The sequence below is a fragment of the Nonomuraea sp. NPDC047529 genome (genome assembly GCF_040642995.1).
Classification (GTDB): Bacteria; Actinomycetota; Actinomycetes; order Streptosporangiales; family Streptosporangiaceae; genus Nonomuraea.
The window spans coordinates 57,672-159,462 of the sequence record NZ_JBEYTJ010000012.1 but is presented as its reverse complement, the minus strand read 5'-3'; the positions used below and the strand labels follow the sequence as shown (position 1 = coordinate 159,462).

Sequence of the window (101,791 nt, the reverse complement as noted above, 5' to 3'; positions counted from 1 at the left end):
CAAGGAGGAGCCACTGGCGCTGAGCACGTGATCCCCTGTCGTGTACGTCACTGGACGCACACGACAGGAGATACTCAGACCTCGGACGTCAAGGTGGTGCGATGAGTGAATCCGAGGTGACGCTGCGGCTCCCGGACGCGATCGAGCTCTTCAGCGATCTGAACGAGTTCGTCGTGTCGCTCGACCGGATCCGCTCCAGGATCGCCTTCGCCGACGCGAGCCCGCAGATCCTGGTGGACTACATGGTCGACCGTGAGCTGTTCCAGCGTCTGGCCAAGTGGCGGGGGCTCCTGGGCGACGCCGTGGAAGCGGTGATCGGGGACGAGAGACTGGAGGAGATCGCCGAAGAAGGGTACGTGTACCCCGGCAATCCTTGATCCCTCGAAGGGGGACGGCACCTACGGCGAGCACACCACGGTCGAGGGCCTGACCGGGTTCCGGCCATCACCGGGCGCAGGCGACAGGGCGTCGTCACGTCACTGCGCCAGGGTTCCTCTGACGCCGGAGACGATCAGGTCGAGGCCGGCCTGGAAAGCGCGGTCCCGATGCTCTCTGGGCCAGCCGTCGGCTCCCGTCTTGCGGTTCTGTTCCTCGATCGTGTAGCCGTTGGCGTAGGCCAGGACGGTGTCCACGGCGACGGCGGCGACGTCAGCGGGGATCCCCGCGGCGACCAGGGCCGCGATGAGACGTTCGAAGGTGCTGACCGCCTCGTCGCCCGGGTGCTGGAAACCGGATATGAGACGGGCGCCGTCGCGGTGGGCCAGCATGATGTCGCGCACGCCGGACGCCACGCCGCGCAACAGCTCGTCCCAGGGGGCGTCGGCGAGCGGCGCGACGTCGTCCGCCACGCTGACCAGGTGCGCGACCATGGCGTCCAGCAGGGCCTGCTTGCTGGGGTAGTGCCGGTAGAGGGCGCTCGCCCGCACCCCGAGCCGGCTCGCCAGCAGCCGCATGGTGAGCGCGTCGAGGCCTACCTCGTCGAGCAGTCCGATCGCCGCCTGCAGCACCTCGGTGCGCCGCTGCCCCATCGTGTCCTCCTGAAATCGGGGTTGACAGTCCTGCCCGAGCTACGTGAACAATGTACACGTGAACGTTGTTCACCTGTGAACGGAGGACCAAGATGACACGTGTCCTGGTGATCGGCGCAGGGCTCGGCGGGCTGACGCTCGCGCACGCCCTCATGCGCGCCGGCCTCGACGTGAACGTGTACGAAGCCGACGACGGCACCGGCGAGCGGGCTCAGGGCTACCGGATCGGACTCGCGCCGCCCGCGTTGGCGGCCTTACGCGCCGTCCTGCCGCCCCGGCTGTACCAACTGGCCGAAGCCACCAGCGGCGGCCTGACCGGGCCGGGGCTGCTGTTCGACCACCGGCTCACGCTGCTCGGCAGCGACCTGCCCGGACCGGAGGAGGCCAGGGCCTTCGACCGGCAGGTGCTGCGGCAGGTCCTGCTCGGCGACCTGGACGGCCGGGTCGCCTTCGGCAAACGCCTGAAGGACCACACCGAAGAGACGGACGGAACCGTCACCGCGCACTTCTCCGACGGCACGCGGGCCACGGGCGACGTGCTGGTCGGAGCCGACGGCGGCAACTCCGCGGTGCGGCGCCGGCTGGTGCCCGAGGTCCGGCTCATCGACGCCGACCTGTGCGGGGCGATGGGCCGTACCCCGGCCACCGACCGCTTCCTGGAGCTCGTGCCAGGACGCGGCACGATGGTCAAGGGGCCGGGGATCACGCTGATGCTGGGACGCATGCAGTTCGACAGGGAGCCCGGCGAGGCCGCCGCCGAACTCGTACCCGACCTGCCCATGCCCCGCCGGGAAAGCTACGTGCGATGGGTGCTGCTCCTGCCGCCGGACCATCCGGCGACCGCCACACCGGACCGGGGGGACGCTCGCGACCTGGTGCTGGAGCTCATCGAAGACTGGCATCCCGACCTGCGGGACCTGGTACGCGGCGCCGACCTGAGCGGCGCGGGCCGCTCCAAGGTCCACGACCGTCCGATGCCGTCGTGGCCGGTGGGCCGGGTCACGCTGCTGGGCGACGCGGCCCACCTGACGCTGGCCAGCGGCGGCAACGGCGCCAACACCGCACTGCTGGACGCCGTACGGCTGAGCGCCCGCCTGACCGAGGTCGATCAGGGCCGACGGGAGCTGATCCCGGCTCTGACGGAATACCAGCGCGACCTGCTGGAACGCGGGAACGCGGCAGTGGAGGCCGGCAAGCGGGCGGCGCACAGGTTCGTCCCGGCCGGGGGCGAGGCGCGATGAGGAATGAGCCGCGCATCCTGCACGATCAGGTTCTTTCTGCCGACGGAACCACGATCGGCTATCGCCGCCGTGGCCGCGGCCCCGGGCTGATCCTCGTCCACGGCGCGATGCAGGCGTCGCAGCACTTCACGAAGCTCGCCGCCGCCCTGTCGACAGACTTCACCGTCTATGTGCCCGACCGGCGCGGACGCGGGCTGAGCGGCCCGCACGGGGCCGACTTCAGCGTCATGCGGGAGGTCGAAGACCTGCAGGCGCTCGTCACGGCGACCGGCGCGTCGCAGATCTTCGGTCTGAGCTCGGGCGCGCTCGTCGTCCTGCGTACGGCCCTGACCACGCCCGCCCTTGACCGGCTCGCCCTGTATGAGCCCCCGCTGTCCATCGACGGCTCGGCGCCGATGGACTGGGTGCCGCGCTACGACCACGAGGTAGCCGCGGGAAAGAGCGCATCAGCGCTGGTCACCGCACTGAAGGGGCTGGACGCCGAACCGTCGCTGTTCAGCAGGATCCCCCGCTTCGCCCTCGTACCGCTCCTGGCGATCGGCGCGCGGTTGCAGGGCGATGGGCCCGCCGACGAGGTGCCGGTCAAAGCGCTCATCCCGACGCAGCACTACGACATGCAGGTGGTCAGGGAGATGGCCGACACGATCACGGACTACGCGACGCTCGATGCGCGGGTCCTGCTCCTCGGCGGCACGAAGAGCGCCGACTACCTGCGCCTGGCACTCCGGAAACTGTCCGAGACGCTGCCCCGCGCCCGACATCTCGACCTGCCAGGAGTCGGACACTCAGGCCCGGAGGACGACGGATCCCCACTCGTCGTAGCCCAGGCCCTACGAGACTTCTTCAGCGAACAGTGACGAGGTCACGAATGTCCGGCTACGCCGTCATCGAATCCCTGGAGCCGTGATGTCGGAAGACCCTCTTCACCTGTTAGGACGCCTACGGCTGGGCAGGGAGGAATACTGCCAGCGTCTCCTGACCATGCTCATCGTGGGCGGCCCCCATCCCCCGTGGAACAGCCGCTCCCGGCCTTCGCCTCACGGAACCCGGTTCCTGCGATCGCTGGACGAGTTGTCGTTCGGTCAGAGCGGCCGGCACACCCAACCGCTCTTCGTGGACGAGTTCGAACTGCGCCCGAGGCACGACGACGAGCAGGGCGGGGCACCCGATTACGCCGTACTGTGGGCCGATCGTCTCTGGATGATCGAGTTGAAGACGGAGACGTCGAGCCACCGGCGCGGTCAACTCACCTCGTACTATGCTCTCGCCGGCCATCACCATCCCGGTCTGAGCGTGGATCTCACCTACTTGACACCGCCCTTCACCTTCACGCCGCCAGCCGGCCAGGACGACATCAGGTTCGCGCACGTCACCTGGGCCCAGATCTTTCCGCTGTTGCGCGAGGTGTGGGGCAACGGCACGGACACGGAACGTCAGGTCCTCACCATGCTGCTTCAGGCACTGGAGAGCATCGGATCGAACTGGTCCGACTGGCGGGCTCAGCGAGTCGGTACGCCAAAGGACGAGCCGCCGGCCATCGAGGACATCGCCATGGCGTTGGCCGAGGCCACCGCCCACGACGGACGGCAGCGGGCTGTGAACCACCCGACGGCAGACCTGGACCTGCTCCAACGTCTCCGCATGACCCTACGAGAAGCCATCTGCGTCGAGCCGGAGCAGTCCCCTCTCCGGTACGTGAAGCCATGGCTCTGGAACGCCGCAACCAGCGGCGGGATCGCGCTCTCACCCTCCGGCCGAGACGTCGGCTTCGAACTCCGCCTCTCCCGATACCGCAAGCCGGTGTGCTGAGGTCAGGGTGGCGCGATGAGCGAACCCGAGGTCACGCTGCGGTTGCCGGACGCGATCGAGGCTTCCATTTCTACGCCGACTCCTCGACGACAACGGCCTGTCGCGACTTCGCCGCCACCTCTACGAATTCAACGTGCGTATTCGAGCATGCAAATTGTCGATGCGCCGGTACAGCGCTTGGTGGTCGGGCGGTTGGGTGCTCTTCCACAACCGCACCTTCCTGTCGGCACCTGCGGTGGCGAGCAGATGGCCGTGGGGGTGGAAAGCGACGGCCCGGACCGGACCTGTATGGCCGCCGAGAGGCCGCCCCACTTGCTTCCCGGAATCGACATGCCACAACCGGACCAATCCATCATCGCCGGCGCTGGCCACCAAGTCCGCTCCCGGGTGGAAGGCCACCGACCGGACCGGGCCGATATGGCCGATGAACGGACCGGCCATGGCGCGCCCGGACAGGGGATCCCACAACCGCACCGTTTCGTCGTCGCCGCCGCTGGCCAGCAAGTGCCCGTCCGGATGAAAGGCCACCGTCACGACTGCGCCGTTGTGACCCGCCAAAGGCTCACTTGCCGCCTGCCCGGACGTCGCCTTCCACAAGCGCACCATGCCGTCGTCCCCGCCATTCGCCAGCAGGTGTCCGTCGACGTTGAAGGCGAGGGCCCAGCCGGCGCCGTCGAGGTTGATCAGAGGCCCCTTCAACGGCCTTCCAGTTTTGGTGTCCCACAACCGCACGGTCCCGTCTATGCCACCGCTGGCAAGGATGTGCCCGTTCGGGTGAAAGACCACCGACCAAACACTGCCGGTATGGCCGTACAGCGGTTCCCTCGCTGGTTTCAGGCCGTCAAGATGCCACAGGCGGATCGTCTTGTCGCTTCCACCACTGGCCACCAGATCCCCGTCGGGATGGAAGGCCACAGCCACGACGGCACCTGCATGGCCTGACAAAGGCTCCCGCCACGGCTTCCCCGTCACGGTGTCCCACAGCCGCACGGTTCCGTCGCCGCCGCCGCTTGCGAGGATGTGCCCGTTCGGATGGAAGGCCACCGACCAGACGGCGCCGGAGTGACCTTGTGCCGGCGATCCCTCCTCCGGCCGATACAAATCCTCCTGCTCATGCAGGAGATCGAGGGCCGGCCCTTGAGCGTCTTCGTTCCGGGCCGTGGGCTCGGCCCCGGAATCCAGAAGGCTATTGCTCTGGGCGCGCATATTGTGGGCGGCGATCCACAGAGCTTTGAACTCGGTGACGTCGCCCTTCAACGCCTCGACCACGAGCTCCAAATTGCCCCATCGAGGCAGGTTGACGCAGCGGATCACACCGTGCGCGGTGGAGTGGCTCATCGCTCCCGTCTGCTTCGCCAGAGTCCGGCTGCTGGGCTCGCCTGCGTGCAGATGCAGGTCCCGCAGGCGCTCACGTAGAACGGCCAGGGGATCCTCCGGCAGAGGGGCTTGCGGAGACATGGTGATGTCAAGATTCCAGAATTCTCGAGAACGTAAACCACATGTGGCACATCTCCCCACAGCGTCACCTGGGCTGGGTTGTCAGGTTCTGTCAGCCGACGTACGGGTTCATCGGATCGCGTAAGACCTTGGCACGGATCGTCAACGGCTATTCGGCACGCCGCATCCTGAAATCGCACCCTCGGCGTCGGCCGGGGTGATGCCGAACTCCAGAAGGGAAGCTCCATGATGATGCTGCCCCACCTCGTCGCACTGGTCGTGGCAAGCGCCGCGTTGCTGACACTCCCCGCCGTCATCTACATGTTCTCGGCCGACTCCGGACGCCGATCCCGTGCGCTGCGCCTGCTGCGCCTGCTGCTGCGCCGTTAGCATCCGCTTGCTCCGGCGAAGGCCGTGTCGCCTCGACCAGTTCTCCCGGGTCCTGGTCACCACCGGCGGGCCCGTCACCTCCCGTGTCGAACAATCTGCGGGCATGGATTCCGCAAGACGCGCTGTCACCACGGAAGTCCTGACCACGCCGACCTACGCTTCCCCCATGGCTTTTGTTATCCCAGAGATCAAGGTCGGCCTGGCCGAGCTCGGTGGCGGGCCTGACGCCTGGTGCTCAAGATGCGGCAAGCGCGCGAGCCTGTACTACGTTGATCCGGCGACCGGTAGACCCACGTACGTCTGCACGGCCGACGCCGGCGCCGAGGTGGAGGCAATGCTCTTGCGCTCCCCCGACTAGGCGGATCACCACCGCGATGCCGGCTCTTCGAGCCTCCGCGCCGAAGAGCCGTCGGAACAAGGCGTTCGTCGACGCCATCCCCACATGAACAGGGCGTCACTCTGCGACACGAAAGCCGTCGCGCGGTACCTGACGCCGAAGCAGCTCCGCCTCCTTGAAGATGCTCCTCCACAGCGGCAGCCCAGGCACGCGACGCCATGACCTCGGCCGTCCCGAGCAGGCCCCCGCGCAAGCGGAGGAGGGTTCTGCACCCGCAATCCTTGAGCCCCACAGGTCGGACGCTTACGCTCACGCCATGCCCGTGATCGCCGCATTCGCCGCCCTGCTGGTCATTGTCGTGTTCCTGGCCAGGCGCCGGCTGGCGGTGGTGACGGTACGCGGGGAGAGCATGGTGCCGGCGTTGCGGCCCGGCGACCGGTTGCTGGTGCTGCGCGGCAAGGCGGTCAGACGCGGGCAGATCGTGGTGCTTGAGGCGATCGGGCCGGGGATGCGGTGGCGCGAGGGGCCGCTGCCCGAGGTCACGTCCGCCGAGTGGGTGGTCAAGCGGGTCGCGGCGCTGCCGGGTGAACCGGTGCCGCCGGAGTGCCCCGGGCTGCCCTCGACGGTCCCGCCCGGAAAGCTCGTGGTGCTGGGCGACGGGGAGGTCAGCGCGGATTCGAGATTATGGGGACTTGTACCAGCTGACCGCGTTCTGGGGGTCGTCCTACGCACCCTTGTTAGTACGTCCTAACAGCCTCATACTCCATTATGTCCGGACATTTCCTGACAACGGGGCTGGGATATGCGTCTGGTCTTTTCTGCCGCAGGACTGGCCACGACGACCTTCATCATCTCCCCCCTGCACCACACCCTGTTCGCCGCCCTGTGCCTGCATCATCCCGGTTTCGCCATACCCGGATCACCGTGGCGGGACCTGGCGCGCAGGACGCCCGCCAGAGCCATGCCGTTCGTACGACGCGTCCACCACGCGCCGCACAGCGTGTCCGGCTTCCTCTGGGCCGACCTGCCACTGCCGTCCGGAGCAGGCACACTCAACGACGAACTCGACGTCCAACCCGGTCTCCGCGACGTCGCCGACGCGCTGCGCGCCTTCTACGTCAGCTGCGTGGCCCCGGAATGGGACGCGATACACCGCCGCCTGAGCGCGCACGTGAACCGATACTCCGAGCTGATCTGCGTACGAGGCTTCGGCCGTACGCTGCCCAGACTCACCCCCAGGCTGAGCTGGTACGGCTGCGCCCTGCAGATCGACACGTCGGACATGTGCCCGTCACCGGTGGAGCTCGGTGACGGGGGCGTGGCGTTCTCGCCGCTGATGTGCGCCAGCCGCTGCTTTCTCGCGCTGTCGCCGCCCCGCGGCGACCGCAGGGCCGTCATCGCCTATCCGGTCAGCGACGAGGGCACCCGGCACCCGGTGTCGGTGGACGCCCTGGCCCAGGTCGTCGGGCAGGCCCGCGCCAGGGTCCTGCGCTCGATCGGCGGCGGGTCGGCGACCGGCGAGCTGGCCAGGTCGCTGGCGGTGAGCGCCTCGACGGTGTCCGAGCACGTGACGGCGTTGCGGCTGGCGGGGCTCGTGAACACCTACCGCGAGGGACGGGCGGTGCGGCACGTGCTCACCTCGCTGGGGCACGAACTCCTCGAATACAGCGCCTGATTTGTCGCATTTCGGTGGCGGTCCGAAAGGATTGCCCCTCCCCTGACCCGATGGTGATGATCAGGCGAATACAGCCCCTCTCACCCAGGAGGTCGGATGACTCGCACACTCAAGGCGTTGGGCGACCGTATGCTCGGCGCCCTGCTGCCCGCCAGCACCGCGGACGCCAGGGGGTGCCCCTACGAGTGCTGGTGCTACCACTGGCTCGACCACACCGCGTACACCTGCGTGCGGCCGGACTGCACGACCTACGTGTCCTGCTACGAGTGCTGCTGACCCTCCACACCCCGCCCACGACCCCTCCGCGAGGGGCGTGGGCGGACCCCACCTGCGCAGGAGTGCCATGCCGTACATAGAGCTGGGCTGCAGGGCCGTGCTCTGCCTCGTCTTCCTGGCCGCGCTGGCGGGCAAGGCCACCGGCTGGCGCGCCTTCGTGTCCTCCGTCCCCGGTCTGGCTCCCGGACTGCCCGCCGCGCCGGTCGCGGTGGCCGTACTGGCCGGTGAGAGCGCCGCCGTGGCGCTGCTCGCCACGGGCGAGCGCGCGGGATTCGTGCTGGCCGCCGCGCTGTCGGCGGCCTTCGCCGCCGCGATCCTGCTGGCCCTGCGCCGCGGCTCCGCCGCCACCTGCCGGTGCTTCGGCGTCACCGCCGCCCCGCTGAGCCGGACCCAGGTCGTGCGCAACCTGCTCCTGATCGCGGTCGCGGTCACCGGCTGGGCGATGCCGGGCGGGCGCGTCGAACTCGCCGGGGTCGCGCTGGCGCTGGTCGCCGCCGCGGTGCTCGCCGCCGTTCTGGTGCTCTTCGACGACCTCGCCGACCTTCTCCTGGAGAGGAACCTCTGATGCCGTACGTCATCGCAGCCCTGGTCATCGTGGGCGTCGTGAGCGCGCTCAACCTGGTGCTGACGCTCGCGGTGATCCGCAGGCTGCGCCACGCCGAGCAGCACGCCGCGCCCTCGGGGCCGCCGCTGCTGCCGGTGGGCTCGACCGTCCCCGACGTGCGCGGGATCGGCCGGCCCGCGATGATCGGCTTCTTCGACACCGAGTGTCAGGCCTGCCCCGGGCAACTGCCGCCGTTCCTCCAGCTCGTCGCCAACGCGGGCTACTCCCCCTCGCAGGTGCTCGCCGTCGTGTCCGGCCCCGACGGGGAGAGCTACGCGGACGCGCTGCGCGGCAGCGCCACCGTGATCACCGAGCCCGCCAACGGCCCGGTCTGCCTGGCCTTCCCCAACTCCGCCTTCCCCGCCTTCTACCTGCTCGACGACTCCGGCCGGGTCAGGTCGCGCGCGGTCACCGTGGCCGGGCTCGGCGCCCCCGTCACCGCATGACCCACGACGTCTCGCCCGGCGTGCTGCGGCTGGCCGGAAGGGCCGTGACGGTGTGGGGGCTGGCCTGGCGGGCCGCTCCGCTCGCCGCCGTCTGCTCGGCGCTCGCCGTGATCGTCGGCGGCACGACGCCGGTGGCCGCCGCCTGGTGCACCAAGCTCATCCTGGACGGTCTGGCGGGCAACCGGGCCGTCCTGGTGCCCACGATCATGCTCGGTGTGGTGGGCCTGGTCGCCGCGCTGCTGCCGCACCTGACCGAATACACCGACGGACGGCTGCGCCGCGGCATGGACCTGCTGACCCGCGAGCGTCTGTTCACCTCGGTCAACACCTTCGTCGGACTCGGCCCGTTCGAGAACCCCCGCTTCCGCGACCGGCTCAGGCTGGCCGAGCAGGCGGGGACGGGCGCCGCCAACCAGATCCTGGCCCCCAGCCTGGCGCTGGTGCGCGGGCTGGTCACGCTGGCCGGGTTCGTCGCCGCGCTCATGGCGCTGAGCCCGGTCATGACCGGGATCGTCCTGCTGTCCGCGCTGCCGTCGCTGGGGGTGCAGCTGTCGCTGAGCAGGCGCAAGGTACGTCTCGGCTGGACGCTCAGCCCGGCGATGCGCCGCCAGATCTTCTACGCCGACCTGCTCACCGAGGTCGAGCCGGCCAAGGAGGTGCGGCTGTTCGGGCTCGGCACGTTCCTGCGCGACCGTCTCCTCGGCGAGATCCGCGCCGTCAACCACCAGGAGCAGGCCCTGGAACGGCGAGCGCTGGCGGGACACGGGCTGCTGGCCCTGCTCGGCGCGGCGATCGGCGGCGCCGGACTGATCTGGGCGATCGCCGGCGGCCGGCTCGGCGTGGGCGACGTGGCCGTCTTCGCCGCCGCCGTCGCCGGGGTGCAGGGCGCGTTGTCCGGCGGGGTCACCCAGCTCGCCCGGCTGCACCAGGCGCTGCTGGTCTTCGGTCACTACCGCGCCGTCGTCTCCGCCGTCCCCGACCTTCCCGTACGTCTCCCGCCGCGCCCGCTGCCCGCGCTCCGCTCCGGGATCGAAGTACGGGACGTCTGGTTCCGCTACGGCGAGGAGCAACCATGGGTGCTGCGCGGAGTGGATCTCACCATCCCGCACGGCGCCAGCGTCGCGCTCGTGGGACTCAACGGCGCCGGAAAGTCGACGCTGGTCAAACTGCTGTGCCGGTTCTACGACCCGACCCGCGGGGCAGTGCGCTGGGACGGGACGGACCTGCGTGACGCCGACCCCGCCGAACTGCGCTCCCGGCTGACCGCGGTCTTCCAGGACTACGTGGCCTACGACTTCACGGCCGCGGAGAACATCTCACTCGGCTCACTGGGCGCCTCCCCCGACCAGGTCAGGGCGGCGGCACGCCTGGCAGGGGTGGACAAGGCGCTGGACAGCCTGCCGCACGGGTACGACACGTTGCTGAGCAACCGCTTCCTCGACGCCGCCGAGGCCAGCGGCGTCGTCCTGTCCGGCGGCCAGTGGCAGCGCCTCGCCGTGGCCAGAGCGTTGATCCGGGGCGAACGCGACCTGCTCATCCTGGACGAGCCGAGCGCCGGACTCGACGCGGAGGCCGAACACGCCATCCACCAGCGGTTGCGCGAGCGCCGGGCCGGCCGCACCAGCCTGCTGATCTCCCACCGGCTGAGCGCCGTCAAGGACGCCGACCTCATCGTGGTGCTGACGGACGGCAGAATCGCCGAACAGGGCACCCACACCACCCTGATGGCCGCAGACGGCGAATACGCCCGCCTCTTCACCCTCCAGGCCAGCGGCTACACCGTCGACATCCACTGAAGACTGTCGCCACCACCTCGCAAGAACTGGTAGCCGGATGGCGCTTGGCAACGAAGCCGAGAATAGGCTCGTGGAGTACCTGCTGCCTGACGAGGGACTTCAGTGTCGGCAGCCTAGTGGGACGGGGTCGCTGGACGCTGCATTCGTCCAGGGAATGGGGTGGCATCGTGATCGTGACAAGAGAGGGGGAACAACTCATCGAGCTCTCCGTCCTCAGCGTTCCTGGAACTGAGAACTGGGTCGCCGAGATCTGAGATCTAGCGCCGGATGGTGGAGAGCTCATGCACGTCCACAAGTCGACAACCGGAGAGATCCACGTGGTCGTGCTCGACGAAGGGCTGGACCCTGCATTCATTGCGCGGTGGTCACGACGCGCGGCGGAAGAACTGCGCGACTAATGCCCCACACACACCGGCGAGCTGCGACCGCCACCGGGAATCATCCGGCATTCAGGTGACGGACCTACAAAGGGCCGACCGCCAGGCGCGCGTCCTGCTCCGAGAACGAGACAGGGAGTTCCAGCCGTCGCGGACGGGATCGTCACCGGCGCCGCAGTCAGGTGTCGAAAGACGCGCAGATCACAGGCAACGTTGCGGCAGCAGGTCGGACGGCCCAGCCGAACTTGGCAGACCCGGGCGTCCCAGGAACTTGCCAGGAGTCTGAGGACCTGATCATTCGCCTGGCGCGGGTGAACCCGGTTGGCCCATCGACGGGTGCACGGCGAGATGGTGCGGCTTGGCACCCGTCAGCGACGGCCACCGTGCGCCGTACTCTGCGCCCCTCCTCCGCGATCAACGCGTCCAGGTTTGCCACCCCACAGGTGGTGGTGACGGGCGTGGCCGGGAATCGCTTGGCCTTCCCGGTGCCCTGGCAAGCGGACGGGAATCCCATGGATCCGGACAGCGCGCTCCCCGGTTCGATCCGGACAAGGACACGAACTGCTTCGATCTGGTGAGAAAGCGAAAGCCCGGTGCCCCGAACGGAGGGGAACTGCAGGGGGTCGGGAGCCGGCGATGAGGGCATCGGGGTGTGGATGGGCGGTCGTAGGGGTGACCGCCCGGCGCGTGCGATAAAGCCCGGCCGGAGTCGGGGAAGCCACGCTCAGATGGCCTGGAAACGTCCGGCGGTGGTCCTGGTGCGGCGGTTCCGCATGTCTGCAATCTTACGGGGCGACTTTGTCCGGGCTCCTTTGTCTGCATGGAAACAGAAAGGGCCGTGGCATGAAAGTCACAGAACAACGTTGGCATGTCCTGATGGCGTACCGGCCGCGACTGCTGGCCTTGGCGAAACGTATGGGGGCCGGGGCGGACGCGGAGGACGTCGTCCAGGACGCGTTGCTGCGTACCGCCACTTTCGCAGGACTGGAGGAGGAGCGGGCGTGGCCGTTCCTCGCCACCGTCACGACGCGACTCGTGGTCGACCACCACCGCCGGATGGCCCGTGAACAGGCGTTATGCCGCCACGCGGCGCTGATGCCGCGCCCCCACGGCTTCGAGGACGCCGTGGCCGACGGGGACGAGGCCAGGCGCGCGGCCCCTCTGATCGCGCTGCTCGACCCCGAGATCCGCCATGTGGTCCACCTGCGGATGGAGGGCGCCACCTGGGGGCAGATCGGCGTCGCGCGCGGCGAATCGGCCGCCACCGTCGAGATGCGGTATCGCCGTGCGACAGCCCCCGTGCGGCGGGCCATGAACCGCCCGGCCGGAAAACGGCGATGAATTCCGTCGAGCTTCCCGCCCAGGAACGTATTACCGATGAAAGGTTCGTTCAGGCCGATGTGCGATTCTCGGGAATCGCGGAAAAGGACAGCAATGAGAAGCCTGCGAAGGCGTATTCCGCTCGTACGGCATGCGTTTGTCGTGCTGCTGGCGGCGGCGCTCGCCTGCTTGATGCTCGCGCCCGCGGCGGGAGCGGAGAGCAGGACGTCCCAGAAGGTCTCGTCGTCTCTGACGGATCCCGACACCGAACTGGCCACCACGGAGAACGGCGAGGAACCGCTGGACTCCATCTCCAGCGAGGATTATCTCGCGAAGCTCGCCCAGAACGATGTCGTCGTCTCGGCGGAGGAACGGACCCAGATCATGGCGAGTTCCTGCTGGATCTACACCGGCTACCGAGGCGGCAAGAACCGCGTCGGCCAATGGCTCTGGAAGTATTTCCAGAGAATGGACTACTGCCGCGACGGCTCCCGGATCACCAGCGCCCACTTCTACACCAGGTGGGCCGAGGTCTACATGGTGGGCTGGTCGTTCAAGGCTCACGAGTCGCTCGTGAGCAACGGCGGCCGGGGAGCGGCCCAATGGCGCAAGCGGACCCAGGGCGTCTTCTGCCTTGTGCCGTACTTCTCCTGCATCCAGGAATCGCACCCCTGGGTGGACATGACCGTCTACGGTAACGGCGCGAGGTCCTTCAGCGCCGGAGGCTGACACACGAGAGCGCCGGTCCGGGAAGAACCCCGGGCCGGTGCTCTGTGCCGTCGGCGGCGAACGGGAGCGTCATGATCTCCCACGGTAACGCGACGGTGAGATCCCGGCCCACGCCACGAACGCCTGCCGTAAGGACTCGGCGGAGGCGAACCCGCACCGCCGGGCGATGGCCGCGACCGACTCACGCGTGCCGGTGAGCAGCTGGGCGGCCGCTTCGAGCCGCGTCTCGCGGACCAGCCGCGAGGGGGTCCGGCCGACGCACTCGACGAACAGCCTGCTCAGATGCCGCTCGCTCACCCCGGCGAGCGCGGCCAGACGGGCGACGCCGAGATCCTCGTCCAGATGGCTGACCACATGGTCGGCGTGCGCGATCCGGTTGAACATGCTCACCTGCGCCTGGTCCCCCGGCCTTTTCAGGTACGTGACCATGCCCATGGCGACGCGGCGGGCCAGCTCGGACCCGTGGTCCTCCTCGATGAAGGACAGCGTGAGATCCAGAGAGGCGGTGACCCCGCCTGACGTCGCGACCGTGCCGTCCCGTACGAAGATCGGCGCGGGGTCGACCCGTACGTGCGGGTATCGGGTGGCCAGCCGTCCGGCCTCGTACCAGTGCGTGGTGGCCCGGCGGTTGTCGAGCAAACCGGCTGCGGCCAGCACCGTCGCCCCGGTGCACACGGACGCGACCCGCCGCGACAGCCCGGCCAGCCGTACGACCTGACTGACGAACCGAGGGTTGGCGGCGGCGGTCTCGTGCCCTTGACCGCCCGAGACGATCAGCGTGTCGATCGGGCCGCCCATCGTGTCGATCCGCCCCTGCCCGGGCAGCTCCAGCCCGGAGTCGCACCGCACGGGCCGGCCCATCGGAGTCGCGAACACGACCCGGTACGCCGGGTCGGCGCCCTGCCGGTTGGCGTAGTCGAAACCGGTCGTCACGCACGCGACGTCAACGAGCTCGATGCCGTCGAAACCGATGACGACCACCAGCCGTCCAGTCATGACTACACGGTACGAGCGAGCGACGGAACACGCACTGCCGACTTTCCCACTGCGGGCTCCGGGACGGCTGCGGCAACACGAGTGCCGCCGTCGAACGAGAAGTGGGGTGCCCGACGATCAGCTGGCGACCAGGCCTCCCAGATGTCCGCCTTGCCCAACTTCGTACGCCTCGCGGAGCCAGCCGGCGAACCCCTCATCAAGCTCGGCGAGATCAGAGATCCGGAAGGTATGAACGTACAACCGCTTCGTGTACGGGGACACGCTGCTGATGCGGGCGTCGTGGCCGATCGTGCGCTGGATGTCGAAGTACCCTCGGAGCCCCCGCGTGTCCGGCTTCGCTCCGGCGAATCCTCGACGTGTGCCCTTGACGGTGATCATGCTCTTGGACACCGCGTACGTGAAGGGCCCGCATGCCTCAACCAGGCTGACAAATTCGTGGTACAGGGCTATCGATGCGTCGGGCTTGCCCTCAAGGTGATCGTCGATCGTCCATGTCCGCTGGCTCATGGACCGAGAAACTAGCAAGCGGTGGCGACAGTTTTCGGACTGCGGAGCCGTACTGATCGGGACGCGGGCCATGCAGCCCGGCCCGGAGCCCCGCACCGGCCGGGACCGGCCGGGACCGGCCGGGGCGCGGCCGTCATGGGCCGAAGCCTTGCGCGGAGGGGTGGGGACGTGGGCCCCGGGCGGATCGCGCGGCCGCATGGCGTGACCGCTCGGTCCACGCGCCCTCCAAGGGCTCTCTTGCCAGCAGTCCCATCTTGGTGACCTTCACGGCCGCCTGGAATCGGGTCTCCACGCCCAGGCGGTCCAGCAGGGTCGAGATCACGCGGCTGAGCGTCCTGGGCGATACGTTGAGCCTTCGCGCGATCGCCTCGTCCTTGGCGCCGATGGCGAGCATCCGGATGATCACCCTTTCCTGGGTGGACAGGATTCTGTCCACGCATTCCGCGTGATCAAGCACGTTCGCTATCGGGACGGCCTCGGACCAGTGGTATGCGAACACCGCGTACATCGATCTGACCACCTCCATGCTGTGGATGGCCACGACGCCGAGAGAGGTGTCCTGCGGGTCGATGGGCAACAGGGCCAGGTCGTCGTCCATGAGGGTCATGCCGAGCGGCAGATAACCGCCGACCCGGATGTCCGCCCCGTGACGCATCGCCTCCATGCAGTAGTCACGCATCACGGGGTGCGCCACCACATGATCGGAATAGAGGACCCGCATCTTGACGCCGCGGGACAGGGCCCGCACCGTCCTCGACAACATCTCGTTCGTGGCGTCGATCGCGGGCGCGCTGGGATGGATGGCCAGCTCCTGCTGCTTCACCTGGGAGGATCGATGATCGAGGAACTCGCTCAGCTCCGTCGAGGTTCGCAGCAACTCGACGTTCACGCCGTTCCCGTGCCGCTCGCCGGGCGAGAAGTCCCGCAGCAGCATGTGCAACGCCTCGCGGAAATGACCGAGCCGCCGGTGGTAGCTGGCCGCGAGACTCCGCTCCAGGTCGAGCAGCCGGGAGAGTGCCACGTCGGGATTTACGATGATGTATCCCGTTGTGGCCTGCGTGGAAGGGACGAGCAGTCCGAGCTGTTCCAGGCACATGATGGCTGCCTCGATATCGACTGTCTCGGCACCCACCTCCGCCGCCACGGAGGGCGCGTCCCATGTCGCCCGCGATCCCGCGGTCCGGTAGAGCAGCGAGGCCAGCCCGTTGCGCACGTCCGACATCGTTGAATCATTCACCAGACCCTCACCTTTCCAGGAACGGGTGTAGCGCAGGGTGGCCCGACTCACCCCGCCGATTCCGCACCTCTCCTGAAGAGGCGCCCATCGCTCCAGTTGTTCTCGATGAACTCCAGGCATTCGGCACGTCCGCCGGGCCCGAACGTGACCGTCCAGCCATCGGGCACCTCGATGTCCACCGGCCACAGGGAATGTTGTCCGGCGGCGTTGACGAGAGCCTCGTACTCGCGGCCGTGGTCCTCGAAGGGATTGGTCATCACGCTTCCTCCGTTGTCGTGCCGATACCCTCACGCATCCGTCTCCTCGGCGGCGGACGCATGTGCGACGAGCCCCCGCAGCGCCTGGAACCAGCGCTCGGCCAGTGATCGGACGGCCTCTTCCGAGACCGCCTCCGCGGCCCAGGTCCAGATCGCCACCAGCCGCGTCCCGTCGGCCGAGTCCTGGGTGATGGCGTTCACCTCGACCTGGTGGGGCAGGGGCAGGTCCGCGGCGCGCGTGCCCTGGATGGCCTGCGTGCCCGGAGCGAGGGCCCAGCTCTCCTCCTCGTCGCCGAGCGTGATCCGCCCGAGATAGTTGAAGCCGATCCGCGGCCGTGGACGGCCGGCCAGGCTCGATGAGGTCCGTTCGTTCAGATGGCGCAGCAGGCCGAACCCGATGCCGTTGTCGGGGATCGCCCGCAGTTGCTCCTTGACCCGCTCGAAGGCGGTTCCCATCGCGGCCGTACCGGCGCGCACCGCCTCCCAGTCCACCTGGCCAGGGTCGAGCCGGACGGGGAACATGCTGGTGAACCAGCCGACCGTGCGTGACAGATCCACATCCGGGACGATCTCCTCGCGCCCGTGCCCCTCGACGTCGATCAGGACGGCCGAGCCGGCGGCGCCGCGTTCGGGCCAGTGTCCGACGGCGAGCGCGAGTGCTGTGAGCAGTGCCTCGTTGACCCTTCCCCCCAGGGCGGCGGGCACCTTGGCCAGCAGGTCGCGGGTGGCCGCCGGGGAAAGGGTCAGTGTCAGATGGCGCGCGGTGGCGACGGCCTCGGCGTCGTGACCGCCGCCGAGCGGCGGGTCGGCGGTCTCCAGGACGTCGCGCCAGAGCTCCAGCTCCCCTTCCCGCGCCGGACTCGCCGCCTCGGCGCGCAGCCTCTCGGCCCACTGCCGGAAGGAGGTGGCCACGGGTGGCAGGGTCACCGGCCGGCCGGCGCCCACCGCCTCGTACGCGGCCGCCAGGTCCGGGAGCAGGATGCGCCACGAGACCCCGTCCACCGCGAGGTGGTGGACCATGATCAACAACCGGCCGGGGCGGGACGGACCGGCGGCGAACCAGACGATCTCGACGACGGCACCGGCCCGGACGTCCAGGCGGCGGGCGGCTTCCGACCGGTGTGCCGTGATCGTCCGCGCGAGCTCGTCGTCCGGGAGTCCCGCCACGTCGACCCGCCGGACACAGGACTCGCCGGGAAGCCCGTCCGGCGGATTCACGCGGAGTGACCATGCGCCGCCGGCTTGCGAGAGTTGCAGTCGCAGCGCGTCGTGATGTCTACGGACATGCCCCACAGCGGCGCGCAGGTGATCGAGATCGAGATCGGCCGGCACGGTCACGACGACGCTCTGGCTGAACTCGTCGACGGATCCGCCGAGATCGCGAAGCCAGTGCATGATCGGTGTGAGCGTCACGGGGCCCGTCCCGTCGTCCGCGGAGGGCGTCGACGGTTCGCCGGCGTCCTCCACGAGGGAGACGAGCCCTCTCACCGTCTGCTGTTGCAGCAACTGCCGCGGACTGAACGTCAGCCCTTCCTTCTTGATCCTGGCCAGCAGCTGGATCGCGATGATGGAATCGCCGCCGAGGTCGAAGAAGTTGTCGTCGACGCCGACCCGCTCCAACCCGAGCACCTCGGCGAACAACCCACACAACAACTCCTCCCGCTCACTCCCCGGCCCACGCCCCGACACCCGATAATCCGGAACCGGCAACGCCCGCCGATCGACCTTCCCATTCACCGTCACCGGCAACCGATCCAAAACCACCACCGCCGACGGCACCATCGCCTTCGGCAACCCCTCAGCCGCCCCCCGACGCACCCACCCCCCATCCAGCCCCACCCCAGCACGCGGCACCACATACGCCACCAACCGCCGATCCCCCACCCGATCCTCACGCACCACCACCGCCACCTGCGCCACCCCCGGCAACCCAGCCACCACCGCCTCCACCTCACCAAGCTCGATCCGCACCCCACGAACCTTCACCTGGTCATCCACCCGACCAACAAACTCCAAATCCCCATCCACCCGCCACCGCACCACATCACCCGTGCGATACATCCGCTCACCCGAAACAAACGGACACGCCACAAACCGCTCCGCCGTCAACCCCGGCCGATTCACATACCCCAACGCCAAACCCACCCCAGCCACATACAACTCCCCCGCCACCCCCACCGGCACCGGCCGCAACCACTCATCCAACACAAACGCCCGCAAATTCTCCAAAGGCCGCCCCATCGGCGGCACACCCTCCACCACCCCCAAAACCCCACTCAACGTCGCCACCACCGACGTCTCCGTCGGCCCATACGCATTGAACAACGCACGACCACCAACCCAACGCCGCAACAAATCACCACCCCACGCCTCACCACCCACCACCAACACCCGCAAATCCACCAACTCCATCTCCGGCACCGTCACCAACGCCGCCGGCGGAATCAACCCATGACTCACCCGCTGCTCCACCAAAAACCGCCCCAACTCCTCCCCACCAAACACACCCACCGGACACACCACCAACGCCCCACCCCCACCAAAAGCCCACAACAACTCAAACACCGACGCATCAAAACTCGGCGAAGCAAACTGCAACACCCGACACCCCGGCCCCACACCAAAACGCGCCACCTGCACCGCAGCCAAATTCACCGCACCCGCATGCGACACCACCACACCCTTAGGCCGCCCCGTCGACCCCGACGTATAAATCACATACGCCGGATCATCCACCCCCAAAACCCCCAACCGCTCCCCCACCACCAAATCAGCCGACGAACAACCCCCCACCGGAAAATCAGCCAAATCCCGAATAACCAACCCCGCCCCCGAATCCGCCACCATAAACTCCACCCGCTCCACCGGATACGACGGATCCACCGGCAAAAAAGCACCCCCCGCCTTCACCACCGCCAAAACCGCAACCACAAACTCCACCGACCGCGGCAACACCACCGCCACCACACACCCCGGCCCCACACCCCGACCCACCAAAACCCGAGCCAACCGATTAGCCCACCCATTCAACTCCCCATACGACAACTCCACCTCCCCCACCACCAACGCCACCTCACCACCAAAACGCCCAGCCACCCCCTCGAACAAACCACCAAAGGTCTGCTCGGAAACGGCGAGCTCGTTCTCGTGCTGATCGGTCACGAGGCGGCGCCATTCGTCGGCGTCCAGCACGTCGAGCCGGCTCATCGGCGTGTCGGGGGCGTCCGCCACCTGCGCCAGGACCCGCAAGAACCGCGCGAGGAGCATGTCCGCCGCGGGCCTGCCGAACATGTCGGCGGCGTATTCCAGCGTGCCGTGCAGGCCCGCCGGCCGGCCGCCGTCGTCGAACCGTTCGGCCACCTCCACCGACAGGTCGAACTTGGTGGTGCCCGTGGGGAGGACTTCCGTCTCGACGGCGAGCCCGTCCAGGTTCGAACGGGGTGCGGCGTTGTTCTGGAAGGCCAGCATCACCTGGAAGAGCGGATGCCGTCCCAGCACGCGCGCGGGGTTGAGCATCTCCACCAGATACTCGAACGGAAGGTCCTGGTGGGCGTAGGCCTCCAGGTCCACCTCGCGCGTCCGGGCCACCAGCTCCCTGAAGCTGGGATCGCCGCCGGTGTCCACGCGCAGCACCAGGGTGTTGACGAAGAACCCGACCAGATCGTTCAGCGCTTCGTCGGTGCGGCCGGCGATCACCGTGCCCACCGGGACGTCGGTGCCCGCGCCCATCCGGGTGAGCAGCGCCGACAGGGCGGCGTGCACCACCATGAAGACCGTGGCGCGGCTCTGCCTGGCCAGGCGCAGCAGGCCGGCATGCACCGAGGCGTCGCACTCGAACCGGAGCACGTCGCCTCGGCCGCCGGAGCCTTCCGGCCGGAGCCGATCAGCGGGGAGCGTCAGCTCCTCGGGAAGGCCGGCCAGCTTGCCGGCCCAGTACTCCCGCTGCCTGCTGATCAGGCTGCCGGGGTCGTCCTCGCCGCCGAGCAGCTCGTGCTGCCACTGCGCGTAGTCGGCATACTGCACGGGCAGGGGCGCCTGGCCGGGGTCGCCGCCGCGGCGGCGCGCGACGTAGGCGTGGGACAGGTCCTGGACGAGGGGAGCCACCGACCAGCCGTCGCAGGCGATGTGGTGAAGGACGAGCAACAGCACGTGATCGTCAGGGGACACCGTGAAGAGGGACGCGCGCAGCGGCGGCTCGGCCGACAGGTCGAACCCGCGCGTCGCCGCCCGCCTGAGCGCCTCGGCCAGCGACGCCTCCTCCACCGCGGCCTCGGCCAGTCGCGGGCCGGCTTCGGCCGGGCTCAGGATCCGCTGGGCCGGGACGCCGTCGAGATCGGGGAAGATCGTCCGAAGGCTCTCGTGCCGGGCCACGACGTCACGCAACGCCGCATCCAGCGCGCCCACGTCCAGCCGCCCCTTCATCCGCAGCGCGATCGGCACGTTGTACGTCGCGGCGTCCGTCTCCAGGCGGTGCAGGAACCAGAGCCGCTGCTGGGCGAACGACAGCGGCACGGCCCCGGCACGCGAGGTCGGGGCCAGCACGGGCCCCGAGGTCGCGTCAGGCGCGAGCCCTCGGGCCAGTTCGGCGGCAGTGGGCCGGTCGAAGACGGCTCTGACGGAAAGCGCCGTGCCCAGCTCGGCGCGTACGCGGCTGATCAGCCTCGTGGCCAGGAGTGAGTCTCCACCGAGGTCGAAGAAGTTGTCGTCGACGCCGACCCGCTCCAACCCGAGCACCTCGGCGAACAACCCACACAACAACTCCTCCCGCTCACTCCCCGGCCCACGCCCCGACACCCGATAATCCGGAACCGGCAACGCCCGCCGATCGACCTTCCCATTCACCGTCACCGGCAACCGATCCAAAACCACCACCGCCGACGGCACCATCGCCTTCGGCAACCCCTCAGCCGCCCCCCGACGCACCCACCCCCCATCCAGCCCCACCCCAGCACGCGGCACCACATACGCCACCAACCGCCGATCCCCCACCCGATCCTCACGCACCACCACCGCCACCTGCGCCACCCCCGGCAACCCAGCCACCACCGCCTCCACCTCACCAAGCTCGATCCGCACCCCACGAACCTTCACCTGGTCATCCACCCGACCAACAAACTCCAAATCCCCATCCACCCGCCACCGCACCACATCACCCGTGCGATACATCCGCTCACCCGAAACAAACGGACACGCCACAAACCGCTCCGCCGTCAACCCCGGCCGATTCACATACCCCAACGCCAAACCCACCCCAGCCACATACAACTCCCCCGCCACCCCCACCGGCACCGGCCGCAACCACTCATCCAACACAAACGCCCGCAAATTCTCCAAAGGCCGCCCCATCGGCGGCACACCCTCCACCACCCCCAAAACCCCACTCAACGTCGCCACCACCGACGTCTCCGTCGGCCCATACGCATTGAACAACGCACGACCACCAACCCAACGCCGCAACAAATCACCACCCCACGCCTCACCACCCACCACCAACACCCGCAAATCCACCAACTCCATCTCCGGCACCGTCACCAACGCCGCCGGCGGAATCAACCCATGACTCACCCGCTGCTCCACCAAAAACCGCCCCAACTCCTCCCCACCAAACACACCCACCGGACACACCACCAACGCCCCACCCCCACCAAAAGCCCACAACAACTCAAACACCGACGCATCAAAACTCGGCGAAGCAAACTGCAACACCCGACACCCCGGCCCCACACCAAAACGCGCCACCTGCACCGCAGCCAAATTCACCGCACCCGCATGCGACACCACCACACCCTTAGGCCGCCCCGTCGACCCCGACGTATAAATCACATACGCCGGATCATCCACCCCCAAAACCCCCAACCGCTCCCCCACCACCAAATCAGCCGACGAACAACCCCCCACCGGAAAATCAGCCAAATCCCGAATAACCAACCCCGCCCCCGAATCCGCCACCATAAACTCCACCCGCTCCACCGGATACGACGGATCCACCGGCAAAAAAGCACCCCCCGCCTTCACCACCGCCAAAACCGCAACCACAAACTCCACCGACCGCGGCAACACCACCGCCACCACACACCCCGGCCCCACACCCCGACCCACCAAAACCCGAGCCAACCGATTAGCCCACCCATTCAACTCCCCATACGACAACTCCACCTCCCCCACCACCAACGCCACCTCACCACCAAAACGCCCAGCCACCCCCTCGAACAAACCACCAAAGGTCTGAATCGCGCCCTCGTTCATTTCCAGCTCCGTTCGTCAGAGTAAAAGGTGGATCGGACGAGAAAAGGCTGCTACGGGGCCCGCACGGCTCCGGTCTCGGGATCAGGCATCGGCACGGCGGAGGGAGCTCTGAGAACGCTCATCGCCGAGATCATCGCGACCACGCAACAGGCGGCGCCGATCACCAGGGTGATCGACATCCCGGACAGGAACGCGGACTTGGCCGCCGCGACCAGCGTGGCGTCGCCCGTGTCCAGGGCGCCGGCGATGGACTCCCTCGCCGCCGCCGGGGCACCCGCCGGCATCGAGGACGAGTATTTCCAGGCCATCACGCTTCCCAGCACCGCCACGCTCAGGGCCATCCCCAGTTGCTGAACGGTGTCGTTGAGAGCCGATCCGACCCCGGCGTGCTCCTCCGGCACGACCCCCATCAGCAAGGTGTACGCGGCCGGGCTCGCCAGCCCCAAACCGAGTCCCATGATCACCAGGCCGGCGGGGAGCAGGCCCCCGTCCGCGCCGCTGTCGATGAACGCCAGCAGGACGAATCCCGCCGCCGCCCCGGCGAACCCCGCGGCGATGAGGGACTGGTTGCTGATCCTCTTCCCCAGCGCCCCGCTCGCCACGTTGCCGAGCACGGACGCGACGACGTAGGGCAGCAGGTCCAGCCCGGCGGCGACCGGGCTGATCCCCCGTACGAACTGCAGGTACTGCGCGAGGACGAGCAGCAGCGCGCCCGAGCCGAAGACCACCAGGACGATCGTGAGCGACGCGCCGCTGAAGCGCCGGTCGCGGAACAGCGACAGAGGGAGCATCGGATGATCCGTGCGCCGCTCCCACCAGATGAACGCCGACAGCGAGGCGACGGCGAGCAGCGCCGCCACGAGTGAGCGCGGCGCCGCCCATCCCTCGCGCGGCAGCGAGATGACCACGTAGATCAGGGCGGTCATCCCCAGGGCCGATGACAGGACTCCGACCGGGTCGAGCCGGCGGGCGGGCCCCTTGGACTCGGGTACGAGCCGGACCGCAACGGCGATGACCAGCCCGGCGACGGGCAGGTTGAGCAGGAAGATCATGCCCCAGGGCGCGTGTTCCAGCACGAACCCGCCGACCAGCGGCCCGACGATGAGCCCCATCGTGGCCGCCGCGCTCCACGCCGCGAACGCCTTGCGGCGTTCCCCGGCGTCGAAGACGTTGACCAGGATGGACAGGGTGCTCGGCATCAGCATCGCACCGCCCAGCCCCATGAAGGCCCGCGCGGCGATCAGGTGCCAGGGCTCGGCCGACAGTGACGCGACCAGTGAGGCGCCGCCGAACACGACCAGGCCGAGGATGAGGAACCGCCTGCGCCCGTACCTGTCGGACAGGCTTCCGGAGGTGAGCAGCATCGCGGCGAAGGCCAGGGCGTAGGCGTTGATGATCCACTGGACGTCGTCCGGCCCCGCGCCGAGGTCGCCCATGAGCACGGGGACCGCCAGGTTGAGCACGGTGTTGTCCATGACGAGAATCCATACGCACAGACACAGAACGCCGAGGATCCCCCAGCGCCGAGAACCGCGAGCCATCCTGTTCCTTCCTCAGGCGTCCGGATTACGGCAGCACTTCCATCTGCATGGTCGACGCGCTGTAGACCCCGTCGAAGAGCCGCACACACCAGCCCTCGTACTCGTGCGGCACGACCTCGGAGGCGGCCGTCACGGTCCAGGCGATGTCCCGCGACTCGCCAGGGTCGAGGTCGCACGGCGCGGACCAGCCCTCCGGCAGGTGCAGGAACTTCCCGGCCGAGATCGCGAAGCCCACCGTGCCCACGAGCCTTCTGCCCGCCTGGTTGGACACCGTGGCCGTCAGCTCGCAAGGCCGGTCGGGCCTGAGCCAGGCGACGTGCTCGGCCTCCACGGCGGCAGTGGCACCGGAAGTGGACCACCACAGATCTCCGCAACGCCGGCACTGAACCGTGGAGATCCTCAGCTCGGGCTCGATCCGATGCGCGAACGTGGCCAGGAAGGCGCTGTCCAGCTTGCACTTCGGACAGCGCTGAGGCTCGTCGCTCACCTTGCCGAAGGCAGGCAGAGCGGTTTGCGTGAAATGCCACCAAGAGGAATGGATCTGCTGGATCAACGACGTCACGACCTCGGCCTGAACCGCCGCCAGTTGCCCGGCCACCGCGGCCAGCTCCGTCTCCGGAGGAGCGGCACGCCAGCCACCGGCCGCGGCCTTGATCCCGCTGCGCAGCTCGGCGAGCCTTCCCTCCGGAACCTCGACGTCGAGCCAGCGCAGCCGCAGCAGCCGGGGGATGACCTCCGCATTGAGGTAGGCCAGCTCGTCCAGCCCCCGGTTGTCGCGCTCGTCCGGAAGGGCCGGCCGCCGACGAGGCTCCGGCGCGGCGTCGGGGATCAGCACGAGCGTGGGGTCGCCCAGCAGCCCGAACCGCGACATCTCCCCTCCCACGAGCATGGCCTGCTCGTTGACCTGCTCAAGAACGTGGCCCAGCGAGCCTCCGGCGGCCAGGCCGGCTCGCATCTCGTGCATGAAGCCGGCGTCGTCGAGGTGCTTGCCGATCGTGCCGATGACCGCGACCGCCGTGCCGGCCATGAAGCCCACGCCGAACCCGACATCGCCGGGGAAGACGTTGTTGCCGACCGCCACCGACATGCAGCTCTGCGCGAGGACCACACTGGCGTCGAGATCGGCGACGGGGAGGCGCTGCTCGTCCTTGAGGTCCTTGCGGTAACAACCGGCTCCTCTGAGGCATGACACGGCGCGGTGCTCCCCGTTCAACACGGGAAGGGGTTTCCCCAGGTAGTCGGATCTGCCGCACAGGATGGCGTCAGGCAGGTTCGCGCCGCACTCCATGCCATGGGTGCGCATCGCCAGAAGACGCACCGGCTCGTCCTTCAGCGAGACGAGTTCGTCCCACGCGACCGCGTCGGCGCTGTCGGCCTCCTCGTCCTCCGGATGCAGGATCGTGAAGTCGCGCGCCTGGCCCAGGGCATGAAGGGTGAGCGTCCGGTACACCAGGCAACTGAGCGAGGAGGCGTCTCTGGCGGTCACGACACCGAGGCGCGGAGCCAGAAAGCCGGGCCAGTCCCCCAGGGCGGCGAAGTCGTCGACAAGGCCGACCAGCGCGATCGGCTCGTCCGCGTGGCGGCCGATCGCCCCGGCGAGCTCAGTCAGGCCGAGGTGGGCATGCGGCCTGTCCGTCGCCCTGGCCAGCAGGACCGCTGCCGCCTCGCTCTCCTCGCCGCCCACGGACAACACGACGCCGTCCCGCGGGCTGCCGTCGATCGCCGGCCACTCCGGGCGTCCGCGACGCAGGAGCACGCTCCGGTAGCGCTCCACACCCGGTCCGTCCAGCACCGGGAAGGGCCGGCCCGGAGCCCAGGACCGGGACCGGGAGACCAGGGCGTCCCCGGTCGACACGACGATCGCGGACTCCTCGCGACTGCTCATCCGAGCCACCTCCTGCCTTCCGTGCGTCAAGCGGCTGACGCGCCGTCGAATCGGGCCGCGTGCAGGGCGAAGTCCACGGCCGCCTCCGCGTGCAAGCGGGCGCTGGGGAACACCGGGATGCTGGTGTCCTTCTCGCTGATCAGCAGCTCGATCTCGGTGCAGCCGAGGATGACGCCCTCCGCGCCCCTCGCCGCGAGGTCGGCGACGATCTGCCCGAAGACCTCCCTGGAGGATTCCTTGAGCACCCCCCGGACCAGCTCGTCGAAGATCACACGTTCGACGACCAGCCGCTGCTCGTACTCCGGCACGACCACCTCGAAGCCGTTGGCGGCCAGGCGGTCCCGGTAGAACGACCCCTCCATGGTGAAGCGGGTGCCCAGGAGGCCGATCTTCCGCATTCCCCGGTTGCGGACCTCCGCGCCCACGGCGTCCGCGATGTGCAGCACCGGGACGGTCACCGACCGCGCGACCTGCCCGGCGACACGATGGAAGGTGTTGCTGCAGATGAGCAGCGTGTCGGCGCCCAGCCCCTCCAGCTTCCGCCCGGCGTCGCCGAGCAGGGCGCCGACCTCGTCCCAGCGTCCGGCGAAGATGAGCTCCTCGCAGCTGCTGAACTCGAAGGACCAGATGAGACTGCGCGCGGAGTGGGTTCCGCCCAGCCTGGCACGGACCTCCTGGTTGATGATCTGGTAGTAGATCGCAGTGGACTCCCAGCTCAGCCCACCAATAAGACCGATGGTACGCATATGACTCCATTCCGTTACATAGTCGGGGCGGCAGCCTGGAGGACGGTGTCGCGCGGACGAGAGGTCAGTGTTCGCCGTGCTGCCGCGTCGGGTGCAGGAGGCGCGGCTGAAGCTCCGTGACAAGGCGCTGCGCGGGGTCGTCGAAGCCGGTACGGGAGACGGTGACGGCGTGACGGCCGGGTGCCGCCGGGCGCGCGACCGGGCCGGCGTCCACGACCACACGCGGCCCTTCGGCATCGTCCGGACGGCTCCGCCCCGGCTTCCCCCCTCCTTCTTTCGCGGCCCGGTTGGACAGGAACGAACCGGCGAGCACGAGAAACATGCCGCACCACTGCACGAACGACAGCCGCTCGTCCAGCGCTATCAGTGCCACCACGGCCGCCACCAGGACCTCAAGGCTGGCGAGAACGCTGGCCAGCGGGGACGACAGGCGCCTGACCGCGCCCATGCCCGTGAGGTAGGCCGCGATCGTGCTCACCAGCACCAGCCACGCGAGCACGCCGACAACGGGCACCTGCCAGCCGCCGACCGGTACGTCCTCCAGGAATGCCGCCCAGCGGATGTTCCATGGCGCGGCCACGGGGGTCAGGACGAGGGCGCCGCCACCGAGCCCCCAGACCAGCAGGCCGAGCACGTCGACTCCGGCCAGCGATTCACTGAGCAGGAAATACGTGGCAAGACAGCAGGCGGCGGACAGAGCGAACAAGAGGCCGAGCGGGTCGAGTCCCGCACCCGCCCGCACCTGCACGACCGACGCCAGTCCCATCGTCACCAGAACGGCGCCGAGAACGGCGTGCGAGGAGATCCTCCGCCGCCACATGACGCGCACCCAGAGCAGTACGAGGACGGGCGCCAGATAGACGATCAGAAGGGCGATGCCCACCGGTATCCGGGAAAGCGCGGCGAAGAACATGCCCTGCGCGCCGGCCACCGCCAGCAGACCGTACGCGGCCATGGCCGGCAGCACCGACCGGGGGACGCGCAGAGCGTCCCGCCGCCGCAGGAGCACGAACGGCACGAGCAGGCAGGAACCTATGAGCAGCCGAATCCACACCGCCTGCAGCGATCCCAGGCCGACATGACCGAGGGCCTTCGCCGCGACCCCGGCGAAGCCGAAGCAACAGGCGGAGGTCAAGGCCATGATCAGGCCCACGGCCCGCACTCGATGATGCACTGGACAGCCCTTCGACTAGCTCGTCCGGGAAATCTGGCGACCCACCGCCGCGGCGGTCCGCTCCCATTCCCGGGGTCCGGGAGGCAGCACGCGCAGGGTGAACTCCGAGTCGGTCAGGCCGGCCCACAGGGAGAAGTCGGCGATCGTCGCTCTGGCCTGGTCACGTACGACGACGGAGATCGGTACGGTCAGCGGCGGGGCGGCGTGGTGACGGAAGCTCTCCGCGATGGCCAGATCCCCGCGGAGCGCCGGCTCCAGGATCTCCACCCAGTCCGGGTCGTCCAGCAGCGCGGAATCGGTGTCGCCGGCGCGCTTCAGGTAGTCCACCAGCTCACCGGTGGCCGCGTCGGACGGCGGATATCCCATTTCCGTCTCCGCGAGTGTCTGGGGCGCGCCCACACCCTGCACGATCAACATGCGCGGGCCGGTCTCCCCGGCGGCCTGGAGCCGCTGTGCGAGCCGGAAGGCCACCAGCGCGCCGAGACAGTCGCCGAAGAAGACCGACGGAATGTCCATGGCAGGGCCGACCGCCTCGTGCAGCGCCGCGCACAGGTCCTCGATGTCGGTGAACGGCGCCCGGCCGAAACTCCGCTCCCTGCCGGGGAGCAGAGGCACGCACAGCTCGATCTCCGGCGGCAACGCCTCGGCCCAGCTCGTGAACATGGCCGGGCCGCCCGCGATGTGCGGAAAACAGAAGAGCCGAGTTTCAGGAGCGGACGAACGCTCATGCTTGATGATCGGTATACGCGTCATGCCGCGCTCCTATTCCGGATAACGTGTCATCGGGTCGCCGGGCGCCACCCCGAATTCCACGTTCTGGTCGAGCCCGGCAATCGTCGGCCACCGGTAGAAGAGGCGGGCCGTCACTTTCCCGTCGAGTTCGTCACGCACCCGACTGACGATCTTCATGGCCATGATGGAGTTTCCGCCGAGGTCGAAGAAGTTGTCGTCCGCTCCGACCTCGGCCACCTCCAGCACGTCCGCGAATATCCTCGACAATGCCTGCTGCCGTTCGTTTTCCATGGGTCACTTCGTCCAAATGCGGGGCGGCTTCATCGATGAACACTTTAGGCAGCACCGGACGATTCGATGGGTAGTTCCATCGGCAGAACGAAGGCAACTCCCGCCCCCCCACGAAGAGGGGCGACGGCCTTACAACCGGCAGGCGGGGGTGCCGCCGGGCAGCCTGCTCCTGTTGCGCGCGATCCAGCGATAGACGAGAGCGGCCGGAGCGGCGATCGGCCGCAGCTCCATCAGCCGGCCGGCGATCGGCCACGGCCGACGTCCGTGCCGCAGAACTCTGGCGAACGCCCGCGCGCCGCCGGCGCGGGTCTCGGCCGGGTGCAGCCACCACACCTCGCGCGTCACCTGCTCGATCGTGAGCGCCAGCGCGTCGAGGTCCTCTCGCTGCCAGGGACGGTAGTCGACGCCGGGTGCGACGTGCCGCGACAGCAGCCGCACCACCGAGGTGCAGAAGCCGCAGTCGCCGTCGAAGATGAGCGTCCCCCGCGGGTCTTGGAGCCGGTCGTTCATGACACATCCCTCGGAATGCAGGTCGTGACCACCGCGGCCACGGCGCAGGCGGCGCAGGCGGCCAGCAGGGCGATCGTCAGGCCGGTACGCGACGGGTAGAGGTGCACGACGCCGCCCACCGGGACTCGGACGTTGTAGTTGGCGAAGACGGCACTCGTCAACGCGCTGGAGAGCGCGGCGCCGAGCTGCCGGACGAGGGTGTTGAACCCGTTGGCCGCGGCTGTCTCGGCAGCGGGGGCGGTCGCGGCGATGATGGCGGGCATGGCGAAGAACGCCAGGCCCAGCCCGACGCCGACGACGGCAGGGGCGAGAACGATCCAGGACGATCCCGACAGCGGGATGATCAGCGCGTAGCCGGTGCCGACGACTCCGCAACCGAGCAGGAGCACGCCCCTGCTCCGCAACCTGACGACGATCCGCGTGGACACCGGGGCGACGGCCACCATCGCGATCCCGGCCGGAGCGAGCGCGAGCCCCGCCTCGACCATGGACCACGCCGCGCCGTACCCCGTACCCGGCGGCGCCTGCAACATCTGGGGCACCACGAGGGACAGCACGAACATCGCGAAGCCGACCAGTAACGTGACCACGTTGGTCAGGAGCATCGGCAGAGCGCGCAGCGTGCGCAGGTTGACGAGCGGCTGGCCGACGCGTGACTCGTACCGCGCCCAGCAGGCGATGACGACCGTGCCCACGACGGCGGCGCCCAGGATGGCGGGGCTCGTCCACCCCCAGTCGTGGCCCTTCGACAGGGCCACGAGAACGCACACCAGCCCGGCCGACAACGAGGTGGCGCCGATCCAGTCGAAACGCCCGCCGTGCCGGATGCCGCTCTCGGGCACGAAGAACGCGACCAGCGACACCTGGACCACGCCCAAGGCGACCACCAGCCAGAACAGCGCATGCCAGTCCGCGTGCTCGGAGATGAACGCCGCCAGCGGGAACCCGACGGTCCCGCCGAGCCCGATCGAGGCGCTCATGGCGGCGAGTCCCCGCCCGAGCCGCCGCGCGGGAAGCTGGTCCCGCATGATGCTCAGCCCGAGAGGCAGCGCCCCCGCCGCGCAGCCCTGCAGGGCGCGTCCGCCGATCAGCGTCGCCGCGGAGCCGGCGCAGCCGCAGATCACCGAGCCGACGACCATCAGGCCCAGGCAGTACAGCAGCACCCGGCGTTTGCCCAGCATGTCGCCCAGACGCCCGCAGATCGGCGTGGACACGGCGGCGACCAGCAGCGTCGCCGTCACCGTCCAGTACACGGACGCCGGCGTGGTGCCCAGCATCTCCGGCAGACTCGGCAGCAGCGGCACCGGCAGGATGTTGATGAGCGAGACGGTGAAGCCCGACAGGGTGAGCGACGGTATGAACGCCCTGCTCCGCGCCTCGCGAGGTGGGCTGTCAGTGGACGGCGGCGACGTCATTCGCCACCTCCAGGCGGCCGGCCACCGATCGGATGTCCGGCTCGGCCATGAAGTCGGCCAGCGGATACTGGTAGCCGAACCGCTCCCGCATCAACGTGATGACCCGCAGCGCCTTCAGCGAGTTGCCCCCGGCGTCGAAGAAGGACCGGGTCACCGGCATCGCGCGGAGTTCCAGCTCGGCGCACCAGATCTCGTGCAGCGCCTCCTCCACGGCGGTGACGGGCTTGTCCCCGTCGGCTGCCCCGTCCTCCTCCACAGGGTCGGGGAGGTCGGCGGAGGACAACTTCCTGTTGGCGTTCATCGGCAGCTCGTCCACGCGTATCCACTTGTCCGGCACGAGATACGACGGCAGCAGCGCGCGCAGGCTGTCGCGCAGCTCGACGTTCCACGGCCGCTCCTGCGAGAACGTCCCGGGCTCGATCACCACGTAGGCGACCAGCTGCGGATCGCCGGAGGCGTCGGGGCGTACGAGCACCGCGCAGTTCTGGACCTCGGCCAGCCGCCCGAGCGCCCATTCGGTCTCCCCGGGCTCGACCCGGTGGCCGCGGATCTTCACCTGCTGGTCCTGACGGCCGTGGAACTCCAGATCGCCGTCGGCACGCCACCGTACGAGGTCGCCCGTGCGGTAGACCGGCCCTTCGGCGCCGGACAGGAAGCGCCTCTTCGTGAGGGCGAGATCGTCGAGGTACCCGTGGGCGACGGCCACCCCGCCGACGTACAGCTCGCCGATCGCGCCGATCGGCACCTCCTGCCCGTTGCCGTCCATGACCTGGACGCGCACGTTGTCGATGGGCCGGCCGATCGGCACGAGCGGGCTGTCGAGGTCGGTGACCTCGTGACTGGTGACGATCACGGAGGTCTCGGTCGGGCCGTACTGGTTGAACAGCCGGACGTCCGGATGCGCGTCGAGGAACCGTCTCAGCGCGGCGGTGACGGTGAGCGGTTCGCCCGCGCTGAGGACCTCGCGCAGGGACGGCGCCTTCAGATCGCACTCGGCCAGGTGTTTCAGGGCCGTGCAGGGCAGGTGGAGCCGCTGCACGTCGTGCCGGTTCAGAGCGGCGCCCAGCGCCTGCGCGTCGCCGCGCACGCCTTCCGGCACGACGACCAGTGCCGCCCCGGAGGCGAGGGTCCCGAAGATCTCCTGCACGCTGACGTCGAAGGCGACGGAGGTCCATTGCAGGGTGCGCAGCGGCGAATGGTTGCGCAGTTGCCAGCGCGCCAGGTTCACCGGGCCGCGGTGTGGCACCTGCACCGCCTTCGGCCTGCCGGTGGAGCCGGAGGTGTAGACGCAGTAGGCGATGTCCTCCGGCGTGCTGGGCACCCGCGGCGGTTCCGCGGCGAACGAGGTGCGGACGGTGTCGTCGACCACGAACGTCGGCTCCCATGGAGAACCGGCGAAGCCTTCGTCCACGACCAGCAGAGCCGCCTTGCTGTCCTCCAGGCAGAAGTCGATGCGGCTCTTCGGCAGTGAGACGTCCAGCGGGACGTACGCGGCGCCGGCCTTGAGCACGGCGAGAAGCGTGATGATCAGATTCGCGCCCGGAGCCATGCGGACGGCTGCCCGGTCCCCCCGGCCGAGGCCCCGCTCCGCCAGGGCGCCGGCCAGGGCGTTCGCGGCCTCGTCGAGCTCCCGATAGGTGAGCCGTCCCTCGTCGCCGACGATCGCCGTCGCCTCCGGGGTGCGCCGGGCCTGCTCCTCGACGAGGTGGTGCAGGCACAAGGGCGGCTCGGGCGCCTTCGCCGGAGCCTGGCGGGCCTCCAGGGCGTCGCGGTCGGCCGCCGTGAGCCGGGTGAGCGCGGACAGCGGCGCCGCGCCGTCGGTCAGCGCCCGGTCGAGCACCTCACGGGTGTAGTCCAGGACGCGTGCCACCGTGGAGGCGTCGAACAGCGCCGAGTCGTACTCGACCGCGCACCGCAGTCCGGTCTCGTGCCTGGTCAGGTAGAAGGTGAGGGCGAACGGCGCCCGGTCCGCCGGGGCGTCCACGATCTCGGCGCGCACGCGCGGCGGGTCGAAGTCGAGACCGGTCGCCCTCTCGTACTCGATCATCACGTCGAACAGGGGGTTGGCGCCGGCGACCCGCTCGGGGTTGAGCGCGGTCACCAGGTCGTCGAACGGGACGTTCTGGTGCTCGTAGGCGCGTGCGCACCGGTCGCGGACACGCCGTACCAGCTGGGGGAAGCTCGGGTCGCCCGTCACGTCCATGCGCAGCGCCAACGTGTTGATGAACATGCCCACCTGGTGCTCGGTGCCCTCCGGCCGGTCGGTCACCGCCGTGCCGAGCATGAAGTCGTCCTGGCCGGCCATCCGCGCGAAGACCGCACCGAGCGCGCTCAGGATCACCATGAACGTCGTGGCCCCGTGATCGCGGGCGTACGACTCGACGCCCGCGGCCAGCCGGTCACCGAACTCGCGGGTCAGACATGCGCCCTGAACCACGTGAGAGCCCGCGACGGCGCGGTCGGTCGGAAGGGCGAGGACCTCGGCACCGGCCAGCTCCCCGGTCCAGAAGGCGAGATCGCCGGGGGTGTGCTCGGGACGGGCCGCCACCGAGGCGGCAAGCGCGGGAAGATCCGCGGGCCGACCGGGCCAGGCCCGGTAGAAGGCCGCGAGGTCCCGGGCGAACACTCCGGTGGAGAAGGAGTCGAAGACCATGTGGTGCGCCAGCAGGAACAACAAGTGGCGGCCCTCACCGAGCACGGCCAGGGTGGCGAGGACCAGCGGCCCCTCGGACAGATCCGGCCTCCGCCCGCGCAGCTCCCGCGCCAGCTCGGCGTGCGCCTGTTCCACGGTGTGGCCGGTCAGGTCCACGACAGGGCACCGCACCGGACCCGGCGCGTGGAACGACTGCTGAATCCGGCCGTCGACCTCCCGGAACCGGGAGCGTAGCTGCGGATGGCGGGCGATCACCTGCCGCAGGGCGTCGAGCAGCACTTCGACGTCGAGCGCGCCCTCCAGCAGGATTCCCTTCGGCTCCCAGTAGTCGTGACGGCCGGGATACATCTGCTCGACGATCCACAGCCGCCGCTGCGCCGGGGAGGCCGGAGCGGGAGGTTGCGCCCGCTGCTCCACCTCTTTCCGCGCGGGTGGCGCGGCGGCCCGCGCCCGGAGGGTGGAAATCCCCGGCAGCCCCGCGAGCATCTGCTCGCCGGGCAGCCCGAAGTCGACGAAGCAGGCGATCTCGTCCACGCCGGCGGCGATCAGCGAGTCGGCGATCGGGCGGCAGCTCTCCGGAGTGCCGATCAGCGCACGGTCGCGGCAGTAGCGCTCGTACGCCTCGTCGAGCAGGTATTCCACGTCCGCCTGGTCGGCCCGGGTGACGTCCCCTTCGATGCCCAGGCTGCCGGCGAGGTCGCCGAGCAGATGCAGCGAAGCCCGGAGATACTCGCGGAACGGCCCGGCCGCTTCCCGGCGGACCCGGTCCAGGTCGTCGCCGACATAGGTGTGCATCAGGACGACGACGCGGCCGGCGGCCGGATCGAGACCATGCTCGGCCCGCGCGTCCCGGTAGCGGGCGATGTTCGCCGCGAGCTGGTCGACGCTCTGTGACATGAGGTTGGTGACGATGCCCAGATCGTTCTCGGCCGCCCGGCGGTAACTGTCCGGGTTGCCGACCACGGCGACGTAGAGCGGAGGCCGCGGCTGAACCGGACGCGGGAACAGCCCCACCTCGATGCTCTCCCCCGTGCCGGAGGTGACGGAGATCTTCTCGCCCGCCCAGAGCCGCCGCACGGTGCCGAGCCGCTCGACCATCAGGTCACGGCGGTCGGCGTAACTCGCCGGCGCCAGCGCGAAGTCGTTCGCGTGCCACCCCGAGGCCACGCAGAGGCCGGCGCGCCCCTGCGAGAGGTTGTCGACCATGGACCACTCCTCGGCGACCCGGATCGGGTCATGGAGCGGCAGGACGACGGAGCCGGCGTGGAGCCGGACCTTTGACGTGCGGGTCGCCAGCGCGGCTGCCAGCACCGACGGGTTGGGGAACAGGCCGCCGAAGGAGTGGAAATGGCGCTCGGGGATCCACAGGGCGTGGAAGTCGTGGCGGTCGGCGTACTCCGCGGCGCTCACGATGTGGGCATATCTGGCGTTCGCGTCCTGGTCCGGATAGTTGCCGAAGAAGTAGAGGCTGAAGTCGCACGCTCCCGTCGCGGCGGCGTCCGGCCGCGACGGTGCGGGAGCGGTCGTGACGGGGACGGCCGCGGCGGGCGGCGGAGCCACGGCCCGAGCCTCCGGGGGCACGACCTGAGCCGGTGGCTGCGGCGCCGGTCGTGCGGCCAGCACGTCGAGTTGCCGTGCGATCAGCCCGGTCACCTTGTCCACCATGCCCTCGGCCAGCCTGAGCTGCGCCGCGTACACATCGGTGAGCTCGGTCACCGCGACGTCGGGCCCGTTCCCGGGGGCGGGCGGCGGCGGGACGTCCACCTCGACGCCTCCGGTCACGGAGTCGGCGAGCTTGCGTGGCGTGTCGGCCTCGTCGAACAGGGCGCGCAGCGGCACGCGTACCCCGAACTCCCTGGCGACCTGCCTGGTCAGCGAGACCATCGACAACGAGTCGCCGCCCAGCGCCACGAAGGTGGCGTCCACGTCGACGTCGCCGGGGGCGAGGCCGAGCCGCTCCGCCGTCAGCGACCGGATGATGGTGAGAGGACCGTTCACAGCTACCTTCTCCTCGTGCCCGGTGTAGGGGATGTCCGTGCGCTGAAAGGGATGGCCCGGCAGGGCGGCACGCCGGCCTTCCGCGGCGACCCGGCTCCACGCCACCGGGCGTCCCGCCACGTGCAGCTCGCCCACGGCGAGCGCGAGCGCCTTGAGTGGTTCCGTCCCACGTCGCTGCGCCGACGACCAGTCCAGGTCCGGCGTCAGCCGGCGCCCGAGAGCGGCGAGCTCGTCTCTCGGGCCGATCTCCAGGAATGACCGGCATCCGGAGTCCCGCAGCGAGGACACGGCCCGGTCGTAGCGCACCGCGTTCCGCGCCTGTCGTACGAGGTAGCGGGGATCGGGTGCGTCACCGGCGGTCAGCACCGCGCCGTCGACCGACGAGACCAGCGGCACCCTGAGCGGCGACAGTGTGCGGGCGGAGACGGCACGCTCCCACTCCTCCAGCATGGGGTCGAGCAGGGCCGAGTGAAACGCCCGGTTCACCTCCAGGCGGCGCCAGTCCAGTTCCGCCTCCGTCAGGAGCCGTTCGCAGCGCCGGAGCGCCGTGACGGTGCCGGAGAGCACGAACTCACGAGCTCCGTTGTGCGCCGCGATCTCCAGCCCGCTGTCGCGGGCGAGACGCTCGATCAGCGCCGCGTCCCCGCGTACGGCCAGCATGCCGCCTTCCGCGACGGACGATTCCATCAGCCGGCCGCGCCGCGCGGTCAGCAGCACGCCCTCGCGGACGGAAAGGGCGCCGCCCACGCACAGCGCGGAGATCTCGCCGAGGCTGTGCCCGCACACGTACTCCGGCTCCACGCCCCAGTCGCGAAGCTGGGCGGCGAGCGCGACCTGGAAGGCGAACGACGCCGGTTGCGCGAGGTCGTTGGGAAGCGGGCCGGTTCCCCGCCGGCCGAGCAGCGCGTCCGAGAGGCTGACGCCGGTGTGCTCCAGGTGGGCCTGCTCGCACTCGTCGAGCACGCTCCGGAACACCGGCAACGACGCGTGGAGGTCGCGCGCCATGCCGTGGTGGGCGTTGCCCTGTCCCGAGAAGACGAAGGCCAGCGAGCCGTCCCGCGGCGGCGCGGAACCGGCTGCCGGGACCTGGCAGGCGCGTAGGGAAGGCACGAGTTCCGCCACGGACGCGGCGACCACGGCGGCGCGTACCTCGAAGGCGGGACGGCGTGCCAGCGAGGCCACCACGTCGGGCACGGTCACGTCCGGATGCCGGACCAGCCAGTCCGCGATCCGGGCCGCCGTCCGGCGGACCGCCTCCTCGGTACGCCCTGACAGCGGCACCGGGTAGGAACGCTCACCTGACGTGGAGAGGACGCGCGCGGGCGGCTCCTCCACGACCACGAAGGCGTTGGTGCCGCCCACGCCGAGCGAGTTCACCCCCGCACGCAGCGGCTGCGAGCCTTCGGGCGTCCAGGGCACCGGCCGCGGCGAGGCGGCCAGGGTCAAGGGGCTGCTTCCCAGGTTCAGCGCCGGATGGGGCGTTGAGAGGTTGGGTGTGGGCACCAGTTCGCGGTGCCCGAGCATCAGCACCACCTTGATCAGGCCGGCGATGCCCGAGCACGTGTCGAGATGGCCGACGCTCGATTTGACCGATCCGAGCGCGCAGAAGCCCACACGTCCCGAGTCCGAGCGCAGTGCCCGGCTGAGAGCCTCGAACTCGATGGGGTCGCCGACCGGGGTGCCCGTGCCGTGCGCCTCGACATAGCCGAGGTCGTCGCCGCGGAGGCCGGCACGTCGCAGCGCGGTGCGGACGACGTCCACCTGGCCCTGCACGCTCGGGGCGGTGAAACCCGCCTTTCGCCGGCCGTCGTTGTTGACGGCCGTGCCGGAGATCACCGCGAGTACGGGATCTCCGTCCTCGATCGCCGCCGCGAGGGGCTTGAGCAGGACGACGCCGACCCCGTTTCCCGGGACGGTGCCGTCCGCCCCGGCGTCGAACGGCCGGCACATCCCGGTCGGGGAGAGCACGGACTCGGGGTGGTGGACGTACCGCGAGTCCTGCGGCAGGTTGATCGCCGCCGCGCCGGCCAGTGCCATGTCGGCATCGCCGGCGCGTAACGCCTGGATCGCGAGGTGCACGGCGGTGAGAGACGTCGAGCAGGCCGTCTGGACGCCGATCGCCGGCCCGGTGAGGCCGAGCCGGAACGAGACGGTCGAGGCCAGGAAGTCGCTCTGCCTGCCGATCGCGGCCTGCATGGCGTCCGTGAGTCCTCCGGCCGGCCGGCCGCCCGAGGCGGGCGACTGGTACCCGAGCAGGGTCATCCCCTCGCCGGCGAACACTCCGACGCGGGCGTCCGCGCCATCGGCGGCGTATCCCGCCCCCTCCAGCGCCTCGTAGGCGCATTCCAGGAACAGCCGGTGCCCGGGATGGGTGAGGGTGGCCTCCTTCGGGCTCATGCCGAAGAACCGGGGCTCGAACGCGAAGACGTCGTCGAGCATTCCACGGCGCGTCAGTCCGGGAGAGGCCGTCGTGCAGTCCTTTCCCCGGCGCAGGTTCTCCCAGTACTCCCCGGCCGTGCGGGCTCCCGGGAACCTGAGCCCGATCCCGATGACGGCCATCCGCGGGTCCGGGGCGGACGGCCGCCTCGCGCCGTGGTCCGGTTCGCTCGTGCGCCGGTCGAGGAACGCCGCCAGTTCGGCGATCGACGGGTGCTCGAAGAGGACGTGGACGGGCAGCTCGCGCCCGAGCACCTCGTCGAGGCGCGCGTGCAGGCGCACGATCGAGACCGAGGTCAGGCCGAACTCGTGGAAGGGCCGGTGGTCGTCGGCGCCCCCCGGATCCACGGCCACGCCGAGCGAGGCGACCTCCGAGCGCAGCAGGCGGAGCAGCTCCGGGGACGCGGTGGCGTCCCGCGGAGGTCTTTCCGAGGGCCGTCCCCGGGGCACCATCGCGGCCAGGTCGGCGCGTCGCAGCTTGCCGCCCGGTGTGCGCGGGAAGTCCTCGGGCGCCAGGGGCACGAGGTGGTGGGCGAACAGGCCCAGCCGGCGGACGACGGTCCGTCCCACGTCGCCGGCGATCTCGTCGGCCGTGCGGTCGCCGGGCGAGCAGGCGAAGAAGATCGCAAGCCGTTCGCTGCCCAGCGCCTCGTCGGGTACCCCGCAGGCCGCGACGGCTCCCCGCGCGACGCCGTCGACGGTCTCGACGACCGCCTCGATCGCCGTGCACGAGTGGTTCTCGCCGTTGATGACGATGACGTCCTTGTGCCGGCCGACCATCACGAGCCGACCGTCCAGGACGTACGCCAGATCCCCCGTGGCCAGCCAGCTCTCCGGCCCGCCTCGGCCTTCGGGGAACGCCCGCGCGTTCGCCTCGTCGTCGTGGAGATAGCCGGGCGTCACCCGTGGGGAGCGCACCTGCAGATGGCCGATCTCGCCCTCCGTGAGCAGCCGCTGCCGGTCGTCCACGATGCGGATGGCCGAGCCCGGCGCGGGCCGTCCGAGTGCGACGTAGGAGGCGCACTCCTCGTGCGGCACCTCGGGCCCGGCCGGCGCGACCCTGCCGTGCAGGCTCGATGAACGCAGCCGATGCACGCCGCCCGGCTCGCCGTACCGGCCGAACGTGATGCCCGTGCAGGTCTCGGTCATGCCCCAGGCCGGGACGAAACAGTCGCGCGGCAGGCCGTACGGGGCCAGCGCGTCGAGCAGGTCGTCGACGGCGCGTACCGTGATCTGCTCACCGCCGCTCACGATCGTCCGTACGTGCCTCAGATCCCAGCGGGGCCGCTCCCCGCCGCCCGCGAGCGCGGAGCACAGCAGCCGGAAGGCGAACGTGGGCGCCCACGCGTGGTGCGCCCCATGCGCGCAGATCAGGTCGAACCAGCGCACCGGGCGGGCGAGGACGACCTCCGGCGGCACGTGGACGTTGGTCATCCGCAGGAACACCGGCAGCACGTGGTAGAGCAGCAGGCTCGCGCTGAGGTCGAGGGGCAGCCAGTTGAGCGTCTTCTCCTGCTGCTCCCAGCCCACCATGTGCCGATTTCCGGCGGCGAAGTCGACGAGGCCCGCGTGCGTCAGGGGAATGAGCTTCGGCTTTCCCGTGCTGCCGGACGACAGCATGAGCAACGCCGTGTCCGCCCCGCCGGGCGCGGGCGGAGGCGTCGGGTCCGTCACGGCCGCCGCCCGGCACTCGGCGACGTCGATCGGGCGCAGATCGTTCTCGCCCGCCAGCGTCCGGACGCCGGCCGCGTCGGTCAGGACACGAGGACGGCCGAGGACGTCACACGCACCGCGTAGCCGTTCGACCGACCGGGTGCGGGAGGCCGTGTCACGGCGCGCGTCCACCGGCAGCGGCACGAGCCCGCCCAGCAGGCAGGCCCACAGAGCGGGGAAGTAGTCCGCCAGGTCCAGACCGTACAGGACGATCGTGTCCCCGGGCGCGCAGCCGGCCCGCAGCAGCCCGGCCAGCACGGAACGCGCGGCAGCGAGCAGCTCCGGATAGGTGAGGACGGTGCTGGACAGGCCGTCGGGCGCGACGATCACCACGCCGTGGTCCGGCGCCTCGCTCGCGGCGCGCAGGAGGGCGCCCGCCAACGTGTCCGCGAGGGCGGCGCCGTCGTCGGCCACCGGCGGACCTTCCACCTGGGCGGCCGCGGTCGTCGTCATGGGCAAGTCGCCGGACATATCGGGGCCTCCCTCAGTTCTCTCGACGCCAGTAGGCGCCATAGCCGTCGATGTCTCGGATCTCGTCCTCGATCCCGTGCCTGTCGCGGAAGTCGTAGACGGCGTCGCGGCAGGGTTTGAGGAAGTAGTCGTCGACGATGACGAAGCCGCCGCGGGAGAGCTTGGGGTACAGGTGCTCCAGCGCGTCCATCGTCGAGTCGTACAGGTCGCCGTCCAGCCGCAGCAGGGCGAGCCGGTTCATCGGGGCGGACGGAAGGGTGTCCTTGAACCAGCCCGGGAGGAAGCGGACCTGGTCGTCCAGCAGTCCATAGGCGCGGAAATTCTGTTGCACCGTCTCCAGCGGCACGCCGATGAAGTGGTTGAACTCGTGGGTGGCGAGCCGTGTGTCGTCGGGGTGCGCGTCCGGCGTGGGTTCGGGCATCCCCTGGAAGGAATCGGCCACCCACACGAGCCGGTCCTCTATCCCCCATGCGGCCAGTACGGCTCGCATCATGATGGTGGTGCCCCCGCGCCAGACGCCGGTCTCGATGAGATCGCCCGGGACGCCGTCGCGGAGCACCCGCTCGACGCATTCCTGGACGTTGTCGAGCCGGCGTAGCCCGACCATGGTGTGGGCCTTGCTCGGCCAGTCCAGACCCGCGCTGCGATTGACCCGGTCATAGGTGGAGCCCGGGCTCCAGTCGCTGGGCACGGGCGGGTCCTCGTAGATGACGTTGGTCAGCGTCTTCTTCATGAGATCCAGGTACAGCCGGGCGGCCCGCTCCTCGGGCGCTGCGGTCCAGCCGAGTTCGGTGAGCACCAGAGCGGCGCACTCCGCGGGGTTCTCCATCGTGAAGAAATGTCCTCGCCCGTTCACGCGGCACATGCGCACCGGCCGGTCGACCGCCAGTTCCCAGTCGGCGGGATCGGTGTCCGTCGTGATGGGATCCGCCGAACCCGTCAGCACGGTGACGGGGCAGTCGAGCGGGCCGGTCGGCGGTGTGTAGCGATACTCCGACAGAAGCAGGCCGTCGCGGCGGACGAGCTCCGCGAAGTACTCGGCCGCCTCCCCGTCTCGGGCGATCTCGGGCGGCAGGCCGTCGAGCCGCTCAAGGAAACCGAGGGCTCCCGCGCCTTCGAGCGGCTCGTCCGGGCGCGTGCCCGGCCGCTGCCGCGGGGCGGGACATCCCGAGACGATCAACCGCTGAGCCGGGGGATGCCCACGTCCCGACAGCACGCGTACGGCTTCGTAGGCGATGAGCGCGCCCATGCTGTGGCCGAGCACCGCCCAGGTCCTGCCGGCCGACTCCTTCTCGATGACCCCGGCGACGTCCTGCGCGGCCTCCTGGATCGACGCGTACGGCGTCTCGCCCGCCCTTGCGCCCTTCCCGGCCAGTTCTATCGGCCGTACCTCCGCGCTGTGCCCGAACGGGCCGTGCCAGCCCGCGAAGGAGCTGGCAGATCCGCCGGCATGGGGAATGCAGAACAGAATGGAATGGAGATGCGTCAATGTCGTTAACCGTTCTCACGGGACGGGCGATGGATCGAGGGCACTCAGCGCAGGCGTACGCCCTGGTCGGCGAATCGCTCCGTCACCTTCTCGATGAAGCTCTCGAGCATGGCGTTGACCTCGTCGGCCGGCCGTACGGGCTCGCTGTTGCAGGTGATGACATAGGTGACCGAGCGCTCGCCCGGAGCGGCCCCGCGCGGCAGGAAGACGTCGCCGACTCTGATGCTGCGCACCCAGGGAGGACCGGCGGCGGTCATCACGTCCAGGACGTCCTGGCTGAGCACCGGGCGGGGCATGACGAAGTCGACCATGCGCTCCACGCCGGGGTCCTCACGGAACGGCGGGCGCCCGGCCGGCTCCTTGCGCAGCTTCCACGCGTCCAGGCGCAGCTCCAGGTAGCAGGGACGGTTGCCGCCGAGGCCGGCGCGGCGGCGCACGTCCGGATGCACTTCCGCGACGAGCCCCGCGTGCCGGCCGTCGAGGAGGATCTCGGCGCCGCGGTGGGGGTGGAGGACTCCGGCCAGCGGATGGGCCGGCGGGACGGGGCGGAAGGCGACGTCGGCACCACAGCGCAGCGCGATCTCCTCCACCGCGCCGCGCAGGAAGAAGACATCCGTCTCGCCCGGCTTGCCCGACCACTGGTCGGCGGCGCGGCTGCCCAGTGCCACGGCCCAGATGACCTCGTGTTCGCGGCAGAGGCCGTTGTCCGCCGTGGCGTCGGGCTCGAAGACCCGGGTCACCTCGAACAGGCGCACGTCGCCCTGCTTGAACCGCAGATTGGCGCTCACCGCCGCCACGGCCTGCGCCAGGCAGTTGTTCTTCAGCATGGAGTAGCGGCGGTCCTCGGCGTTCAGTATCCGCACGTGCCGGGCCAGCGGCTCGGACTCGGCCGGTGAGAGCAGGCGCAACGTCTCCTTGCCGTAGAAGCCCTCGGTGAACGTCTCGTAGAAGCCGAGGCCGGCGAGGGTGTCGCCGATCGCCTGGACCAGCTCTTCCTTCGGCGTGAGCGGGGCGCCGGGGCTGGCCGGCAGCGGCCGGGCGGGCAGCGTGTCGTAGCCGATATGGCGAGCGAGCTCCTCGTAGAGGTCTTCCGGCTCCTTCACGTCCCAGATGCGCGAGCCCGGCACGGAGAACTCCCCGTCGCCCTCGTGGCGGAAGCCGTACTCGCCGAGCCTGCCGGCCATGTCCGTCAGGCCGAGCTCGACGCCGAGGAAGTCGGAGCAGGTCGGCGGGTCGAGCGCGATGCGCGGCGGTGGGGCCGTCCACCGTACGGGCACGGTGGACGGCCCGTCCCGCTCGGCGGCGCCGGCCTCCTCCAACAGGCGGATCACCCGGCCGGCGCCCCGAAGGACGGCGGTGGGGTCGCTGCCACGCTCGTATCGCTGCGACGCCATGGTGGAGACCCCGATCGCGGCCGCGGCCTTCCTGACCGCCACGGGATCGTAGGCCGCGGACTCCAGGAGCAGCCGCCGCGTCTCCTCCCGCACGCGGGACTCCTCGCAGCCCAGCACGCCCGCCACCGCGAGGATCTTCTCGTCGTCGGCCACCACGGGCAGGCCGGCGGGCAGCGGTCGGGGCTTCCGCTCCCCGATCAGATGGGCCTGCTCACCGGAGCGGCTCGCACGGATGCGGACAGTGCCGCTCACCCGGTCGGCGTCGAAGACGTGAGTCGGCTGGCCGAGCTCCAAGGCCGCGGCGTTGGCCGCGTCCACCGGCGCCGATCCGGTCAGGAGGTCGCCGGCGGCCAGTCTGGCGGTCTCAGGGGCGCCCAGCTTGGCCTTCGCATCGAGAACGGTGAGCGGGGTCAGCGAGTACGCCAGGCACGCCGCCGACTCCACGGCCACCTCGATCGTGCCGTCGCCGATCTCCGGCTCTTCGACCGGCGGAAGCGTCACCGGGAGGCGCAGCCGGGCGCCGAGTTCGGTGGCCACCCCCGCGTAACAGCGGTGGTCGCCACGATTGGCCAGGAACTCCAGCGTCACGTACGAGTCCGAGCCGTCGGATTCGACGCCCTTGACCTCAAGACCGGACTCGTCCAGCGCCGCCCGCACCCGGGCGAGGTCATGGGGCAGCTCCGGCAGGAACGCGCGCAGGCCGGCGAGGGAGAATTTCATGAGACGCCTCGATGCAGGTAGGCCAGCTGACGGTGGTCGGCGGAGTACAGCGACCTCACCTTGGAGATGCCGAGCCATTGCGCGGCCATTCTGGTCGTGCCCCAGCCGAACGCGATCCCGCGCATCCCGTCGCCGTCGAAGCCGAATTCGCGAAGCACCGCCGGATGAATCATCCCGGCGCCGATGATGGTCACCCAGCCGACGCGGTGACAGGCCTCGCACCCGTCGCCGCCGCAGGCCGTGCACGCGATGTCCAGCCCGAGCGATGGTTCGGTGTAGGGGTAGTACTTGGGTTTGAACCGCATCCGCACGCGGTCTCCGTACAGAGCCCGTACCACGAAGACGAGAACTTCCTTCAGATGCCCCAGGGCGAGCCCGCGCTCCAGCCAGAAGCCCTCAAGCTGGTGGAACATCGCCATGTGCGTGGCGTCCACCGCCTCGTTGCGGTAGACCCGTCCCGCCGCGACGATCTTGACCGGCGTCCGCGGTCGGCCGCCCAGCACTCGGGCCTGGATGGTGGTCGTGTGCGAGCGCATGAGCAGCCCGGCGTCGAGCCAGAAGGTGTCCTGCAGGTCCCTCGCCGGGTGGTGTTGCGGGATGTTCAGCGCGTCGAAGTTGTGGTACGCGTCCTCGACCTCCGGCCCGTCCGCGCGCTCGAATCCGAGCCGGCGCAGCACGTCCAGGCAGTGGCGCTCCACCTCCGTGAGCGGGTGCCAGGCGCCACGCCGGGGCACCTGACCGGGCAGGGACAGGTCGAGCCATTCGTGCTCGATCTGCCGGGCGGTCTCCGCCGCCCGCACGCGGCCGGTCTTCTCCTCCACTTCCACGCGCATGCGCAGTTCCAGGCCGTTGAGCATGACCGCGCGTTCCTTGCGCTCGTGCTCAGGCAGCTTCGCCAGCTCGCGGAACTCCTCTTTCACCCGGCTGCGCCGGCCCGTGTGCCGGGCCTGGACCGCCGCCAGCTCTTCTCCGGTGACAGCCTCCGCGAGGTCGGCCGAGAACCGGTCATATATCTCTGCTGCAAGGTCCACTTTCACTCCACAGAACGCACGTCGCCGGCATCGCGGGCCGCGGCCTATACCGTGCCGCGCAATGTCGCGCCGAAATTCCCGGCCAGTTCCTGGGTCACGGTCCGCAACGCCTCCTTGATCTGCTGCGGAGTCAACGGGTGGCGGGTCAGGAGGCTCAACGAGATCGTCACGGAGTGCTCGTCCTCGTCCAGCGAAGGCCCGCACCACACGTCCGAGACGGACGAGTCGATCCTGAGCACGTCGGGAAGCGCGATCCCCTCGGCGGCGGCGCAGAGCATCTCCGGCGACACGTCCCGGCGGCACCGCAACGACAGGTCGAACGAACGCACCGCTTCGGGCAGCATGCGCAGCTGTGCGAGGTCTCGCCGGAAGGGGCGCACCAGGTCCAGACCAGGAGTCTGCGCGGCCGTGATCGCGCCCATCCTGGCCAGCAGCTCGTCTTCGGGCACCCGCAGCTCGGACGCCAGGGCGTCCAGCGTCACCAGGGCCTTGCGCATGATGTAGCCCTGGGCGCGGCCGGACATCTCGATGTCGTTGGCGTACAGCCGGGCGAGCAGCCCCAGCAGGTCCGCGAGCTTGGCCTGCTGCTCCGTCTCCACGGGCGGGAGCACCCCGGGCGGCATCACGTCGATCACCCACCTGCTGCGGGCCAGGCACGCGGCGAGCGTCTCGACGCCGATCCCGAACCCGTAGCCGACGGTCCGGCCGTCCCATTCGAAGGCGATGAGATTTCCCAGGTCGCGCCATTTGCCGCCGGACTGCTCGATGGCGAAGGTGGCGCCCCGCCCGGTCATCCGGTCCTCGCCGAAGCCCCAGCGGTAGTAGCGACGCGGCTCCTCGTCGTAGGCCAACGGCGTCGTCCAGGCGTCCTGCCAGGCGGTGTGCAGGTCATGGTCGTCGGCCGCCACCTTCAGCAGCACCTGCGAGCCCTTCAGCCCGTGCAGGTCGCTGAAGAACCGCCTGATGGTCTCGGCCAGCGAGTCGAGGGCGGCCACGGGCGCGAGCACGGCGAGCATGTTGAACTGCAGGACGAAGTCGGCCGAGAACGCCTCGCTGAAGGTGGTCTTCAGATTGTGCGCCCTGACGCACGGCTGGGTGACCACGAGCGTGCGATCGCCCAGGACGACGTCACCGCGTAGGTAGGGTTTGAACGCGACCACGGCGGAGTTGGTGAACAGAACGGTCGGGTCGTCGCGCGGTACGGCCGGCTCGGCGGACAGACGCTCGGCCCCGGCTCGGAGGAAGTGATCGGTGAAGCCGGCGGTCAGATCCACAAGGGTCTGTTGTGAACGACTCGCCCGCCGTACATCGCTGTGACTGACTTGGCCTGGCATGGCTGGATCTCCTGGCTTCGGGCCCGTCTCTACACGAGCAGTGCGATTCCCTACGAGCGGTCGGTCTTCGGCGACGGGGCGATGAACAGCGCCGGGTACAGCGCCCACAGATGCCAGAAGGAGATGCCCAGGAAACGTTTGGTCGCCAGATGGAAGGCGACGGCGCCGAGCGCGATCAGACGTCGGTTCTTCCAGCGGGCCACCAACAGCGGCAGGAAGGCCGCCTCACCGACGACGGTCGCCACGCTCAGCACCCGCATCAGCGGGTCGTTGGCGCTGAGGCGGTGTCCCTCGGCCGTTCCCAGCACGGCCAGCGAGCCCTTGAGGGTGCCGCCCTCCACCATCCATTTGAGCTTGCCGTGAATGAGCTTCGACAGCCCCGCCTGGCTGTAGATCGAGGCGGCCCCCAATTGCATGGCGGCGAGCGCGAGCGACTGAAGCTGCGCCTCCTCCTTCGACAGGGGGCCGGGCGGCCGCTTGTCGACGCTCAGCCACTTCGAGGTGTCGACCGCGGTCGCCGCGCACAGGAACAGGTTCAGGTGACTGTTGTAGTTCCACAAACGCGGATGGAACTGGGCGACATAGCAGTTGAGCGCGGCGAAGCCGGCCGCCGCGGAGACCCGCACGAGGGCATGGCGCACGCCGATCGTCCACAACCCCACGGCGGCCAGCGACAGCAGACGCAGCGCGTTGAACTGGAAGGCGCTCAGCCGGACGCCGCGACGGTCCTCCGGTTGGCACGCCTGAAGGGTGTCCTGGTGCTCCTCGAAGAACGACCCGGCGGGCATCTGCACGATCGTGCGGATGACCGCGAGCCCCAGACTCACGCGCGCGAGCGGCAACCGGTCGGCGGCGTCCTCCTGCCCGAAGAGGATCGCCGAGAGCCTGCGCACCATCACCCCACCTCACAGCGGTAGAGCACCTGGTGGTCGTAGAGAGGCCCGTCGTCGGTCATCGAGTAGTCTCCGACGTCGATACTGACCATGATCACCTCTAGTCCGGTGAAACCGCGTGGATGCGTGGGCCGTTCCGATCGCCGCACCTCGTCGTAGTTCGGCCAGGGCCGCGTGTTGAGCCGGTCCAATATCGTCCGGCAGAACCGCTCCTTCACCTCGTCGTCCGTGTTCTCCAGCAGGACGGTGGCGAAGATGTCCACAACCCGGAAGAACTCCAGCGGCATCAGGCCGTAGACCTGGCGGAGGCCGGTCCATTCGTCGCCGTCCCTCAGCCGGATCCGTAACTGGGGGAACCGTCGGGGCAGCGCGCGGTTGAACATGTTGTTGGAGCAGAAGGGCCATCGATTGCGGTCGACGACCGTGTGGAAGAACTGGCCCGCCAGCACCGCGAGCAGGAAGGCCGCCGCCATCGCCGGCTTTCTCCCGACCGGCGCCGGCCATTTCGTCGCCTTGTTCATGGCATGCAGCCGTCCTCTCTGACCGCCGGGTCCAGCACCGTCAGACGCTGCCGCTCGCCGGCGTGCAACACGGCCCGCGCCCCGAAGGGCACGCACATCACGGGGTCGGTGTGGCCCAGCGGAAGCCCGCTCAGAACCGGGCCGCGGAAGCCCTGCGCCGCCCGGTCCACGACGGCCGCCAGTTCGGGGAGCCGGTCCATCGCGGGATCGGTGAACCGGCCGAGCCCCAGCGCGACGATCTGGTCGAAGACCCCGAGGTGACGCAGGTGGGTCAGCTGCGCCTCCACTTCGCCGACGTCGCTGCCCGCGGTCTCCACCAGCAACATCGCGCCCCGCAGGTCCGGCCAGAAGTCCGTACCGGCCAGCCTCAGGAGGGTGTCGAGATTCGCGCCGATCAGGAAGCCCTCCGCCTCGCCTTCCCGCAGGACCCGTACCGGAGCGGCCCGATCCTGGCGTCTCGGCCGTTCGTCGTCGCAGTCCCAGGCGAGGAACTCCAGAACCTGCTCCTCGGGGAACGGGATGTCACCGATCGGGCGGGAGTCCGCCACGGTGCGCTCCAGCATCGCCTCGGTGTAGGACAGGCATCCGCCGGACTCCCCCCACTGGGGAAGAAGCTGGGGGCCCATCACGACCCCCACCCGAGCGCGTTTCCAGATCGCCAGCAGGAGCGCCGTGGCGTCGCTGTAGCCGATCAGCAGCTTCGGGTGGCGCCGGATCAGGTCGTAGTCGAGCAGTTCCAGCAGTTGGCTGGCGTTGTAGCCGCCGATGGAGGTCATGATGGCGCGGACCTCGCCGTCGGCGAACAGCTCGTGCAGGTCCTGGACCCGCTCCTCGGGGGTGCCGGCCGTGTGACCGGTGTCCTTGAGCCAGTTCCGCCCCTCACGCACGCGGTAGCCCGCCGCCTCCAGCGCGCCGATCGCCCGGGTTCGGCGCCGGGGGAATCTGGCGGCGTGCGGCATCGAGGGGGAGCAGAGTCCGATCACGTCTCCGCGGCGCAGGGCGTGCGGAAGCAGGGGTGCGGGCGGGCTCGGGTCCGGCTCGTCCACCAGAGCCCGCCTCGTCGAGAAGGACATCGCCTACGACGCGGGGCCTTGGCGGGCGACGAAGAACAGGTTGTTCCCGCGTTCGGCCAGGTCCGGCTCGCTGAGCATGCGACGCTCCAGCTTCAGGATGCGTTCGTAGCTCTGGGGGTCGGACAAGCTCCGGGAGACGCCGGCGCTGGTGCCTTCGAGCTGGGTCTCCTGGTAGCCCGGATAGATGAGCGTCGGGAACCCCGTCCTGACCGGGACGGTCAGTCCGAGCCCGACCAGCCTCTCGTGCAGCAGTCCGGGCGTGAACAAGTGCATGGCCGGCATGTCCGGAGTGAACCTCCCGCGAGCGTCGGACACCGCCGACTCCGCGTCCTCCAGCATGCCGACGTGCAGGTTGAAGAAGGCCGCGTGATAGCGGTTGGGCAGCACCAGGGCCAGCTGGGCGTCGGGCGCCATCAGCGTGGCGAGCTGCCTGAGCACCTCATCGGGATCGGCCACGAAACCGAGCACGTTGTGGAAGCTGATGATCAGGTCGAACCGGTCGCCCGCCAGGTGCCGTTCCACGTCCATCAGATCGCCGTTCACCACGGTGAGACGGTCGAGATAGCCGTCTTCCTCCGCCTTCGCCGTGGCGTGCCGTGTCATGTCGGGGCTGAGGTCGAAGTGCACACAGGTCAGGTCCGGGCGCTCCCGCAGAATCCGCTGGGTCCACCGGCCCGTGCCGCCGCCCGCGTCCAGGAGCCGCCCGCCCACCGGGACGTTGGGAAGCACGTACTCCTGCAGCGCCTCCCAGAGAAGCTGGTCCGACAGCCGCCAGTAGACCTGCTCGTCCACCTGGTCGTAGCCGTCGGCTTTCTTGCGGAAATAGTCGAGCACTTCGTGCTGCGTGGAATCGTGCGCGGGGACGTCGATCAGTGCCATGAGAACTCCGTGTCGGTATTGATGGCTTCAGGGCAGGATCTGCTGGCCGTTGAATCGCAGCAGCAGCGCCAGGTCCCGGATGTCGTCGTGTTTCATCACCCAGAGGAGGAAGCGTTCGACCCCGAGCCCGAAACCCGATGTACGCAGCGGATGGCGGTCCTTCATGGTCATGTACCAGTGATATTCGTCGGCCGACACCTCGTGCAGGTCGAGCGCCCGTTCAAGTTCGGCGGCGTTGGCGTGCCGCTCTCCCGAGCCGACCGTTTCGCCGATGCCGAAAAGCAGATCGGCGCTCAGCGCCTTGGTGGGATCGTCGGGGTCGAACGCCTGATAGAACGGCACGCTGAGGTGGTCCATATGGGTGACCCATACGTATCCCCCGAATTGCTCCATCAGTTCCCGTTCTCCCGCACGGGTGAGAGTGCGGCACTGCGGTCCCATTTCCCGCACGAATGCCGGATCCTGGCGAAGCCGGGCCACCGCCTCCTCGAACGGCACGCGAGGCAGGGCGGCCGAGCCCGCGAGCTCCTCCAGGTGCTCGACGCCGCCCGCGACGTCCAGCACGGCCTGACGGCCGTGCTCAAGCAGGCCGGCGGCAAGATGGCGCAGGTAGTCCTCCACCACCCGGATGACGTCGTCCAGACCTCCGGCGATCTCGGCCTCGCTGTGGAAGAACTGGCACAGGTGCGTCTGGTCGGCCTGCTCGCCCCTGAAGGAAGGCATGAGGTAGTACGCCCCGCCGGGCGAGAGCCGGCAGCCGAATTCGAGCATGAACTGCATCGAGTCCGCGAGATAGGTCGAAACGCCTTCCAGCTCGACCTTCACCGGCGTGCTGTCGCTGCCGCGGCCCATCGGGCTGGAAATGGAACCCGTGGTGATCGGCACGTTGAGATAACGGGCGCCATGGGCTGTCCAGAAGTCGGTCGTCCGATGGGCGACGATATCCTGGAACAGCGTGAGATGCTGATACCAGGAATTCTCCAGGACGGCGAGATAATGCTTTGCCGGCTCTGCCCAGGAACGGGGCGCGAGAACAGTCGGTTGTGACATGGCAACCTTTCATGAGGCCGGGACGGCGCTTTTCGGGGGAATGGCGGCTTCCGCGCATTCATCGTGTGTCACCGAAACGGCGGGCGTCCAGCGTCTGCCAAGGCGTGTAGCAGCCATGGCGAGAGATTGCCAGCAAAGCAGGCGTACGGCAGCGGGTGGCAGCGGGCTCGACTTTTCCCAGCTCACGACAGAAAAAGGCCGCGAGCCGGCCCGTCGCTCGATGACCGAGAACGGACCGGCCGGCGGCGGACATCACCCGGCCCCGGCTCGCCGGGCGCGGCCTCAAGTCAGATCAGGGATTCTCCACCCTGACGCGTCGTCCGTCCGGAACCATTGAGGCATCTCAGATCCACGCCACATCCAGATCTCCATGAAGATGTGACGGGGCTCGCCGCCGTCCAGGCGGATCATGGACACCTGCCGGACGGCCCCCTCCGGAGGGCAGGGCCGCGCCTCCACCTGGCCTGGCACGGTGCTCATGAGCGCGTTCTCTATGACGTGCGCGATCGTGGCCCCCAAGTCGTCTTCCGGCATGAAGGCGTCGTTGTCGGCGCCGGCGTTGTGGTCGTCGGCGTTGTCGGCGGCGGCGGCCTCGGTCGCCGCCGCGATGAACAGCGAGCGGGTGCCGCCTTCGAGAGCGAGACCGTCGGCCAGCAGGCGAACGGTCTCCAAACGGGGCCGATGCACCCGTCCACTTTCCAGATCACGAATCGCACGCACACTCAACGTGGACAGATCAGCCAGTTGTTGTTGAGTGAGCCCGGCCCGAATCCGAAGCTTGCGGAGCAGCGAGCGGAGCGACTCTTGGTGCGGCGAACGCCCGACTGAGAGTTTCATTCCATCCTTCCATGCTCGAAGCCAGGGGTTTGACACCGGAGCGAGGGCCATCCGATCAGGTTTCGGTCAACGGATCGGCCCTGAGCAACGTGTCCATCGCCAGCGAGATCACGTCGGCCCCGCAGTGCGCGACCACCCATCCGGCCGGATCGGCATCGTCGGCCAGCACCGCCTCCAGCAGGGCGCGGGAGCCGCTTTCCACCTGCGGCAGGTCGGCGCCGTTCAGGTACAGGACCAGGGATATCCCGCCGGCGTCACTTCTGAGGTAGGCGTGGCAGACGCTGATCGGGCCTCTGAACGCGGTCAGGGAAGAGCGCAGCCGCTCGGTGTCGAGCGGCGGGCTCCCCGGGATCGTCGGAGCCAAGCGAGCTGTAATCACATACATGACGAAACATCGGCAACGATTATCCGGGACTCAGCCCCAGATGTTTCCGTTTACACCGTCGGCCACGTTCATGACTGCTTTACCGGCGGGCGCGTGACCGGCCAGGGCCACCACCGCGCCGCCCGTTCCGAGCACGGCCACCGAAACGAGGAGGGCAGCGATCTTCGCGGTGAACTTCGTGGGAAGCTGCATTTTCGATCCTTTTCTGGTGAGGAACTGCCGTGTGGTGCGATCAGTATGCTCAGCGGAATGGACCGTGTTGAAGTGCCGGCGCGTGACCTAAAGGTGTCTGACCTGATTAGGTCTGACCGCCGCACGGGGCCGGCAGCGGGCGACGCCAGTGGCGGATCTCCATGTCGCCGCCCAGGGGGGCGGCGACAATGCGATCGGGCTGATGGCGGATCCCGGCCCGGGCGAGAAGAACGCGTCCATGAGGCCGGCCGCCCGCTTCCGCGGTGGGGGCCCAATTGGCTTCTACAACTTCCCGGGCGACGGCGGCCCGCACCTGCCAATGGCGCGTCCAGGTCGCGTCGCGGCCGCCCCGAAGGCTGAGGCGGCGGGTCAGAGCCAGCCTTGTCGCGCCGCGCGCAACCCCGCTTCGAAACGGCTACGGGCGCCGAGCCGCTCCATGATCGCCGCCATCATGCGCCGCACCGTGCGCTGAGACAGGCCGAGGTGATGACCGGCCGCCTCGTCCGTCATTCCTTCGGCCAGCAGCTTGAGCAGGTGCCGTTCCTGCGGCAGCAGCCCGGCCTCGTCCTTGTGCGGTTGCGACCCGATGGGCGTCGCCGCGTTCCAGATCTGGTCGAACAACGCGAGGACGGCGACCACGGTCCCGCTTTCCGACACCTGCACGGCCCCGACCTGGGTATTCGACGCATCCACCGGGAGAAAGGCGACCTGGCGATCATAGATCAACATCCGGATGGGCAGGGTCGGCACCGTGCGGACCTGCGCGCCCATCTCGACCAGCCATTCCGCGTACGCCAGCGTGGGGCCGTCGTTTCGCATGCTGTCCAGCCCGATCGTGCGAATGTCCACCCCCCGGTCACGGACCTGCCTGTCCAGGCACTTGGCCGCCTCGATCAACTGAGGGTCCTGCGCCCCGCCGGGCATCATGCTGGCCACTTCACAGACGGCCTCGGCCGACAGTCTCTCGATGCGGGCCTGGATGGCATCCATCCCGAGCAGCCAATCGGCCCCAGGACGTTGCCCGTCCTGTTGGGCGTCGGAGTATTCGCTGACGATGGCCGCGATGGCGGACTCGGCCTCGGCGATCTGGTTCTGCTGACGCGCCAGCTCGGCCTGGCGTTGCTGGAGGAGCACCTGCAACCCCACCTGCGGGCTGACCGGCCGAAAGCTGCCGGGAGATTCCCAGGAGGGCAGGAGTAATGCCAGCTCGGCCAGATGATCGAGCGCCGTTCGGACCTGATCATTAGTTGTGGAAAGCTCACTCGCCATCGCCTCGACGTCTAAGTCCTGACGTAGAAGGAGCAACCGGTAAACCTTTTCCGCCAGTGGATACAGCCCGAGTGACACCAGCATTCAGCACAACTTTCGACGACGATTCTCGCAGGGATCCCATCATTCTATTGATCGAACAAGCACGAACAACCCCCAAGATTTCTCCGGCAATTGGCTATAATGTGCGCCAGAAGGACGACGGTCCGTGATCGTCCGGACACGAGATATGACGCCGCCCTCGTGATTGTCGTAAAGATCGGCCCCTGGCACGACGCCCTGAGCACAGCCGGCCACCCCGCACCGTAAAAGCACCGGCACCGGGCGGCCGGCCGGCCCGCCTCGCCACTCCTACGTGGAGACGAACGAGGTCTGGCAACCCGGTACGGTCCAGGTCATGCAGCAGACGGTTCTTTCCTGCGCCTCGGCGTTCTCCGCGGCGGGAAGCTCCTGAAGAGCGGCCACATCGGTGGACACGGTCTCACCTCCCTTCTGCGTGCGGGGGATGCAGGGCGAACTCATCGGGCATGAACCACCGGCGGCCACCATGGCGCAGCCGCAGCAGGAACCCGATGATCCCGCCCAGGCCCAGGTTGTAGCTGAAGGGCAGGTCCCGCCCGTCCGTGGCGCGGATGATTTTCCGTCCGTTCGCGCGGACGTGCCCGCTGTGGATACGGGCCGCGTGCTCGGCGGCCCAGGTGAGATAGCGTTCCTCACCCAGCAGGCCGGCCAGGTCGAGCAGCAGCTCGCCGTTCCCCGCGTTGCCGTGACAGTGATCGGGGCCGAGCACCCATCGCTCGTTCCGCACCGCTGTCGCGGCCATCTCCGCCATGCTGAGAAAACGAGCGTCGCCGGTCGTCCGCCACAATCTGGCGAAGAAGGCGCCGATGCCGCCGGAGCCGTTGCACCACCATGCGGTGTCCGGCTCCGGCGCCCCCGCCCGGGTGGCGTCTTTGGGGCCGACCGGCCACCGGACGGCCTCGCCGACCCGCTCGGCCCGTGCGTACAGCGCCGTGCCGCAGGTCTCGGCCATCTCGACGTAGTCGGCCCGGCCGAGGGCATGGCCGGCCGAGAGCAGGAACGTCGCGATGCCCGCGACGCCATGCGCGAAACCGTAGTGCGTGAGACCGGCCAGCTTGGACGCGAAGCCTTCGGGGATCGGCCACACGACTTCGTCCGCCCGGCGTTCGCAGGTCTCCATCAGCCGATCGCCGCACAATTGTGCTCGCGCCCGGAATTCGGGGTCGCCCGTGGCCTGCCAGAGCGCGAGTTGCGCGACTCCGGCACCCGCCGTGCCATGTGTGTAGTCCGGTATGTACCACCGCAGCGGAATGCGCCTGGCATAGGCGAGGGCACGTTCGGCGAGGCCGTCGTCACCGAGGACGCGGGCCGCCTCGTACAACGCCCAGGCGCTGCCCGAGCGGCCGAAGAACAGCCCGGGAAGAACGCGCGGCTCGCGCTCCAGCTCCGCGCACAGCCATGCGGACGCCGTGGCCAGAGCGTGCCGGTGTCTCTGGTCGTCGAAGACGCGCACCGCGCCCGCCAGCACCATGATCACGCCACCGGCGCCGGCGTGCACACCGGCGGCGTCCCCCGTACGGTTCTCGTGCCGCACGGGCGGCCAGAGAGGTCCGCCGCCGGGCGTCATCCGCTCCGCCGTGTGGTCCAGCAGGTCACGCAGGAGACCGTCCTGCTCGTCCGGGGTGAGGGCCGCGATGGGCTCGGGCGCGGCGCCGCGGTCGCCGCGCAGAGCGGCTCGCACCCGGTCGAGACCCCACCGCGCCCCCGGCTCCGCCGCCGTCAGGCCGAGGATCACAGGTGCCAGGCGACGTAGGGGGTCGTTGCCGTGCATGGCGGTTCGTACCAGCAGCTCCATGCGCTCGTCCGCCACCCGGACGGGGTCGTCGTCAGCCGTGAGCACCAGGTCGACCCGGGCGCACAGGTACAGCAGGCACGCACCGAGGCTGTAGAGATCGGCCGTCCGCGAGGCGACCGCCGAGGAGCCGCGTGCCGCGATCTGCTCCGGCGCCGTGTAGCCGGGCGTCATCACCGGCGTGGCCGGGCTCCCCTGCCGGGTCACGAACTCCACGTCCACCAGGCGCAACGCGCCGTCCGGAGTGACCACGACATTGCCCGGGCTGAGATCTCGGAGCACCAGGCCGCTCCGGTGGACCAGCGCCACCAGGTCCACCAGCCGTGCGGCCACGGCCCGCACGTCCGCCGGTCGCGGGCGGCGGATCTCCGTCCCCTGTGACTCCTGTTCCACCCATTTCCGCAGGGACCGCCCGGGGATCTCCTCCTCCGCCAGGAACAGGTGGTGCTGGTACTCGAACAGCGTCACCTTGCGGGGCGTGACGCCGAGTGGCTCCATGAGGTCGAGCATGTCCGCCTCGTGCCGCAACCGGACGTGCGCGTCCGAGATGTGCGGACGAGCCTCCTTGAGGATCACCCGGTGCCCGCTCCGCCGATCCGTGGCCCGGTAGACGCCGCCTCGGTTGGAGTGCCGGATCGCTTCGTCCACCTGGAACCGGTCGGCGATGAACACCGGCCCGCCGTCTCGCGCCGGCGGCGACGTCATCCCGGGAAACGGCGGCGGCGCCCACGGCGGAGGCGTGAACCGGGCCTCACGCCGGTCCTCCGCCCAGGTGCCGTCGGGGGCCACGAGCGCCGGCACGTACGACCCGTCGTCGTCGAGCCTGGACAGGGCGTCCGTGAATCCCCCGTATCGGTAGTGGACCAGGCTTCCCGGGCAGTAGGGCCGGTCGGACAAGATGGCCGGCCCGGCCTGCCCCGCGACGGCCCCGTGCAACTCCTCCACGAGTACGCGGAAATGTTCGTCGTCATCGGGATAGACGGTGATGAATTTTCCTCCGCCGGACCGGGGAAAACGCATGGACGTCAGTTCTGCGACCTGTTCCAGGCCTTTGGCGAATTTGAAACAGGCCCGTCGGCGCAGCAGCACTTCGGCCGCATTCTCCAGCACCGTCGGCGCCGATTCCGTGGTCGCCGAGACGTGTATCTTCCACCCCTGGAGCCGGCGACTGAACCCCGGCGGTTCCACATAACACCAGAATGACTCCGCGCGTATCTTCCAGCGCTCCGGCGCGGTGATCTCAGCCAGCGGGCCGGACAACCGGCCGGTCAGGTCGCCACCGTTCGCGCTGTTCAGCATCGCCTCGCCACTCCCTTTGTCCAGGGTCGGCCGCCAAGGAATGCCCAGCATAGGCACTGGCCGCGGCGGGCCGTCAAGCTGCCCATGGCGGCAGTTCATCGGCAAACAACGGTCCGGCCTTCAGCAATGTCGCCGGGGTGCGATACAAATGTTCGCATGCAGCAGGAGCGCCATTTTCTGGAGAATGAGCAGGGTGTTCCGGCAATCAGCTACGTGCACGGCGAACGGGACGGCCGGCCGTGGGCGCACAAGGTCGAGATCATCGGCCCGCGACCGGCCGAGACGGTCGCCGCGAAAATGCGCGGCTGGTACGTCACGGTCTCCGAAGACTTCGGCGCGGAATTGACGGCCCGCGGTGCCCGCCTGATCCGGCACGCGCACGTGATCTCCTGCGATCTCGGCGCAGCGGCGGCCTGGCCCCCCGCGACGGCGCCGGAGGGATTCCGGTTCACGCCCTGCGATCGTGCGCCGGAGGAGGTGCTGCCCGCCTGGCGGAACGCGTTCCCGCCCGGACATCCGGATCATTCTCCGCGTACCGACGAAGAGGTGCTGCGAGAGGAGTTGGCTCCCCTTCTCCAGGGCGAGCTGATCGGCCCGCTCCTGCCTGCAGCTCACTCGCCGTGGACCTGACGGATCGGGTGGTGGCGGGGGTGGTGGTCAATGACTGGGACGGCCTCTCATGGGTCGCCAACGCCTTCCGCCACCCTGCCGGCACGCCCTGAGGTCTGGGTCTGACCCTCCTCCGTCACGTCATACAGAAGGCGGCGGCCGACGGCCTGGAATCCCTCACCGCCGTGGTCAGCCAGGCGAACCCGGCGCGGCACATCTGGCCGCGGATCGGCTTCCGTACCACCGAGACGTCCATGACGGTCCTTCTCTGAACCCACCCGTTCGCGGGAAGAGAGCCGAGGCGACCATCTGCCTTGGCGTGACGTCGCCACTCCTGACCGTGGACTTCGCCTCCACGCGGATCCAAGATGACACTGGGCAGCTCGTAAAGATCTCCGGACATCCCGCCACGCTTCCGGCGGGGCCCATCCACCAGAGCGTCAGGTCATGAGAGCTTGGAGGGCGATATGACTCGCCTGACCCCCTTCCGCGAGGGCGCGAACGTACATCCGATCAGCCGGCGGTCCGAAACGGCGGACGTGCCGTGACGATCAGGGCCGCCGTCGTCGGCGGCAGTCCCCTCCATCAGCAGGCCGTGGACGACCTGCTGCGCGACGAGGGCTTCCAGCTCGTCCACGCGCTGAACCGGGACCCGGTCGTGGACGCGGACGGTGCCCCCACCGACGCGACATGGGAGAGCCTGCTGCTCGACCCGGACATCCGGCTCATCGTCCTGTGCACCCACACGGAGGCGAGAGTCGCCCTGGTCCGGCAGGCGGCCGAGGCGGGCAAGGCGGTACTCCTGCACGAACCCGCCCCCTCCCCCCAGGAACTGGCGCAGCTCCGGCAGCTGACCCGGCGTGACACAGCGCTGATCGGCGTCATGATGCCGTTCCGCATGGCGGTGCCGGCCGAGGTACGAGCCTGGACCTGGACGGCGACGACCTGCGCGACACTCGAGGTCTCCCGGTCACATCCCTTCGAGGAGTTCCGCAACCCGTTGTGGTTCCGCTGGGGGCCGACGCGGCAGAAACGGGCACTCGCCCGGATTCTCACGCCGTACCTCGATCTGGCCTGTCAGCTTCTCGGCGAGCCGGCCGACACGAGGATCCAGGTCGACGACGATCCGGGAGGGCGGGCCATCGGCCTGGTGAGCTTCCACAACGGCTCGCGGCTCGCCTTCGCCGGCACGACCTGTTCCGCGGTTCCGTCTGAGCGGCTCAGCCTGTTCGACACCGATGCGCGCCTCACGGTCAGCGGCAGCACGCTGCTCTTCGAACGCATGGGATCGAGGGCCATGCGGGAGATCCCGCCCGTCCGGGTCCTGCGCGGGCTCGTGTACCAGGAGATCGCCCGTTCCATCGAATCCGGCACGCCGCTGCGCCACTCCACCGTGAACGCGTCCGACGGCCTCGCCGCCGTTCTCGCCTCCTTCGTCACACTCCACCGCACGCAGGTCCACTCGTGAAGGTTGGCCCAACTGCGTGACCACGAATTGGCTCTGTGCCGATGCTGACGTCTCTTCCTAAGATCATTTTTCATGAATCCTCTATCGATGCGCCTCATCGCCGTGGGCGCCTTCGTGGCGATGGCCGCGGCGGCGACTCCCGCGTACGCCGCCGCGCCCGCCGGCGACGCCGTGGTGAACGGCTCCCTGGACAACGGGGTCAAGGGTTGGTGGGCGTCCAAGAACACCCCGATCAAGGTGACCGGCGGGCGGTTGTGCGCCCAGATCCCCGCGGGTGGTGACAACGTGTGGGCCGCGATGATCGGGCAGAGCGGCGTCGCGGTCCAGGCCGGACAGACCTACCAGTTGAGCTTCGAGGCGACCGCCACGAGGACGACGAGGATCAGGTCGGTGGTCCAGGGCGGCGGCGAGAAGCGCGCCGCGATCGTGGACGGCTACCCCGAGGTCGGCGGCAGCCCGAAGAAGTTCAGCTACGCGGCCACGGCCAAGGGGGCGGACACGGAGGCCCAGGTGTTGTTCCAGGTGGGCGGCGCTGACGCGCCGTACACGCTGTGCCTGGACAATGTCTCCCTCGTGCCCGTGCACCAGAGCGTCGTGAACGGCTCGCTGGACAACGGGGTCAAGGGTTGGTGGGCGTCCAAGAACACCCCGATCGAGGCGACGGGCGGACGGTTGTGCGCCCACGTCCCCGCGGGTGGTGACAACGTGTGGGCCGCGATGGTCGGGCAGAGCGGTATCGGCGTGGAGGCCGGGAAGACGTACCGGCTGAGCTTCAAGGCGTCGGCGACGCGGACGGTGAAGATCAGGTCACTGGTCCAGGGCGGCGGCGAGACGCACACCGCGATCGTGGACGGCTACCCCGAGGTCGGCACCGGCTCCCGGACCTACACCTACCAGAACACCGCCAAGGTCTCCGACCGGGAGGCCCAGGTGTTGTTCCAGGTGGGCGGCGCTGACGCGCCGTACACGCTGTGCCTGGACGACATCCTGCTCACCGACTAGAACGTCGGGCACAACGGTGCTGCCGCCGCCGCCCCCCGGCCGCCGGCGAGCCCGGTGGGCTCCGCGTCGGCCATCATCCGGCACCCCTGTTCGAGGGTGGGGCCAGCACCACCATCAAGTGGGAAAGCAGCACCATCGTTCGCCGGGGCCGCGAGTTCCTACCTTTGAAGCATGAAGAAGATCCTCGCAGCCACCGCCCTGCTGGCTGCTGTCGCGATCGCCGGGGGCGCGATGCTGATCCACAGCAACGGCCGCGAGCCGATGGTGCCCGCTTCGGAGACCACCCGCGGCACGTACCGACTGACCGGAGACGAGCTGGAGGTCGACTCCAGCGGCCCGGTGACGATCACCGTGGTCACCGGGCCGGCGGGCGAGGTCGTGGTCGACCGCAGGCTGCGCTGGACCGGCCCCAAGCGCCACACCGAGTCGTGGAGCGAGCACCGCATGACCATCGACTACGAATGCGGGGGCGGCGACTGCGGCGCCGACTACCGGCTGAGCGTGCCTGGCGGTACCCGGGTCAGGTTCGGCGGCGCGAAGGTCAGCTGCCCGCCCGAGATCGCATGTGAGGAGGCCTAACCGGGTCTGGAGCCGGCCCCAGAGTCAGGAACGGGCACTGACCAGGCATCTGGCGACCCCGTTCCGCCGGGAACGGCTGCCTTCCGGGCGGCGGCCGGGACCGGCCGAATGGCCGCCTCACGTGCACTCCATCGCTTCCTACGGCCCTGACCCAGCATTCGTGTCCGGGGGATGCCATCGCGAAGGTCAGCCCGGACGTCCACCCCGGGGGTAGGTCGCCGTGTTCAGCGGTGCTCGGGCTCCACCGGGAGCCACAGTTCGGCGTCGGCCTCCGTCTTGTCCGGCGACAGCTGGATGCGGAGGATCTCGGGGCCGGTGCGGGTGCGGTACGGGTTCGACGGGAACCACTCGGTGAACACGTCCCGCCACAGCTCCTGGATGGCCCGTGGCGCGGGCCCGGAGGTGGTGAAGACCGCCCAGGTGCCGGCGGGGACGGCCAGCGTGGTCGTGCCTTCCGGAGCGGCGGCGGAAGTGATCACGCCGTGATGGTAGTCGAGCTCATCACCCTCGGCGCGGCCGGGTTCCATGTCGTCGCACACCGCGACGATGCCGTACGGTTCCTGGTCCGACAGCTTCTCCAGGCGTCCCAGAGCCGGTGGATCGATCCTACGGACGAAGTCGATGATCGCCTGGTTCGGGCCCGCGTGCACCAGCGGTACCCGGGCCTTGAACCCGACGACGGTGAAGTCCGCCCTGTCCACGACGCGGTACCGCATGCTGCTGCTCCCTTCGATGGTGAGGCGGAAGGCCATTCGGGACTGGGAGGTGAGCGCGGCGCCGGTACGCCGGGCCTCGCCTGGTCCGATGCCGTGCATGGCACGAAACGCCCGCGCGAACGCCTCACCGGAGCCGTAGCCGTAGCGCACCGCGATATCCAGCAGCGTTTCACGCCCCGCGAGTACTTCGGCGCCCGCCAGGGTGAGCCGGCGGCGCCGGACGTACTCCGCGAGCGGCATGCCCGCCAGCGCGGAGAACATCCGGCGCAGGTGCTGCTCCGAGGTGGCCGCGACGCGTGCCAGCTCCTCCACGTCGAGGGCCTGGTCGAGATGGCCCTCGATGTGCTCCATGGCCTGGTTCAGCCGCTCCAGCATGCGTGCCCTCCTTCCGCAGCCTCTGCACGGCCGCCCTGCCGACGATAGTCGTCAGGCACCTCTATCCAGCGCCGCCCCCGTCCCGTCCCAGCCCCTGGCGGATCGCAATCTCCACCAGTGAGTACGCGCCGTCGGCCCGATCCAGTTCGTACGGCGCGGCCGGCAGGAGCGGCGGCTGGGCCATGAAGCGCGGCCGCACCCCATGGTGCGGCTGTGCGGCGTGCACCAGGAACGGATGGCACAGGAAAACGTCGCCCGGGGACCCGGTGGCGAGGGCGAGCGGCCGGTGGTCGGACGCCGCCACCAGATCGGGTGCGAGGGTCAGCCCGCTCGCCCCGTCCTCCCCGTACTTCTCCAGCACCTTCGGCACGTCGAGGTGTGAGCCGACCCGGATCCGGGTCGGGGCGTCCTCCTCACCGACTTCGCTGAACAGGAAGAGCATCAACAGCGCCCGCCCCTGGGAGCGCAGATTCGTGAAGTACCAGCTCTCGCCCTCCGGCAGATAGCTCCCCTCGATGTGCCAGCCAGCGTCGTTCGGCTCCTCCTCGTGGGGGAAGCGCAGTGGGAACGTGCCCAGTGAGTAGCGCGGCTCCCAGCGTCCCGCGCCGACGAGCAGGTCGTACGCATGATGCAGGGCCGGGGAATTGGGTGCGGCCGCGAACGGTCCCTGCGCCATACCGGCCACCCAGTGCACGGGCTGCGTCCACGTGGACGGGTCGTCCGGGTCGCAGCCCGTCTCCCGCCACAGCAGCCGCGCACAGTCTGCGGCCACGCGCGGCGCGACGGCACCCTCCAGCTTCACGAAGCCGTCGCGGAGGAAACGGGATGTCAAGGTCGTGTCGTCCATGCCCCCATCGTGCGACGTCACCGGCCCGGATCTCCCGACATTCTCGCTACCGCTTCTGTCGGGTCCGAGGGTGACCGGCACTGGGTTAGGTTGGCCGGATGAGGACATATGAGGATCTACCGGCAGAGTTGATGACCGAGCGGCTGCGGTTGCGACGGTGGGTGCCGTCGGACGCAGAACAGTTCCGCGGGTTGTGGTTCGAGCGGGACCCGCGAGTGCCGGCGGCCCGCCGGATCGACGCCGAGGGACGGCCGACGGTCGAGGACGTCCGCAGCTGGCTCGTTGACAATCCGCTGACGGCGGCTCCCGGGCTCGGGTTGCTGGCCATGGAGCTGCGCGACACCGGTGAGTTCATCGGGTATTGCGGATTGACCGTCGGCCAGGGAACGTTCGACGAACCTGAGATCGCGTACGAGCTGGCACAACGAGCTCACGGCCATGGTTATGCGACAGAAGCCGCCCGTGCGGTCTTGGAAGCCGCGATTCGAACAGGGCGTCACCGCCTCTGGGCCACTGTGCGGGAGTGGAACACACCCTCGTTCCGCGTCCTTGAGAAACTCGGCTTCCACCGAAGCGACCGCATCGACGAGGACGCCGAACACGGTGACTCGATCTGGATGACGCGCGTACTCGACCCGCGATAGAGACGCGGGCATCAGCCACCAGCTCACGCGGGTGGCCACCGCCGAAGGCCTCGACGGGACGCGACGGGTGGGAGTTGCCAGGCACTTTGCTCCAGCGTGGCGCGGTGCCGGGCGAGGAGGCTGTCCGCCTGAGGTTGGGCACCGCCCCGGACGCGGATGATCACGTCAGGGAGTTGCGAAGCGCGCGGCGATCGTTCGGGCTGCTTCGTCGACCGCTCGCGACTGCTCTTCCTTGGTGATCGACCACGTACCGTGCGTGAGGCGCGGCCAGAAGATCGCGGACGCGATCATGCCGAGGAACTGTGCGGATGCCAGATCCGGATCATCGATGTCGGCGCTGCCTGCGGAGTGCGCCTCCCGCAGATAGCGTCCCAGCGCCTGCAGCACAGGCAGCGTGCCGAAGTCGAAGGTCCGCTCGCGCAGTTCGGGGAAGTGGTGCGATTCGGCGATCACGGTTCGCATCAGGGCGACCATGCGAGGACGAGTCAACAGTTCCGAATACGCGCGACCTAGCACCACCAAGCCCGCGTAGAGGTCGCCGGTCGGGATCTCGACCGGTTCCGGCGCCGGCGATCCGCCTGCCGCGAGCACCGTTGCCTCGAAGAGCTCGGCCTTGGTCGGGAACTGCTTGAAGAGCGTCGCCTTGGACACCCCTGCCTGCTCGGCGACACGTGCCAGTGGCGTGCGGTCGTACCCGAACTCCAGGAAGAGCTGCGCGGCGGCGCCGAGGATCGCCTCGCGATTGGTCGCGGCCACCGCACGGTGGTACGAGGAGCGTCCACGTGTCATCCGTTCAGTATCTCATCGAGGCGAGTTCCTTGACTCACCATTCCGCACACGATTACGGTCATAGAGGCGAGTCGATCGACTCACCTCTCGGAGAAGGGAGCGACTTATGGCCACCGTGATCGTCCACGCGACCATCACTCTTGACGGGTTCATGGCAAGGGAGGACGGCGGGGTCGACTGGATGTTCGGCCGACCCTCCGCTCCCGAGGACGACGCCGTCGTCGGGGCAGTGATGAGCCGGATCGGCGCGGTGGTCGGCGGCGCGAACAAGACCCAGACCATCGAGGACGGCGAGATCCCGTACGGCGGCATGCTGAAGGTCCCGGTCTACCTGATGACCCACAGCGCCCATGAGCCGATCGAGCGCGACGGCATCACGTACAACTTCGTCGTCGACGACATCAACGAGGCCGTCAGACTGGCCACGCAAGCGGCCGGGGACGGCTGGGTCAGCCTGCTCGGAGGAACCATCTCACGACAGTGCCTGCGGCTCGGTCTCGTCGACGAGCTCCACCTGGACGTTGCGCCGGTCCTGCTCGGCGACGGCATCTCGCTGTTCGCCGGCCTTGGGCGGCACATCGAGCTTGAGCGCCTCGACACATCAGCCTTCGCGAGTGAGGCTCATCTTCGCTACCGAGTCCTCCGTTAGCCCGAGTTGCAGGTCCTCCGAGCCATCGGGTCCGCCACGAGCCCTCGCCACTTGTCCGAGCCCCGCCGCCCCGGAGCCCGTTCAAATCCCATGCGGGACCCCGACCTCACCAAGCTGCCGGGCGGCCCGACCGGCGGTTTGCGGCCCAAGCCGGACGGGCGCCTGGCCGTCGGGATCTGGGCCGCCGACGACTGCTGCGAGACCCGGCATCGGCTCACCGGCGGGTGACGGGGCCCGCCACCAGCTGTTTGTAATGACTTTGTAGCGACTGTGTAGGGGATCTCTGGCAGCGGCTCGCACTCTTGATCGCAGAGGGCGCGATCGGTGCGCCCCCTGAAGAACTGGGAGTTCGTCATGGTCAAGACCGCCCGTCGTTACGCGAAGTACGCCGTCAGCACCCTGTCCAGCGCCATCTTCGGGCTGCAGGTCTGACGAACAGCGAGTGATCCCCCGGGAGCCCTCTCCCGGGGGACACCACGACGGGAGGAAAGCGGCGTGTTCGGCACCGCGGTACGCCAGCTCGGCTACGCCTGGTCGATGATGTCGGGGCGCAGGTTCCGGCTGCGGGACGTCTACACGCTGGTCGACGACATGCGCGAGACGCTGGAGACGTTCGGCTCGCCCGGCGAGGGCGCCGACGACCTGATCGCGGGCAACGACCCCGAGCTCCAGGAGGACCTCACCCGGCGGCGGCTGCGGCGCACGGTGGCCCACGCGGCGGCGGAGAGCCCTTACTACCGGCGGTGGTTCGCGGAGCACGGCGTGGACCCGGCCTCCATCACCCCGCAAACCCTGTCCTCGATCGCCCCCACCTCCAAGGCCGACCTGCGCGGCAGGCCGGCGGCCTTCGTCTCCGACCTGGCCAGGCCATCCGTGCTCGCGCACACGACGGGCACGACGGGCACGACGGGCACGCCCACGCTCGTGTGGTTCTCCGCCTACGAGATCGAGCTGCTGTCGTGCCTGTCGGCGCTCTCGCTCATGATGTCCGGGAACGTGCGCACGGACGACGTGTGGGCCAACGCGAGCAGTTCGCGGTCCGTCGCGCAGATCCTCACCGAACGGGCCGTCACCCGTACCGGGGCCGTGTTCGCCCACCTGGGCACCATCGACCCGGCCGCCACGCTCGACCGGCTGGCCACTCCGCTGCACGTTCCGGGCAAGCGCGCGCAGATGTCTCACCTCAACGTGCCGGCCTCCCACCTCGCGGCGCTCGTGCAGGAGGCCGAGCGGGGCGGCTGGCGGGCCGCCGACTTCGCGCTGACCACCATCTGGTCCGGCGGCGAGGTCCTCACCGACGCGCTGCGCGAGCGGGCGGAGCACGCGTTCGGGGCCGAGGTCCGCGACGGGTACGGCATGACCGAGATCGCCCCGGTGTCCGGCCGCGTCTGCCCCGACGGTCATCTGCACCTGTCCGCCGACCAGGGCCTGGTCGAGATACTCGACCCCGAGACCCTGGCCCCCGCCGCTCCCGGCGAGGTCGGCACGATCGTCGTGACGCCGTACTCCACGTTCCGCGACACCACGCTTCTGCTCAGGTACGTCACCGGCGACCTCGTCCAGGTTCTGGCCGAGCCCCCGACGTGCGCCCTCGCCGCCCTGCCCGCCACCTCGCGGGTGCTCGGCCGCAGGTCGCCCGGCGGGCTGACCACGCGTGACGTGCTGGACCTGCTGCAGGCCGAGCACGCGCTGCCGCTGCCCACCCGGTACGCCCTGGAGGGCACCATCTTGTACGTCGTCGCGGGCAAGGCCGAGCAGGGCCTGCTCGGCCGCCTGGAGGAGCGCGCCCACGGGCTGCCTCTGACCGGCATCGTCCTGGTCGAGACCGCCGAGGACCTGCCCACGCCCTGCCGGCTGCGCACGGACCTGCTGGAGATCAGCTTCGAGCGAGGACTGTGATGACCCCGTACGTGCTCGCCCTGTACGCCCTGGTCGCTCTGGCCGTCGCGCTCACCGCCGCGTACCTGCGCCGTTACGTCATGCCCAGACCGCCGGTCGGCCGGATGGTGGGCGCGGACATCGCGGTCATGGTGGTGACGCTGGTCGTGATGCCGTTCGCGTACCTGCACCTGCCCACGGGCGTCGTCGTGTCGATCTTCGGGCTCGTGGTCCTGACGTTGACCCAGCTCACCCTCGCCCCCGTGCTGGGCGGCCGGTGGGGCATGATCGCCGCCCTGCTCCTGTGCGCCGCCGACGTCACCGGCTTCGCGCTGGGATGGCCGGCCGCGCTCCTTGTGATCAACGACGCCCTGCTGATCCTGCTCGTCGTCGGCGTGGTGAACATGTGGGTGCAGGCGGCGATCACGCCCGCGCAGGTGGCCGCCCTGGCCGCCGCCCTCACCCTGTACGACACGCTGGCCACCGGGCTGACGTCGCTCACCGCCGACTTCGTCCAGCGGATGCAGGGGCTGCCGTTCGCGCCGGTGCTGGCCTCCTCCTATGGCGACGATCCCGCCCTCATCGGGCTCGGCGACTGCCTGATGTTGTCGATCTGGCCGGTGGTGGCGCTACGGGCGTACGGGAAGGCGGCCGCTTGGTGTGCCGCCGGCCTGGAGGCCGTCCTGCTGGCTCTGTCCATCGCCTTCGTCCTGTCCCATGGCCGGCTGCTGCCGCTGCTGACCGTGCTCGGGCCGCTGATCGTCGTGCAGTGGCTGTACTGGCGGCGGTGGCAGGCCCGCCGGACGCCCGCCCCGGCCCGGCCGGAGGTGAACCGGGCGCTGGAGGTGAACCGGGCGCTGGAGGTGGCCGACGCGCCCGCCGGGATGTGGGCCGCCCTGTCGCCCGAGGGTGTGCTGGTCGCCGAGGGCGCCACGCCGGGGCTGGCGCGCAAGGAGGCCAGGCTGGCGGGAACGCAGGGCGTGCCGGTCGTGTGGCGGCTCGGCGAATAGCGTCGGTCAGGGCGCCAGGAACGCGGCCACCTCCCGTCCCTCCGCCGCGTCGCCGAACAGGGCGAGGGAGCCGCGCCACGCCGCCGCCGACTCCTCGTGCCGCCCCAGCAGGGCGTAGGCCCGGCCCAGCTCTCTGAGAGCGCGGGCCCGCCACACCGGAGGCCCGTCGCCGCCGAGCCGTTCCAGCGCGGCCCGCAGGTCCGCCACCGCCCGGCGGGGCTCGCCCTGGCGCAGGTGCACGACGCCGAGCGCGTGCCCGGCCAGCGCCTCGCCCAGGGTGTCGCCGCTTTCCACGAACAGCCGCAGGCTCGCCGCCAGTGTCTCGGCCGCCTCGTCGAAGCGGCCCAGCGCACCCAGCGCCTCCCCCAGCCGGCGCAGCGCCTTGCTCGTCTCGGCGCGATCGCCGAGCGCCTGCGCCGCCAGCAGGCCCTCCCGGTAGCGGACGACGGCCTCCGCCGTCTCGCCCCGCTGGTAGAGGGCGGTGCCGAGGCCGCGCAGCAGGTTGCCGCGGATGGCGTAGTCGTCCTTCTCGGTCACCTCCAGCCGCGCTCTGGCGATCTCCACGGCCCGCCCGTGCTCGCCGCGCTCGACGTGGATCCAGACAGGCCAGGTCCACGCGTACGCCAGCCCGGCGGCGTCGCCGTGAGCCGCCATCAGGTCGAGGCAGGCGTACGCGTCGGCCAGCGCCTCGTCCAGATGGCCCATGCCGTGCCGCGCGGCGGCCCTGACGATCAGCGCGTACGCCGCTCCATGCCTGTCGCCGGCGCGGCCGAACTCCGCCAGAAGCGCGCCGCACATGGTCTCGGCCGAAAGGAACCGACCCCATTCGATCTCCACCGTGGCCAGCAGCAGCCGGGCCCGCAGCGCGGCGCGCCCATCGCCCAGCCCGATCACGATCTGCTGGACCCGCTCGGCGTCGGCCAGGAACCGATCCATGATCAAATAGCTGGTGAGGTGGTGCCCCAGCTCGGCCGCCGCGTCGTTCAGGCCCAGCTCGGCGGCGGTGCTGAGGGCGAGCATCAGCGTACGCCGCTCGGCCGCCAGCCACATCTCGCTCACCCGCACGTCGGGCGCCGGTCCCTCCTCCGGCTCGCGCTCGTACGGCGGGGCCAGCAGGATCGGCAGGCGGCGCGTGGCGGCCCGGGTACGCCGCAGGCATTCCAGCACGTGCCAGGTGAGCACCGCACGCCGCCCCTCGGGGGTCTCCTCCGCCTGCGCCCGTTCCCGCGCGTACACCCGCAGCAGGTCGTGCAGCCGGTAGCGGGGCTGTCCGGCCCCGTCCACCTCGGTCGAGGTGAGCATGCCCCGCGCGACCAGCGTCTCCAGCGCCGCATCCGCCTCCAGCGCGGCCGCCCCCAGCTTGTCCGCATCCCCGTCTGAGCCAGGCGGTCTGGCGGGCGCCGCGTCCGTCTCCGGGGCGGGTCGTCTGAGGAGGGCCGCGACCGACCACTCCGCCACGCTGTCCAGCCCGGCCAGGCCCAGCAGCCGGAACGCGCGCCTGGCCGGGTCCGGCAGCGCCGCGTAGCTCGGCTCGAACGTCGCGCGCACGTCCAGCCCGCCGACGACCAGCTCGTCCAGGCCCCGTCCGGCCAGCCGGGTGGCGAACTCGCTGACCGGCCAGACCGGCCGGGTGGCCAGGCGGGCTCCCGCGACCCGGATGGCCAGCGGCAACCGGCCGCAGGAACGCAGGATCTGCTCGGCCGCGCCGGGCGCCGAACCGATGCGGTCCGGGCCCGCCACGCGTTCCAGCAGGAGCCTGGCGTCCTTCTCGTCAGGGACGTCGAGCGTGAGCCGCACGGCGCCTTCCAGGGCGGGCAGCGGAGAGCGGGAGGTCACCAGGACGGCGCCGCGTGCGGTGCCCGGCAGCAGGTGGCGGAGCTGCTCCTCCTCGACGGCGTCGTCCAGCACGAGGAGCACCGCCCGGTCGGCCAGCCGCTGACGCAGCAGTCCCGCGCGTTCCTCGACCGGGACGGGGATGAGCGCGCCGTCGAGGCCGAGCGAGCGCAGCAGCACGTCCAGCAGCTCGCCGGGCTCCCGGGGGCCGCGCGCGTCCCGTCCGAGCCGGACGAAGAGCTGCCCGTCGGGATAGTCGGCTCGCAACAGGTGCGCCAGTCGTACGGCGAGCGTGGTCTTGCCCACGCCGGGCAGACCGGACACGACCACGATGGGCGGACCGAGCCGATCCGCGCCCGCCCGCAGCAGCTCCAGCAGCTCGGCGATCTCTCCCGTACGCCCGACGAAGTCCGCGGTATCGCCGGGTAACTGGCACAGCCCCCGGAACGCCATCGGCCGCGCACCCGCTTCGACGTCCGCTTCGAGGTCCGCTTCGACGTCCGCGGCAGGCGGCATGCGGTGCCGGTCGGCGTCCGCGGCCGGCGGAGGCGAATGACGACCGCCCTCTCCTGCCGGTGGCGGCGAGTGGCGCCCGGCCTCTCCGGCCGGTGGCGAGTGGTGATCGGTCTCGCCGGGGAGCAGCGGCGAACGGCGGTCGGCGTCGCCGGAGAGCAGCGCGGCGTGCAGGCGGCGCAGCTCCGGGCCCGGCTCGATGCCCAGCTCGGCCACCAGCAGCTCACGCGCCTCGCGGAAGGCGTCGAGGGCCTCGTCCCGCCGCCCGCTGCGGTGCAGGGCGACCACGAGCTGCTCGCGCAACCGCTCACGCAGCGGGTGGGCGGCGACGAGGGTGCGCAGTTCGGCGGCGAGGCCGTCGTGGCCGAGCGCGAGCCGTACGTCGATCCACTCCGATCTGGCCACCGCCAGCTGCTCCTCCAGCTCGGTGATCCGCGGCGCCACGGCCCCGCTGAGCGGTACGTCCTCGGCCGGGGTTCCGCGCCACAACGCGACCGCGGCCGCGTACTCGCGCTCGGCCGCCACCAGGTCGCCGTTCGCCCGTTCCCTGCGCGCCCGGCGTACGCCCTCCTCGAACACCAGCAGGTCCAGACGCTCCGGCGGGACCTCGCAGGCGTACCCCGACCCCTCGGTCCCCAGCCACAGGCCGCTGCCCTCCAGGGAGCGGCGGAGCTGATGGACGTAGGTCTGGACGTTGGACAGCGCCGAGCGGGGCGGGTCGTCCCAGAGGGCGCCGATCAGGCGTTCGGTGGAAACGGTCGCGTTCGGGTGGAGCAGCAGGACCCCGATCACGGCCCGCTGCTTGCGGCTGAGACGGATCCGGCCGCCGGGACCATTGAGGCGAATGGTGCCGAGGATCGCGAAGTCCACCGGTCCTCCCTCGTGCGTGATCGGATGATCAGCTTTCCGGAAGGCAGTACACCTCTGGTGACGCCCATTTGACAAACGCGGCAAGCCGGACAGTCAGCGATGGCCGGTGTCGGGCGCCGACAGCCGTGATCGGCCCCGGGGAACGGGTTCTGGGGGGCCGGTGCCCGGTGCGGAGCCCGGGTCGCGCAGGCCGATCAGCGGTCTCCGCGCAGGGCGCCGGATTCGATCAGCCGGCGCATCGGCGTGCCATGAGCGACGAGAGAGCCGAACGCTGCGCATCGACACCGAGGGAGCCGCCGGCAGCACTCGTGGCCTTGCCACCGGTGATGGCTGTGACCCTGCTGATCGGCTCGGACTCGTTCGACGACGGCAGGGTCCACTCCGTCGTCGGCCGCCTCGTCCGCGACCTGCGCTGACCCCGTCAGCGCGACAACGACTGCAGTGACCCGGCGATCCGGTGCCCGGCCCAGCGCTTGAACTTGCGCGCCGCCTCCAGCCGGCTCACCGCCCGGTCGAGCCGGTAGTACAGCCGCGGCGGCATGTACGACAACAGCGGCGAGTGCCGCTGGCCGAGCAGCGCGAACATCTGCGCGGGCTCCAGGCGCAGGTAGCGCGGCAGGTCCTCGTAGAACCGCGCGCTGTAGCGGGCGGCGCTCTGGACCGGCAACAACGCGGCCTTGCGCTCCCGCGCGTAGGCCGCGAGCGCGGGCGCCAGGGCGGGGTGACGCTCGATCGCGCCGGCCAGCGCGATGGCGTCCTCGATCGCGAGCGTGGTCCCGGCGCCGATCGAGTAGTGCGTGGTGTGCGCGGCGTCGCCGAGCAGGACGAGGTTGCCGCAGTGCCAGGAGCGGTTCGTCACGGTCTGGAAGCGCAGCCACTGCGCGACGCCCTGCCCGCGCCCGACGAGCCGATGCCCGTCGAGCACGTCGACGAACAGCTTTTCCAGCAGCTCCAGGTTGCCCGCCTCGTCGGCGCGGTCGAGCCCGAGCCCGCGCCACGTGGCGGGCGCGCACTCGATCACACAGGTGCTGCGCTCGTCGTCGAAGCGGTAGCCGTAGCACCAGATCCAGCCGTGCTCGGTCTCCACGAAGGCGAAGGTGAAGGCGTCGAAGACCTTGGTGGTCCCGAGCCAGATGTAGGTGTTGCCCCCCGTGGCGACCTCGGTGCCGAAGTCGTGGCGGCCGCGCAGCGGGCTGTTCACCCCGTCGGCGGCCACCACCAGGTCGGCTTCCGGGACCTCGCCGAGGATCTCGCGCTCGAACTCCACCCGCACGCCGAGTGCGATCGCCCGGTCGGCCAGGATGCCGAGCAGCCGGTGGCGGCCGATGCCGAAGCCCTCGTCGCCGCGGTGCGTGGTGGTGCGGCCGCCGACGAGGGCGATCCCGTCCTGCCACCGTACGGACGCCTCGCCGATGGCGCGGGCCGACTCGGGATCGCTCTCGTGAAGCCGGTCGAGCAGGCTTCCCCAGTACGTCACGCCCCAGCCGTACGTCGAACCCGCCGGATCGCGCTCGAAAACGGATATGTCACACGAAGGATCGCGCAGCTTCATCTGGATCGCGAAATACAGGCCGGCGGGTCCGCCACCGACACAAATCACCTTCTGCACTTCGTTCGGCACAGAGTAGTTATACGCACACAGTGCGCCACCGCACGCGCTACGCCACGCCGAATCCGAGCCGGCGGGCTGCCGGACACGCTTCCTGATCCGAGCGATGGGTGCAGCACTGCCGCCCTGAACTCCTCGACCGCTACTGCTCTGGAACGACCGCCAACCTCGACGTACGCCGAAGAGACCGGCTCGGCGGCCTCCTCCACACATACTCACATGCCGCTTGACCAGCGTGGATGAGATTATCGGCAGGCGCAGAGCTGCAGGGCGTCGTCGCGCCGGCAATTCTGTCAACAAACAGTGTTCAAGAGTTGTTGAACCGCCGGAGTTGTTGAACGAGTTGTTGAAGACTCCCCGTGCCTTCTGATGGCCAGCATGGCCGGTCTGCAAAAAACGATCGTCATCTGAAGGATCCAGCTCCCTCAAGATTCGCCAGTGGCGCGGCCCCGCCTCCGGAACAGCCGCCTCCATCCGCGGGCACCGTGGCGCATGTTGTCGGCGTTCACCGTCTCAATGTTCTCTCGGACAATGCGAGTCGTAGGGTGGTCGGCGCCCAGCACCCGCTCGCAGTCGGCGAAGGCGGCCTCCAGCAGGGGGATGGCCCGGCCCAAGTCCCCCGCGGTTCGGTAGGCGGCGGCGAGGTTGTTGCGGGACGCCAGCGTGTCGGGGTGGTCGCCGCCCAGCACCCGCTCACGCTCGGCCAGCGTCTGCTTGTACAACGGGAGGGCCCGCTCCAGGTCCCCCGCCGCCTGGTAGGCGGCGGCGAGGTTGTTGCGGGAGGTCAGGGTTGAAGGGTGGTCAGTGCCCAGTACCCGTTCCCGGTCGGCGAGTGTGGCCTCGTACAAGCGGATGGCCTGGCCCAGGTCGCCCGCCGCTCGGTAGGCGTGGGCGAGGTTGTTGCGGGAGCCCAGCGTGTCGGGATGGTCGGTACCCAGTACCCGTTCCCGGTCGGCGAGTGTGGCCTCGTACAAGGAGATGGCCTGGCCCAGGTCGCCCGCCGTTCGATAGGCGTGGGCGAGGTTGTTGCGGGAGGTCAGGGTTGAAGGGTGGTCGGCGCCCAGCACCCCTTCCCGGTCGGCGAGTGTGGCCTCGTGCAAGCGGATGGCCTGGCGCAGGTCGCCCGCTGCCTGGTAGGCCTGGGCGAGGTTGTTGCGGGAGGTCAGGGTTGAGGGGTGGTCGGCGCCCAGCACCCGTTCCCGGTCGGCGAGCGTGGCCTCGTACAAGGGGATGGCCTGGCCCAGGTTCCCCGCCGTTCGGTAGGCGTGGGCGAGGTTGTTGCGGGAGGTCAGGGTTGAAGGGTGGTCGGCGCCCAGCACCCGCTCGTGATCGGCAACCGTCACCTCCCGCAGGGCGACCGCACGAGTGAGGTCGGCCAGTGCGTACAGGTAGTGGCCACACCAACTAAAAAGCTCCAAAAGGTCGCTAGAAGGACCCTCCCTGAGGTGGGCATGCCGATAGAGAGCATCGGTCTGTTCGATGAATACTTCGACGGCGCCGCGTGCAGCCCAGGTGTGGACGCCGTCGGGCAGGGTGGTTTTGAAGGCGTGCAGCAGGTCGGTGGCCCGACTCAGGATGGCGTCGAAGTCACCGTGGTGGGCGGCGCGGTCGCGTAGGACGCGCTGGACCAGGCGGTGCATCAAGATGGCGGAATGGTCCTCGCTGAAGGCGATCAGCGAGGTATCGGCCAGGTCGGCCAGCAGGGTTCGTAGCTGTAGCGGCTCGCCGTCGGGGGTGCTCCAGGCTTGCAGGACCTCCAGGGGGACGCCGGCCGGGGACAGCACCGAGAGCATCTCCAGCAGGTCGTGGGCCTGGGGTAGTGCGGTCTCGGCCTGGGTGACCGACAGCAGGATCGCCTCGGCGGTGCCGGCCGGGTAGGCGTCGCCGTGCTGGGCGGGCAGGTACTCGGTGACTGGGAAGCCACGCAATAGGTTCAGGTAGTCGCTGTAGCTGAGGCCCAGCCGGGTGATCACGGAGGCGGCCTGGGCCAGCGCCAGCGGCAGGCATCCCAGCTCGTCGGCCAGTTGGGCGACATCGTCGGCGTCCTCGAGGCCGGTGCGCCGGCGCAGAAAGGCGTGGGCTTGGGCGGTGGTGAAGACTTCGACCTCAACGGGTTGGAACAGGCGCAGGAAGGCGCGGTTGCGGGTGGTGATGAGCACGCGGGTGGCGCCGGTGGCCGGGCACCAGCGGCGCACCGCCGCGGCGTCGGTGGCGTTGTCGAACACCAGCAGTGCCGGCCGGGTGGTGGCGGCCAGCCAATTCTTGGCTCGTTCGGCGGCGGCCGTGGCGTCGTCGTCGGCCTTGCGTTCGCCGAGCCGTTCGGCCAGGGCGGCCAGGCCGGTCAGGAGCTGGTCGGTGGTCTCGGCGGCGATCCAGGCGATGACTGGCCAGCGCGCGGCCTGGCAGGCCCAGGCGTAGGAGGCGGCCAGCATCGTCTTGCCCACCCCGGGGGTTCCGGCCATCGCGCAGATCACCGCTGCCCCGCCGGCCACCTGACCGCTCTGGCCGGGCGCGGGATCGCCGAACAGGCCGGCCACGCGCTGCAGCAGTTGCTCGCGTGGCTGGAAGCCGGGCGGACATTGCGGGATGTCGCCCTCGACGATCTGGCCCGGCTCCGGCGCAGGTGGATAGTGGTGGTGCTCGCTGTGGTTGATGATCTGGTTGTGAGCTGCTTGGTACACCCGGCCGTGCTCACGAGCGGTGCCGTCCATCTGGATGCCCAGCAGCTCTTGGGGATCATCTGGTGGGGTGGTCATCGTTCGTTGATGGTCTGGTCGCCACCTGCCTGGTACACGCGGCCCTGCCCGGAGGCCTCGGCCCGCATCTGCACGTTCCGGGCGCCGTCACCGGTGGAGATGATGCCGGAGTTGTCGCCGTCAAGGGCGACCACCCGCTCGCCCGAGGCCGACACTGTGGGCGGGCTGGTCTGCTGCTCGGCCTGTGCCGGGGCGTGCTCGGCGCGCAATTGCGCCCGCAACGCCACCACGGCGACCCCCAGGGCGGCCGCCCCCAGCGCCATGCCGGTGAACATGCCGACCACGCCGGCCCGCTGATCCAGTACCTGCAGCACCTGGTCGGGTAAGTGCAGCGGATCGGCGAAGAACCACAACACCCCGGCCGCCAGGCAGACTGCCAGCACCACGACTGCGGCGATCGCCACGACCCGCCATAACCGCGAACCCGGCGCATGTCCCGCCTCGGGCGACGTCTTCGTCATGTTTCCAGGGTGCACCGAACTGGCGGTAGTGGACCAGAAGTGGCGAACGCGTTACCGGCCCTCCCCGGCTTCTGCGAATCGGTCTTCTGCGAGCACACAGTCACCGCCATCGCGGACAGCTACTTTGCGGCTCGCCGGATGTTCCCGACCCCAGGGCCCGCTCGGCGGGTCGGCAGAACGCGCTCGGCATCGTCGACCAGTCCACCAACGGCCTTTGACAAGCGCACGGGGGTCACCTCCATCGGAGAGTTCCTAGGAGGGAAGGGTGAAGCCTTCGGGTGGGGAGCCTTCGACGAAGAGCAGCCCGACGCGGGCCTTGCCGTCTCGGATTTGCCTGGCCCGCCGGTACTCAGGGGAGTCGTACCACTGCCGGGCACGGTCCATGTCGGGGAACTCGATGATCAGGAGCCGGGAGGAGGCCCAAGTACCCTCGGCGGGTTCGGGCACGGGGCCCGCGACCAGGTAGCGGCCGCCGTGGTCGAGGATCGACCGCTGGGCAACGGGGGCGTAGGCCCAGCCGGCCTCCTCATCGAGCACATCGACGTTGGCGATGACGTAAGCAGACATGGAAACTCCGTTTCATTCGGACACGGCGTGTACTTTTGACCCGCCGAAGGCTAACGCATCCCTGTAACCTGTTCAAGGTGGGCATCGAACAGGGCGAACGCGCCGGGGGCATGATGAGCCGCCGGGAGCGGCTGCGGGTGGAGACGAGCCGGGAGATCAAGACCATCGCGCTGCGGCAGATGGCCGAAGGCGGCCCGGGAGCGATCTCGCTGCGGGGCATCGCCCGCGAGATGGGGATGACCGCGCGCGCGATCTACAGCTACTTCCCCACCCGGGACGACCTGATCACGGCACTGATCAGCGAGATCGCCGCCTCGCTCGCGGATGCGCTGGAGTCCGCCAGCAACGCGGTGCCCAACACCGACCCCGGTGGCAGGCTGATGGCCTGGGGCCGGGCACTTAGAGAGTGGGCACTGGCCCATCCGGAGAGCTTCCGGCTCTTCTACGGACACCCCGTCCCGGGCTACCAGCCGCCCGAGGACGGGCCGGTCGACCAGACGGCCCGCCGTGTGTGCCGCGAGCTCACCCGCCTGGTGGCGGCCTCGTGGCCGCATGCCCGGCGCCACCAGCCCGAAGACACCTCCTGGTCCGACCTCCATCCGGACTACGCCGCAAAGATCCAGGAGGATCTCCCCGACGTGCCGCCCGCGGCGGCGGCCCTCGCGCTGCGCGTCTGGGGCCGGATGCACGGCCTGGTCGCCCTGGAGATCGACGGCCACATTCACCCCGTAGCAGGCAACCCGGCCGCCCTGCACCGCGCCGAAATGCTCGACCTGGTCAGGTCGCTGGGCCTGAGCTGAGCCACGTCCGATCACGCCATAAGAGTGACGGCTCGCTACGCACAGCTACTTGGGCCCTGGGGGCACGTTCGGGAGAACACCGCCGGTACGGGCTCATGCCCGATTCCTCGGCGACCCACGCCACCGAACCCGCCTGGGACGGACGGCGGATGGTGGTCGCCTGCTCCGCCGATCACATGAGGCAGCTCCACGCCCAAGCGGCCGCCCGGCACTGCATCGACGCCGAACCAGGGGCCGGGAAACTCTTTCGCGCGCTTGAAATCGCCAGGCGGGACAACCGGACCGAGATCTCGACCGGAGACCTACAGAACGCGACCGGGCTCACCCAGGAACAATTCCTCGCCGCGGTGCAGTGGCTGGAGCGCGACGACCCGTCACCCCGGCGGCCCGCTGATCAGCCATAACCCGACGATGTCCAGTCGTCAGAGTCACCACACGGCTGAGTCGCTACTGGCCGTTCCGATCCTCTTCGCGGGCCAATTGGCAAATCGGCACTTCCGATCTGGTGGGTGGCGTCGCGCGCCAGTCCGCCTCGCCGAAGAGCGGGCGCACCCCTCGGATTCAGGCGGAGCCGCTGCTGCCTGGAGTCGGGGGGCAGAGTGTGGCGGAACGGAGAACGTGCACTGGGTCCCGTTCCCGCATCTCATCGCCGGCGCAGATGAGGCTGCTTCCTACGTCATCGGGTGAGCTCCTCCGCGGCTGCGGATTCGGCTGTGGGAGCCGGCCGGTTCTTCATGGTCAGGGCCAGGAGGATTGCGCCGGCGGTGAATGCGGCTGCGACGGTAAATGCCTCGGTGACTCCCTCAGTGAGGACCTGGTGGGCCGGTCCGCGCGAAGCGCGCGTGGCCGCGCCGAACACCGTGACGAGGATGGCCAGCCCCAGCGCGCCGCCGATCTGCTGCATGACATTGAGCAGGCCGGAGGCGGCGCCGGCATCCTCGGCTCGGATCCCGGAGGACAACACGGTGGTTGCTCCCACCAGCAAGATGCCCATGCCAAGACCGGCGATCATCATGGGGCCGAGCAGCGCCGTGGCGTAGTCGGCCTGGGGCGTCAGCCGCGTCATCCACAGCAGAGCCAGGCTGATCAGCCCAGCTCCGACGCCGATCAGCGTCTTGGCACCCAGGCGCGGCAGCAGCCGGGCCGCCACACCGGAGGACGCAAGGATCACCAGGGCCAGCGGCACGAAGGCGAACCCCGCCTGCAGTGGGCTGTACCCGCGGGCCTGCTGCAGGAACTGGGTGAGAAAGAAGAACATGCCGTTGCCCGCGGCCAGGACAAACAGCAGCACGACGTAGCCGCCGGCACGGTTGCGGTCAGCGAACAGCCGCAGCGGGACGATCGGCTGCCGGGCACGGGACTCGACGGCCACGAACAGGACCAGCAGGATGGCGGCCACGCCGAGCGCGCCGAGCGTGACCACGTCACCGAAGCCCTGCTCGGCGGCGCGGATGAAGCCGTAGACGAGCGCGGTCATGCCAAGCGTCGAGGTCAGCGAACCCGCCACGTCGAAGCGGCCCGGGTGGCGATCGGTCTCGGTGATGAACAGCGGGGCCAGGATCAGCAGGACGATGCCGATCGGCACGTTGATGAACAGCACCCACCGCCAGGAGATCCAGTCGGTGAGCATGCCACCGGCGATGAGCCCGATCGCGGCGCCGGAACCGGAGACTGCCGCATAAGCCCCCAGTGCCCGCGCCCTGCGTGCAGGGTCCGGAAAGCCTACGGTGATGAGGGCGAGCACGGTCGGTGCGGCAATGGCGGCGCCGATCCCCTGACCGGCACGGGCCGCCAGCAGCATCCCAGCCGATGTGGCCAGCCCTCCGGCCAGTGAGGCGGCGGTGAAGACGACCACCCCGCCGATGAGAGCCCGCCGTTGGCCGGCGATGTCGCCCATGCGACCGCCGAGCAGCAGCAGACCGCCGAAGGCCAGCATGTAGGCATTGAGCACCCAGGACAGGCCGGCCGCCGAGAAGCCGAGGTCGTGCTGGATGTCGGGGAGGGCGATGTTCACCACGTTGGTGTCCAGGATGAACATCGTCTGACAGATCAGCACGATGGCGAGCACCAGACCGGGGTGGCGCTGCTGTCGGGCGGCACCGGCGGGCCCGGATCCCGCTCTTGCCACGTGCGTGCTCTGCTCGGTCATGGCACTCCTCAGAATGGAACCCAAAGAAACGAGGAAGTTCCTCGCTTGTGGTGAGCTAAGATATGAGGAGGTTCCTCGTTTTGGCAAATATGTGGAGGGTTCCCGTGGCGGACCGATCAACGCAGGCCCGGCCCGTAGGGCGCAAAGATGCGCGACGCAATTACGAGCGGCTCCTGACGACCGCCCGGACGGCTTTCGCCGAGCACGGCGTCGGCGCCTCCTTGAACGACATCGCGCGCACCGCCGGCGTCGGCAACGTGACCCTCTACCGGCACTTCCCGACCCGCCAGGCACTACTGGAGGCGTTGCTGGGCGAAAGCCTGCGCGGCCTGAAAGCCCGCTCAGATGAGCTGCTCGCCTCCCCATCCCCGCACCAAGCTTTGGCCACCTGGCTGACGGCCGCGGTCGAGCACGCCATGGCCTATCGCGGCCTGGTCGACGCTCTCGTCGACAGCCTCGCCGACCCCGCATCCGAACTCCACGCCACCTGCCAAGCCGTCAAGGCCGCTGGGGCGCAACTACTGGACAGAGCCCAGCACACGGGGACGATCCGACCCGATATTGACGCTTCTACCCTTTTCTCCCTGATCGCTTCAGTCGCCTGGGCGGCGGAGCGGACCCCCGCACATCGTGATCGACTTCTGGCCGTCATGTTCGACGGGCTCCACTGCCGAGTGGATGAGACGACCTAAGTGCCTGTTTCCGACTGAGCCGCGGCGACCTACGAGAGCCTGCTGCGCCAGACCCACCGGATCCACATGAGCTGGTCGCGCTGGACACCTCCGGTGCTCGAGGAGAAGATCAGCGGCAAGCTCGCCACCGACGACCGGCCCGTCCTGCTGGACGCGCTGTCCTACATCCGCCGTGGGGACATGCTGACCGTCCAGGAGGTCGACCGGCTCGGCCGCAACCTCCTGGAAGGGCTCATCGTCCTCAACGACCTGTTCCAGCGCGGTATCGCGGTCAAGGTGCTGGAGGGCATCGCGGCCGGCGAGCACACCGAGCGCTCCCTGATCCTCGACCTGGCCCTGGCCCTGTCTGAGGACCGGCGCCGCGACATCGTCCGCAAGACCAAGAACGGCCTGGAGGCGGCCCGCCGCCGCGGCCGGGTCGGCGGCCGCCCCCCGGTGGTCGACGACGACAAACGCGCAGCGATTCTCGCCCGTCGCCAGCGCGGGGAATCCATCCGCACCATCGCCGCCGGCGTGAAGGTCTCCGTCGGCGTCGTCCACAAGACCCTCGCAGACGCCAAGGATGCGTAGGTCGTCGTTCCAGAGCCTGACGAGGGGCAGGTGTCGCAGAAATGCCAGGTTTTCGCGGGGAAAGCGGCGAGACGGTCCCGCGCCCGCGGCTGCCGTGGAGGCAGTGGCCGACGCACCGGCCCGCCGGAGGCGGGCCTTCACAGGTCGCGGGTAGGCCAAGAGCTGCCGTGCCGGGTGGTGTCGAGCGTGCGTCCACCACGATGATGGATCGTTCGGGCTCACCTGGCATGACGATCAGCAAGTCCGGCGGTAGGGGATTTCGGGTATGAAGATCTTCCAGTCCGCTTCGGACAGGGGCCCGGACTGGGCGCACAACGCGGCTTTGATCTTGTCGGGCGCGATGAGGTGGGTGCGGAGACGGGCGCGGTCGATGGTGAGCACGGCCGACCCATCCGGGGCGAAGGCCAGCGAGTTGAGTGAGCTGTTCCCGAGGGGATCTTCCGGGTGGAAGAAGCCGCTGAGCGGGAGCCCGAGGGGCAGGCCGGCGGTGACATCCCACAGCTGGATTTGGTCGGTTGCGTCTGCCACGGCCAACAGACGGCCGTCGGGTGAGAAGGCCGCAGGGGAGCCGCCGACGCTCGGCGTGCCCACTTGTTGGAGCGATCTGCTGTCCCAGAGCGTGAGCTTGCCGTTGTAGTGGTTGTCCGCGAGGAGTCCGTTCGCGCTCAGCGCCATGGGGACACTCACGCCGGAGTTGGGTGGGACCAGCCGCTTGCCGGTGGAGGTTTCGACGACGCCCTGGTCCGGGGCGGAGATGACCATCCGACCGTCGCGGCTGAACAGGATCGGATAGACCATCTGAATGCTGAAGGGCCCATAGGTCCCGGCGGGGAACTGTCCGATAACTGCAGCGCGCCGTGTTCCCGAGACGATGTCCCACAGTTCCAGCAGAGATGCATCCCTGCTGGCTTTGGTGAGCACGGCCAAGGTCTTACCGTCGGGTGAGAACGCGAAGCGGGACTCGCCCAGAGGGGGCAGGCCCGTCAGGGTGGTCTTCTTGGTCGCCGAAGCCACGTCCCAAATCTGTATCTCCCTGTTTCCGTTGCTGACCGCCAGGAGTCGGCCGTCTTCAGACAGTTGGTAGTCGGTACCGCTGACGTGCAGCGTGTTGCGGCGCACCACCTTGATGGGATCCCAGATCTCCACCTGCTCTCCAGCGTCGTTGACAAGAGCCAAAGTTGAGCCGTCGTCACTTAACACCAGGTTGTCACCCAACATCAGCATGTCACTTACCGCCAGGCCGGAGGGATCGGGGTGGAAGGTGACCGGGTCCAGGATCGCGGCGAGAGAGACGACAGTGGTGGTACCGCCTCCGGAGTCCTCGAGGCAGCGCAGGGTGCGGTCACCGGGCCCGAACGCGTAGTGGAAGCAGTTGGTGTCGGCGTACATGTAGATGGGTTGGTCGTCGTTGCTTCCCCACGTGAAGAGGTCCCTGGTGTCCCAGATGACGCCGTTGAAGGAGACGTATCTGCTGTCGGAGCTGAAGATGATCCCCTCGTTGGTGCCGCCGGTTTTGCGGATCGTCCGCCACTTCACCTGGGAGGGGCCGAGCTGGGTGAAGGGGACGACCCCCAGCCGGTTGCCCTGGGTCAGGGCGAGGAGCTTGCCGTCGGGGCTGAGCGTGATCTTTGAGATGCGTTCCTTGCCGGTGACGAGCCGCAAGGTGCGTGCCTTGCGGCCGGTGCGCAGGTCCCAGAAGTCCAGCGACGTTTCGTGCGGGGTGACCAGATGCCTCCCATCTGGGGTGACATCGGCCGACCCGAGAAGGTAGGGGATCTTCACCAGGCGTTCGCCGGAGGAGGTGTCCCACAGGCCGCTGGCGTCGCTCTCCGAGAGAAGCAGGTGTTCGCCTGTGGTGTCCAGGCCGAAGAACACCGTGGGGGCGCGGAAGGTCACCGGCCGCGGCCGTCCGGTCGCGGTGTCGAAAAGGGCGATGGTGCGGTCCTGCCGGAGCAGAGCCAGCACTTTGCCGTCGCCGCTGAGCCCGGGCCCGGCGAAGAGCCGGGTGTCCAAGGGCCTGCCGGGGAAGGTGAACGACCGGATCACCCTCCGCGCGTCGACGTCGGCGACCTTCACCTCGTTGCCCCGGGCGTAGACCCGCAGACGGCCGGTGTCATCGCCATCGGTGCGCCAGCTCCCGTCAACCCCTGGGGGGCGATAGGTGTACAGCTCGGCCTGGTTGAACAGCGTCAGCAGTGTGCTCCTGGTCTCGAACGCCTTAGGGGCCAGGGTCGCGGCCGCCACCCCGAGCTGCTTGGCGATTATCGGGTCGGTAGGCGCCATCGCCGCGGCGACGTTGGCGGCCCGCGCTCCGACTGCCTCGTCACGCTGTTCGGAGACGGTCCGGCTCTGAACGATCACAGTCCCGGCTGCTCCGATCGCGATCATGAGCAGGACGGCCAGTACTGCGCTCAGCATCGTGCGGTTGCGGGCGCGCCGGCGGACTGAGTCCCGCTCGGCCTGGTCCTGCCGGGTGCCGGCGTCGAGGAAGTCCCGGGCGTCGTTCCCGAGCCTGTCACCGTCGTCTTTGCTGGCCTCTTGTGCACTGGCCAGCCGCAGGCCCCGGTACAGATACGCCGCGTCGCGGCCCTTGCCGGCCCACGTGCGGGCGTCCCGGTCGAGCTGCTCGCGTACCAGGAGCGAGTCCCGGTGTTCCTCGATCCAGTCGCGCAGCTGCTTCCAGGCCCGGATCAGCGCTTCGTGGGTGAACTCGGCCGTGCTGTCCGCTCGGTCGCTGTCCACGGTCCAGTTCACCGTCACCAACCGGTGCTCGACGAACCGGTCGAGGACCTGACGGGCCGCCTCATATCCCGCACTGTCCTCGGGCCCGAGCAACTCGGTCAGCGCCACTTTGCGGCGCGAGGGCTCGCTCCCCTCTCCGAGGTGGACCAGCCGCGTCAGCATGCTCCGGGCGCGGTCGCGATGGGCCAGCCCCACGTTGTCCAGCGCGGTGTCGGCGGTGCGGGCCAGCGACTTGCTGACCCCGCCGGTCGCCTGATAGCCGGCCAGGGTGAGCCTGCGTCCCTCGCGGTGCCCCCATGTGGCGCGAAGGGTGTGTGACAGCAGTGGCAGGACGCCACCGGGGTCGCTGGAGATCGCGGGGAGAACCGTGTCGTCGGTGGAGGCGGCTCCCAGGTCTTCCAGGATCCGCTCCGCCAGCCCTGTCTCAAGGGTGAGTTCTGCGCGTTCGGCGGGCTTCTCGATGGCCTCGCGCAGTTGCGTCGTGGTCATCGGCCCGACCACGAGCGGACGGGCGAGGGCCGGCGCCAGTTCGGGATGGGCGGCGCAGTGGCCGAAGAAATCGGCGCGCATCCCGATCACCACCACCGCCGCAGGCGCCCCGTGCGCGGGGCTGCAGGCCGCGTGCAGCGCCTGGACGAAAATCCGGCGGTCATCCGCGTTGGCGCAGGTGGTGAAGAGCTCCTCGAACTGGTCGACGATCAGGAGCCTGCACCGGGCCCGCGTCAGCAGATCGTGCAGCAGGGCAGGTTTGCCGGCCAGGCGATCTCGTACGTCGTCCGGATCGTCCTGGCCGCAGAACTTGTCGGCGAGAACCCGGACGGGGTCGTCGGCCTGGGCGTGGACGGAGGTGCCGCCCGGCGTGAGGATCACGTGACCCTCTGGCCATTCCTTGCCAGCGGAGGGGATGAGACCCGCCCGCAACAGCGACGACTTGCCCGCTCCCGAGGGCCCGGTCACCAGCAGCGACCCGTCTCGCCCGATTTGCGCCGATACCCGATCCCACAGCAATCGGGTCAGATCCCGGCGCCCGCAGAAGTACTTCACATGCTCAGGCTCGAAGACTTCCAGACCTCGGTACGGGCACCCGTCGTCGGCGCGTTCGGCGCGAGCGTGGGCCTGCTTCCAGGCCCCCAGGTCGGCTACGGCGATCCCGACGGCCCCCAGGACCTTACGCAGGTTCGCCCACCGCGGGAAGCTCTTGCCACGCACCATGTCGTGCACCGTCGCCACGCCGATAGCCGCCGCAGTGGCCACATGCAGGTAGCTGCCCTCGAACTCCTCGAACAGCTGGCGCAGCGCCGCGTGCAGGTCCGCACGACTGTTGATCCTGGCCGGGTCGGCCATCGACTCTCCCGCTGGAGGCGTCTTTCCGGTTCGGCTATTCGGTTCCGTTCGGATCGTAGAGCTGCCCATGCTCTCCTATCTGCCGTTTCCTGCGAATGTGCGATACCGGATGCGCCCGAACACCGCCGGACCCGACCGTGAACGTCATGACCACCACGATCCTCACCACGATCGGCACAGCCGTCCTGCTCCTGCAGACCGCCACCCGCATCCCGCCCGCCCTCACCGACCTCCTCCGCGCCCTCATCCCCGTACGTGAGGCGCTACGCGAACTCCTGCACCGGCAGGACTCATCCCAGCAGCCCCCACCTCAATCAGAGCGCTAGCGGCCGGCTCCCCCCGACGGCGGCACCCAAGGCCACGCCCTGAACACCGCCGGCCGACGCCGAGCGCATCACAGGCGCCCACCTCGACAGTGAGATCGAGGCGGAGCGGGCCCCCGAGGTGACGGCGTGGTGCCTCCGGGCTGTCGCCGAGTACCTTGCACCCGCCTTTGCCCCGGTCGCAGCCGACGTCGATGGGTTCCAGCAGCGCACCTGACCGCCCTGCCGCATCCTCAGATTCATACCTACCGAACATGGGGTGCCACCGGAATACGGCAGAAACGGGCCGCAGTCAGTCGGATCCGCAGGTCGGACAGCGAGGCCGAGGGCTGGGTTTCGGCCGTGGATGACCTTGCCCAGCCTGGGGCCAGAGTGCGATCGGCACGGCTACCGACGCGCCGGCCTGCGGAGATGTCGTTCGATTGACCCTCACAGAGCTCCAATTATGTGCCCTACCTTCCCTCCGCTTGTTTGGTCCAGTAGGCGAGTTCGTGCCGGGCGGTCAGGGTGCCGGGGTGCTCGGCACCGAGGTGTGCGGTGCGGTGCTCGCACAGCTGCGGAGCCAGAGCGAGGGCGGAGCGATGGTCACCGGCGGCGCCGAGATACCGGCAGATTTCGAGCAGGCTGTCGGAGCCGGGCGGCAGGACAGTGAGGACGTGCGGCAGCAGCCGCCGATAGTCAGGCCAAGCTCCAGGGGCCCATAGCTCGTCGGGACCTCCAGCGAAGGCTCACCCGGACTGCCGCACCTCGAGGCGAGGCTGGCTGCGGAGGAAGTGGCTACGCGTCCTTGCCGGGCCGGGCGCGAGTGGCGCGCTGTACAGGGGGTTGATCGCCCTTGTATTCACCGCTACCGAGCAGGTCGGCTTCGTTGACGTGACGGGCCACTCCCCAGATGAGCGGCCGGCCTCCACCAGCCCGCTCCGCGTGCTCTTCCCATGGCCTCACACCCCCGCGCCTTGCCGGACGCCCGCTCCGCAGCCCCCAGATCAGGGCGAATCCAATTCGGAAACTCCTGAAACATCAGCACGCTGGGCATCGGCTCCCCGTACGGATCCGGCGTCGCCGGTAGTTCTACGGAAGGCGCCGGTCACCAGGGACGGCACGCCGGGAGACATGCAAAACGTGAACATTTGGAGTGAAGAGTTCGGTGCCGAGACCGACGCGCCGATCCTGTTGATCACGGGTTCGATGTCGCAGGGCATCCTGTGGCCGGACGAGTTCGTCGGCCGACTGACCGCCGGGGGGCCGCAGGGTGATCCGCTACGACCACCGCGACACCGGCATGTCCGGCACCGTCGACTTCGCGGCCGAGCCGTACACCTGGGACGACATCAAGAACGACGTCTACCGCGTGCTGGACGCCCACGGCTCGGACCGCGCGCACCTGGTGGGCCACTCGGCCGGGCGGGCTGCTCGGCCAGCTCATCGCCGTGGAGGCGCCGGACCGGGTGCGCTCGCTGACCGTCCTCGCCTCCTCGCCACTCGGCGGCGGAGAGGGCCAGGTGCTCATGCGGGCCCTGACGGGGCAGCCGCAGCCCGAGGGCAGCCTGCCGGAGCCGGCGCCGGAGTTCGTGGAATTCTTCCGCGTGCTGATGGCCGCCCCGCCCGCCCCGGGCCGCCGCGCGCTGATCGACGGCATGATCGCCGAGCAGTGCGTGCTGCACGGCACCGGGCTGCCGTTCGACGAGGACGCGGCGCGCCGGCTGCAGGAACGCATCTACGACCGGGCCCGCGACCTGTCGGCGGTGGCCAACCACCGGCTGGCCGCAGCGGCCGGCCCCGACTTCGAGCCGGTGGGCGTGCTCCACCGGGTGAAGGCGCCCACGCTGGTCATCGAGGGCAGCCACGAGCCGGTCAAACCGGGCCACGGCGCCATCATCGCCGAGCAGATCCCGGGGGCGCGGCTGACGATCGTGGCAGGCATGGGGCACACGCTGCCGGCTGGAGACCCACCAGGAGCTGGCCGACGCGATCCTCACGCACACGGCCGAGTGAGGAAGCTCCTCTGTCCAGCTCAACCGCTCCACCTATGCCAACGACAATCCTTTGCCCCTCACCGACCCCGACGGCCACAAGACGACCAAGCCGAAGAAGACTCAGTACGACAAATGCAGGAAGAACCTCAACAAGAAGGGCTTCGAGAAGTGTGTGTTCGGGACGAAGAAAACGACACAGCAGTGCGAGAAGGATGCCGTCCACAGGGTGTGTGAGGAGTATCGGCACAACGGCAACAGATGCGATGGCGCCGACCCGGTTCACGAGAAGTCGGGCCGGCGGGACATGACGCTCCGCCTGCATCGAAGAAAATGTCGTGTACGTGACATGCCGCAACCTGTACACCAAGGGCGAGGTCGGCTCGAACGAAACGGCTGGGCGCCGTCGGGGCGGACTGGCTACAAGCAGTCGGCCCCGTCCGGCCAACTGCCATGTCCGAGGAGGCGATCCGAAGACCTGCTTCGGAGGAGGGCTCATTCACCTCGAATGCATCGTGGAAACCGGAAAGCGGGCTGGATATGACGACAGGCCGATCGAGAACTGCCTCAAGAACCCCAAGCACAAGTACGAGGAGCACTGCTACCAGAGCTACTCCCCCACGCAGGTATGGATAAGAAGAAGGTACTGCGGGACAAGCAGCCGGGCTCGGTCAACGGTGTCTGTGGGACCATTGACGTGGTCAGTGGATTCCCGTGGGTCGATAAGATTCCTGTGGTCGGACAGTACAAGGGCGTGGGTCGGCGACATCTGCAAGGGGTTGTCCGCCATAGAAAAACATCCTGCTCGACCATGGCGTCAGCTGGGAGAACAAGAAGTGGAACCAGCTGCGCAAGAGCAACCCGGGCGAGTAAGTCCCCCTCACGTTCGACGTGACCAACTTCCCGATCCTGCGGTCGATGGCCCCGGGCCCCGCCCCGACTACTTACAGATGGCGCGAGGAATGACGAATCAACGTGCTGCACGAGGTGGGCCGTGGTCGGGTCTTGGCCTGATCCTGCTGACAGGCGTACTGCTGGTAGCGCTGGCCTGGGTGGTGGCCGACGGGCGTGAGAGCGCCAGGATCGCCACCGCCAGGGACCTGGCCCTGCAAGGGGTGAGGCTGCGTGATGTCGATGACCTGGCCGCGCGGCTCGTGGGCGCGGCCGCGGTCGAGCTGCACGCCGATGCCGGTACGCGGGCCGCGCTGACCGGCACGTTGCTCGCCGGGCGTCAGGGCAATCTGCCGGGCGCGAGCGACGTGCGGGACCTCGCGCTGTCGGCCGACGGGCGGATCGCGCTGTCGGCGGACGCGCACGAGCGCGTCGTCCGGTGGGAGCTGGCGCCTCAGGGTCTTCCCGGGCGCGGCCTGCTGGTGACCGCGTCGAGCACGTTGCAGGATCGCCTGGACGCCTCCGCGGTGGCGCTCACCGCTGATGGCCGCACCGGCCTGATCGGTGGTCGCGACGGTTCGGTGCGCGTGTGGGAGATGGGCGGTCATTCCCGCTCGCGCACGGTCGTGGCGGGTGATGGCGTGCGGCCGGTGAGCGCGGTGGCGCTGTCGCGGGACGGCGGGAGGGCCGTGGCGGGCTTCGACGGCGGCGGGGTCGTCTTCTGGGACGCGGCCGGCGGGCAGCTCCGGCGGCCGTCGGAGGTGCACGCGTCGGCGGTGTTGTCGGCGGGGTTGAGCGCCGATGGGCGCAGGGCGTTGACGGTCAGCGAGGACAAGGCGGTGGTGTGGGACCTGGCCGATCCGGCGCGTCCGGTTCAGGCGGGAGTGCTGACCCGGCCGGGTGTGCCGTGGGGTGCGGGTGCGCTGAGCGCCGATGGGCGTACGGCGGTGACGGGGAATCAGGTGTGGGACGTGGGCGATCCGGCCAGGCTGCGGCGGCTGGCGACGTTGCCGGGGGTGCGGAGCCTGATGATCGGCGTGGCGTTCACGTCCGACGGGAGTGGCGCCGTGACGGGCGAGGACGGCGGCAGGGTCGTTTGGTGGGGGTTGCGTGACCGGCTGCGTCCGGTGCTGCTGGCCGAGTTGCCCGGGTCGCCGGGCCCGGTGGGCGCGGTGGCGTTGAGCGCCGACGGCGGGGTGGCCATGAGCGCGGCGGCCGGGTGGGGGGTGATGTCGTGGCAGGTCGGCGGGATCAGCGATGATCCTCTGCGTGACGTCTGCGCCGACTCGGCCTTGCGTGCTCTCCGGGTGACTCCGGAGACGTGGGCGAAGATCGCCGGTGGCGTGGGCTGGCCGGATGGACTTGGCGATCCTGGCCCCCACAACCCATGTCCTGCGCTCTGATCATGAGGAAACACCGAGAGTGCGAGTAGTCAGGGCGTGCTGGACCGTTGACGGCCAGGCTGGAGCGGGCGGAGGGCGAGTCGTGCCTGCTCGCGCGGCGGCAGTGCGTCTGCTGAAAATTGCGTCCGCCCAGGTCATGACCATGTGAGACCTTCGCGTGGCGGCGCGAACTCAGGGCCACCCGGGGGACAGAAACGCGTGCGACAGGATGATCAGTCGTGCTCCTTCGCCTGGCCTACCTCACCGTCACGAACACGGTCGCCGCGCTGCGGTTGCTGCCCTAACGATCGGGACAAGGACGTGGGGATACTCGCCCTGTGCCACCAGATCACCGTCCTCCAACGCCAACTCGGCGCGGATGGCTGCGTCTTCACCGTCGAGCTGGAGCTGGGGCCGGACGAGAAGGCGGTCCAGGGCGACGAAACGCGCCTGAACCTGAAGACCTGCCAGATGGAACTGGCCATCCGGCGCGACCAGCTTCTCAAGACGGACGACCCCACCACCGGGCTCACGAAGGAGACCGGCAAGCCGACGAGTCCCACCAAGGTCGAGGAGGCGCCGAGCGGCCGTTCTCGCCTGTCCACGTCGGCCAGTGCGGCCTGGACGAGGTCCGAAGGGTACTTCGAGACCTGGTGGGTGGACCCCATCAATCTAACGGTCAACGATGTGACGAATTTCGTCGGCTGGGACTGGAACGGCGTCAACTGTATTCAGCCCGGCTGGGGGAACGCCAACTATTCCTGGCTGACCACAACCGGCTGGTTCAAAGTCGCGGACAATTTCCAGAATCTCTACGGCTGCACCGACCACAGGTCGGAGTCGTATGCGCACTACGCGAACGGCTCGTTCTGCGGCGTTGCCGTCCCCGCGGCCCACGCATATTATCCGAGGAATGTCGTGCAGGGCTGGTGGGACGGGAACCTGACCGGCCTCACCGATTCATATGCGGACTCCGGATGCAGTTTCCTGCTGTCTCACCATTACAGGGTCATACGCACCTATAATTAGTGTCAGCCTGCGGAGTCGCCGAAGACTCCGCGAGAGACGGGTGATGGGGATGATGAGCCGATGAGTCCCGAAAGACGCTGGGTCGTCGCCGGGGTGGCCCTCGCTCTCGCCGGGGCCTTGTTCACGCTCATCATCCCGATCTACAGAATCAATAATCCCACAGGAACTCATGCGTCCGACATCGACTGGACGAACGGCCTCCCGCTCTTCATTCCCGTCGCCATCTCAGCAGTCCCTCTCGTCGTTACGGGCAGGTACATGAGGTGGGCCACAACCTTGACTGCAATCTGTCTAGGCATCTGGTGCGTCCTCGGCCTCGCATCGGTCGGCATCTTCTACGCCCCCGCGTTTGTTTGCACGGTCGTCGCTGCCGCCCTTGCCAATCGAGGCCGACATGCGTGACTCCGTGCGGGCCGCAGAGGTGATGGTCTTGAGCTCTCCGGCGAGCGCGCCGAGCACGAGGCTGTCCGGCCGCGGGACGTCGCCGCGGCCGACGTCGAGCAGGAGCAGGAAGCGGACGGGGGCGGTGGGCAGTTCCATCGGGCCCCGTCGGGGTGGGCGCGGCTCCTCGTCGTGCCGTCCCCCAGAGTTGCCGTAGGACGCCGCCGTCGATCGCCCATTCGGCGCCGGCTCGATGCCCCGCAAGCATCCTCCAGGCTGTGGATCAGCAGGGCCGGGCAGCTGGAGCCGAGCCAGTCGGGCCACCAGTCGCCGATCGGGGCCTCCCATGAGGCCATCATGTCGTCGTGGTCGAACAGCAGCCCCACCCCTCGAGGTGTTCGACGGCGCTCTCCAGGAAGTAGCTCGCGTCCGGGATTGCGGCTGCCGACAATCACATCTGCCCAGGTCATGGCCATCTGGAAGCTTCGCGGCGCGGCGCGAGCTCCAACCACCGGGAGAGGGCGAACGCATACGGCATGGTGATCGGCCGTGCTCCTTCGTCTGGCCCAGCTCACCGTCACGAACACGTTCGCCGCGCTCGAAATCTTCCAACGCCTCGACGCCCGTCCGTGGGCCGAACGCGCCCGAAACGAGCTTCGTGCCGCTGGCGACACCACTCTGGCCGTCGGTGCCCGCGACGGTTTGCCGGCCCTGTCGCCCCAGGAACTGCAGATCGTACGCCTGGCCGCGGCAGGGCGGACCAACAAGGAGATCGGCGCCCGGCTCTTCCTCAGCCCCAAGACCGTCAGCCACCAGCTCTACCGGGCCTTCCCCAAGCTCAACGTGACCAGCAGAGCCCAACTCGCCGGGCTCGACCTGACCTGAGCAGGCTGAATGCAGAAATCAGCGGTAGAGCCTTCGATCATGAGAACCGCGATGTACGTCAGCCGCGCGCGGCACTCACGTACGGGACGCGGGCCGCCTGGGGGTGGCGCTACGCCACGTCGAACTCGTTTCCCTCCGGGTCAGCCATCGCCACCGCATAGTGATCGACTCCGGGCTGCGACAGCACCCGCACCACGGACGCCCCTGCCTGGACCAGCCGCTCCACCTCGGCGTCCACCCGCGCCCTCCGGGTCTCCAACGGCACGTCCGCCCGCTTACCGCCCACCTTCACATCCAGGTGGAACCGATTCTTGACCGTCTTGGATTCGGGCACCTGCTGGAACCAGATCCTCGGGCCGTGCCCCTCGGGATCGATGATGCTGTCGCTGCAGTCGCCCTCGCCCAACTCATCCTCGGGCACGCCGATGCTGAGCCAGTACTCCCGCCATGTGCCGAATTCGTCCGGTGGCGGCTCCACCGTGTACCTCAGCGCGCTCGCCCAGAACCGGGCCATGAGGTCGGGCGAGGCGCAGTCAATGACCAACTGGTAGGAAACCATGGCAACCATCCTGCCCGGGCGCCATGGCCACAACGGACCCGCAGGCACCGACGCCTCCGAACCGGCCCTCCCTCACGCCGCAGGTCCTGGGACCCGACCACCCCGTGCAACCGAACTCCGCGTACCGGCGCTAGGGAACGGCCTTGAGCAGCCAGAGCTCGTTCTCGTCATGACCGGGTTCGAACTGCACCACGCGTGCGCCCGGGTCGGTGGAGGCGTTCGCGACTGCCAGAACCTTGCCCGAGTGCTTGGCGATGAGCCGGTAGACGCCCGCCTCGTGCTCCTTGAGGTACCAGATCTGACTGGGACTGCCGTTGATCCCCCACTGCATCGCGAAGTCGGAGTTCTGGTTCGCCAGAGTGACGTCGAGGGCCTTGCCGGAGTGTTCGGCGATGAACTTGTAGCCGCCCTCGGCGGGTTCCAAGCGGAAGATCTGGTTGGCCCGGCCGTGGGGGGTCCACTGAATCACCCAGCCCCCGTCGGACATGTCGCATTCCATGATGTCGAGGGCGAGCCCGGACTTCTTGTTGATCAGGGTGGCTCGGGCCGGGATGTCCATGGAGGTCCTCTCGGGCTGGAGCAGGAGGTGGCGATGTGCCGCCTTGTCTCCATAAGAGACGATTGTGCACGGGAAATCACCCTTTGACCGTGACCGCTTTCGGACAGGGTTTCCGACCGCACCTGGTCGTACCACCACTGGAACAGCTCGGCGCTCGGTGACGAGTCCGGCCCCTCCCCCGCACTCCAGCCGATGTCGCCGCCGGGCGCGGCGACACGATCCCGGTCCGACCCGGGCCACCGGGTCACGCGAGCTTGAGCAGCAGTTCGGTGAGCTCGTCCGGCATGGTGATCATGCAGTCGTGGCCCGTCGGCAGTTCCCACACCTGTGCGGGGCTGCCGTTGGGCTGCGTCGCCGGGACGGGCCGCCGCGTGATGCCCTCGGGTACGCCCGCGACGCAGTGGATGTGCGTCCGCGGGATCGCGTGCGTGACGGGGTTGTCCAGCCGGACCGGCTGCTGGAGGCAGAGCGCCGGCTGGTCCGACAGCATCGCCCGCAGCCAGGCCACGTCCGCCGGGTCGGTGACCCCGAACAGGCCCAGGGGCGGCGGCAGCTCGGGCATCGGCGGGATCCGCCAGCCGGTCCCGGACTGCGCGGCGCGGTCGATGAGAGCCTGGGTGACGGGCTGCACGTCCACCGCGCTCTCGCCGTCCTCCGGGACCATCGCGTCGAGGTAGACCAGGTGGGCGATGCGTTCCGGGATGCGGTTGGCTACGGAGGAGATGACCAGCCCGGCGTAGCTGTGGCCGACCAGGATCACGTCGGTGAGGTCGTTCGCGGTGATCAGCTCGACGATGTCGCCGGCGTGGGTGTCCAGTCCCACCTCGGGGCCGAGCAGATGGGCCTTGTCACCGAGGCCGGTCAGCGACGGCGCGGCCGCCTGATGCCCGGCCGAGGTCAGGAGCGGGACCACCCGCTCCCAGCATCGTCCGCTGTGCCAGGCCCCGTGTACCAGCACGTACGTTGACATGTGCGGCTCCTTGCTCATCAAAGGGGTGTTCGTTCCCGAGTGAGGTTTCCGCTCGTCCGCCGGCGCAGCCAGAGCCCTCGCGATCCTGGGGGTGAGGGGGCCAGGCACGCGCCGAGGTGCGCCGTTACCGTGGTGCGCATGGGCGGCGAATCCAACCTTCTGGGCGAATACGTACGCGCCCGCCGGGAGCTCGTCACTCCTGAGCAGGCCGGCATCCCTTCCGTGGGCGTACGGCGGGTGCCGGGCCTGCGCCGGGAGGAGGTCGCGATGCTCGCCGGCATCAGCGCCGACTACTACCTGCGCCTGGAGCAGGGCCGCGACCGCAACCCGTCCGCGCAGGTGCTGGTGTCCCTCGCGCGCGTGCTGCGGCTCGACGACGACGCGACGGCCTATCTGCTGCGCCTCGGGGCGGGCGATCCCCGGCGGCGACGGCGGCGGCCCCGCAAGGAGAGCGTTCCCACGGGCATCGCCAAGCTCGTCGCCGCGCTCGCGCTGCCCGCGTACGTGGAGGGCCGCTCCTTCGACGTCCTGGCCGCCAACGCGCCGGCGACCACCCTGTCGCCGCGGCTCGCGGCGGGGCGCAACCGCCTGCGGGACGTGTTCCTCGACCCCGCCGAGCAGGCTCTCTACCCGGACTGGGAGAACGCCGCGCAGGGCATGGTCGCCGGCTTCCGCAAGTCCGTCGGCGCCGACATCGACGATCCCCGGTTCGTCGAACTCGTCGGCGAGCTCTCCCTCGCCAGCCCACTGTTCAGCAGGCTCTGGGCCCGTCACGACGTGAACACGTGCGAAGGCGCGGCCAAGCGCCTCGACCATCCCCAGGTGGGTGAGCTGTGGCTGAACCGGGAGAGGCTGGGCGTGAGCGGCGCGGCGGGCCAGACGCTCATCGTCCTGCACCCCGACCCCGGCACCGGCAGCGCCGAGAAGCTGGCGCTCCTCGCCTCCGTCACGCCTTCCCCGTAAATCACCCAGGGGCTCGCCGACCGGCTCGGCCGCGCGCATCCACCGCTGGAGTTCGGCCTGCGCGTCACCGCCGCCGGCCGGCGCCGCCTGCCGTGACTCAGGCGGAGGGGCGCAGGCGGCGCTCGGCCGGTGGGATCAGCAGCACCTCCAGCGCGCGGGCGCAGGCCCGCGCGTGCGCGGCGAACCAGTCGATCCGCGCGTCGCTGATGACCAGCGGCGTGGAGCGCACGGCCAGCGCGTAGCGGACGTGGTTGTGCCGGTCGAGCACCGGCACCGCGACGGTGCGGATGCCGTCGCCCGACTCCCCGTCGTTGAGCGCGTACCCCGACTCGCGCACGCGGACCAGCTCCTCGCGCAGTTCGGCGTGGTCCACGATGGTGCGGCCGGTCAGCGCCGGCAGCGGGCCGAGCGCCTCCAGGTCGGCGCTGCCCTCCGGGTCCCAGGCCAGCAGCACCTTGCCCAGCGCCGTGGAGTGCAGGGGGCGGCGCAGCCCGGCGCCGCTGTCGGGGTTGAGCGAGCCGCCGCTCAGGATGACCGCGTGCCGGTCGTTGCGGACGGCCAGGTCCACGGTGGCGGAGGTGATGCGGGCCAACTCGGCCAGTTCGGGGGTGATGCGGTGCAGGCCGCGCCGGTGGAAGGAGAGCTGCCCCAGCTCCGTGATGGACGGCCCCAGCCGGTAGCGGCCGGTGCGCGCCTCCTGCTCCAGGAAGCCCGTGGCGGCCAGCGTCCTGGCCAGGCGGTGGGTGGTCGAGGTGGACAGCCCCATCCTGCGCGCCAGGTCGGACAGGCCGAGCGAGGCGTCACCGCCCCCGAAGCAGCCGAGCAGGCCGATCGCCCTGCGCACCGACTGGACGCTGTCGTCTGTTGCCATACGGGAAACTCCGTCTTCCGAGTAGGGAGATCGGGGACCAGGTAGGAGCCGGTCCAGCCGGGAATGCTTCCCGCATCGCGGGACAATCTTTGCATTCCCTACCAATTTACAAGCAAACTCTGGCCCATGACCACAGCCGCACTCGACGCCATCTGGTTCACCCGCTGTCCCGTCCCCACCGCCACAGGCATCGCGGCCGACCAGGGCTGGCTGGCGGGAGAGTTCGCCGGCGACGGGATCGAGGTCCGCTCGCTGCAGGACGACGACCCCGGCGTGCCCCGCGAGACCCACTACACCCATGCTCTGACCGGCCTGTTCCGCGAGGGCGGCAACGTACCGGCGCTGTGGGCGCGCTCGCGCGGCGAGGCGACCAGGCTCATCGGGCTCACCTGGATCGAGGAGCGGCAGGTCGTGCTGGTGCGCGGCGGCACCGCCCTGGAGAGTCCCGAGCAGCTCAAGGGCCTGCGGCTGGCGGCGCCCCGGCACCGCATCGCCATCGACTTCTGGCGGGCCATGGCCCTGCGCGGCTTCCACGGCGCGCTCTCCCTGGCCGGGCTCGGGCTCGGTGACGCCGAACTGGTGGACGTCGAGGCCGAGCCAGACGGCGGCCAGTGGGAGGCGGAGCTGGCCGCGCTGGCCGCCGGCCGGGTGGACGCGGTCTACGTCAAGGGCGCGCTCGCCGTCGAGGCCGCCCTGCGCCACGGCGCGGAGGTGGGCATCGACCTGGACGCCGTGCCGGAACGGCGCGCGCGGATCAACAACGGCACCCCCCGCCCGATCACCGTCCACCAGCGCCTGCTGGACGAGCATCCGCAGGTGGTCACCCGCTTCCTGGCCGTCCTGCTGCGCGCCGCGGACTGGGCCGCCGCGCACCCGTCCGAGGTGGCCAGGATCCTGGGCGCGGAGACCGGCGCCGGCGCGACCGGCGTGGCCGCGGCCTACCGCCCCGGCGCCTCGCTCCACCTCGACCTGTCCGCCGAACGCCTCGACCTGCTGGCCGAGCAGGAGCGCTTCCTGCGCGGCCACGGCTTCCTCGAATCACCCGTGGACGTCGCCGCCTGGGCCGACCACACCCCGCTCCAAGGAGTCACCCATGCGTAAGCTGCTGCTCGCCCTTCCGCTCGCCCTCCTGGCCACGGCCTGCGGCGGCCCGGACACCACCACCACCGCCGCCGGCCAGGAGCAGGTCGTCGTGCGCATCTCCGACCCCGGCAACAGCGGCTTCCTGGCCGTCGCGAAGAAGGACGGCAGCCTGGACGCGGCCCTGGCCAAGGTCAACGCCAAGGTCAAGTGGGCCGGTGACTTCTCCGTGTTCGCCCCGGCCGCCCAGGCCATCAACGCGGGCTCGCTCGACATCGCCACCGGCTCGATCACCTCCGGCGTCACCGCGCTGGCCGTCAAACCCAGTTTCAAGATCTTCGCCACCGTCCCGCCCGACCTGGCCGGGGAGGGCATCGTGGTGAAGAAGGACTCGCCGATCAGGTCCGTGGCCGATCTGGCCGGGCACAGCGTGGCCGTCGGGCACGGCGGCACCAGCGAGTACCTGCTGCTCAAGGCGTTGCAGACGTTCGACGTGCCGGTCGAGAAGGTCAAGCGGGTCTATCTGCCGCCGCCGCAGACCGCGCCGGTCTTCGGCTCGGGCGAGGTGGACGCCTGGTCCACCTTCTCCACCTTCCTCATCCCCGCCGTCACCCAGCTGGGCGCGCGCGTCCTGGCCGACGGCGAGGCGATCAAGTCGGACAACTACGTGATCTACGTGGCCGCCAACAAGCTGCTGCAGGAGCATCCCGAGGTGGTCAAGGCGCTGTTCGCGTTCATCGAGGAGGGCAGCGCCAAGGAGATCGCCGATCCGGCGGCGTACCTGAACGTCTTCACCCAGACCGGCCCGCAGGCCGTGCAGGGCGAGCAGAAGGAGCTCGTGGTCGGCATCCAGAAGAAGGGCAGGCCCGCCCAGGCGGTCACCGCCGCCGAAATCACGAAATATCAGGACGTGGCGAGGTTCTTTCTCGACCAGAAGGTGCTCACCGCGCCGCTGGACGTCTCCCAGCACGTCGTGGACGTGAACACGCTCGGGAGCGCGCGGTCATGAGCGTGGCCACTCACGCGGAGGCCGGCGTCGAAGGGCTCGTCGCGCCACAGCCGCCGCGCTCGTCCGGCCGCCATCCGGCCGTCACGCTCGCGCTGCGCGCCACCGGCCCCGTCCTGCTGCTCGCCGCCTGGTACGCGGCCACCGCCACCGGCGCCCTCACCCAGGACGTGCTCGCCGGCCCTCAGGACGTCGTCGACACCTTCGGCGAGCTGTGGGCCGACGGCCAGCTCCCCGAGGCGCTGCGCGTGTCGGTCACCAGGGCCGGGCTCGGCCTGCTGCTGGGCGCCTCCACGGGGCTGGCGCTGGGCGTCGTCTCCGGCTTCACCCGGCTCGGCGAGGAGCTCGTCGACTCCTCGATGCAGGCCCTGCGCGCCATCCCGTTCCTGGCGCTGACCTCGCTGTTCATCGTCTGGTTCGGGATCGAGGAGGCGTCCAAGATCCTGCTGATCGGGGTGGCCTGCACGTTCCCCATGTACATCAACGTCTCCAGCGGGGTGCGCAACGTGGACCGCAAGGTCGTCGAGGCGGCCCGCTCGTTCGGACTGGGCCGGCTGGCCGTCGCCCGCGAGGTCGTGCTGCCGGGCGCGCTGCCGTCGATCTTCGCCGGGCTGCGGTTGTCCACCACGCTCAGCGTGATCGCGCTCATCGCCGCCGAGGAGATCAACGTGACGGCCGGGCTCGGCTACCTCATGGCCCGGGCCACCGACTACCTGCGCACCGACATCCTCGCTCTGTGCGTGCTGCTGTACGCGGTGATCGGGCTCGCCGCCGACCTGGCCCTGCGGCTGGCCGAGCGGGTCACGATGCCCTGGCGCAGGGCGGTGACGATCCGATGAGCCTCGCCGTACGCACCCGGGGGCTGCGCAAGGTCTTCAGCGAGCGGGCCGTGCTCGACGGGGTGGACCTGGACGTGCGGCGCGGCGAGTTCCTGGCGCTGCTCGGCGCGAGCGGCACCGGCAAGACCACGCTCCTGCGCATCCTGGCCGGGCTGGACGCGGCCGGCGGCGGGAGCGTGCTGGTGCCGCCGGTGCGCACCGTCGTCTTCCAGGAGCCGCGGCTCGTCCCGTCCAAGCGCGCCCTCGCCAACGTGATCATCGGGCAGGGCCGCGCCGCCCGCGCCAAGGGCCTGGCGGCCCTGGCCGAGGTGGGGCTGAGCAGCCATGCCGACGCCTGGCCCGCGACGCTGTCCGGCGGCGAGGCCCAGCGGGTCGCGCTGGCCAGGGCCCTGGTACGCGAGCCGGAGCTGCTGCTGCTCGACGAGCCGTTCGCCGCGCTGGACGCCCTGACCCGGCTGCACATGCAGGACCTGATCGCCGAGCTGTGCGCCCGGCACCGCCCGGCCGTGGTGCTGGTCACGCATGACGTGGAGGAGGCGATCCTGCTCGCCGACCGGATCGCGGTGCTGCGCGCGGGCACGTTCGTCACCGATGTGCGGGTCGAGCTCGACCGGCCGCGCGACCGCACCGACCCCGACTTCGTCGAGCTGCGCCGTCGGCTCCTCGCCGACCTCGGCGTGGACGCCCACGCGGGAGCGGCGCCATGACGGCGCCCGGGAGCAGTGCCGTGAGCAGTGCCGTGAGCAGTGCCATGACGAGGGCCATGACGGCGGCGGGCTGGATCGCCGAGAACGCCGCCGCGCTGACCGGGCTCGCCGACCGGATCTGGGCCTACGCCGAGCCGTCGCTGCGCGAATGGCGCTCGGCGCCGGCCACCGCCGCGCTCCTGCGCGCGCACGGCTTCACGATCGCGTGGGGCACGGCCGGCCTGCCTGCCGCGTTCGTCGCCACCCACGGCGACCGCGGGCCGGTGCTGGGCTTCAACGTCGAGTACGACGCCCTGCCCGGCCTGTCCCAGCGGGCCGGCGCGGCCCGGCACGAGCCGGTCGCGTTCGAGGGCGACGAGTACGCCCCCGCCTACGGCCCCGGCCACGGCTGCGGCCACAACGCCCTGGCGGCAGCGTCGGCAGGCGCGGCCATCGCCGCCGCCACGGCACTGGGGAACCGGGCCACGATCAAGGTGTTCGCGTCCACCGGCGAGGAGCACCTGGTCGGGAAGGCGTACGCGGTGCGCGACGGCGCCTACGACGGGCTGGACGCCTTCCTCGACTGGCACCCCGCCCCCGTCACCGGCACCGGCTGGGACGTCACCAGCGCCCTGTACTCGGCCACGTTCTCCTTCCTCGGCTCGCCCGGCCACGGCTCGAACCCGCTGGGCACCCGCAGCGGCCTGGACGGCGCGCTGCTACTGACGGAGATGGTCGAGCGCCTGCGCGCCGGCCACGTCTCCCCCTCCGGCCGCGTCAGCTACACGATCAGCGGCGGCGGCGCCCCCAACGTCACCCCCGACCTGCGGACGGTCTGGGTCTATGTCCGCGAGTCCACGGCCGCCGCCGCCAGGACCCTCTACGACCAGGTCGTGACCTGCGCCCACGCCGCCGCCGCCGGCAGCGGGACCCGGCTGGAGCACCGCCTGGTCACCGCCATCCGGCAGGGGCTCGGCAACCGGGCGGGCGCCGAGCTGCTGCACCACACGATGAGCGAGCTGGGGCCGCCGGTGTTCACCGACGCCGACCACGCGTTCGCGCGGCGGCTGCAGGCGGCGATCGGCCGGCCGCCCGCCGGCCTGGCCGACAAGGTGCTGCCGCTGCGCCCGCCCGCCGGTCCTGACCTCGGCGGCCCGTCCAGCGACACCTCCGAGGTGAGCTGGACGGCCCCGCACCTCAGCCTGGTCGCGGCCGTGGTGCCGCTCGGGGTGCCCCTGCACTCGTGGGCGGCCACCGCGGCGACCGGCACCCCGATCGCACACGCCGGGCTGGTGGCCGCCGCCCGCTACCTGGCCACGGCGGCGGTCACGCTGGTCGAGCAGCCCGAGACGCTCGCGGCGGTCAGCGCGGAGTTCGACTCCCGCGAACGGGAGCCTGCGCTCCTGCCGGCCGGCGCCGAGCCGCCGTACCACCTGCCGCCGCCCGGCTTCCTCGACGAGACGGGCCAGTCGCCGCGGCCGACCCGGACGCCGCCCGTTTCCGCTGAACCCCTAGGAAAGATCTGACATGTCCGTCCTGCTCATCTCCGGCAGCCCATCGGCCGCCTCGCGCACCGTACGCCTGCTCGACCACCTGGCCGGGCGGCTGGACCGGCCCGCCACCGTACTGCGCCTTCGTGACCTCCCCGCCGAGGCCCTGTTGCGCGGCGACACCGCCCATCCCGAGCTGGCCCACGCCACCGCGCAGGTGGCCGCGGCCGACACGATCGTCGTCGCCACCCCGATCTACAAGGCGTCCTACACCGGCCTGCTGAAGGCGTTCCTGGACGTCCTGCCGCAGGGCGCGTTCGCCGGCAAGACGGTGGTGCCGATCGCCACCGGCGGCACCCCCGGCCACCTGCTGGCCGTGGACTACGCCCTGCGCCCGGTGCTGAGCGTGCTCGGCGCGCGGCACGTCACGCGCGGCCTGTTCGTGCTGGACAGCCAGATCGAGCCGCTGGCCGGGGAGCTGCTCCCGCGCATCGACGCCCTGCTGGAAGAGGTCCCGCTGGGGGCGGCGGCATGACGGCGCACCGCACCGCGCGCTTCCACCTGGTCCTGCCCACCACGAGCCCCGCCCCCGCCAAGCTGCCGGCCTTCGTCACCGACGTGCGGCCGGCGCTCACCGACCCCGCCGGGCGGGCCGCCGTGGCCGCGGACCTGTCCGGGTGGGCGGGCGCGCTCTCGCCCTTCGACCCCGCAGGCCAGGAATCTCTCGCCGTCGCCGCCAACGCCCTGCGCCGCACCCGCCACCTGCGGGTCGTGGCCGAGTTCCACCCGGCCGTGGCCACCCCGGTCTACGCGGCCAAGCTCTCGGCGTCCCTGCAGCGTTTCTCCGCCGGACGGCTCGGCTGGCGGCTCGCGGTGGATCTGGACCCGACCGTGGCCAGGGCGCAGGGCGACTTCCTGACCGGCGCCGCCCGGTTCGCCCGCGCCGACGAGTTCCTCACCGTGGCCAAGGGCGTCTGGGGCGGCGGCCCGTTCGACTTCGCCGGGGACTTCTACGAGGTGGTCAAGGGCGGCTTCGGCGCGCCGCTGTCGTCCCCGCCCTTCCCCGAGGTGCACCTGTCGGGCGTCTCGCCCGAGGCCCTGGAGCTGTCGCGCCGCCACGCCGACGTGCACGTCTTCGTGGCCGGTGACGACCTGGCGGCCCTCGTCCCCGAGCTGCCCGGCCTGCGCTACGGCGTGCACCTGCCCTCGATCGAGGCCGCCGACGAGTACGCCGCGCTCGGCGTCACCGAGTTCTTCCTCCAGACCGAGGACGTCTACCGCCTCGGCGAGCACGTGAAGGAGCGGTCTGTTGACCGTTGACATCTACTGGCGCATTCACATGGAGGGCGACCAGCCCTCGCTGCGCCGCCGCGTCCGCAGCCGAGGCGGTTTCGCCCCCGGCGGCACCGCCCCCGGCACCAGGGACGGCCGGGACGACGGCTACAGCCACGCCGACTACATGGCCGAGGTCGCCAGGGCCGCTGAAGACAGCGGCTTCACCGGCGGGCTGCTGCCGAACTTCCCGCACACCGACGACCCGTGGGCCGCCGCCGCGACGCTGGCCCGCGAGACCACGTCGTACCGCTTCATGGTGGCCTTCCAGCCCGGCTTCCTGCACCCCGTCCAGGCCGCCCGGATGACGGCCACGCTGCAACGGGCCACCGGCGGCCGGATCGTCTACAACGTCATCTCCGGCGGCGGCGGCCCGGCGCAGCTGTGGTGGGGCGACAAGGTGGACCACGACGACCGCTACGCCCGCACCTCGGAGTTCCTGGACGTGCTCAAGGGAGTCTGGCAGGGCGGGCACACCCACCGTGGCCGCTTCTACCAGGTGGAGAACGCCGGGCTGCCGGAGGAGCTGGCCGGGCAGCCGTTCCCCGAGATCTTCTTCTCCGGCTCCTCCCCCGCCGCCATCGATGC

The 101,791-nt window shown here is 69.8% G+C and carries 88 protein-coding genes (1 of these 88 running past the window's edge); 42 read left to right on the top strand and 46 right to left on the bottom strand.

Annotation, left to right across the window (positions count from 1 at the left end; genetic code table 11):
• Positions 1 to 101 precede the first annotated feature (101 nt).
• A complete protein-coding gene (locus tag ABZ815_RS21355) occupies positions 102 to 377 on the top strand; it encodes a hypothetical protein (RefSeq protein ID WP_357700397.1) in 276 nt (91 codons plus the stop codon).
• A 99-nt stretch (positions 378 to 476) separates the two neighbouring features.
• Here the strand turns inward: ABZ815_RS21355 and ABZ815_RS21350 are convergent, their stop codons facing one another.
• Positions 477 to 1,028: a TetR/AcrR family transcriptional regulator C-terminal domain-containing protein gene (locus tag ABZ815_RS21350; RefSeq protein WP_357700394.1), complete on the bottom strand. Its 552-nt coding sequence runs from the start codon at positions 1,026 to 1,028 to the stop codon at positions 477 to 479.
• 92 nt (positions 1,029 to 1,120) lie between these two features.
• Between ABZ815_RS21350 and ABZ815_RS21345 the strand changes: the two genes are divergently transcribed.
• The 3 genes from ABZ815_RS21345 (at position 1,121) to ABZ815_RS21335 (ending at position 4,078) form a co-directional block, all read left to right on the top strand.
• Positions 1,121 to 2,269, top strand: a complete 1,149-nt coding sequence (locus ABZ815_RS21345; RefSeq protein WP_357700390.1) for an NAD(P)/FAD-dependent oxidoreductase — start codon at positions 1,121 to 1,123, stop codon at positions 2,267 to 2,269.
• The gene (locus ABZ815_RS21340) at positions 2,266 to 3,126 is read left to right on the top strand and encodes an alpha/beta hydrolase (RefSeq protein ID WP_357700388.1); all 861 of its coding nucleotides are present in this window, start codon (positions 2,266 to 2,268) and stop codon (positions 3,124 to 3,126) included. The genes ABZ815_RS21345 and ABZ815_RS21340 overlap by 4 nt, the downstream gene beginning before the upstream one ends.
• Positions 3,127 to 3,382: 256 nt before the next feature.
• On the top strand, positions 3,383 to 4,078 hold the full coding sequence (locus tag ABZ815_RS21335) for a hypothetical protein (protein WP_357700385.1): 696 nt from the start codon (positions 3,383 to 3,385) through the stop codon (positions 4,076 to 4,078).
• A gap of 120 nt (positions 4,079 to 4,198) precedes the next feature.
• On the opposite strand, the gene ABZ815_RS21330 is transcribed toward ABZ815_RS21335, so the two are convergent.
• Complete coding sequence (locus ABZ815_RS21330; RefSeq protein ID WP_357700383.1) at positions 4,199 to 5,416, bottom strand: WD40 repeat domain-containing protein; 1,218 nt, start codon at positions 5,414 to 5,416, stop codon at positions 4,199 to 4,201.
• A gap of 345 nt (positions 5,417 to 5,761) precedes the next feature.
• On the opposite strand from ABZ815_RS21330, the gene ABZ815_RS21325 reads away from it, so the two are divergent.
• From ABZ815_RS21325 to ABZ815_RS21280, 10 genes are all read left to right on the top strand, one after another.
• Positions 5,762 to 5,905 carry a hypothetical protein gene (locus ABZ815_RS21325; protein ID WP_357700380.1) on the top strand — a complete coding sequence of 48 codons (144 nt, stop codon included), beginning with the start codon at positions 5,762 to 5,764 and terminating at the stop codon, positions 5,903 to 5,905.
• A 166-nt stretch (positions 5,906 to 6,071) separates the two neighbouring features.
• Positions 6,072 to 6,263, top strand: a complete 192-nt coding sequence (locus tag ABZ815_RS21320) for a hypothetical protein (RefSeq protein WP_357700378.1) — start codon at positions 6,072 to 6,074, stop codon at positions 6,261 to 6,263.
• Positions 6,264 to 6,558: 295 nt separating this feature from the next.
• A complete protein-coding gene (locus ABZ815_RS21315) occupies positions 6,559 to 6,993 on the top strand; it encodes a S26 family signal peptidase (RefSeq protein WP_357700375.1) in 435 nt (144 codons plus the stop codon).
• Between the two features lie 51 nt (positions 6,994 to 7,044).
• The gene (locus tag ABZ815_RS21310) at positions 7,045 to 7,917 is read left to right on the top strand and encodes a winged helix-turn-helix domain-containing protein (protein ID WP_357700373.1); all 873 of its coding nucleotides are present in this window, start codon (positions 7,045 to 7,047) and stop codon (positions 7,915 to 7,917) included.
• A 96-nt stretch (positions 7,918 to 8,013) separates the two neighbouring features.
• The gene (locus ABZ815_RS21305; RefSeq protein ID WP_357700370.1) at positions 8,014 to 8,193 is read left to right on the top strand and encodes a hypothetical protein; all 180 of its coding nucleotides are present in this window, start codon (positions 8,014 to 8,016) and stop codon (positions 8,191 to 8,193) included.
• Positions 8,194 to 8,260: 67 nt separating this feature from the next.
• On the top strand, positions 8,261 to 8,758 hold the full coding sequence (locus ABZ815_RS21300; RefSeq protein ID WP_357700368.1) for a MauE/DoxX family redox-associated membrane protein: 498 nt from the start codon (positions 8,261 to 8,263) through the stop codon (positions 8,756 to 8,758).
• On the top strand, positions 8,758 to 9,243 hold the full coding sequence (locus tag ABZ815_RS21295; protein ID WP_357700365.1) for a hypothetical protein: 486 nt from the start codon (positions 8,758 to 8,760) through the stop codon (positions 9,241 to 9,243). Before ABZ815_RS21300 ends, ABZ815_RS21295 begins: the two co-directional genes overlap by 1 nt.
• Positions 9,240 to 11,039: an ABC transporter ATP-binding protein gene (locus tag ABZ815_RS21290; RefSeq protein ID WP_357700362.1), complete on the top strand. Its 1,800-nt coding sequence runs from the start codon at positions 9,240 to 9,242 to the stop codon at positions 11,037 to 11,039. Before ABZ815_RS21295 ends, ABZ815_RS21290 begins: the two co-directional genes overlap by 4 nt.
• A 1,253-nt stretch (positions 11,040 to 12,292) precedes the next feature.
• Positions 12,293 to 12,757: a sigma factor gene (locus ABZ815_RS21285; RefSeq protein WP_357700360.1), complete on the top strand. Its 465-nt coding sequence runs from the start codon at positions 12,293 to 12,295 to the stop codon at positions 12,755 to 12,757.
• A 141-nt stretch (positions 12,758 to 12,898) separates the two neighbouring features.
• Entirely contained in the window at positions 12,899 to 13,465 is a 567-nt protein-coding gene (locus tag ABZ815_RS21280) for a hypothetical protein (protein WP_357700357.1), read from the top strand.
• A gap of 69 nt (positions 13,466 to 13,534) precedes the next feature.
• Here the strand turns inward: ABZ815_RS21280 and ABZ815_RS21275 are convergent, their stop codons facing one another.
• The 29 genes from ABZ815_RS21275 to lanL all read right to left on the bottom strand — a co-directional run bounded on the left by ABZ815_RS21275 (position 13,535) and on the right by lanL (position 56,512).
• Positions 13,535 to 14,461 carry a helix-turn-helix domain-containing protein gene (locus ABZ815_RS21275; RefSeq protein ID WP_357700354.1) on the bottom strand — a complete coding sequence of 309 codons (927 nt, stop codon included), beginning with the start codon at positions 14,459 to 14,461 and terminating at the stop codon, positions 13,535 to 13,537.
• A 117-nt stretch (positions 14,462 to 14,578) separates the two neighbouring features.
• Positions 14,579 to 14,968, bottom strand: coding sequence for a DUF5655 domain-containing protein (locus ABZ815_RS21270; protein ID WP_357700352.1), 390 nt, complete (start codon positions 14,966 to 14,968; stop codon positions 14,579 to 14,581).
• 133 nt (positions 14,969 to 15,101) lie between these two features.
• On the bottom strand, positions 15,102 to 16,190 hold the full coding sequence (locus ABZ815_RS21265) for a LuxR C-terminal-related transcriptional regulator (RefSeq protein ID WP_357700349.1): 1,089 nt from the start codon (positions 16,188 to 16,190) through the stop codon (positions 15,102 to 15,104).
• A 62-nt stretch (positions 16,191 to 16,252) separates the two neighbouring features.
• On the bottom strand, positions 16,253 to 16,462 hold the full coding sequence (locus ABZ815_RS21260; RefSeq protein ID WP_357700347.1) for an MbtH family protein: 210 nt from the start codon (positions 16,460 to 16,462) through the stop codon (positions 16,253 to 16,255).
• Positions 16,463 to 16,492: 30 nt separating this feature from the next.
• Complete coding sequence (locus ABZ815_RS21255) at positions 16,493 to 22,708, bottom strand: amino acid adenylation domain-containing protein (protein ID WP_357700345.1); 6,216 nt, start codon at positions 22,706 to 22,708, stop codon at positions 16,493 to 16,495.
• 50 nt (positions 22,709 to 22,758) lie between these two features.
• Complete coding sequence (locus tag ABZ815_RS21250) at positions 22,759 to 24,249, bottom strand: MFS transporter (protein ID WP_357700342.1); 1,491 nt, start codon at positions 24,247 to 24,249, stop codon at positions 22,759 to 22,761.
• Between the two features lie 25 nt (positions 24,250 to 24,274).
• Complete coding sequence (locus ABZ815_RS21245; RefSeq protein WP_357700340.1) at positions 24,275 to 26,134, bottom strand: hypothetical protein; 1,860 nt, start codon at positions 26,132 to 26,134, stop codon at positions 24,275 to 24,277.
• Between the two features lie 26 nt (positions 26,135 to 26,160).
• Positions 26,161 to 26,880 carry an aspartate/glutamate racemase family protein gene (locus ABZ815_RS21240; protein ID WP_357700337.1) on the bottom strand — a complete coding sequence of 240 codons (720 nt, stop codon included), beginning with the start codon at positions 26,878 to 26,880 and terminating at the stop codon, positions 26,161 to 26,163.
• Between the two features lie 64 nt (positions 26,881 to 26,944).
• Positions 26,945 to 28,033: an EamA family transporter gene (locus ABZ815_RS21235; RefSeq protein WP_357700335.1), complete on the bottom strand. Its 1,089-nt coding sequence runs from the start codon at positions 28,031 to 28,033 to the stop codon at positions 26,945 to 26,947.
• Positions 28,034 to 28,069: 36 nt separating this feature from the next.
• Entirely contained in the window at positions 28,070 to 28,807 is a 738-nt protein-coding gene (locus ABZ815_RS21230) for a thioesterase domain-containing protein (protein ID WP_357700332.1), read from the bottom strand.
• 9 nt (positions 28,808 to 28,816) lie between these two features.
• A complete protein-coding gene (locus ABZ815_RS21225) occupies positions 28,817 to 29,077 on the bottom strand; it encodes a phosphopantetheine-binding protein (protein WP_357700330.1) in 261 nt (86 codons plus the stop codon).
• A 129-nt stretch (positions 29,078 to 29,206) separates the two neighbouring features.
• Positions 29,207 to 29,587 carry a DCC1-like thiol-disulfide oxidoreductase family protein gene (locus ABZ815_RS21220; protein WP_357700329.1) on the bottom strand — a complete coding sequence of 127 codons (381 nt, stop codon included), beginning with the start codon at positions 29,585 to 29,587 and terminating at the stop codon, positions 29,207 to 29,209.
• Positions 29,584 to 31,002, bottom strand: coding sequence for an MFS transporter (locus tag ABZ815_RS21215; RefSeq protein WP_357700326.1), 1,419 nt, complete (start codon positions 31,000 to 31,002; stop codon positions 29,584 to 29,586). The genes ABZ815_RS21220 and ABZ815_RS21215 overlap by 4 nt, the downstream gene beginning before the upstream one ends.
• On the bottom strand, positions 30,980 to 40,273 hold the full coding sequence (locus ABZ815_RS21210) for an amino acid adenylation domain-containing protein (protein WP_357700324.1): 9,294 nt from the start codon (positions 40,271 to 40,273) through the stop codon (positions 30,980 to 30,982). The genes ABZ815_RS21215 and ABZ815_RS21210 overlap by 23 nt, the downstream gene beginning before the upstream one ends.
• A gap of 13 nt (positions 40,274 to 40,286) precedes the next feature.
• Positions 40,287 to 41,762, bottom strand: a complete 1,476-nt coding sequence (locus ABZ815_RS21205; protein ID WP_357700322.1) for an alpha/beta fold hydrolase — start codon at positions 41,760 to 41,762, stop codon at positions 40,287 to 40,289.
• Positions 41,763 to 41,806: 44 nt separating this feature from the next.
• Positions 41,807 to 43,876: a phenylalanine--tRNA ligase subunit beta gene (locus ABZ815_RS21200; RefSeq protein ID WP_357700320.1), complete on the bottom strand. Its 2,070-nt coding sequence runs from the start codon at positions 43,874 to 43,876 to the stop codon at positions 41,807 to 41,809.
• A complete protein-coding gene (pheS, locus tag ABZ815_RS21195) occupies positions 43,873 to 44,907 on the bottom strand; it encodes a phenylalanine--tRNA ligase subunit alpha (RefSeq protein ID WP_357700317.1) in 1,035 nt (344 codons plus the stop codon). Before pheS ends, ABZ815_RS21200 begins: the two co-directional genes overlap by 4 nt.
• A gap of 44 nt (positions 44,908 to 44,951) precedes the next feature.
• On the bottom strand, positions 44,952 to 46,181 hold the full coding sequence (locus ABZ815_RS21190) for an alanine--tRNA ligase-related protein (RefSeq protein ID WP_357700315.1): 1,230 nt from the start codon (positions 46,179 to 46,181) through the stop codon (positions 44,952 to 44,954).
• A 110-nt stretch (positions 46,182 to 46,291) separates the two neighbouring features.
• Positions 46,292 to 47,137 (bottom strand): hypothetical protein, encoded by an 846-nt coding sequence (locus tag ABZ815_RS21185; RefSeq protein WP_357700312.1) that lies wholly within the window; start codon positions 47,135 to 47,137, stop codon positions 46,292 to 46,294.
• A complete protein-coding gene (locus ABZ815_RS21180; RefSeq protein ID WP_357700310.1) occupies positions 47,137 to 47,655 on the bottom strand; it encodes a hypothetical protein in 519 nt (172 codons plus the stop codon). Before ABZ815_RS21180 ends, ABZ815_RS21185 begins: the two co-directional genes overlap by 1 nt.
• Entirely contained in the window at positions 47,652 to 48,701 is a 1,050-nt protein-coding gene (locus ABZ815_RS21175) for a S66 peptidase family protein (RefSeq protein WP_357700308.1), read from the bottom strand. The genes ABZ815_RS21180 and ABZ815_RS21175 overlap by 4 nt, the downstream gene beginning before the upstream one ends.
• A 30-nt stretch (positions 48,702 to 48,731) precedes the next feature.
• The gene (locus ABZ815_RS21170; protein WP_357700306.1) at positions 48,732 to 49,607 is read right to left on the bottom strand and encodes a methyltransferase domain-containing protein; all 876 of its coding nucleotides are present in this window, start codon (positions 49,605 to 49,607) and stop codon (positions 48,732 to 48,734) included.
• 27 nt (positions 49,608 to 49,634) lie between these two features.
• Positions 49,635 to 50,657 (bottom strand): amino acid--tRNA ligase-related protein, encoded by a 1,023-nt coding sequence (locus ABZ815_RS21165; RefSeq protein ID WP_357700304.1) that lies wholly within the window; start codon positions 50,655 to 50,657, stop codon positions 49,635 to 49,637.
• Positions 50,658 to 50,939: 282 nt separating this feature from the next.
• Positions 50,940 to 51,494, bottom strand: coding sequence for a helix-turn-helix transcriptional regulator (locus ABZ815_RS21160; RefSeq protein ID WP_357700302.1), 555 nt, complete (start codon positions 51,492 to 51,494; stop codon positions 50,940 to 50,942).
• Between the two features lie 55 nt (positions 51,495 to 51,549).
• A complete protein-coding gene (locus ABZ815_RS21155) occupies positions 51,550 to 51,858 on the bottom strand; it encodes a hypothetical protein (protein WP_357700299.1) in 309 nt (102 codons plus the stop codon).
• Between the two features lie 51 nt (positions 51,859 to 51,909).
• Entirely contained in the window at positions 51,910 to 52,071 is a 162-nt protein-coding gene (locus tag ABZ815_RS21150) for a hypothetical protein (RefSeq protein WP_357700297.1), read from the bottom strand.
• A gap of 369 nt (positions 52,072 to 52,440) precedes the next feature.
• On the bottom strand, positions 52,441 to 53,424 hold the full coding sequence (locus ABZ815_RS21145) for a helix-turn-helix transcriptional regulator (RefSeq protein WP_357700295.1): 984 nt from the start codon (positions 53,422 to 53,424) through the stop codon (positions 52,441 to 52,443).
• Between the two features lie 267 nt (positions 53,425 to 53,691).
• The gene (locus tag ABZ815_RS21140) at positions 53,692 to 53,817 is read right to left on the bottom strand and encodes an ALQxL family class IV lanthipeptide (protein ID WP_357700292.1); all 126 of its coding nucleotides are present in this window, start codon (positions 53,815 to 53,817) and stop codon (positions 53,692 to 53,694) included.
• Positions 53,818 to 53,821: 4 nt separating this feature from the next.
• Positions 53,822 to 56,512 carry a class IV lanthionine synthetase LanL gene (gene lanL, locus ABZ815_RS21135; protein WP_357700290.1) on the bottom strand — a complete coding sequence of 897 codons (2,691 nt, stop codon included), beginning with the start codon at positions 56,510 to 56,512 and terminating at the stop codon, positions 53,822 to 53,824.
• A 156-nt stretch (positions 56,513 to 56,668) separates the two neighbouring features.
• Here lanL and ABZ815_RS21130 point away from each other — a divergent pair, with 156 nt between their 5' ends.
• From ABZ815_RS21130 to ABZ815_RS21110, 5 genes are all read left to right on the top strand, one after another.
• Positions 56,669 to 57,142, top strand: coding sequence for a hypothetical protein (locus ABZ815_RS21130; protein WP_357700288.1), 474 nt, complete (start codon positions 56,669 to 56,671; stop codon positions 57,140 to 57,142).
• A 95-nt stretch (positions 57,143 to 57,237) separates the two neighbouring features.
• Positions 57,238 to 57,393, top strand: coding sequence for a hypothetical protein (locus ABZ815_RS21125; protein ID WP_357700555.1), 156 nt, complete (start codon positions 57,238 to 57,240; stop codon positions 57,391 to 57,393).
• A 272-nt stretch (positions 57,394 to 57,665) separates the two neighbouring features.
• Positions 57,666 to 58,589 (top strand): Gfo/Idh/MocA family oxidoreductase, encoded by a 924-nt coding sequence (locus ABZ815_RS21120; RefSeq protein WP_357700285.1) that lies wholly within the window; start codon positions 57,666 to 57,668, stop codon positions 58,587 to 58,589.
• 72 nt (positions 58,590 to 58,661) lie between these two features.
• Positions 58,662 to 59,591 (top strand): carbohydrate binding domain-containing protein, encoded by a 930-nt coding sequence (locus ABZ815_RS21115; RefSeq protein WP_357700283.1) that lies wholly within the window; start codon positions 58,662 to 58,664, stop codon positions 59,589 to 59,591.
• Positions 59,592 to 59,762: 171 nt separating this feature from the next.
• Positions 59,763 to 60,170 carry a hypothetical protein gene (locus tag ABZ815_RS21110; protein WP_357700281.1) on the top strand — a complete coding sequence of 136 codons (408 nt, stop codon included), beginning with the start codon at positions 59,763 to 59,765 and terminating at the stop codon, positions 60,168 to 60,170.
• Positions 60,171 to 60,394: 224 nt separating this feature from the next.
• Here ABZ815_RS21110 and ABZ815_RS21105 read toward each other — a convergent pair whose 3' ends face one another.
• Together ABZ815_RS21105 and ABZ815_RS21100 are read right to left on the bottom strand one after the other, a co-directional pair.
• Positions 60,395 to 61,261 (bottom strand): AraC family transcriptional regulator, encoded by an 867-nt coding sequence (locus ABZ815_RS21105; protein ID WP_357700278.1) that lies wholly within the window; start codon positions 61,259 to 61,261, stop codon positions 60,395 to 60,397.
• A gap of 61 nt (positions 61,262 to 61,322) precedes the next feature.
• Positions 61,323 to 62,108: a phytanoyl-CoA dioxygenase family protein gene (locus tag ABZ815_RS21100; protein ID WP_357700276.1), complete on the bottom strand. Its 786-nt coding sequence runs from the start codon at positions 62,106 to 62,108 to the stop codon at positions 61,323 to 61,325.
• Between the two features lie 131 nt (positions 62,109 to 62,239).
• Here ABZ815_RS21100 and ABZ815_RS21095 point away from each other — a divergent pair, with 131 nt between their 5' ends.
• Positions 62,240 to 62,752 (top strand): GNAT family N-acetyltransferase, encoded by a 513-nt coding sequence (locus ABZ815_RS21095; RefSeq protein WP_357700274.1) that lies wholly within the window; start codon positions 62,240 to 62,242, stop codon positions 62,750 to 62,752.
• Positions 62,753 to 62,917: 165 nt separating this feature from the next.
• On the opposite strand, the gene ABZ815_RS21090 is transcribed toward ABZ815_RS21095, so the two are convergent.
• Positions 62,918 to 63,508, bottom strand: a complete 591-nt coding sequence (locus tag ABZ815_RS21090) for a TetR/AcrR family transcriptional regulator (protein WP_357700272.1) — start codon at positions 63,506 to 63,508, stop codon at positions 62,918 to 62,920.
• A 139-nt stretch (positions 63,509 to 63,647) separates the two neighbouring features.
• On the opposite strand from ABZ815_RS21090, the gene ABZ815_RS21085 reads away from it, so the two are divergent.
• The 4 genes from ABZ815_RS21085 to ABZ815_RS21070 all read left to right on the top strand — a co-directional run bounded on the left by ABZ815_RS21085 (position 63,648) and on the right by ABZ815_RS21070 (position 67,078).
• Positions 63,648 to 64,190 carry a dihydrofolate reductase family protein gene (locus ABZ815_RS21085; protein ID WP_357700270.1) on the top strand — a complete coding sequence of 181 codons (543 nt, stop codon included), beginning with the start codon at positions 63,648 to 63,650 and terminating at the stop codon, positions 64,188 to 64,190.
• A gap of 90 nt (positions 64,191 to 64,280) precedes the next feature.
• Positions 64,281 to 64,418 (top strand): hypothetical protein, encoded by a 138-nt coding sequence (locus ABZ815_RS21080; RefSeq protein ID WP_357700268.1) that lies wholly within the window; start codon positions 64,281 to 64,283, stop codon positions 64,416 to 64,418.
• A gap of 267 nt (positions 64,419 to 64,685) precedes the next feature.
• A complete protein-coding gene (locus tag ABZ815_RS21075; RefSeq protein WP_357700265.1) occupies positions 64,686 to 66,089 on the top strand; it encodes an AMP-binding protein in 1,404 nt (467 codons plus the stop codon).
• Positions 66,089 to 67,078, top strand: a complete 990-nt coding sequence (locus ABZ815_RS21070; RefSeq protein ID WP_357700263.1) for a hypothetical protein — start codon at positions 66,089 to 66,091, stop codon at positions 67,076 to 67,078. Before ABZ815_RS21075 ends, ABZ815_RS21070 begins: the two co-directional genes overlap by 1 nt.
• Positions 67,079 to 67,084: 6 nt before the next feature.
• On the opposite strand, the gene ABZ815_RS21065 is transcribed toward ABZ815_RS21070, so the two are convergent.
• From ABZ815_RS21065 to ABZ815_RS21045, 5 genes are all read right to left on the bottom strand, one after another.
• Entirely contained in the window at positions 67,085 to 70,294 is a 3,210-nt protein-coding gene (locus ABZ815_RS21065) for a BTAD domain-containing putative transcriptional regulator (protein ID WP_357700261.1), read from the bottom strand.
• Positions 70,295 to 70,715: 421 nt separating this feature from the next.
• Entirely contained in the window at positions 70,716 to 71,771 is a 1,056-nt protein-coding gene (locus ABZ815_RS21060) for an FAD-dependent monooxygenase (RefSeq protein ID WP_357700259.1), read from the bottom strand.
• 557 nt (positions 71,772 to 72,328) lie between these two features.
• A complete protein-coding gene (locus ABZ815_RS21055) occupies positions 72,329 to 74,659 on the bottom strand; it encodes a tetratricopeptide repeat protein (RefSeq protein WP_357700257.1) in 2,331 nt (776 codons plus the stop codon).
• The gene (locus ABZ815_RS21050) at positions 74,656 to 75,120 is read right to left on the bottom strand and encodes a hypothetical protein (RefSeq protein ID WP_357700254.1); all 465 of its coding nucleotides are present in this window, start codon (positions 75,118 to 75,120) and stop codon (positions 74,656 to 74,658) included. The genes ABZ815_RS21055 and ABZ815_RS21050 overlap by 4 nt, the downstream gene beginning before the upstream one ends.
• Positions 75,121 to 75,372: 252 nt before the next feature.
• The gene (locus tag ABZ815_RS21045) at positions 75,373 to 75,687 is read right to left on the bottom strand and encodes a DUF1330 domain-containing protein (RefSeq protein WP_357700252.1); all 315 of its coding nucleotides are present in this window, start codon (positions 75,685 to 75,687) and stop codon (positions 75,373 to 75,375) included.
• A gap of 77 nt (positions 75,688 to 75,764) precedes the next feature.
• Between ABZ815_RS21045 and ABZ815_RS21040 the strand changes: the two genes are divergently transcribed.
• Entirely contained in the window at positions 75,765 to 76,487 is a 723-nt protein-coding gene (locus ABZ815_RS21040; protein WP_357700250.1) for a TetR/AcrR family transcriptional regulator, read from the top strand.
• A 95-nt stretch (positions 76,488 to 76,582) separates the two neighbouring features.
• The gene (locus tag ABZ815_RS21035; protein ID WP_357700248.1) at positions 76,583 to 76,891 is read left to right on the top strand and encodes a hypothetical protein; all 309 of its coding nucleotides are present in this window, start codon (positions 76,583 to 76,585) and stop codon (positions 76,889 to 76,891) included.
• 272 nt (positions 76,892 to 77,163) lie between these two features.
• On the opposite strand, the gene ABZ815_RS21030 is transcribed toward ABZ815_RS21035, so the two are convergent.
• A complete protein-coding gene (locus tag ABZ815_RS21030; RefSeq protein WP_357700245.1) occupies positions 77,164 to 78,636 on the bottom strand; it encodes an MFS transporter in 1,473 nt (490 codons plus the stop codon).
• A gap of 104 nt (positions 78,637 to 78,740) precedes the next feature.
• On the opposite strand from ABZ815_RS21030, the gene ABZ815_RS21025 reads away from it, so the two are divergent.
• On the top strand, positions 78,741 to 79,328 hold the full coding sequence (locus ABZ815_RS21025; protein ID WP_357700242.1) for a helix-turn-helix domain-containing protein: 588 nt from the start codon (positions 78,741 to 78,743) through the stop codon (positions 79,326 to 79,328).
• 66 nt (positions 79,329 to 79,394) lie between these two features.
• Positions 79,395 to 79,898, top strand: a complete 504-nt coding sequence (locus tag ABZ815_RS21020) for a recombinase family protein (RefSeq protein WP_357700240.1) — start codon at positions 79,395 to 79,397, stop codon at positions 79,896 to 79,898.
• Between the two features lie 234 nt (positions 79,899 to 80,132).
• On the opposite strand, the gene ABZ815_RS21015 is transcribed toward ABZ815_RS21020, so the two are convergent.
• Complete coding sequence (locus tag ABZ815_RS21015; RefSeq protein ID WP_357700237.1) at positions 80,133 to 83,984, bottom strand: hypothetical protein; 3,852 nt, start codon at positions 83,982 to 83,984, stop codon at positions 80,133 to 80,135.
• A 146-nt stretch (positions 83,985 to 84,130) separates the two neighbouring features.
• Between ABZ815_RS21015 and ABZ815_RS21010 the strand changes: the two genes are divergently transcribed.
• The 4 genes from ABZ815_RS21010 to ABZ815_RS20995 all read left to right on the top strand — a co-directional run bounded on the left by ABZ815_RS21010 (position 84,131) and on the right by ABZ815_RS20995 (position 89,582).
• Entirely contained in the window at positions 84,131 to 84,310 is a 180-nt protein-coding gene (locus tag ABZ815_RS21010; protein WP_357700235.1) for a hypothetical protein, read from the top strand.
• A 1,427-nt stretch (positions 84,311 to 85,737) separates the two neighbouring features.
• Positions 85,738 to 86,517 carry an alpha/beta hydrolase gene (locus ABZ815_RS21005; protein WP_357700232.1) on the top strand — a complete coding sequence of 260 codons (780 nt, stop codon included), beginning with the start codon at positions 85,738 to 85,740 and terminating at the stop codon, positions 86,515 to 86,517.
• 725 nt (positions 86,518 to 87,242) lie between these two features.
• Positions 87,243 to 88,574, top strand: coding sequence for a hypothetical protein (locus tag ABZ815_RS21000; RefSeq protein ID WP_357700230.1), 1,332 nt, complete (start codon positions 87,243 to 87,245; stop codon positions 88,572 to 88,574).
• Positions 88,575 to 88,874: 300 nt separating this feature from the next.
• Positions 88,875 to 89,582, top strand: coding sequence for a hypothetical protein (locus tag ABZ815_RS20995; RefSeq protein WP_357700227.1), 708 nt, complete (start codon positions 88,875 to 88,877; stop codon positions 89,580 to 89,582).
• A 291-nt stretch (positions 89,583 to 89,873) separates the two neighbouring features.
• Here the strand turns inward: ABZ815_RS20995 and ABZ815_RS20990 are convergent, their stop codons facing one another.
• Positions 89,874 to 90,122 carry a hypothetical protein gene (locus ABZ815_RS20990; protein ID WP_357700225.1) on the bottom strand — a complete coding sequence of 83 codons (249 nt, stop codon included), beginning with the start codon at positions 90,120 to 90,122 and terminating at the stop codon, positions 89,874 to 89,876.
• A gap of 390 nt (positions 90,123 to 90,512) precedes the next feature.
• Between ABZ815_RS20990 and ABZ815_RS20985 the strand changes: the two genes are divergently transcribed.
• A complete protein-coding gene (locus ABZ815_RS20985) occupies positions 90,513 to 90,848 on the top strand; it encodes a helix-turn-helix transcriptional regulator (protein WP_357700222.1) in 336 nt (111 codons plus the stop codon).
• A 109-nt stretch (positions 90,849 to 90,957) separates the two neighbouring features.
• On the opposite strand, the gene ABZ815_RS20980 is transcribed toward ABZ815_RS20985, so the two are convergent.
• From ABZ815_RS20980 to ABZ815_RS20970, 3 genes are all read right to left on the bottom strand, one after another.
• Entirely contained in the window at positions 90,958 to 91,407 is a 450-nt protein-coding gene (locus ABZ815_RS20980) for a VOC family protein (RefSeq protein WP_357700219.1), read from the bottom strand.
• A gap of 130 nt (positions 91,408 to 91,537) precedes the next feature.
• Positions 91,538 to 91,966: an RICIN domain-containing protein gene (locus tag ABZ815_RS20975; protein ID WP_357700217.1), complete on the bottom strand. Its 429-nt coding sequence runs from the start codon at positions 91,964 to 91,966 to the stop codon at positions 91,538 to 91,540.
• A 244-nt stretch (positions 91,967 to 92,210) separates the two neighbouring features.
• Positions 92,211 to 92,936 (bottom strand): alpha/beta hydrolase, encoded by a 726-nt coding sequence (locus ABZ815_RS20970; protein ID WP_357700215.1) that lies wholly within the window; start codon positions 92,934 to 92,936, stop codon positions 92,211 to 92,213.
• Positions 92,937 to 93,074: 138 nt separating this feature from the next.
• Here ABZ815_RS20970 and ABZ815_RS20965 point away from each other — a divergent pair, with 138 nt between their 5' ends.
• Positions 93,075 to 93,899 carry a helix-turn-helix transcriptional regulator gene (locus tag ABZ815_RS20965; RefSeq protein WP_357700213.1) on the top strand — a complete coding sequence of 275 codons (825 nt, stop codon included), beginning with the start codon at positions 93,075 to 93,077 and terminating at the stop codon, positions 93,897 to 93,899.
• Positions 93,900 to 93,996: 97 nt separating this feature from the next.
• On the opposite strand, the gene ABZ815_RS20960 is transcribed toward ABZ815_RS20965, so the two are convergent.
• Positions 93,997 to 94,770, bottom strand: coding sequence for an IclR family transcriptional regulator (locus ABZ815_RS20960; RefSeq protein ID WP_357700211.1), 774 nt, complete (start codon positions 94,768 to 94,770; stop codon positions 93,997 to 93,999).
• A gap of 126 nt (positions 94,771 to 94,896) precedes the next feature.
• Here ABZ815_RS20960 and ABZ815_RS20955 point away from each other — a divergent pair, with 126 nt between their 5' ends.
• The 8 genes in view from ABZ815_RS20955 to ABZ815_RS20920 are tightly spaced (at most 20 nt apart) and all read left to right on the top strand, a layout consistent with a single transcriptional unit that may run on beyond the window.
• Entirely contained in the window at positions 94,897 to 95,871 is a 975-nt protein-coding gene (locus tag ABZ815_RS20955) for an ABC transporter substrate-binding protein (RefSeq protein WP_357700209.1), read from the top strand.
• The gene (locus ABZ815_RS20950; RefSeq protein WP_357700207.1) at positions 95,864 to 96,859 is read left to right on the top strand and encodes an ABC transporter substrate-binding protein; all 996 of its coding nucleotides are present in this window, start codon (positions 95,864 to 95,866) and stop codon (positions 96,857 to 96,859) included. Before ABZ815_RS20955 ends, ABZ815_RS20950 begins: the two co-directional genes overlap by 8 nt.
• Positions 96,856 to 97,695, top strand: a complete 840-nt coding sequence (locus ABZ815_RS20945) for an ABC transporter permease subunit (protein ID WP_357700205.1) — start codon at positions 96,856 to 96,858, stop codon at positions 97,693 to 97,695. The genes ABZ815_RS20950 and ABZ815_RS20945 overlap by 4 nt, the downstream gene beginning before the upstream one ends.
• Positions 97,692 to 98,402, top strand: coding sequence for an ABC transporter ATP-binding protein (locus tag ABZ815_RS20940; RefSeq protein WP_357700203.1), 711 nt, complete (start codon positions 97,692 to 97,694; stop codon positions 98,400 to 98,402). Before ABZ815_RS20945 ends, ABZ815_RS20940 begins: the two co-directional genes overlap by 4 nt.
• 20 nt (positions 98,403 to 98,422) lie before the next feature.
• Positions 98,423 to 99,907, top strand: a complete 1,485-nt coding sequence (locus ABZ815_RS20935; protein ID WP_357700200.1) for a hypothetical protein — start codon at positions 98,423 to 98,425, stop codon at positions 99,905 to 99,907.
• A 1-nt stretch (position 99,908) separates the two neighbouring features.
• Positions 99,909 to 100,406, top strand: a complete 498-nt coding sequence (gene ssuE / locus ABZ815_RS20930; protein WP_357700197.1) for an NADPH-dependent FMN reductase — start codon at positions 99,909 to 99,911, stop codon at positions 100,404 to 100,406.
• On the top strand, positions 100,403 to 101,191 hold the full coding sequence (locus tag ABZ815_RS20925) for an LLM class flavin-dependent oxidoreductase (protein ID WP_357700195.1): 789 nt from the start codon (positions 100,403 to 100,405) through the stop codon (positions 101,189 to 101,191). The genes ssuE and ABZ815_RS20925 overlap by 4 nt, the downstream gene beginning before the upstream one ends.
• A protein-coding gene (locus ABZ815_RS20920; RefSeq protein ID WP_352356221.1) for an LLM class flavin-dependent oxidoreductase crosses the window boundary here: on the top strand, positions 101,181 to 101,791 show its 5' portion. 487 nt of this gene lie beyond the right edge of the window; 611 of the gene's 1,098 nt are visible here — the first part of the coding sequence; its start codon is at positions 101,181 to 101,183; its stop codon lies beyond the right edge, outside the window. The genes ABZ815_RS20925 and ABZ815_RS20920 overlap by 11 nt, the downstream gene beginning before the upstream one ends.

Bases quoted from the DNA above. Each gene is read 5' to 3' on its own strand.
- ABZ815_RS21355 (WP_357700397.1), top strand. From the start codon at position 102: ATGAGTGAATCCGAGGTGACGCTGCGGCTCCCGGACGCGATCGAGCTC.
- ABZ815_RS21350 (WP_357700394.1), bottom strand. From the start codon at position 1,028: ATGGGGCAGCGGCGCACCGAGGTGCTGCAGGCGGCGATCGGACTGCTC.
- ABZ815_RS21345 (WP_357700390.1), top strand. From the start codon at position 1,121: ATGACACGTGTCCTGGTGATCGGCGCAGGGCTCGGCGGGCTGACGCTC.
- ABZ815_RS21340 (WP_357700388.1), top strand. From the start codon at position 2,266: ATGAGGAATGAGCCGCGCATCCTGCACGATCAGGTTCTTTCTGCCGAC.
- ABZ815_RS21330 (WP_357700383.1), bottom strand. From the start codon at position 5,416: ATGAGCCACTCCACCGCGCACGGTGTGATCCGCTGCGTCAACCTGCCT.
- ABZ815_RS21325 (WP_357700380.1), top strand. From the start codon at position 5,762: ATGATGATGCTGCCCCACCTCGTCGCACTGGTCGTGGCAAGCGCCGCG.
- ABZ815_RS21320 (WP_357700378.1), top strand. From the start codon at position 6,072: ATGGCTTTTGTTATCCCAGAGATCAAGGTCGGCCTGGCCGAGCTCGGT.
- ABZ815_RS21315 (WP_357700375.1), top strand. From the start codon at position 6,559: ATGCCCGTGATCGCCGCATTCGCCGCCCTGCTGGTCATTGTCGTGTTC.
- ABZ815_RS21310 (WP_357700373.1), top strand. From the start codon at position 7,045: ATGCGTCTGGTCTTTTCTGCCGCAGGACTGGCCACGACGACCTTCATC.
- ABZ815_RS21305 (WP_357700370.1), top strand. From the start codon at position 8,014: ATGACTCGCACACTCAAGGCGTTGGGCGACCGTATGCTCGGCGCCCTG.
- ABZ815_RS21300 (WP_357700368.1), top strand. From the start codon at position 8,261: ATGCCGTACATAGAGCTGGGCTGCAGGGCCGTGCTCTGCCTCGTCTTC.
- ABZ815_RS21295 (WP_357700365.1), top strand. From the start codon at position 8,758: ATGCCGTACGTCATCGCAGCCCTGGTCATCGTGGGCGTCGTGAGCGCG.
- ABZ815_RS21290 (WP_357700362.1), top strand. From the start codon at position 9,240: ATGACCCACGACGTCTCGCCCGGCGTGCTGCGGCTGGCCGGAAGGGCC.
- ABZ815_RS21285 (WP_357700360.1), top strand. From the start codon at position 12,293: ATGGCGTACCGGCCGCGACTGCTGGCCTTGGCGAAACGTATGGGGGCC.
- ABZ815_RS21275 (WP_357700354.1), bottom strand. From the start codon at position 14,461: ATGACTGGACGGCTGGTGGTCGTCATCGGTTTCGACGGCATCGAGCTC.
- ABZ815_RS21270 (WP_357700352.1), bottom strand. From the start codon at position 14,968: ATGAGCCAGCGGACATGGACGATCGACGATCACCTTGAGGGCAAGCCC.
- ABZ815_RS21265 (WP_357700349.1), bottom strand. From the start codon at position 16,190: ATGTCGGACGTGCGCAACGGGCTGGCCTCGCTGCTCTACCGGACCGCG.
- ABZ815_RS21260 (WP_357700347.1), bottom strand. From the start codon at position 16,462: ATGACCAATCCCTTCGAGGACCACGGCCGCGAGTACGAGGCTCTCGTC.
- ABZ815_RS21255 (WP_357700345.1), bottom strand. From the start codon at position 22,708: ATGAACGAGGGCGCGATTCAGACCTTTGGTGGTTTGTTCGAGGGGGTG.
- ABZ815_RS21250 (WP_357700342.1), bottom strand. From the start codon at position 24,249: ATGGCTCGCGGTTCTCGGCGCTGGGGGATCCTCGGCGTTCTGTGTCTG.
- ABZ815_RS21245 (WP_357700340.1), bottom strand. From the start codon at position 26,134: ATGAGCAGTCGCGAGGAGTCCGCGATCGTCGTGTCGACCGGGGACGCC.
- ABZ815_RS21240 (WP_357700337.1), bottom strand. From the start codon at position 26,880: ATGCGTACCATCGGTCTTATTGGTGGGCTGAGCTGGGAGTCCACTGCG.
- ABZ815_RS21230 (WP_357700332.1), bottom strand. From the start codon at position 28,807: ATGACGCGTATACCGATCATCAAGCATGAGCGTTCGTCCGCTCCTGAA.
- ABZ815_RS21225 (WP_357700330.1), bottom strand. From the start codon at position 29,077: ATGGAAAACGAACGGCAGCAGGCATTGTCGAGGATATTCGCGGACGTG.
- ABZ815_RS21220 (WP_357700329.1), bottom strand. From the start codon at position 29,587: ATGAACGACCGGCTCCAAGACCCGCGGGGGACGCTCATCTTCGACGGC.
- ABZ815_RS21215 (WP_357700326.1), bottom strand. From the start codon at position 31,002: ATGACGTCGCCGCCGTCCACTGACAGCCCACCTCGCGAGGCGCGGAGC.
- ABZ815_RS21210 (WP_357700324.1), bottom strand. From the start codon at position 40,273: ATGTCCGGCGACTTGCCCATGACGACGACCGCGGCCGCCCAGGTGGAA.
- ABZ815_RS21200 (WP_357700320.1), bottom strand. From the start codon at position 43,876: ATGAAATTCTCCCTCGCCGGCCTGCGCGCGTTCCTGCCGGAGCTGCCC.
- ABZ815_RS21185 (WP_357700312.1), bottom strand. From the start codon at position 47,137: ATGGTGCGCAGGCTCTCGGCGATCCTCTTCGGGCAGGAGGACGCCGCC.
- ABZ815_RS21180 (WP_357700310.1), bottom strand. From the start codon at position 47,655: ATGAACAAGGCGACGAAATGGCCGGCGCCGGTCGGGAGAAAGCCGGCG.
- ABZ815_RS21170 (WP_357700306.1), bottom strand. From the start codon at position 49,607: ATGGCACTGATCGACGTCCCCGCGCACGATTCCACGCAGCACGAAGTG.
- ABZ815_RS21165 (WP_357700304.1), bottom strand. From the start codon at position 50,657: ATGTCACAACCGACTGTTCTCGCGCCCCGTTCCTGGGCAGAGCCGGCA.
- ABZ815_RS21160 (WP_357700302.1), bottom strand. From the start codon at position 51,494: ATGAAACTCTCAGTCGGGCGTTCGCCGCACCAAGAGTCGCTCCGCTCG.
- ABZ815_RS21150 (WP_357700297.1), bottom strand. From the start codon at position 52,071: ATGCAGCTTCCCACGAAGTTCACCGCGAAGATCGCTGCCCTCCTCGTT.
- ABZ815_RS21145 (WP_357700295.1), bottom strand. From the start codon at position 53,424: ATGCTGGTGTCACTCGGGCTGTATCCACTGGCGGAAAAGGTTTACCGG.
- lanL (WP_357700290.1), bottom strand. From the start codon at position 56,512: ATGCTGAACAGCGCGAACGGTGGCGACCTGACCGGCCGGTTGTCCGGC.
- ABZ815_RS21130 (WP_357700288.1), top strand. From the start codon at position 56,669: ATGCAGCAGGAGCGCCATTTTCTGGAGAATGAGCAGGGTGTTCCGGCA.
- ABZ815_RS21115 (WP_357700283.1), top strand. From the start codon at position 58,662: ATGAATCCTCTATCGATGCGCCTCATCGCCGTGGGCGCCTTCGTGGCG.
- ABZ815_RS21110 (WP_357700281.1), top strand. From the start codon at position 59,763: ATGAAGAAGATCCTCGCAGCCACCGCCCTGCTGGCTGCTGTCGCGATC.
- ABZ815_RS21105 (WP_357700278.1), bottom strand. From the start codon at position 61,261: ATGCTGGAGCGGCTGAACCAGGCCATGGAGCACATCGAGGGCCATCTC.
- ABZ815_RS21100 (WP_357700276.1), bottom strand. From the start codon at position 62,108: ATGGACGACACGACCTTGACATCCCGTTTCCTCCGCGACGGCTTCGTG.
- ABZ815_RS21095 (WP_357700274.1), top strand. From the start codon at position 62,240: ATGACCGAGCGGCTGCGGTTGCGACGGTGGGTGCCGTCGGACGCAGAA.
- ABZ815_RS21085 (WP_357700270.1), top strand. From the start codon at position 63,648: ATGGCCACCGTGATCGTCCACGCGACCATCACTCTTGACGGGTTCATG.
- ABZ815_RS21080 (WP_357700268.1), top strand. From the start codon at position 64,281: ATGCGGGACCCCGACCTCACCAAGCTGCCGGGCGGCCCGACCGGCGGT.
- ABZ815_RS21070 (WP_357700263.1), top strand. From the start codon at position 66,089: ATGACCCCGTACGTGCTCGCCCTGTACGCCCTGGTCGCTCTGGCCGTC.
- ABZ815_RS21055 (WP_357700257.1), bottom strand. From the start codon at position 74,659: ATGACCACCCCACCAGATGATCCCCAAGAGCTGCTGGGCATCCAGATG.
- ABZ815_RS21050 (WP_357700254.1), bottom strand. From the start codon at position 75,120: ATGACGAAGACGTCGCCCGAGGCGGGACATGCGCCGGGTTCGCGGTTA.
- ABZ815_RS21045 (WP_357700252.1), bottom strand. From the start codon at position 75,687: ATGTCTGCTTACGTCATCGCCAACGTCGATGTGCTCGATGAGGAGGCC.
- ABZ815_RS21035 (WP_357700248.1), top strand. From the start codon at position 76,583: ATGCCCGATTCCTCGGCGACCCACGCCACCGAACCCGCCTGGGACGGA.
- ABZ815_RS21030 (WP_357700245.1), bottom strand. From the start codon at position 78,636: ATGACCGAGCAGAGCACGCACGTGGCAAGAGCGGGATCCGGGCCCGCC.
- ABZ815_RS21020 (WP_357700240.1), top strand. From the start codon at position 79,395: ATGAGCTGGTCGCGCTGGACACCTCCGGTGCTCGAGGAGAAGATCAGC.
- ABZ815_RS21015 (WP_357700237.1), bottom strand. From the start codon at position 83,984: ATGGCCGACCCGGCCAGGATCAACAGTCGTGCGGACCTGCACGCGGCG.
- ABZ815_RS21010 (WP_357700235.1), top strand. From the start codon at position 84,131: ATGACCACCACGATCCTCACCACGATCGGCACAGCCGTCCTGCTCCTG.
- ABZ815_RS21000 (WP_357700230.1), top strand. From the start codon at position 87,243: ATGACGAATCAACGTGCTGCACGAGGTGGGCCGTGGTCGGGTCTTGGC.
- ABZ815_RS20990 (WP_357700225.1), bottom strand. From the start codon at position 90,122: ATGGAACTGCCCACCGCCCCCGTCCGCTTCCTGCTCCTGCTCGACGTC.
- ABZ815_RS20980 (WP_357700219.1), bottom strand. From the start codon at position 91,407: ATGGTTTCCTACCAGTTGGTCATTGACTGCGCCTCGCCCGACCTCATG.
- ABZ815_RS20975 (WP_357700217.1), bottom strand. From the start codon at position 91,966: ATGGACATCCCGGCCCGAGCCACCCTGATCAACAAGAAGTCCGGGCTC.
- ABZ815_RS20970 (WP_357700215.1), bottom strand. From the start codon at position 92,936: ATGTCAACGTACGTGCTGGTACACGGGGCCTGGCACAGCGGACGATGC.
- ABZ815_RS20965 (WP_357700213.1), top strand. From the start codon at position 93,075: ATGGGCGGCGAATCCAACCTTCTGGGCGAATACGTACGCGCCCGCCGG.
- ABZ815_RS20960 (WP_357700211.1), bottom strand. From the start codon at position 94,770: ATGGCAACAGACGACAGCGTCCAGTCGGTGCGCAGGGCGATCGGCCTG.
- ABZ815_RS20955 (WP_357700209.1), top strand. From the start codon at position 94,897: ATGACCACAGCCGCACTCGACGCCATCTGGTTCACCCGCTGTCCCGTC.
- ABZ815_RS20950 (WP_357700207.1), top strand. From the start codon at position 95,864: ATGCGTAAGCTGCTGCTCGCCCTTCCGCTCGCCCTCCTGGCCACGGCC.
- ABZ815_RS20945 (WP_357700205.1), top strand. From the start codon at position 96,856: ATGAGCGTGGCCACTCACGCGGAGGCCGGCGTCGAAGGGCTCGTCGCG.
- ABZ815_RS20940 (WP_357700203.1), top strand. From the start codon at position 97,692: ATGAGCCTCGCCGTACGCACCCGGGGGCTGCGCAAGGTCTTCAGCGAG.
- ssuE (WP_357700197.1), top strand. From the start codon at position 99,909: ATGTCCGTCCTGCTCATCTCCGGCAGCCCATCGGCCGCCTCGCGCACC.
- ABZ815_RS20925 (WP_357700195.1), top strand. From the start codon at position 100,403: ATGACGGCGCACCGCACCGCGCGCTTCCACCTGGTCCTGCCCACCACG.